Annotated in this window: 103 protein-coding genes, 2 tRNA genes and 2 riboswitches (2 of these 107 running past the window's edge); of the genes, 61 read left to right on the top strand and 44 right to left on the bottom strand. The window is 44.5% G+C overall.

The genetic code is table 11. The features are described from left to right. The 3 genes from DN53_RS13315 to DN53_RS13305 form a co-directional block, all read left to right on the top strand. Nucleotides 1-193 carry part of the coding region annotated (locus DN53_RS13315) for a T9SS type B sorting domain-containing protein (RefSeq protein ID WP_129654888.1) on the top strand (this coding region is incomplete at its 5' end). Its footprint begins 2719 nt before the window's first position, so 193 of the 2912 annotated nt are shown. An 8-nt stretch (nt 194-201) separates the two neighbouring features. Continuing rightward, a complete protein-coding gene (locus DN53_RS13310; protein WP_129654886.1) occupies nt 202-1200 on the top strand; it encodes a PorP/SprF family type IX secretion system membrane protein in 999 nt (332 codons plus the stop codon). Between the two features lies 1 nt (nt 1201). Continuing rightward, nucleotides 1202-3148, top strand: coding sequence for an OmpA family protein (locus DN53_RS13305; RefSeq protein WP_129654884.1), 1947 nt, complete (start codon nt 1202-1204; stop codon nt 3146-3148). A 1-nt stretch (nt 3149) separates the two neighbouring features. Here DN53_RS13305 and DN53_RS13300 read toward each other — a convergent pair whose 3' ends face one another. Then, nucleotides 3150-4403 carry an NRAMP family divalent metal transporter gene (locus DN53_RS13300; RefSeq protein WP_129654882.1) on the bottom strand — a complete coding sequence of 418 codons (1254 nt, stop codon included), beginning with the start codon at nt 4401-4403 and terminating at the stop codon, nt 3150-3152. A gap of 520 nt (nt 4404-4923) precedes the next feature. Here DN53_RS13300 and DN53_RS13295 point away from each other — a divergent pair. From DN53_RS13295 to DN53_RS13285, 3 genes are all read left to right on the top strand, one after another. Next, nucleotides 4924-7737, top strand: coding sequence for a TonB-dependent receptor domain-containing protein (locus DN53_RS13295; RefSeq protein WP_129654879.1), 2814 nt, complete (start codon nt 4924-4926; stop codon nt 7735-7737). A gap of 17 nt (nt 7738-7754) precedes the next feature. Next, nucleotides 7755-9203: a hypothetical protein gene (locus DN53_RS13290; protein WP_129654877.1), complete on the top strand. Its 1449-nt coding sequence runs from the start codon at nt 7755-7757 to the stop codon at nt 9201-9203. A gap of 255 nt (nt 9204-9458) precedes the next feature. Continuing rightward, nucleotides 9459-11015 (top strand): purple acid phosphatase family protein, encoded by a 1557-nt coding sequence (locus tag DN53_RS13285; RefSeq protein WP_129654875.1) that lies wholly within the window; start codon nt 9459-9461, stop codon nt 11013-11015. Between the two features lie 164 nt (nt 11016-11179). On the opposite strand, the gene DN53_RS13280 is transcribed toward DN53_RS13285, so the two are convergent. The 3 genes from DN53_RS13280 to mutS form a co-directional block, all read right to left on the bottom strand. Beyond that, a tRNA-Leu gene (locus DN53_RS13280) sits at nt 11180-11264 on the bottom strand. Nucleotides 11265-11304: 40 nt separating this feature from the next. Next, nucleotides 11305-11377: transfer RNA gene (locus tag DN53_RS13275), tRNA-Gly, on the bottom strand. Nucleotides 11378-11451: 74 nt separating this feature from the next. Further along, nucleotides 11452-14034 (bottom strand): DNA mismatch repair protein MutS, encoded by a 2583-nt coding sequence (mutS, locus tag DN53_RS13270; protein ID WP_129654873.1) that lies wholly within the window; start codon nt 14032-14034, stop codon nt 11452-11454. A gap of 145 nt (nt 14035-14179) precedes the next feature. On the opposite strand from mutS, the gene DN53_RS13265 reads away from it, so the two are divergent. Beyond that, complete coding sequence (locus DN53_RS13265) at nt 14180-14734, top strand: RNA methyltransferase (protein WP_129654871.1); 555 nt, start codon at nt 14180-14182, stop codon at nt 14732-14734. Between the two features lie 101 nt (nt 14735-14835). Here DN53_RS13265 and folK read toward each other — a convergent pair whose 3' ends face one another. Further along, entirely contained in the window at nt 14836-15981 is a 1146-nt protein-coding gene (folK, locus tag DN53_RS13260) for a 2-amino-4-hydroxy-6-hydroxymethyldihydropteridine diphosphokinase (RefSeq protein ID WP_129654869.1), read from the bottom strand. A 69-nt stretch (nt 15982-16050) separates the two neighbouring features. Here folK and sppA point away from each other — a divergent pair, with 69 nt between their 5' ends. Genes sppA through DN53_RS13245 form a run of 3 tightly spaced genes read left to right on the top strand, consistent with a single transcriptional unit; the run spans nt 16051 to nt 21247 of the window. Then, nucleotides 16051-17811, top strand: coding sequence for a signal peptide peptidase SppA (gene sppA / locus DN53_RS13255; protein WP_129654867.1), 1761 nt, complete (start codon nt 16051-16053; stop codon nt 17809-17811). 4 nt (nt 17812-17815) lie between these two features. Further along, nucleotides 17816-18523, top strand: a complete 708-nt coding sequence (locus DN53_RS13250; RefSeq protein ID WP_129654865.1) for a queuosine precursor transporter — start codon at nt 17816-17818, stop codon at nt 18521-18523. 36 nt (nt 18524-18559) lie between these two features. Beyond that, on the top strand, nt 18560-21247 hold the full coding sequence (locus tag DN53_RS13245; protein ID WP_129654863.1) for an AsmA-like C-terminal region-containing protein: 2688 nt from the start codon (nt 18560-18562) through the stop codon (nt 21245-21247). A 30-nt stretch (nt 21248-21277) separates the two neighbouring features. On the opposite strand, the gene DN53_RS13240 is transcribed toward DN53_RS13245, so the two are convergent. From DN53_RS13240 to DN53_RS13225, 4 genes are all read right to left on the bottom strand, one after another. Continuing rightward, nucleotides 21278-22042: a DUF6090 family protein gene (locus DN53_RS13240; RefSeq protein WP_129654861.1), complete on the bottom strand. Its 765-nt coding sequence runs from the start codon at nt 22040-22042 to the stop codon at nt 21278-21280. A 75-nt stretch (nt 22043-22117) separates the two neighbouring features. Continuing rightward, nucleotides 22118-23452 carry a YfcC family protein gene (locus DN53_RS13235; protein ID WP_129654859.1) on the bottom strand — a complete coding sequence of 445 codons (1335 nt, stop codon included), beginning with the start codon at nt 23450-23452 and terminating at the stop codon, nt 22118-22120. 99 nt (nt 23453-23551) lie between these two features. After that, on the bottom strand, nt 23552-23779 hold the full coding sequence (locus tag DN53_RS13230) for a hypothetical protein (RefSeq protein WP_129654857.1): 228 nt from the start codon (nt 23777-23779) through the stop codon (nt 23552-23554). 67 nt (nt 23780-23846) lie between these two features. Further along, nucleotides 23847-24641 (bottom strand): DUF2797 domain-containing protein, encoded by a 795-nt coding sequence (locus DN53_RS13225; protein WP_129654855.1) that lies wholly within the window; start codon nt 24639-24641, stop codon nt 23847-23849. A gap of 97 nt (nt 24642-24738) precedes the next feature. Between DN53_RS13225 and DN53_RS13220 the strand changes: the two genes are divergently transcribed. Both DN53_RS13220 and DN53_RS13215 read left to right on the top strand, forming a co-directional pair. Further along, complete coding sequence (locus DN53_RS13220; RefSeq protein ID WP_129654853.1) at nt 24739-26253, top strand: GH3 auxin-responsive promoter family protein; 1515 nt, start codon at nt 24739-24741, stop codon at nt 26251-26253. A gap of 164 nt (nt 26254-26417) precedes the next feature. Beyond that, nucleotides 26418-26957, top strand: a complete 540-nt coding sequence (locus DN53_RS13215; RefSeq protein ID WP_129654851.1) for a hypothetical protein — start codon at nt 26418-26420, stop codon at nt 26955-26957. Nucleotides 26958-26960: 3 nt separating this feature from the next. Here the strand turns inward: DN53_RS13215 and clpX are convergent, their stop codons facing one another. The 7 genes from clpX to DN53_RS13180 form a co-directional block, all read right to left on the bottom strand. Next, nucleotides 26961-28196 (bottom strand): ATP-dependent Clp protease ATP-binding subunit ClpX, encoded by a 1236-nt coding sequence (gene clpX / locus DN53_RS13210; protein WP_129654849.1) that lies wholly within the window; start codon nt 28194-28196, stop codon nt 26961-26963. A 103-nt stretch (nt 28197-28299) separates the two neighbouring features. Next, nucleotides 28300-28980, bottom strand: a complete 681-nt coding sequence (gene clpP, locus DN53_RS13205; protein ID WP_129654847.1) for an ATP-dependent Clp endopeptidase proteolytic subunit ClpP — start codon at nt 28978-28980, stop codon at nt 28300-28302. A 90-nt stretch (nt 28981-29070) separates the two neighbouring features. Beyond that, nucleotides 29071-30393, bottom strand: coding sequence for a trigger factor (gene tig / locus DN53_RS13200; protein WP_129654844.1), 1323 nt, complete (start codon nt 30391-30393; stop codon nt 29071-29073). 99 nt (nt 30394-30492) lie between these two features. Beyond that, nucleotides 30493-30837, bottom strand: a complete 345-nt coding sequence (locus DN53_RS13195) for a phage holin family protein (protein ID WP_129654842.1) — start codon at nt 30835-30837, stop codon at nt 30493-30495. A 79-nt stretch (nt 30838-30916) separates the two neighbouring features. Further along, nucleotides 30917-32458 carry an SGNH/GDSL hydrolase family protein gene (locus tag DN53_RS13190; protein ID WP_129654840.1) on the bottom strand — a complete coding sequence of 514 codons (1542 nt, stop codon included), beginning with the start codon at nt 32456-32458 and terminating at the stop codon, nt 30917-30919. A 137-nt stretch (nt 32459-32595) separates the two neighbouring features. Next, complete coding sequence (locus DN53_RS13185) at nt 32596-33366, bottom strand: alpha/beta fold hydrolase (protein WP_129654838.1); 771 nt, start codon at nt 33364-33366, stop codon at nt 32596-32598. Beyond that, on the bottom strand, nt 33366-34082 hold the full coding sequence (locus tag DN53_RS13180) for a pyridoxine 5'-phosphate synthase (protein ID WP_129654836.1): 717 nt from the start codon (nt 34080-34082) through the stop codon (nt 33366-33368). Before DN53_RS13180 ends, DN53_RS13185 begins: the two co-directional genes overlap by 1 nt. A gap of 86 nt (nt 34083-34168) precedes the next feature. Here DN53_RS13180 and DN53_RS13175 point away from each other — a divergent pair, with 86 nt between their 5' ends. The 8 genes from DN53_RS13175 (at nt 34169) to murI (ending at nt 42255) form a co-directional block, all read left to right on the top strand. Continuing rightward, nucleotides 34169-34825 carry a CBS domain-containing protein gene (locus DN53_RS13175; RefSeq protein WP_129654834.1) on the top strand — a complete coding sequence of 219 codons (657 nt, stop codon included), beginning with the start codon at nt 34169-34171 and terminating at the stop codon, nt 34823-34825. Between the two features lies 1 nt (nt 34826). Beyond that, nucleotides 34827-35708, top strand: coding sequence for an NAD kinase (locus DN53_RS13170; protein ID WP_129654832.1), 882 nt, complete (start codon nt 34827-34829; stop codon nt 35706-35708). Nucleotides 35709-35820: 112 nt separating this feature from the next. Next, entirely contained in the window at nt 35821-36504 is a 684-nt protein-coding gene (gene porG / locus DN53_RS13165) for a type IX secretion system protein PorG (protein WP_116217281.1), read from the top strand. A 1-nt stretch (nt 36505) separates the two neighbouring features. Next, a complete protein-coding gene (locus tag DN53_RS13160) occupies nt 36506-37249 on the top strand; it encodes an undecaprenyl pyrophosphate synthase (protein WP_129654830.1) in 744 nt (247 codons plus the stop codon). After that, complete coding sequence (locus DN53_RS13155) at nt 37221-39893, top strand: BamA/OMP85 family outer membrane protein (protein WP_129654828.1); 2673 nt, start codon at nt 37221-37223, stop codon at nt 39891-39893. Before DN53_RS13160 ends, DN53_RS13155 begins: the two co-directional genes overlap by 29 nt. A 100-nt stretch (nt 39894-39993) precedes the next feature. After that, nucleotides 39994-40827: an OmpH/Skp family outer membrane protein gene (locus tag DN53_RS13150; RefSeq protein WP_129654826.1), complete on the top strand. Its 834-nt coding sequence runs from the start codon at nt 39994-39996 to the stop codon at nt 40825-40827. A 43-nt stretch (nt 40828-40870) separates the two neighbouring features. Then, nucleotides 40871-41380, top strand: a complete 510-nt coding sequence (locus DN53_RS13145; protein WP_129654824.1) for an OmpH/Skp family outer membrane protein — start codon at nt 40871-40873, stop codon at nt 41378-41380. Nucleotides 41381-41475: 95 nt separating this feature from the next. Beyond that, nucleotides 41476-42255, top strand: a complete 780-nt coding sequence (murI, locus tag DN53_RS13140) for a glutamate racemase (RefSeq protein WP_129654822.1) — start codon at nt 41476-41478, stop codon at nt 42253-42255. Nucleotides 42256-42258: 3 nt separating this feature from the next. Here murI and DN53_RS13135 read toward each other — a convergent pair whose 3' ends face one another. Further along, entirely contained in the window at nt 42259-42750 is a 492-nt protein-coding gene (locus tag DN53_RS13135; protein WP_129654820.1) for a dihydrofolate reductase, read from the bottom strand. Continuing rightward, nucleotides 42747-43139, bottom strand: a complete 393-nt coding sequence (locus DN53_RS13130; protein ID WP_129654818.1) for a 2TM domain-containing protein — start codon at nt 43137-43139, stop codon at nt 42747-42749. The genes DN53_RS13135 and DN53_RS13130 overlap by 4 nt, the downstream gene beginning before the upstream one ends. 54 nt (nt 43140-43193) lie before the next feature. Here DN53_RS13130 and DN53_RS13125 point away from each other — a divergent pair, with 54 nt between their 5' ends. Then, entirely contained in the window at nt 43194-44273 is a 1080-nt protein-coding gene (locus DN53_RS13125) for an aminotransferase class V-fold PLP-dependent enzyme (RefSeq protein WP_129654816.1), read from the top strand. A 156-nt stretch (nt 44274-44429) separates the two neighbouring features. Beyond that, complete coding sequence (locus DN53_RS13120; RefSeq protein WP_129654814.1) at nt 44430-44726, top strand: isoamylase early set domain-containing protein; 297 nt, start codon at nt 44430-44432, stop codon at nt 44724-44726. A 190-nt stretch (nt 44727-44916) separates the two neighbouring features. Here DN53_RS13120 and DN53_RS13115 read toward each other — a convergent pair whose 3' ends face one another. Both DN53_RS13115 and DN53_RS13110 read right to left on the bottom strand, forming a co-directional pair. Then, entirely contained in the window at nt 44917-46410 is a 1494-nt protein-coding gene (locus DN53_RS13115; RefSeq protein ID WP_129654812.1) for a sensor histidine kinase, read from the bottom strand. A gap of 10 nt (nt 46411-46420) precedes the next feature. Then, complete coding sequence (locus DN53_RS13110; RefSeq protein ID WP_129654811.1) at nt 46421-47134, bottom strand: response regulator transcription factor; 714 nt, start codon at nt 47132-47134, stop codon at nt 46421-46423. A 226-nt stretch (nt 47135-47360) separates the two neighbouring features. Here DN53_RS13110 and DN53_RS13105 point away from each other — a divergent pair, with 226 nt between their 5' ends. After that, nucleotides 47361-48944: a spondin domain-containing protein gene (locus DN53_RS13105; protein WP_129654809.1), complete on the top strand. Its 1584-nt coding sequence runs from the start codon at nt 47361-47363 to the stop codon at nt 48942-48944. Nucleotides 48945-49044: 100 nt separating this feature from the next. Here the strand turns inward: DN53_RS13105 and DN53_RS13100 are convergent, their stop codons facing one another. From DN53_RS13100 to DN53_RS13090, 3 genes are all read right to left on the bottom strand, one after another. Continuing rightward, the gene (locus DN53_RS13100) at nt 49045-49914 is read right to left on the bottom strand and encodes a polysaccharide deacetylase family protein (protein ID WP_129654807.1); all 870 of its coding nucleotides are present in this window, start codon (nt 49912-49914) and stop codon (nt 49045-49047) included. 140 nt (nt 49915-50054) lie between these two features. Further along, nucleotides 50055-50327, bottom strand: coding sequence for a DUF4242 domain-containing protein (locus DN53_RS13095; protein WP_129654805.1), 273 nt, complete (start codon nt 50325-50327; stop codon nt 50055-50057). Nucleotides 50328-50443: 116 nt separating this feature from the next. Then, a complete protein-coding gene (locus DN53_RS13090) occupies nt 50444-50668 on the bottom strand; it encodes a helix-turn-helix domain-containing protein (RefSeq protein ID WP_242502142.1) in 225 nt (74 codons plus the stop codon). A gap of 147 nt (nt 50669-50815) precedes the next feature. On the opposite strand from DN53_RS13090, the gene DN53_RS13085 reads away from it, so the two are divergent. Beyond that, nucleotides 50816-50986 carry a hypothetical protein gene (locus DN53_RS13085; RefSeq protein ID WP_242502141.1) on the top strand — a complete coding sequence of 57 codons (171 nt, stop codon included), beginning with the start codon at nt 50816-50818 and terminating at the stop codon, nt 50984-50986. 49 nt (nt 50987-51035) lie between these two features. On the opposite strand, the gene DN53_RS13080 is transcribed toward DN53_RS13085, so the two are convergent. From DN53_RS13080 to DN53_RS13020, 13 genes are all read right to left on the bottom strand, one after another. Further along, a complete protein-coding gene (locus DN53_RS13080; protein WP_129654801.1) occupies nt 51036-51806 on the bottom strand; it encodes an HNH endonuclease in 771 nt (256 codons plus the stop codon). 363 nt (nt 51807-52169) lie between these two features. Next, entirely contained in the window at nt 52170-53063 is an 894-nt protein-coding gene (locus DN53_RS13075; RefSeq protein WP_129654799.1) for a cation diffusion facilitator family transporter, read from the bottom strand. A 23-nt stretch (nt 53064-53086) separates the two neighbouring features. Further along, nucleotides 53087-53758 (bottom strand): hypothetical protein, encoded by a 672-nt coding sequence (locus tag DN53_RS13070; RefSeq protein ID WP_129654797.1) that lies wholly within the window; start codon nt 53756-53758, stop codon nt 53087-53089. A gap of 58 nt (nt 53759-53816) precedes the next feature. After that, nucleotides 53817-55247: a sulfatase gene (locus tag DN53_RS13065; protein ID WP_242502140.1), complete on the bottom strand. Its 1431-nt coding sequence runs from the start codon at nt 55245-55247 to the stop codon at nt 53817-53819. A 102-nt stretch (nt 55248-55349) separates the two neighbouring features. Next, entirely contained in the window at nt 55350-55703 is a 354-nt protein-coding gene (locus DN53_RS13060) for an iron chaperone (RefSeq protein WP_129654793.1), read from the bottom strand. 4 nt (nt 55704-55707) lie between these two features. Then, nucleotides 55708-56766, bottom strand: a complete 1059-nt coding sequence (locus tag DN53_RS13055) for an endonuclease/exonuclease/phosphatase family protein (RefSeq protein ID WP_129654791.1) — start codon at nt 56764-56766, stop codon at nt 55708-55710. Between the two features lie 99 nt (nt 56767-56865). Next, nucleotides 56866-58248, bottom strand: coding sequence for a S41 family peptidase (locus DN53_RS13050; protein WP_129654789.1), 1383 nt, complete (start codon nt 58246-58248; stop codon nt 56866-56868). A gap of 67 nt (nt 58249-58315) precedes the next feature. Beyond that, nucleotides 58316-59140, bottom strand: a complete 825-nt coding sequence (locus DN53_RS13045; protein WP_129654787.1) for a thymidylate synthase — start codon at nt 59138-59140, stop codon at nt 58316-58318. Nucleotides 59141-59189: 49 nt separating this feature from the next. Continuing rightward, nucleotides 59190-59543, bottom strand: coding sequence for a four helix bundle protein (locus DN53_RS13040; protein ID WP_129654785.1), 354 nt, complete (start codon nt 59541-59543; stop codon nt 59190-59192). An 85-nt stretch (nt 59544-59628) separates the two neighbouring features. Then, nucleotides 59629-61089, bottom strand: coding sequence for a NupC/NupG family nucleoside CNT transporter (locus tag DN53_RS13035; RefSeq protein ID WP_129654784.1), 1461 nt, complete (start codon nt 61087-61089; stop codon nt 59629-59631). A gap of 9 nt (nt 61090-61098) precedes the next feature. After that, on the bottom strand, nt 61099-61731 hold the full coding sequence (locus tag DN53_RS13030) for a bifunctional nuclease family protein (protein ID WP_116217306.1): 633 nt from the start codon (nt 61729-61731) through the stop codon (nt 61099-61101). 91 nt (nt 61732-61822) lie between these two features. Continuing rightward, entirely contained in the window at nt 61823-62791 is a 969-nt protein-coding gene (locus DN53_RS13025; RefSeq protein WP_129654782.1) for an electron transfer flavoprotein subunit alpha/FixB family protein, read from the bottom strand. A gap of 96 nt (nt 62792-62887) precedes the next feature. Next, a complete protein-coding gene (locus DN53_RS13020) occupies nt 62888-63634 on the bottom strand; it encodes an electron transfer flavoprotein subunit beta/FixA family protein (RefSeq protein ID WP_129654780.1) in 747 nt (248 codons plus the stop codon). A 172-nt stretch (nt 63635-63806) separates the two neighbouring features. Here DN53_RS13020 and DN53_RS13015 point away from each other — a divergent pair, with 172 nt between their 5' ends. From DN53_RS13015 to DN53_RS13000, 4 genes are all read left to right on the top strand, one after another. Beyond that, nucleotides 63807-64784 (top strand): pyruvate dehydrogenase complex E1 component subunit beta, encoded by a 978-nt coding sequence (locus DN53_RS13015; protein ID WP_129654778.1) that lies wholly within the window; start codon nt 63807-63809, stop codon nt 64782-64784. Nucleotides 64785-64942: 158 nt separating this feature from the next. Then, on the top strand, nt 64943-67438 hold the full coding sequence (locus DN53_RS13010) for a DUF5686 and carboxypeptidase-like regulatory domain-containing protein (RefSeq protein WP_129654776.1): 2496 nt from the start codon (nt 64943-64945) through the stop codon (nt 67436-67438). 75 nt (nt 67439-67513) lie between these two features. Continuing rightward, a complete protein-coding gene (locus tag DN53_RS13005; RefSeq protein ID WP_129654774.1) occupies nt 67514-68041 on the top strand; it encodes an inorganic diphosphatase in 528 nt (175 codons plus the stop codon). A gap of 113 nt (nt 68042-68154) precedes the next feature. Continuing rightward, on the top strand, nt 68155-70554 hold the full coding sequence (locus DN53_RS13000; RefSeq protein ID WP_129654772.1) for a sodium-translocating pyrophosphatase: 2400 nt from the start codon (nt 68155-68157) through the stop codon (nt 70552-70554). A 217-nt stretch (nt 70555-70771) separates the two neighbouring features. Here the strand turns inward: DN53_RS13000 and DN53_RS12995 are convergent, their stop codons facing one another. The 5 genes from DN53_RS12995 to DN53_RS12975 all read right to left on the bottom strand — a co-directional run bounded on the left by DN53_RS12995 (nt 70772) and on the right by DN53_RS12975 (nt 74312). After that, nucleotides 70772-71485, bottom strand: coding sequence for an energy transducer TonB (locus tag DN53_RS12995; RefSeq protein ID WP_129654770.1), 714 nt, complete (start codon nt 71483-71485; stop codon nt 70772-70774). 138 nt (nt 71486-71623) lie between these two features. Continuing rightward, complete coding sequence (locus tag DN53_RS12990; RefSeq protein WP_129654768.1) at nt 71624-72052, bottom strand: DUF1801 domain-containing protein; 429 nt, start codon at nt 72050-72052, stop codon at nt 71624-71626. A gap of 5 nt (nt 72053-72057) precedes the next feature. Then, entirely contained in the window at nt 72058-73338 is a 1281-nt protein-coding gene (locus DN53_RS12985) for a serine hydrolase domain-containing protein (protein ID WP_129654766.1), read from the bottom strand. Nucleotides 73339-73365: 27 nt separating this feature from the next. Next, nucleotides 73366-73578: a hypothetical protein gene (locus DN53_RS12980; protein ID WP_129654764.1), complete on the bottom strand. Its 213-nt coding sequence runs from the start codon at nt 73576-73578 to the stop codon at nt 73366-73368. Nucleotides 73579-73694: 116 nt separating this feature from the next. Continuing rightward, entirely contained in the window at nt 73695-74312 is a 618-nt protein-coding gene (locus DN53_RS12975; RefSeq protein WP_129654762.1) for a deoxynucleoside kinase, read from the bottom strand. Between the two features lie 322 nt (nt 74313-74634). Here DN53_RS12975 and metK point away from each other — a divergent pair, with 322 nt between their 5' ends. The 24 genes from metK (at nt 74635) to DN53_RS12855 (ending at nt 105541) form a co-directional block, all read left to right on the top strand. Next, nucleotides 74635-75888 (top strand): methionine adenosyltransferase, encoded by a 1254-nt coding sequence (gene metK / locus DN53_RS12970; RefSeq protein ID WP_129654760.1) that lies wholly within the window; start codon nt 74635-74637, stop codon nt 75886-75888. Nucleotides 75889-75992: 104 nt separating this feature from the next. Beyond that, entirely contained in the window at nt 75993-77927 is a 1935-nt protein-coding gene (locus tag DN53_RS12965; protein WP_129654758.1) for a CocE/NonD family hydrolase, read from the top strand. A gap of 74 nt (nt 77928-78001) precedes the next feature. Continuing rightward, nucleotides 78002-78111, top strand: a riboswitch (SAM riboswitch). Nucleotides 78112-78221: 110 nt separating this feature from the next. Further along, nucleotides 78222-79499 carry an O-acetylhomoserine aminocarboxypropyltransferase/cysteine synthase family protein gene (locus DN53_RS12960; protein WP_129654756.1) on the top strand — a complete coding sequence of 426 codons (1278 nt, stop codon included), beginning with the start codon at nt 78222-78224 and terminating at the stop codon, nt 79497-79499. A 32-nt stretch (nt 79500-79531) separates the two neighbouring features. After that, complete coding sequence (thrA, locus tag DN53_RS12955) at nt 79532-82915, top strand: bifunctional aspartate kinase/homoserine dehydrogenase I (protein WP_129654754.1); 3384 nt, start codon at nt 79532-79534, stop codon at nt 82913-82915. Next, nucleotides 82912-84084 carry a trans-sulfuration enzyme family protein gene (locus DN53_RS12950; RefSeq protein ID WP_129654752.1) on the top strand — a complete coding sequence of 391 codons (1173 nt, stop codon included), beginning with the start codon at nt 82912-82914 and terminating at the stop codon, nt 84082-84084. Before thrA ends, DN53_RS12950 begins: the two co-directional genes overlap by 4 nt. Nucleotides 84085-84142: 58 nt before the next feature. Continuing rightward, nucleotides 84143-84553: an RrF2 family transcriptional regulator gene (locus DN53_RS12945; protein WP_116217323.1), complete on the top strand. Its 411-nt coding sequence runs from the start codon at nt 84143-84145 to the stop codon at nt 84551-84553. Between the two features lie 180 nt (nt 84554-84733). Beyond that, entirely contained in the window at nt 84734-85000 is a 267-nt protein-coding gene (locus DN53_RS12940; RefSeq protein ID WP_129654750.1) for a DUF2061 domain-containing protein, read from the top strand. An 11-nt stretch (nt 85001-85011) separates the two neighbouring features. Further along, nucleotides 85012-85635, top strand: coding sequence for a phosphoadenosine phosphosulfate reductase domain-containing protein (locus tag DN53_RS12935; protein ID WP_129654747.1), 624 nt, complete (start codon nt 85012-85014; stop codon nt 85633-85635). A gap of 62 nt (nt 85636-85697) precedes the next feature. Next, a complete protein-coding gene (gene cysD, locus DN53_RS12930) occupies nt 85698-86636 on the top strand; it encodes a sulfate adenylyltransferase subunit CysD (RefSeq protein WP_417935929.1) in 939 nt (312 codons plus the stop codon). Nucleotides 86637-86649: 13 nt separating this feature from the next. After that, nucleotides 86650-87897: a sulfate adenylyltransferase subunit 1 gene (locus tag DN53_RS12925; protein WP_129654744.1), complete on the top strand. Its 1248-nt coding sequence runs from the start codon at nt 86650-86652 to the stop codon at nt 87895-87897. Between the two features lie 83 nt (nt 87898-87980). Beyond that, nucleotides 87981-90071 (top strand): HEPN domain-containing protein, encoded by a 2091-nt coding sequence (locus DN53_RS12920; protein WP_129654741.1) that lies wholly within the window; start codon nt 87981-87983, stop codon nt 90069-90071. After that, nucleotides 90064-90840 carry a uroporphyrinogen-III C-methyltransferase gene (cobA, locus tag DN53_RS12915; RefSeq protein WP_129654738.1) on the top strand — a complete coding sequence of 259 codons (777 nt, stop codon included), beginning with the start codon at nt 90064-90066 and terminating at the stop codon, nt 90838-90840. The genes DN53_RS12920 and cobA overlap by 8 nt, the downstream gene beginning before the upstream one ends. 45 nt (nt 90841-90885) lie before the next feature. Next, the gene (locus DN53_RS12910; protein ID WP_116217328.1) at nt 90886-91947 is read left to right on the top strand and encodes an NAD(P)/FAD-dependent oxidoreductase; all 1062 of its coding nucleotides are present in this window, start codon (nt 90886-90888) and stop codon (nt 91945-91947) included. Nucleotides 91948-92035: 88 nt separating this feature from the next. Next, a complete protein-coding gene (locus tag DN53_RS12905; RefSeq protein WP_129654736.1) occupies nt 92036-92953 on the top strand; it encodes a helix-turn-helix domain-containing protein in 918 nt (305 codons plus the stop codon). 84 nt (nt 92954-93037) lie between these two features. Next, nucleotides 93038-93799 carry an SDR family NAD(P)-dependent oxidoreductase gene (locus DN53_RS12900; protein WP_129654733.1) on the top strand — a complete coding sequence of 254 codons (762 nt, stop codon included), beginning with the start codon at nt 93038-93040 and terminating at the stop codon, nt 93797-93799. A gap of 141 nt (nt 93800-93940) precedes the next feature. Beyond that, a riboswitch (SAM riboswitch) is annotated at nt 93941-94043 on the top strand. Between the two features lie 135 nt (nt 94044-94178). Continuing rightward, nucleotides 94179-95192: a homocysteine S-methyltransferase family protein gene (locus DN53_RS12895; RefSeq protein WP_129654730.1), complete on the top strand. Its 1014-nt coding sequence runs from the start codon at nt 94179-94181 to the stop codon at nt 95190-95192. Next, nucleotides 95176-95646, top strand: coding sequence for a hypothetical protein (locus DN53_RS12890; protein WP_242502139.1), 471 nt, complete (start codon nt 95176-95178; stop codon nt 95644-95646). The genes DN53_RS12895 and DN53_RS12890 overlap by 17 nt, the downstream gene beginning before the upstream one ends. A gap of 11 nt (nt 95647-95657) precedes the next feature. Further along, complete coding sequence (metH, locus tag DN53_RS12885; RefSeq protein ID WP_129654727.1) at nt 95658-98354, top strand: methionine synthase; 2697 nt, start codon at nt 95658-95660, stop codon at nt 98352-98354. A gap of 3 nt (nt 98355-98357) precedes the next feature. Then, nucleotides 98358-99311, top strand: a complete 954-nt coding sequence (gene metF / locus DN53_RS12880; RefSeq protein ID WP_129654725.1) for a methylenetetrahydrofolate reductase [NAD(P)H] — start codon at nt 98358-98360, stop codon at nt 99309-99311. 19 nt (nt 99312-99330) lie between these two features. Then, complete coding sequence (locus DN53_RS12875; protein WP_129654722.1) at nt 99331-100431, top strand: acyloxyacyl hydrolase; 1101 nt, start codon at nt 99331-99333, stop codon at nt 100429-100431. 2 nt (nt 100432-100433) lie between these two features. After that, entirely contained in the window at nt 100434-101240 is an 807-nt protein-coding gene (locus tag DN53_RS12870) for a head GIN domain-containing protein (protein ID WP_242502138.1), read from the top strand. Nucleotides 101241-101329: 89 nt separating this feature from the next. After that, nucleotides 101330-102394 carry a serine hydrolase domain-containing protein gene (locus DN53_RS12865; protein ID WP_242502143.1) on the top strand — a complete coding sequence of 355 codons (1065 nt, stop codon included), beginning with the start codon at nt 101330-101332 and terminating at the stop codon, nt 102392-102394. A 22-nt stretch (nt 102395-102416) separates the two neighbouring features. Then, a complete protein-coding gene (locus tag DN53_RS18190) occupies nt 102417-103151 on the top strand; it encodes a helix-turn-helix transcriptional regulator (RefSeq protein ID WP_313790142.1) in 735 nt (244 codons plus the stop codon). A gap of 65 nt (nt 103152-103216) precedes the next feature. Beyond that, the gene (locus tag DN53_RS12855) at nt 103217-105541 is read left to right on the top strand and encodes an outer membrane beta-barrel family protein (RefSeq protein ID WP_165357425.1); all 2325 of its coding nucleotides are present in this window, start codon (nt 103217-103219) and stop codon (nt 105539-105541) included. 4 nt (nt 105542-105545) lie between these two features. Here the strand turns inward: DN53_RS12855 and DN53_RS12850 are convergent, their stop codons facing one another. Next, nucleotides 105546-106994: a pyridoxal phosphate-dependent decarboxylase family protein gene (locus DN53_RS12850; protein ID WP_129654713.1), complete on the bottom strand. Its 1449-nt coding sequence runs from the start codon at nt 106992-106994 to the stop codon at nt 105546-105548. 191 nt (nt 106995-107185) lie between these two features. Here DN53_RS12850 and DN53_RS12845 point away from each other — a divergent pair, with 191 nt between their 5' ends. The 3 genes from DN53_RS12845 to DN53_RS12835 all read left to right on the top strand — a co-directional run bounded on the left by DN53_RS12845 (nt 107186) and on the right by DN53_RS12835 (nt 108574). Beyond that, complete coding sequence (locus DN53_RS12845; protein ID WP_129654711.1) at nt 107186-107419, top strand: thioredoxin family protein; 234 nt, start codon at nt 107186-107188, stop codon at nt 107417-107419. A gap of 124 nt (nt 107420-107543) precedes the next feature. Further along, nucleotides 107544-108155, top strand: coding sequence for a MarR family winged helix-turn-helix transcriptional regulator (locus tag DN53_RS12840; protein WP_129654708.1), 612 nt, complete (start codon nt 107544-107546; stop codon nt 108153-108155). Between the two features lie 2 nt (nt 108156-108157). Then, nucleotides 108158-108574: a group III truncated hemoglobin gene (locus DN53_RS12835; RefSeq protein ID WP_129654705.1), complete on the top strand. Its 417-nt coding sequence runs from the start codon at nt 108158-108160 to the stop codon at nt 108572-108574. Here DN53_RS12835 and gldA read toward each other — a convergent pair. Continuing rightward, nucleotides 108571-109464, bottom strand: a complete 894-nt coding sequence (gene gldA / locus DN53_RS12830; protein WP_129654702.1) for a gliding motility-associated ABC transporter ATP-binding subunit GldA — start codon at nt 109462-109464, stop codon at nt 108571-108573. The genes DN53_RS12835 and gldA overlap by 4 nt on opposite strands. Nucleotides 109465-109837: 373 nt before the next feature. Between gldA and DN53_RS12825 the strand changes: the two genes are divergently transcribed. Genes DN53_RS12825 through DN53_RS12810 form a run of 4 tightly spaced genes read left to right on the top strand, consistent with a single transcriptional unit; the run spans nt 109838 to nt 113761 of the window. Continuing rightward, on the top strand, nt 109838-110668 hold the full coding sequence (locus tag DN53_RS12825) for a prephenate dehydratase (RefSeq protein WP_129654700.1): 831 nt from the start codon (nt 109838-109840) through the stop codon (nt 110666-110668). Further along, the gene (locus DN53_RS12820) at nt 110665-111807 is read left to right on the top strand and encodes a pyridoxal phosphate-dependent aminotransferase (RefSeq protein WP_129654698.1); all 1143 of its coding nucleotides are present in this window, start codon (nt 110665-110667) and stop codon (nt 111805-111807) included. The genes DN53_RS12825 and DN53_RS12820 overlap by 4 nt, the downstream gene beginning before the upstream one ends. A gap of 3 nt (nt 111808-111810) precedes the next feature. Beyond that, nucleotides 111811-112677: a prephenate dehydrogenase gene (locus tag DN53_RS12815; protein ID WP_129654695.1), complete on the top strand. Its 867-nt coding sequence runs from the start codon at nt 111811-111813 to the stop codon at nt 112675-112677. Nucleotide 112678: 1 nt separating this feature from the next. Next, nucleotides 112679-113761 (top strand): bifunctional 3-deoxy-7-phosphoheptulonate synthase/chorismate mutase type II, encoded by a 1083-nt coding sequence (locus tag DN53_RS12810; protein WP_129654692.1) that lies wholly within the window; start codon nt 112679-112681, stop codon nt 113759-113761. A 75-nt stretch (nt 113762-113836) separates the two neighbouring features. Here the strand turns inward: DN53_RS12810 and DN53_RS12805 are convergent, their stop codons facing one another. After that, nucleotides 113837-114277, bottom strand: coding sequence for a hypothetical protein (locus DN53_RS12805; protein ID WP_129654689.1), 441 nt, complete (start codon nt 114275-114277; stop codon nt 113837-113839). A 93-nt stretch (nt 114278-114370) separates the two neighbouring features. On the opposite strand from DN53_RS12805, the gene rsgA reads away from it, so the two are divergent. Together rsgA and dtd are read left to right on the top strand one after the other, a co-directional pair. Further along, entirely contained in the window at nt 114371-115321 is a 951-nt protein-coding gene (gene rsgA, locus DN53_RS12800; RefSeq protein WP_129654686.1) for a ribosome small subunit-dependent GTPase A, read from the top strand. Next, nucleotides 115321-115343 carry the 5' end (the start) of a D-aminoacyl-tRNA deacylase gene (gene dtd, locus DN53_RS12795; protein ID WP_129654684.1) on the top strand. It continues 430 nt past the right edge of the window, so the window shows 23 of its 453 coding nt (coding positions 1-23); its start codon is at nt 115321-115323; its stop codon lies off the right edge, out of view. Before rsgA ends, dtd begins: the two co-directional genes overlap by 1 nt.

The raw sequence follows: 115343 nt of genomic DNA, 5'->3' as shown, positions 1-115343 counted from the left end.
CGACTACACCAATAACAGATTGGAGATATTTGACCGCTACGGGAACAGTGTGTTTGCCATGGATGGTTATGACAGTTCATGGGATGGAACAGGTAAAAATGGAGCTGTGCCTAAGGGAACCTATTTCTATATATTGGATCTTCATGGAGATGGGGCCGAGGTTATTAAAGGGTGGATACAGATTATAAGATAAAGACAAAGATGCCAGATAAGATTGGTTTACGGACATTTACGGCAATATTCTGCATGGTTTTGATGGGGATGGGCCATATGCAGGCCCAAAAAGAACCACAATACACCCAGTACATGTACAACATAGGCAGTTTTAACCCAGCGTATGTAGGTACCGTGGAAAGCCCTGAAGTAATAGGATTGTACAGGGCCCAATGGGTGGATATTCCCGGAGCCCCTACCACTATCCGGTTTGGGGTAAACGTACCGCTGTCCAATGAAAAAATGGGTTTGGGGCTTAATGTGGTGAACGATGAACTGGGGCCCTCCAATCAAACCTATATAGAGGCTTCTTATTCTTACCAGATCAATCTTTCCGACGATACCAAATTGTCCTTCGGGATCAATGCGGGAGGCTCCATGCTGGATATCGACTATTCAAAAGGTTCGTTCCAAAATGGATCGGACCCTTCCATTTTAGGGGAAAATTACAATAGCTTTTACCCTACCGTTGGGGCCGGACTTTTTATGTATCATGAAGAGGATTGGTATTTGGGGCTCTCGGCACCCAATTTCCTCACCAATGGTTTGTACAATGATGAGGTGGCTACCCTGGTGGAAGACAATATGCAGTTCAATGCCATTGGGGGATACGTTTTTCAATTGGCGGAGCGGACCAAGTTCAAACCGGCTTTTTTGGTAAATTATTTGAAGGGATCTCCGGTTAATGTGAACCTTTCGGCCAACTTTCAGTTTATAGATGCCCTTACCATCGGCGCCTCATACCGGTTTGATAATGCGGTAAGTGGATTGGCCGGGTTTCAGATATCCAATGCCATGTTCATAGGGTATTCCTACGACTACAATACCAATGGATTAAGTGAATACAGCGGAGGGTCCCACGAGGCCATTCTTAAGTTTTACATAGGCAGGGGTGGTTTTGGTTCTGGCGGCTCCAAGTCTAACAAAGGGAAAGTAAAGGACTCAAAAAACAAAGGTAAGCAGATAGATTCCCCTAGATTTTTCTAATATGGATCGAGTAAATAAAATACTTTCGCTACTAGTCGTCTTTTTTTTAGGGATGGTTCTCTGCTTTGCCCAAAAAAAGAAGTCGAAAGGGGATGACCTCTTTTTTCAGTACGAATACCAAAAGGCGGTCTATGCCTATGAGGCCGAAAAAGCTGCGGGAACCCTTACCGAACAACAATTCCTGAACTTGGCGGATTCCTATTTCCAGACCAATAAATTTGAAAAGGCGGCCGATGCCTATTTGGAGCTTTTCAAAAAGGACACCTTGATGAGTGGACATCATCTGAATAAAATGCTCCAAAGTCTTTCCGAAACAACGAATAAGGAAAGGAAGACTGCATTTTTGGCCACGATGTCATCCCGTTTTCAAAAAGAACTTTGGGAAAACATGGAGTTCAATGTGCAATTGCTGGAAAACGACTCTGCTGGTCCTGAATTGGATTATCAGATTTTCAATTTGACGGGGAATAGCCCCCAAACCGATTTTGCACCTACCTTTTACAAAGATCAATTGCTGTTTTCCAGTGGGCGTACCCTGAACAAGCGCAACACCTATGCACCGGGAAATGAAGGGTATTTCAATATCTACCAATCTAAATTGGGGGCGGATGGACAGATTTCCACTGTACAGCCTTTTACTGGGGTGCCAAGCTCCAATTATCATAAAGCAACTCCATTTTATTCCGAAAAACTCAATAGTATCCTATACGTACTTTCCAATACCCAAAAAGGGGAACTCAGCTTTGATAAGAACGGGAAGAATGCCTTGGCCATTGGCAAGCAGGTTATAGGCGGGGCCTTTCAGTTATTACTGAAAGATTTAAGTACTTCGTTCTATTATCCGTTTTATGATGCGGATAGTGGAAAGCTCTATTTTTCGGCCAATTTTGATAATGGATATGGGGGTACCGACCTTTATTTTGTATACACGAATAATGGACAGATCATGTCTGCTCCCATTAATTTGGGTCCCAGGATCAACTCTCCCGGGAATGAGATAGCTCCCTTTGTCTTTGAGAACAGCTTTTACTTTGCTTCGGATGTGTTCTATGGTCTGGGTGGAATGGATATTTACAAATCCAATGTGGAGGAAGATGGTTTTGGTATTCCTATTAATTTGGGAAGTGGCATAAATTCTCCAAAGGATGATTTTGGGTTGATCATGCGAAATGATGGAGATGGATTGTTGGGCTATTTTGCTTCAAATAGGCCCGGAGGAAAGGGCAAGGACGATTTATATGGTTTCAAGGTCGATGAAAAACCGGGTTTAAAGACCCTTACCTTTAAAGGTAAAGTGGTGAAATCCTATAGTCCCTCAACCACTGTTGAAAAAGTTGCGGTAAGGTTATTGGATAAGGAGGGCAAGTTACTTGCTGAAACGTACTCGGATGAAGATGGAAACTATAGATTGGAGGTTCCTTGGCAAGATGAGGTGGTGTTGGAGTCTTCAAAAGAGCGTTATTCGAAATTTTCCAAGCGTTTTACTGAGGATGATTTAACAAGTCTGGATAATGCATCATATCCCATTGAAGTGGCATTTTATGATGATTTGGTGGAAGATAAGGAAGGTCAGAAGGTGGTAAAGCTGAATAAATTCTATTTTAACAGAGGGGATACACAATTGACGGTGGGAGCAACACCGGAGTTGGACAAGGTTGTGGCCTTTGTTGAAAAATTCCCGGCTGTCCAGTTGCGTATAGAAACGTATACCGATAGTAGGGGAGGCAGTACTACCAACTTTAGGTTGACCCAAGCGCGCTCGGATGCCATCAAAAAATATTTGGTGGAGCACGGGGTGCCGGCTACCAATATTTTGTATTCCATTGGATATGGTGAGGATAAAATCCTGAACAATTGTACCAACGGGGTATTCTGTTTGGAGATGCTGCATCAACAGAACCAACGATCATTGATAGTCGTACTCAACGATAATGTACTCTACGAGTAGTTTACATCAACAGCATCCAGCAATAATAAAGTGCAAAAAGGGATAGAAAGACTATGCCCGAATAGGTAAGTACCTGCAGCCCTATTTTAGGCTTATAAGGTTTTGGAATGTCCTTACCCATAACGGTTTTTAGATTCATCCAACCCAATAAGGGGGCCAACACAAAGGATACAAAAGTGGCCAAAGCCACTAAATGGCCCATATTGGCACCAAAGAGTGTGATAACGGCCCAATTGACCAATGCCATGCAAAGGACCATAATGGCAAAGGCATTTTTGCTTTTTAGCGATTCCTTTTCCGGGAACAGCTTTTCCAGGACATCAAGGCTTACGCGTGAAATGGCATCGTGGGCGGTCATGCATGTGCTGAACATGGTGGCAAACGCGGCCACGGCAATAAAGAGATAGGCCCAGTTGCCAATGTGTGTTGTGAACAGGTTAACCACCTGGTCGGCAAAGACCACAGCACTTCCACTAAGTTCGGTTCCCGTTCCGTAAAGTGTCATCCAACCAATGATCAAAAAGAAAACGGCCAATAGTGCGGTTAAAAAATAACCAACATTGAACTCTTGCAGGGCTAGTTTTAATGTTGGTTTTTCTTTCATGGTCTTTAGGTTTTCCATTCCCCAAAGGCTCACCCAGCCGGAGGCTTCCACAGCAGTGGGCATCCATCCCATCAATCCGATTAAGAAAAGAACACCGGCCTCATTGAAGATTTCAGGGCGCAGATAGGATTGGGATTCGGGAACGGGTCCTTTTTCAAGTACCAGGGCTGTAGTGACCAATAAGGCGACAAACAGAATGGATATGACTGCCTTGAGCGAGTTTTCCAAAAAGCGATATTTCCCAATGATCAATAAAAGGCTTATAAATACAAAGAGACACAGTGAGATGGTTCCGGCGCCCATGCTGCTAATGGCAAAAAGATTCATAAACAGCCCCGCGGTCACCACGTACAATGCCGCCAATACCGTAAAGGTGGAAATCAGGGTCACAAAGGCATAGACCCACAGATATGTTTTTCCCAAATTTAAATATCCTTCCACCAAGCTTTTTTCCGTGACCGTGGTATACCGAATACCAAACTCAAAAAATGGATATTTTAAGATATTGGCCAACAGGATGGGAATGACCATGATCCATCCGTATTGGGCGCCGGCCTTTGTGGAAAGTACCAAATGGGAGGTGCCTATGGCCATGCTGGCAAACAATAGCCCCGGCCCCAAGGCTTTGAGTAACGATTTTGGTTTTGTCATGTAATGGTAATGTGCATTGGTCTAATGTACTACATTTTAACATTTCGGAAAGGATTTATAATATGCTCATTTACAATTTTTTAGGTTTATCAGTTTCAACGGGGAATGTTAAAAACTTGATGATGGTTTGAAATTGTTTGGCAATGGCACTATGCTGAAGTATCTTTGCAGGACCTTAAAGCAAGAGGTGAGGGAATTTTTCCAAGGTATTTTCCCTAAAAAACGCCAATAGTGACAGCCTGGCGTTCAAAAACAACACACAACATATTTTTCGCTATGTGCAAAAGCGCATGGTAAATGTTAAAAAGGATTGATTGTGGCTCAATATTTGGGTTTTGATCTCCTTCCTTTGAAACTTTAACACATCTACATTTTGTGTTAAAGGGCTACATCTATTGTAGTAAAAATCAACATTTTACGGTAAATAAAATATTTCAAAAAAAATTGAATAATATTACATTTTTTTGGAATATTGACCAATTATGCGGATTTTTGCAGACTAATTCAAAAAAATCATTAAATGAAAACCAAGTTGATGTGGATTGCAGCGCCATTCCTGGTGCTGTGTATGTCTTTTTCTTTTGGGCAAGAAAAAACGGTTACAGGAAATGTAACTGACCAAAACGATCTGCCCCTTCCCGGTGTTTCCATTGTAGTGGTAGGTACCACTAATGGAACACAGACAGATTTTGATGGCAACTATGTCATCGCTGCCAGTGAGGGACAGGTGTTGAGGTTTAGCTATCTTGGCCAAAAAACTGTTCAGAGAACCATTGGGGCGTCCAGTACCATTGATGTACAAATGGAGGATGATGCCCAAGCTTTGGCAGAAGTTATTGTAACCGGTCAAGGTTCGGGGATTGCTAAAAGAAAGCTGTCCACTACCGTAGATGTGTTGGATTCTGAGGAAATCGATAGACTTCCTTCCAACCAAATTGACCAAATGTTGCAGGCAACTGCTCCCAGTGCCCAGATTCGTATGAGTTCTGGCCAGCCCGGTACGGCCTCTATCATTAGGACTAGAGGGCCTATTTCGGCTGCTAGCTCATCTACTCCCGTTATTATTGTTGACGGTGTACGTGTGGACAATTTGAACTCCAACCCAAGTCTCGGACTTGATACTGGAGGTGCAAACGTTTCCGCTCTTGCCGATATCCCGGTAGAGTCCATTGAAAGGATAGAGTACATTAAAGGGGGTGCCGCAACTACATTGTATGGAGCAGATGCTGCAAACGGTGTAATTCAGATCATCACCAAAAAAGGTAAGGCCGGAAGGTCTACGGCCTTTTTTGAAAGCCGTTTGGGCGTGATCAAGGCGACTTCCGATTTTTTAAAGTATGACAGAACGGGTGAAGCCCTTTTTGAGCCTGGATTTTCCCAAGAATACCGCGTAGGGTTCAGTGGGGGTTCAGAGAAATTCTCGTATAACTTCGGAGGAAGTCTATATAAGGATGACGGATTCAACAAGCTCAATGAGCAGGTAAGAAGAACCTTTACTTTTGGTTATACGGCCAATGTAACGGATAACTTCAAGTACCAAGGTTCATTCTCTTATGTGAGCTTTGATTCCAATTTGGATTACAATGCCAACACGAGCTTTTCGCGTTTCGGTAACTTTGAAGGAGGTTCTTATGGGGACTTGGATGCCATGACCGATGCGGAGTGGGCAGCAGTACTTGCTAATTCCAATGAGGTAGGTTCCCTTGTGGACATTACCAGCAACACTAGCAGGTTTACCGGGTCCAATAAATTCATCTACGACATTAGCAGCTCTATTCAGGCCAATGCAACGGTGGGTATCGATTACAGGACCACAACTCAGGAGAACTTGCAATCCAATGCCTTTCAAGTGGCCATTGGCGTGGTTGCTCCTGGAACAACTGACCAAGCTGAATTGGCCAGGGTGATCCGAAACAATTTTGTGGTTACCGGTGATTTGAACTTGACCCATAGGGCCGAAACGGATAACTTTTCTTTCGTGACCATCTTGGGTGGACAGTTTTTCAGGACTACGGATAGACAAAACCGATTGGATGGATCGGGAGGTGTTGATGGAACAAGAAAGATTGACTTCTTCCCAACCCAATCCGCTTCAGATTATGTATTGGAAAATGCCAACTACGGATTGTATTTCTTGGAAAACCTTGGTATATATGATGTAGCTTTCTTGGAATTTGGTGGTAGATTGGATAAAAACACCTCTGCTGGTGCCAATACCAAACCCTTATTGTTGCCTAAAGTAGGTTTGACCTATAACGTGTCTGACCATGATTTTTACAGGGACAGCGGTATCAGTGATATTGTATCCACTGTGAAATTGAGAGGGAACTACGGTGAGGCTACAAACTTTGCCCGTCCTTTTTCTCAGGATAAAACCTTTGAGTTAAGCCCGTACTTGGGTGTTCCTGCATTTTCTTTTGCAAACCCTGGGAACGATGATTTGATTTCTGAAACCGTTAAAACCACAGAATTTGGAGTTGAGCTTGGATTCTTTGGCAATCGCTTGAACTTTAGCGGAACGCGTTATAAATCAATTACCGAAGATGCACTGTTTACTCCTGTAAAGCCTCCATCTGAAGGATCTCAGAACCAAATTGCCAACATTGGTGAAGTGGAAAACAAAGGTTGGGAATTTGAAATGAGAGCATTCGTGCTTCAAACTCCAGAACATCAATTGGACTTGACCGTGTCTTACAACACCAACGAAAACAATGTTGTGGATACCGGTGGTGCAGCACCATTCGTTGTGGGTGGATTTAATGTATTGGGATCGGTTGTTGCTGAAGGGGAAAGCCTTGGTTTCCTTAGAGGTACCGCTGCCATTCGTCAGGATGATGGTTCCTACAGTTTTGAGACCAACAGTGCTTTGGGTAAAACCTTTGCGCCTAAGTTTGGTACCATCAACTTGAACTATTCTTGGAAGGACAAGATCAATTTCTTTGTCTCTGGTGACTATCAGTACGGAGGTAAGATCACAGATTTGAGCTTCTTGCTAAGACACTTGGGTGGAGTTGACAATACAGGTATTCCAGAAGATTTGGTAGGTACTACCAGTCCTTTCAACTATGTAAACTACTTTGTTTTTGATAATGATTTCTTCAAGATCAGAAACATTGGTGCTTCCTATAATTTTGGGGATGTTCTTAAGCCTTTCTCAAGCGTTAAGCTTGGTGTTACTGTGACAAATCCATTTAACTGGACTGCTGGGGACTTTGACCCAGAAGCAACAGGTTCAGGTATTGGTGCACAGAATGGGTTCGCTAGTGGTGGATTTGCGTATGGAACCGAATCTGCTCCAAGAATTTTCATGAGCTCCCTAAGATTTCAGTTTTAATCGAATAAAAAAAGGATATGAAAAAAATAGTTTTAATAACAGTCGCAGCACTCTCTTTACTGAACTGTACTGATGACTTAAGTAGCGTAGTGGATTTCACCGATGTGGAGAACCCCACGCTTTCTGAGCAATCCGTTGTTGGACAGCCGAATTCTTCTGCTATTTGGTTGAGCGGAATAGAAAGAAATATGGGTTTTGTGTACAACGAGATGTTGGTATTGGCCGAATTGGGTTCGGACAATTATGTGAACACCGAAACTTTCTTTAACCAGTTTTTGGACAATTTGGAGTTTCAACCTGCCGATCCAGACCTTAGGGATGCCACCCGTGAAGTGGCACGTCTTCGTGAAATGGCCATTTTTGGGTTGGAGACTGTAGGGCCTGCTGATACTGAGTATACAACAGCCATTGAGGCAGATTACAATTTTTACTTGGGAATGGCCTACCTATACTCTGCCATGTATTTTCCAGCGTTACCACAGGAGCCACTAGGCCCAATGGTAGCGTCTGCACAACATTATCAGGATGCCATTGCGCAATTTGATGTGGCTATTGGCTTGAATGGTAGCGAAACCAAATATCACTTGGCAAAAGCAAGGGCCAATTATTATTTGGGCAATAAAGCTGCTGCGGTAGCTGCTGCCAATGATGCCTTGGCCATTAGCAGAACGTTTGATAATACCGTTAGATATGACGCGGCTGCTCCTGATTTGGTTCCAAATGGAACACAGTCTGACAATAGGTTCGAGGATGCATTGTACCAAAGGGGAACCTTTGACGATTTGCAGCCACTGCCCACCTTGGATTTCTTGGACCCCAAGTACTCCTACCTTTCAGATGAAGAGGATGCTCCCATTCACTATCTGAAGGCAGAGGAAGCCCTATTGATTTTGGCCGAAGCCAATTTGGCGGATAGCAATGTGCCTGCTGCGCAAGCGAACCTTACTGAACTTTTGGAGTTGATTGCAACCCGTGAAGTAAGAAGCGTTGATGATGCCATTGAGGGAAGAACAGAAGATGATCCTGGTTCTAGACCAGACAATGCAACGGTGGTTGTAAACGGTCGTGCAGGACTTGTATTGGACAGACAGAGCGGAGATGTGGATGTTCCTTCTGTTTCAGGAACTTCTTTGACGGCTGGCGAAATTGCAGGCCTTACGGCCGATGATGCTGGTTTGGAGTTGTTGTACAGAACAAGACAAGAGGTATTCATTGCCGAAGGACTTCGTTTTGTGGATATGGGATTAAAACTGATTGTTGATGAGAATGAAGTGTTGCAGAATGAAAATATTTCTGCCGGTGACTTGGGAACAGTTGCCTTGATTCCTCCATTTATTGATGCGATCAAGACCCAATTGGATGCAATTACTTATGATGCAGGAACCGGAGTGGCAACCACTGCCGTGAATGTAAACGAAATTTTGGTGGCCAATAAGTCCTCAGAATTTGTATTGCCTTTCCATTAATATATCTATTATTTGATATAGCTCAGAAAGTGGCCAGTTTTTAACTGGCCATTTTTTGTTTATGAAAACACGGACTGAAAATCAGCTTTAGACCAAGGTCAACATGGGAAAATATTGACCAAAACTTAACCTTGGGAAGGAGGGTCGGTTCCACTTAGTTTGTTTATTTGTTTTATTGCAGGAGATGCAACCCTGTATCGGCTGAATCTTATTTGTAGATCATTCGTATTTTAAAAAGAATCAATGCACCTTGTTATGGCAATAAAACTTAAACGAATAATCTTACTTTTTGGGCTTGTGGTGATGAATGGAGGCTTTGGGCAAGAACTGCCCCGTACCTACAAGGCTCCTGAGTTTGATTTGGAATGGCGTAAGCCCACAAACCATCCTGATAGAATTGTCCTTTCCTATGGTGAAGACCCAGCAACATCGGCCAGTGTTACTTGGCGTACTACAGCTGAAATAGACACGGCCTATGCCGAGATTGCAATAGCAACCGCCGCTCCTAAATTTTGGCGGAATGCGAAAACCTTAAAAGCGGTCACCAATACTTTTGATGCCACAAATATCAATGGGGCCGAAGTATTGGCCAATTACCATTCGGTATGGTTTACAGATTTACAAAGCAATACCACCTATGCCTATCGGGTTGGGGATGGCAAGCGATGGAGTGAATGGATACAATTCAAGACTGCCCCAAAGGAAAACAAGGATAAGTTTTCATTTCTATATGTTGGGGATACCCAAAACTTCATCTTGGAACTGTGGTCGCGTTTAATTAGGGAAGGCTATAGAAAAGCTCCGGATGCAAAATTTATTGTGCATGCCGGGGATTTGGTGAACAATGCCCATAACGAACAGCAATGGCAGGAATGGTTTGATGCGGGTGGGTGGATTCATGCCTCCATTGGAGCTTTTCCAATTCCGGGAAACCACGAATATCAGAATTTAAGTCCTGAAGCTACTGGGAGAAGCTTGTCCGCACAATGGGAACATCAATTTACATTGCCCGAAAATGGCCCGGAAGGATTGGAGGAAACAGCCTATTATATGGATTATCAGAACATGAGAATCATAGGGTTGAACAGTAATACGGACCATGAAAAACAAGCGGAGTGGGTAGATAAGGTATTTTCTGAAACCGATAAGGAGTGGAAGGTGGTTACTTTTCATCATCCCTTGTTTTCTGCCTCGGATGGTAGGGACAATAAGGAATGGCGGGAGTTGATGAAACCCATTTTTGATAAGCATAAGGTTGATCTTGTCCTACAGGGTCATGACCATAGTTACGCCCGGGGCAGGGTCTCTCCCAATGAGAATGTTTTGGATGGGGTAAATATGCGGGACAAGACAGGAACGGTATATGTGGTTTCCGTAAGTGGTGGTAAAATGTACGGCTTGCGTAAAAACGCGTGGGATGGGTATGATGCCGAAAGAGATCGGGCCGCGGAAAACACCCAATTGTTTCAGGTAATAAGTATTGAGGATGATAGATTATCCTTTGAATCGTATACAGCGGTTGGGGAGCTTTATGATGCATTCGATTTGGTTAAAAAGGAAGGTTTGCCCAATGAGTTTGTGGAAAGAAATAGTGAAGCCATTGCGGAGCGGAGATTTTCCAACACCATCCCTTACCAAGACCCTCTGCCCAAAGAATTGGAGCAATTGGTATTGTCAAAATACCCGGGTTTTCAAGTGTCACGGGTAACATTTGTCAACGATAAGGAGTTTACCGGCTATAAAGTCCGATTGGACAAAGGAGAGGAGAGAAAAGAACTCTCGTTGGACGTCAATGGAAAAATTTTGGATTGATCCGATCTTGTCGGGCAATCAATTTTGAAAAGGCAATGGATGCCATTGTGGATGCATTGTTCTTACCTGAACCCAAACGACCATAATTTTAATGATAGGCTATAACAATCGTATGTGGCTGAAATAAAAATCCCTAATAATCAATGGATTAAAAGGGATTTCTGTACTCGAGGCGGGACTTGAACCCGCACGGGCAAAATGCCCACAGGATTTTAAGTCCGGCGTGTCTACCAATTCCACCACTCGAGCCTGGACTTGAAACAAAAAAACGCTGCAAGCAGCGTTTTAGAGCGAAAAACGGGATTCGAACCCGCGACCTCCACCTTGGCAAGGTGATGCTCTACCAACTGAGCTATTTTCGCATTTTAAAGAACCCTGCACTTTTTTCAGTGCGGATGCAAATTTAATGTTTTTCTCTAAAACAGAAAGAATTTTTTTAAGAGGATGCTGTTTTCTTTTTGCCTAGCAAGCGTTTGATCTCGTTCAATTTCATCAATGCTTCCACCGGCGTGAGCGTATCTATGTCCAAATGAAGGATTTCCTCTTTGATTTCCTCCAACAAGGGATCATCCAAGTTAAAGAAGCTCAACTGCATTTCATTTTGGGCCAGCTGGAGTTTATCCGTCATTTCCTCACTGGAATGCGATTTCTCCAACTTTTTAAGGATTTTATTGGCCTTCTGGATCACCTGTTGGGGCATGCCGGCCATCTTGGCCACATGGATTCCAAAACTATGCTCACTTCCCCCAGGCACCAATTTCCGAAGGAATAGTACATTGTCCTTCAATTCCTTTACCGATACATTGTAATTCTTGATTCGGGAAAAAGTGGCCGTCATCTCGTTGAGCTCGTGGTAATGGGTGGCAAAAAGGGTCTTGGCGCGTGCCGGATGCTCATGGAGGTATTCTGATATGGCCCACGCAATGGAAATACCATCATAGGTGCTGGTACCCCGGCCAATCTCATCCAAAAGGACCAAACTGCGCTCGGATAAATTATTAAGGATGGAAGCTGTCTCGTTCATTTCCACCATAAAGGTAGATTCGCCCATGGAAATATTGTCGCTGGCCCCCACACGGGTGAAAATCTTGTCCACCAGACCAATCTTGGCCTCCGAAGCGGGAACAAAGCTTCCCATTTGGGCCAAGAGTACAATCAGGGCCGTTTGCCTCAATATGGCCGACTTACCACTCATGTTCGGTCCCGTGATCATGATAATTTGTTGTTCTTCCCGGTTCAGGAGTACATCGTTGGTCACATAGCTCTCGCCCAAGGGCAATTGTTTTTCAATGACCGGATGTCGTCCCTCTTTGATGTGGAGTTCGGTGGATTCATCCACAAGGGGTTCCACATAACCATTTTCCTTGGCCAGTTGGGCAAATCCGCAAAGGCAATCCAATTGGGCGATGAGATGGGCGTTTTGCTGCACAGGGGCAATGTATTCCTGCATCCACATCAAAAGTTGTTCAAACAACTGTTGCTCCAAAACAAAGATGCGTTCTTCGGCCCCCAAAATCTTGGCTTCGTATTCTTTGAGTTCTTCCGTAATGTAGCGTTCGGCATTGACCAAGGTCTGTTTGCGAATCCAACTTTCCGGTACCTTGTCCTTGTGGGTATTGCGAACCTCAATATAATAGCCAAAAACATTATTGGAGGCAATTTTGAGGGAAGTGATACCCGTTTCCTTGGTTTCCCGTTCCAACATTTTGTCCAGGTAATCCTTCCCGGAGAATGCCAAGTTGCGCAACTCGTCCAATTCATCCGAATACCCTTGGGCAATGGTATGGCCCTTGGCTAGGTTTACGGGGGCCTCTTCATTGAGGACTTCCTTGATTTTGGACCGAAGGGCCTCACAGGCATCCAAACGTTGCCCAATGCGTTGTAAAGAGGTGTTTGCACTTTGTTGGGCCAAGTGTTTGATGGGGACCAAAGCCTCCAGGGAATTTTTAAGCTGCACCACCTCTTTGGGGTTGATCTTTCCCGTGGCCAGTTTGGAGATGAGTCGTTCCAAATCGCCCATGGGTTTGATCCAATGCTGTATCTTTTCGAGGGATTCTTCCTGATCTTTCAAATGGGCGACCACTTGGTGGCGTTCCTGAATCCGTTCCTTGTTTTTTAAGGGAAGGGCCAACCAACGCTTCAACAGTCTTCCGCCCATAGGGGAGAGGGTCCGGTCGATGATGTCCAGAAGGGTCACTGCATTTTGGTGGGGGGAATGGTACAGTTCCAGATTACGGATGGTAAATCGGTCCATCCAAACATATTCTTCCTCCGCAATGCGTTGGATTCTATTGATATGTTGCAATCGACTGTGCTGCGTCTCGGAAAGGTAATGCAGTACCGCCCCGGAAGCAATGATGCCTTGGCCCAAATGTTCTATCCCGAAACCCTTAAGGGTTTTGGTTCCAAAATGATTGTTGAGGCTCTCTTGGGCATAATCTTCCTGGAAAATCCAATCTTCCATAAAGAAACTGTGGAGCTGGTTGCCAAAAACCTCGATAAACTCTTTTTTGTGGCTTTTGGAGACCAATACCTCATTGGGGGCGAAGTTTTGGAGTAGCTTGTCCATCTGTTCCGCCGAACCTTCCGCGGTTAAAAACTCACCCGTGGAGATGTCCAAGAAGGAAATCCCCATTTTGGTCCTGCCAAAGTGTACGGCACATAAAAAGTTGTTGCTCTTGGCCGAAAGGATATCATCGTTAAGGGCCACCCCAGGGGTTACCAGCTCCGTTACCCCTCGCTTTACAATACTCTTGGTCTGTTTGGGGTCTTCCAACTGATCACAAATGGCCACGCGTTGCCCCGCCTTGACCAATTTTGGGAGGTAGGTGTTCAGGGAGTGGTGCGGAAAACCGGCCAACTCCGTTTTGTCGCCACCATTGTTCCTATGGGTAAGGATAATGCCCAAAATCTTGGCAGCTTTCACCGCATCATCCCCAAAGGTCTCGTAGAAATCCCCAACACGGAACAACAATAAGGCATCAGGGTGTTTTACCTTGATGGCATTGTACTGTTGCATTAAAGGGGTTACTTTTTTGGATTTTGAAGTAGCGGCCAAAATAAATGTATTGCGTTATTTTTGTCGATGAGGTGAAACACGAAAGTATCGTTTTTCAGAAACTACAAAAAGCATTGTTGATATTTTGGACGGAATGGTTAAAAAAATGAATCGGAAACTGGAAAACAGTGAGTTGGGACGATTGGATGTGGAAGCGTTCAAGGAAGCGGAAAAAACACCGATCATTGTGGTGTTGGACAACATCCGAAGCCTGAACAATATTGGCTCGGTGTTCCGTACGGCCGATGCGTTTCGAATCCAAAAAATATATTTATGTGGCATTACGGCCACCCCGCCCCATAAGGATATCCGTAAAACTGCCTTGGGCGCCACGGAGAGTGTGGACTGGGAATATCGGGAGAGCACTTTGGAGTTGGTCGGGGAATTGAAAGCGATGGGCGTCCGTACCGTTGCCGTGGAACAAGCTGAAAATGCAGTGATGCTGGATGATTTTGAATCCAACCCCCGTGAAACCCTGGCCCTGATTTTTGGAAACGAGGTAAAAGGGGTTTCCCAAGAGGTGGTCACGGCTTGCGATACGGTTTTGGAGATTCCGCAGTTTGGGACCAAACACTCGTTGAACATTTCGGTAAGTGCGGGGATAGTGGTGTGGGATCTATGGGCTAAACATGACTCCCAAAAACAAAAAAGCCCTGAATAAATCAGGGCGAAATATATAGTTTGAGTTAGTTAGTTGCTCTATTAGCGGCGTCTAATAAAATAAAACCATTCGTTATATCCAAACATTTTCTAAAAATTTTCCTAAAAAGATAGGGAGAGAATGTTGTCCTCCAACCGTTCCAGGATGGTTTCATAATCCGATGGATTGTTGACAAAATCCAGCTCGCTCAAATCCAGCACAATACTGTTCTGGTTGGGCAGGGTCTTAATAAAATCAAGGTATCCCCGGTTGATTTTCTCCAAATAGACAGGGTCTATTTTCTGCTCATAATCCCGTCCTCTTTTCTTGATATTGGCCAAAAGTCGCTCCGTATTTTGATAGAGATACAGATAAATATCCGGCTTTTTTACCTCCTTGTACATAAAACTAAAGACCTTTCGGTACAAGTTGAATTCATCGGCTTGTAAGGTGATTTTGGCGAAAATGAGCGATTTAAAGATATCGTAATCACTTACCATAAAATTCTTGAACAAGTCAAATTGGGAGGTGTCGTCCGTAAATTGTTGGTAGCGGTCCGCCAAAAAGGACATTTCCAAGGGAAAGGCGTAGCGCATTTGGTCTTCATAAAACTTTGGTAGGAAAGGGTTGTCCGCAAAACGCTCCAATACCAATTTGGCATTGAAGTCCTCGGCAATCATTTTGGAAAGGGTGGTCTTTCCGGCGCCAATGTTTCCTTCAATGGCAATGAACTGCAATTGCGAAAAAAGCTCGGACCTGTTCCGGAACAATTTGTATGGGGTCTTCTTCAATTTGCTCTTGTCCCTACACTCCTGCAACAAGTTGCGTATGTCTTTGTTGAGCACGGGATGGTACAGTTGGGGGGCAATATCGGCCAAGGGTTTCAGTACAAATTTCCGGTGCTGCATCTGCGGGTGGGGGACGATTAAATCGGGTGTGTTGATGATTTGCTTCCCATAAAGGATGATGTCAACATCCAAAGTGCGGGATTGGTAGCCCGTATTTTGCGTACGATCTCTGCCAAAATCCTTTTCAATCCGTAAAACCGCCTGTAAAAGCTCCGAAGGGGACAGCGGGGTCACCAAGGCAACGCAGATGTTCAGAAAATCATCGCCATCAAACCCCACGGCTGGATTCTCATAAACGGAAGAAATGGCCAAAATATCACCGACCTCACGTTGAATTCGAAAAAGCGCCTTCTGGATCGTTGCGTACCGATTGCCCAGATTGCTGCCCAGTGAAAGATATACGTGTTGAGATTGACCCATATCAAAAGGACAAAGTAAACAAAACAATGGAACAATGGTTATATTTGGGGTGGAATAAATTTATGCTGGATGAACTTTTTAAGAAACCTTTTGGCCTCTATTTTGGGATCTTTGGTGGCCTTTGGAATTGTGATGGGGATGTTTCTCATTTTTATTGCCCTGATCGGCAATATGGAAGATGGAGTGGTGGTAAAACAGAACTCGATTCTGGAGTTGCGTTTTATGGCGCCGATCATGGATTATACTGGAAAGGACGAGAACAGTCCCTTTGCGGGTCTTTGGGACGAGGAAATGGGATTGGACGAAATCATCCATGCCATAAAAGTGGCCAAGGAAGATGCCAATATCAGGGGCATTAGTTTAACCACGAGCTTTTTACAGGCCGGAGTGGCCCAGACGCGGGAGATTCGGGAAGCGCTGCTGGATTTTAAGTCTTCCGGGAAATTTGTGATGGCCCATTCGGACTTTTATACCCAAAAAGACTACTATCTGGCCAGTGTGGCCGATGAGGTGTACCTGAACCCCGTTGGTGCATTGGATTTTAAGGGACTTTCCACAGAAATTCTCTATTACAAGGATTTTCAGGAAAAAACTGGGGTAAAAATGGAGGTCATCCGGCACGGGAAGTATAAAAGTGCGGTAGAACCCTTTTTGTCCAATACCATGAGTGCTGAAAACCGTTTGCAGATCAAGGAGTTGATCACCTCCATCTGGGATGTTATTGTGGATGATGTATCGGCCACCCGAAATATAAGCCGGGAAAACCTAAATATCATTGCAGATACCCTGGGAGGCAGGACTCCCAAATATGCAGTGGCCTCCGGATTGATTGATGGCGATTTGCATTTTGATGAGTACGAAAACCTATTGCGCAATGCAATGGGGGTAAGTCAAGGTGAGGATCTAAACTATATTGAGTTTGAAGAATACGTTCGTCTGGCCCATTGGGAAAAAGTACATACCGGTACGGATAAAATAGCCGTGATCTATGCCCAAGGAGAAATCCTTTATGGAGATGGCGGAAAGGATTTTTTGGGGCAGGGTCTTATGGTGGATGCCCTGCACAAAGCAAAGAATGACAAAGATGTCAAAGCAATAGTGCTTCGAGTGGATTCACCAGGGGGCAGTGCCTTGGTTTCCGATATCATCTGGCGTGAAATTACACTGGCCAAGGCAGTGAAACCGGTGGTTGTTTCCTTTGGAAACGTGGCAGCATCCGGGGGGTATTATATTGGAGTGGCCGGAGACAAAATATTTGCAGAACCCACTACCATTACAGGTTCCATAGGTGTATTTGGAACCATTCCCAATATCCACGAACTGGCCGGAAACATAGGAATCAATGCCGAGCAAGTGGGGACCAATAAAAATTCGGTGGACTATTCGCTGTTCGAACCCATGAACGATTCGTTCCGGGATGTGGTCCAAGAGGGTATAGAGGATACCTACAACACTTTTTTGGAGCGTGTGGCCGAAGGCAGAAAAATGAGCATGGCCCAAGTGGACTCCTTGGCCCAAGGCAGGGTATGGAGTGGGGTGGATGCCCAAGCCAATGGACTTGTGGATGAACTCGGTAATTTGGATGATGCGATAACTGCTGCAGCGGATATGGCCGGGTTGGGAGCCTATGGCATTCGGAAATACCCCAAATACAAATCCAATTTTGAACGGTTCATGGACGACTTGGGCGGCATGGAGTCCAAAATAAAAACGTCATTGATCAAAGAGGAAATTGGCGGCGAAGCCTATCAAATCCTAAAGGAATTCAAACAAGCCTCGGAACAAAAGGGAGTCCAGGCCCGGATGCCTTTCAGTCTCAACATAAAATAAACGGATGACGCAAAGCGATAAGAAAAAAGCGTTTTCGATTTATCTCTATATGGGGGCGTTGTTCATCACTTCCTTGGTGGTGTCCAACCTTATTTTTCAAAAATTCTTTTATTGGAACCCCTTTGGCGAAATCACCGTTTTTGGGGCACCCCTTTTTGAACTTTCGGTGGGGATTTTGCCCTATCCCATTACTTTTTTGATCACGGACCTCATTTCTGAGATTTACGGAAAGCGAAAGGCCAATCAGGTGGTAACCGCCGGGATTTTTGCCTCGGTGTTTTCCATGGCGATCATTTTGTTGGGCAATTATGTTCCTGCCATACCCTCTTCCCCTGTGGATGATGTTGCCTTCACCAAGGTATTTGGCTTGTCCCCTTTGGGGGTCTTGGCCTCCATGTTGGCCTACTTGGCCGCACAGTACATAGATATCTCCATTTACCATTTCTGGAAAAGGGTCACCAATGGCAGGATGCTATGGCTTCGTAACAATTTTTCCACCTTTACCTCGCAGTTTGTGGATACGTTTACCGTAGTGGGCCTGCTCTGCATTTTTGGGGTACTGCCCTGGGATAAGTTCTACGGATTGGTCATCAGTGGATTTATTTTCAAGGTGATCATTGCGGTGTTCGACACCCCTCTGCTCTATTTTTTCGTATATCTGATGCGGAAAAGATTTAACTTAAAAATAGGGGAAGAGATTCCGTTGGATTAAAATCTTCTCCTTTAATTTGTTGTAAAACATGATCTTATGAAGAGAAAAGTCCTGAAGATTACCGGAATAACCCTACTTGTCCTACTAGCCTTGATCATTGCACTGCCCTTTTTCCTCCAGGGAAAAATTGAGCAGATCATTAAAAACAAGGTGAACAACAGTATTAATGCCACTTTGGATTTTGAGGAGGCCGATTTGAGCTTGCTCAAAAGCTTTCCCAATGCCAATGTGGAACTCACCAACATTTCTTTGGTCAACAAGGCCCCTTTTGAAGGGGATACCCTATTTGCCTCTGGCGAGATTGAATTGAAGATGTCCATCAAGGAGCTCTTTAAATCTGCAGACGAACCCATTGTCATCCAAAGTTTGAATGTGGACAAGGCCAAGCTTCACATAAAAGTGGATGAAAACCAGAATGCCAATTACGACATTGCCAAGGCAGATGAATCAGCATCGACCGATGCATCTGAAGGTTCTGGTGACAATTTTACTTTGGCCATGGATGCCTATGCCATTACCGATTCTGAAATCATCTATGACGATATGGCCACGGGAATGCGTTTGGCCCTGCTGGAAATGAACCATTCGGGAACCGGGGACCTTTCCTTGGAAAAATCGCAGTTGAAGACTTTGACCGATGCTTTGGTGTCTTTTGAAATGGACAGCACAAAATATCTCAATAACCATAAGGTGTCCTTGGATGCCTTGATCGATATCGACCTGAAGGAAAACCAATACTCCTTTTTGGAGAACAAGGCCATGATCAACCAATTGCCCTTGGTGTTTGATGGTTTTGTAAAGTTGAATGACGATAATCAGGAAGTGGATGTAACCTTCAAAACACCATCTTCCGACTTTAAGAACTTTTTGGCCGTGATTCCTGAGGCTTATTCCAAAAACATAGAAACGGTGCAGACCACTGGAAATTTTGAGGTGAACGGGCAGTTCAAGGGTATTGTGGACGACACCCATATTCCTGCGTTCAACATCAAGATCAATTCTGAAAATGCCTCTTTCAAATATCCGGACCTGCCCAAATCGGTGCAGAATGTATTCATTGACACCGAGATCAACAATACCACGGGAATCACTGAAGATACCTATGTGGACATCAAACGATTGTCGTTTACCATAGATCAGGACAAGTTCAACCTGACCTCCAAGATCCGTGACCTTATGGGGAACACCAAGGTGGATGCCCATATGGATGGCAAGATCAATCTGGCCAATATCTCCCAAGCCTATCCCGTACCTGAGGATTACAACCTAAAAGGTATCCTGAATGCGGATGTGACCACGGCCTTTGATATGGAATCATTGGAGAAGAAACGTTATCAGAATACCAAAACAACCGGGAAGGCATCGGTCTCCGGTTTTGAGTACGCTTCGGAGGAACTCAAGAATCCGGTGGCCATCAACACCGCTTTCGTTACGTTTAATCCCAATACGGTCACCCTGGATTCCTTTAAAGGAAAAACGGGAAGCACGGATTTTGATGCCAAGGGTACATTGACCAACCTACTTGGGTTTATGTTCAACGATGAAAAAGTGGAAGGAAACTTTTCGTTGGCCTCCAATACCTTTGCCTTGAATGATTTTATGGTGGAGGAAGCCACGCAAGAAGAAGGAGAGGCCGAGACCACTACCACTTCAGAAGGGGGGGAGCGCATTAAAATCCCATCCTTTTTGGATTGTACCATTGACGCCACGGCGGGAACGGTTTTGTATGACAACCTAAAACTGAAAAATGTAAAGGGCAAGTTGATCATCAAGGATGAAACGGCCACGGTTGAGAACCTAACCTCGGACCTTTTTGGAGGTACTTTGGGGATGAAAGGGTCCGTGTCCACCAAAGAAGAAGCATCAACCTTCAACATGGATTTGGGGATGAGCAATTTTAATATTGGGGAGTCATTCCAAGCATTGGAATTGTTCAAGGCACTTACGCCATTGGCGCAGGCGCTTCAGGGAAAACTCAATTCCCAAATTAAGATCGGTGGAAATTTGAAGGACGATTTCACACCCAACTTGGCCACCATTTCCGGGGATTTGTTGGCAGAACTCCTATCCACTAAAGTGGATACCCAGAAAGCGCCCTTGCTTTCGGCCTTGGACAGTAAGCTGAACTTTTTGAACACCAAGGACATTGACCTACAAGGATTGAAGACTGCCTTGAGTTTTGACAACGGTACCGTAAAGGTGAAGCCGTTTACTGTAAAGTACAAGGATATAGCCGTAAATGTGGATGGAGGCCATTCGTTTGACCGTCAGATGCAGTACAAGGCCACCTTGGATGTGCCGGCCAAATATCTGGGGAATGAGGTAAACAAGCTCATTGCGCAAATGAACGATGAAAGTTTAAAGGAGGTCACTATTCCTGTTACGGCGAACATTGGGGGTAATTTTACCAATCCTACCGTGACCACCGATCTGACCTCAAGTGTAAAGACCTTGACCACAAAACTGGTGGAAATCCAAAAACAGAAATTGGTCAACCAAGGAAAGGACAAGGCCAAGGACCTGTTGTCCGATATGTTCAAGAAAGATAATACCGATTCCACTGCCACCCAATCTTCAGGGGTTAAAGAAACCTTGGGCAACCTTTTGGGAGGCGATAAAGCAAAAGATACCACAACCACCAAGACCGAGGAGGACCCGGTAAAGAATACGGCCAAGTCCATTCTGGGGGGATTGTTGAAAAAGAAAAAGGATACCGTCAATTAAAAAAAGGTGCGGTTTTAACCGCACCTTTTTTTAATGTTCCAATTCTTGGTCAATCACTTTTAGAATGGATTCCAACTGAAACATCAAGGGATTGTAATGTTCTGTTTCCGTGGATTGACTTGTAATGATGAACATTAGAATGTTGTTTTGGAAGGCAATGGACTCCAAAACGGATAAATTGCTCATGGCCTTTTCACCCATAGGGATTCCCATTTTTTCGGACATGCCCGTATGGTCCAGAATGGTTCGGATACTATGGCCTTCATCCCTAAAAGCATTGACGGTACTGTTTCGTTGCTCGTCCTGCATTCGTTCTTGATTGGAAATGTCGTCTATGGTGGCGATCCAATTGGTGAGTTTTATCCGTAGAGCATTATTGGTGATGTCCTTAAGACTTCCGGAATTTACCATTTCATTGAGAAGTGAGTTGTTGGGGTTGAAGAAGATATCATAGGCAAAGGCGGTAACGAACAGTTCGGACAACTTTTCCTCCGAAGGACTTTCGTTTTGGTCCATGATCTTTACAATTTCAGTAGCTGCATTATAGCTGTTCTTGTTGAATTTGATCAACTCTTCCAATTTATATTTACTGGTCTCAAACTCTTCTTTTAAGCCTTTAAGGTATACCTGTTCTTTTTGCCGTTTTATGCTTTGTTCATTGGCATTGTTAATGGCCAAGGCAATGAGAATGCCAATCACTACAAGGACGATTTCCCCAAGGGCATATAGGAGGTAATTCCTGATTTTTTTCTCGGCGATCAGTTGTTTTCTAACTTTTCTAAAGAGCTTTAGCATAGGTGTTGGTTGGTGGTTCCTGTTGGTTTTAGGAAACTAATCTAACTATTTTTTGAACATCACATGTATTTGGTCCTATTGATACCCTATGGCTACGGACACCACCAAAGCAATGGCGGCAATCAATACAATGAGCAAGGTAGGTCTAAGGGCAAACTTCAACCATTTGTTATAGGGGATATTGCAAAGCGCCAAAACTGCCATGAGTGCCCCATTGGTGGGCACGATCATATCGGCCATTACAGCTCCGTATTGATAGGCCAAAACGCAGGTTTGTCTGGATACTCCTATTAAATCTGAAAGCGGGACCAATATGGGCATGGTCAAAACCGCCTGCCCCGAATAACTGGGTACCGGAAAGTGCAAAAATGAATGGGCAATCATCATGGAGACGGCAGATACCGAAGGTGAAAGATATTTCAATGGCCCAAAAAGGGCATATACAATGGTGTCCATGATCATGCCTTCTTTTAGGAGCAACGAAATGCTATTGGCGAGCCCCAATAGTATGGCGGCAAACATCATTTCCTTGAATCCATCGATATAGGATTCGCCGGTACCGTTGACACCCAGTTGGCCAATGAGTCCTGCCACGATGCCCAAGGCAAAAAAGGAGGCAGACATTTCGTTGAAATCCCAATTCAAAAACAGAAGGCCATAAATAACGCCACAGAAGGTCAATGCGAGGAGCGACAATATGATCTTGCTTCGTGTGGTCATGGACTCGTGAGCGGAAGGCATCTTTATTTTATCAATCCTGTTCTTGTTGGCGTATCGAATAATAAAGGCTATCCATACGACAAGAACCACTGCTAAAACCACAAGTCTAAACTGACTGCCCGAAAGTAATGGGAGCCCGGCCTCTTTTTGGGCAATCATAACCCCAAAGGGGTTGGATGGGCTAAAAGAACTGCCAATGACCGTTGATCCATAACTCATGAGTATAATGGAGAACGTATTATAGCCAAGACTTTTCCCGAACAAGAGCAAAATGGGTATCATGGCAATGACTTCTTCCTGCATGCCTATGGTGACCCCACCTGCGGTAAAAAGGGCCGTGACCAAAATCAATGCCAAGGTTTCTTTGCCTTCCAGGATTTTGACCAGTTTTACCAAACCTTGGTTGAGGGCCCCGGTTTTTTCAATGACATAAAAGCAACCTCCAATCAAAAGGATCAGGACTATGGCATCTGCCCGGCCTATGATTCCTCTTGGGATGGAGAGAATCAGGTCCATAAGGGAGAGATGTTCCGAAGTGACCGTTTGGTAGGAGTCGTTCAGGACTTTTGTGGTTCCGGTTGCCTCATCCAGTATCCGTTGGTAGCTTCCTTGTGGGACAATGTACGTTAGGATCCATGCAAAAATGATGACAGCAATGAGTATGACGAAAGCATTGGGAAATTTTTTCATCCGGTTTGGTTTTGGTTATATGAAACAAAGGCTTTGGGCCTTGTCTTGGTTTCAGTGGATACCAATTCCCATATGTGCGGTCAAGTTCTTCCTATGCTGCTATTGGGGCTTATTTTTCATTTTTTCCAAAAAATTGACCATTTCCTTAAGGCTATCCTGTAGTTCGTCATAGCCAATAACATCGCCGATGGACATTAGGTCAAGTAAACTTTCCTTTGTTTTGGTTTTCACGGATTGCTCCAAAAAATCCAATGAATCCTGTACTTCTTGGGACGGGTTCTCAATGCGTTTCAGCATTTTGAGAGTTTGCAGTACTTCTTTTAGCATTTCTTGAGTTTATAAGTGTAAGTTATTAGATTTTTACAGATTTGCTTTGTAAGATACCTAAAACTGTTTAGTTGATCGTTATCCCTACATAATACCCTTCACTGCCCCGTACATTGAATACGGTGTTGTCCTCAAAAATTAAATACTGTCCCTTAATGCCCTTCAGGACTCCCTTGTAAGTTGGAGTCTTGTCCAGATTGAGGCTTTTTACCTTTTCCGGGTATTGCAATACCGGAAATTCCAAGTGGGTCTCCTTATCATTTTCAATAAAATATTGGGAGACTTCTTCCGGGATATAGGGTTTCAGTTTGGTGCGCCATTCGGTCAGGTCCAGATCTTCAATATCGTTTTTCAGCATTTTCTGCCAACTGGTCTTGTCGCTCACATGGTCTTTTAAGGCCACCTCCGTTATACCGGCCAAATAGCGGTTGGGCACTTCCACAATTTCAATGGCCTCGTGGGCGCCTTGGTCGATCCAACGGGTGGGGACCTGCGATTTTCGGGTTACTCCCACCTTTACATTGCTGGAATTGGCCAAATAGACAATGTGTGGTTGCAGCTGCATCTTTTTTTCAAACTCCAAGTCACGATCCTCTTTGTCCAAATGAGCCGTGCTTAACTCGGGTTTCATGATCCATTCCCCGGCAGTTGGGGTTTCATAAAAACAGGTCTTGCAGAATCCTTGTCTGTAGATGGGACGGTCCTGTCCGCAATTCAGGCATTGGAATTTGATGAAATCAATCTGAACCTCTTTGTCCAGAGCTTGGTTCATGTTGATGAAATCGTTCTCAAAGACCAAAAAATATTGGATGGGACTTCCATTTTCGGTTTGCATCTTGCGCAGGACCCCTTCGTAAAGCATAGTGGAATGAATGTTTAAAACTGATTTGAAAATGCGGGGCAGAAAAGCTATTTTAGCTATTGCACCCAACTGAATTTCTTGGTTAAATATACCTAAAATGCCAATACCATTATTCAATTCCATTGCTTCTTGGTTACTACGGAAGCGTTATCACCAGATAGAACTTTTTCTAAAGTACCCCTTGGAGGTTCAGGATGAGGTCTTGCGCCATTTGATGGATTTTTCCGAAGATACCATGATCGGGAAGCAGTACGGGTTTAAGGATATGCCCAAGTATGATGAATTCAAGAACAGGGTGCCCATTGTAAGTTATGAGGATATTGCCCCGTTGATAGAACGGACCAGAAAGGGAGAGCAGAACCTGTTTTGGCCCACCACCATTAAATGGTTTGCCAAGAGCAGCGGTACCACCAATGCCAAGAGCAAGTTTATTCCGGTGAGCTCGGAAGCCTTGGAGGATTGTCATTACAAGTCTAGTAAAGACCTATTGTGCCTTTACCTGAACAATAACGAAAATTCCCAACTGTTCACAGGGAAGAGCCTTAGGTTGGGGGGAAGCAAGGAACTTTATGAGGACAATGGCACTTTTTTTGGCGATCTCTCCGCCATATTGATTGACAATATGCCCTTGTGGGCCGAATACAGCAGTACGCCAAGCAACAAAGTTTCGTTGATGAGCGAATGGGAATCCAAACTGGAGGCCATTATAGAGGAAAGTATCCGGGAGAACGTGACCAGTTTGGCCGGGGTGCCTTCATGGATGTTGGTATTGCTCAATCAAGTGTTGGAGAAAACCGGAAAGAACCATTTGTTTGAGATATGGGAAAATCTGGAAGTATATTTTCATGGTGGGGTAAGTTTTATTCCCTATAAGAACCAGTACAAAAACCTGTTGCCACGAAAAAAGTTCAACTATTATGAAACCTATAATGCCTCCGAAGGCTTCTTTGGGATTCAGGATAGAAATAATTCCGATGATCTGCTGTTGATGTTGGACTATGGGATTTTCTACGAGTTCATCCCTATGGACTCTTATGGAAATGAGGATAGTGCCATTCCGTTGTGGGAGGTGCAACTTGGGATCAACTACGCTATGGTCATCACTACCAATGCAGGACTCTGGCGCTACAAAATAGGGGATACCATACGATTTACTTCCAAAGATCCGTATAGGATACGGATCACAGGGCGAACCAAACACCATATCAATGCTTTTGGGGAGGAACTCATCATTGAAAATGCCGAAGAGGCCCTGAAGCAGATTTGTCAGAAGACCGATGCTGAGATCATGGACTATACAGCAGCACCCATTTTTATGACCGGAAACGATAAGGGAGCCCATGAATGGATCATTGAATTCAGGAAACCACCGGAAGATATCGCCTACTTTACCGAATTTTTGGACAATGCACTTAAATCATTGAATTCAGATTATGAGGCCAAACGATATAATAACATCACCTTAAAAATGCCCAAGGTGCATATGGCAAGAAAGAACCTGTTTCATGATTGGTTGAAATCCAAAAACAAGTTGGGTGGGCAACACAAGATACCGCGATTGTCCAATGAAAGGGCTTATTTGGATGAGTTGCTGCAAATGAATATGCAATAAATCGGCTTATTTTGTAGTTTACCTTTGTTTTACGAAAACGTTTTCGTAATATTTGACCCTTTATCGAACAAAGGTTTCTTTTGGACAAATAAAAATGGTCTTTCTCCGTTTAATGTTGAAATTCCCCATGCAAATCTTTTGAACAAACACTAAACCATTACATCATGGCAGAAAAACTCGTTGTTGTTTCAGATATGTGGGGAGCCAAGAAGGGACTTTGGATTGCTTCCTATTTTGGATATCTGCAACAATATTATGACATTGTCTTTCATGACAGTCAGCAATTGGGCAATATTGATGTGCCCATATCCACTGAAGAGAATATCCATAGGGCTTTTGTGGAAGGGGGGATTGATACGGCTGTGGCCCACTTATTGAAGAAGGAATCGGCGCCAGCACATTATCTCGCATTCAGTACTGGAGGTACCATAGCGTATAAGGCCGCCTTAAAGGGATTGCCCATGAAATCTTTGACGGCCATTTCAGCCACAAGGATTCGGTTGGAGAACGATAGACCTGATACTTCCTTGAATTTGGTATATGGGGAATCCGATGAATTTAAGCCTACCCATGAATGGGCCAAAAAGATGGGTGCAGACCTCAATGTGATTCCAAATTTTGGACATCAGTTGTACTCTGATGAGAAAATCATCTCCCAAGTATGCATGGAACTCTTGGAGCAAGTTACCCGAAAAGCGGTTTAACCTTTAGGAAACCACTTTTAGTTTTTTGATGGTCTCGTAGGAAAGTTTTTCCTCCGCATAGGCCTTGGTTACCTTGAATTCAGTCTCATCACTGCTGGGAAGGGTGAACATGGCGTCGGTAAAAACGGCCTCACAAAGGGAACGAAGTCCTCGGGCACCCAACTTGTATTCCACAGCCTTTTCCACAATGTAGTCCAAGGCTTGCTCGGTAATGGTAAACTTAATGTCATCCATGTTGAACAGTTTTTCATACTGTTTGATGATGGCATTCTTAGGTTCGGTAAGAATGGCTCGCAAGGTTTTGGCATCAAGGGGGTTCATGTGCGTGAGCACAGGCAACCTTCCAATGATTTCCGGAATAAGACCAAACTCTTTTAAATCTTTGGGAATGATGTATTGGAGGATGTTTTCCTGATCCAATTTTTCTTCCGCTTTTGATGCGCTATACCCAACCGCCTGCATGTTCAAACGTTTGGTGATGATTCGTTCAATTCCATCAAAGGCACCACCTGCAACAAAAAGAATGTTTTCGGTATTCACCTCGATAAATTTCTGGTCGGGATGCTTTCGTCCACCTTTAGGTGGAACGTTCACAACGGTGCCTTCCAATAATTTTAGAAGTCCCTGTTGCACTCCTTCCCCCGATACGTCACGGGTAATGGAGGGATTATCACTCTTTCGGGCGATTTTATCGATCTCATCTATAAAAACGATACCCCTTTCGGCTTTTTCCAAGTTGTAATCGGCAGCTTGGAGCAAGCGGGTAAGAATGCTTTCCACATCTTCCCCAACATATCCCGCTTCGGTAAGTACCGTGGCATCAACAATGGCCAAGGGTACATTGAGCATACGGGCAATGGTCTTGGCGATCAAGGTCTTTCCAGTCCCGGTCTGCCCTACCATGATGATATTACTCTTCTGGATTTCTACGTCGTTGTCCTTGCTCTTGGGCTGTAACAATCGCTTGTAGTGATTGTAGACCGCAACGGACATGACTTTTTTGGTACGCTCCTGTCCAATGACAAAAGTGTCCAAAAAGTCCCTGATCTCCATGGGTTTTTTAAGGACCAATTCGGAGGAGAGATCTTGGTTTTTGGATTGTTTGGATTCCTCAGCAACAATACTATGTGCCTGTTCTATACAACGGTCACAAATATGTGCATCGAGCCCTGCAATCAGCAGATTGGTTTCAGGCTTTTTTCTACCACAAAATGAACATTCCAAGTTTTCCTTTGCCATATCAATATCAAATCAACATATATGTTCCAACCACTAATAACGTAAAAAAAATGGGTTTGGTCTACGTTATCAGGTTGCTTTTAATGGGTTTCAGTTCTTTACCCTAGGATTTTTCCCGGACCAAGATTTCATCGATCATACCATATTCCTTGGCTTCTTTGGCCTTCATCCAGTAATCTCGATCACTGTCTTCGTATACTTTTTCAAAAGACTGACCAGAGTGTTTGGATATGATCTCGTACAACTCATCTTTTATCTTGAGCACCTCTTTGGCCGCAATCTCAATATCACTCGCCTGTCCTTGCGCTCCCGAAAGAGGTTGGTGTATCATGACCCTGGAGTGGGTTAAACCACTTCTTTTTCCCTCTTGACCGGCACAAAGAAGTACAGCAGCCATGGAAGCAGCGATACCCGTACATATGGTGGCAACATCAGGTTTTATGAACTGCATGGTGTCATAGATTCCCAATCCGGCATAAACGCTTCCACCTGGGGAGTTGATGTATATCTGGATGTCCTTGGAGGCATCGGCACTTTCCAAGAAAAGCAACTGTGCCTGCACAATATTGGCCACCTGATCATTGATTCCCGTTCCCAAAAAGATGATGCGGTCCATCATCAATCTTGAGAAAACATCCATGGCAATGGCGTTCAATTGCCGTTCTTCAATGATGTTAGGGGTCATGCTCACGGGATACATGCTGCTCATGATATTGTCATAATGCATACTGTTGATGCCGTGGTGCTGGGTAGCGTATTTTTTGAATTCTTTTCCGTAATCCATGGGATGGTGTTGAATTTTTCTTAAAAAAAAGGTGCCGAAAAAACAGCTTTTCGGCACCGTAAAGATACTTAATTTTCTTTTAGCCCAAGATTAGCTGTAGGCTTCCTTGATAAAGTCGTCATAACTGACTTCCTTCACCTTTAGGTTGGCCTTTTCCTTGTATAGGTCCAATAGTTTTTGGCTCATCAACTGCTCAGAGAGTCTTTTTACCTCGTCTTGGTTGCCCAAAACCCTAGTGGCAATGTTCTCCAACTCCTCTTCTTTGGGATCCATATGGCCGTATTGTGCCATTTGGGATTTAATGAAGCCTTTGGCAAACTCCTTCAATTCATCAAACTGAACCTGAAGGTCGTTCTCTTGGATGATTTTACCTTCAATAAGTTGATAACGAAGTCCTTTTTCAGACTTTTCAAACTCTTCTTTGGCCTCATCATCGGTCAAAAGTTTTTCACCGCTGATCTGGATCCATTTTTTCAGGAACTCGGCAGGAAGCTCAAACTGGGTCTCATCAATAAGCTTTTCGGTAACATCGTTCAATAATTTCTGATCGGCTTGTTGCTCAAACTGCTTTTCAGAGTCTTCCTTGATACGATCCTTTAGTTCTTTCTCAGAGCTTACATTGTCTTTTCCGAACAATTTATCGAACAGCTCTTGGTCTAGGGCAGCAGGCTCCCTTTCATTGATTTCCTCAATGGTGAAGGTTACATCAATGTTCAATTTTTCAGCCTTGTCCGCACTGATTCCCAATGCGCTGGACAACAGGTAATCTTCCTTGAACAATCCCCTTGTGGAAAGGGTTGCGGATTCACCAACCTTTTTGCCGACCAAGGCGTCAGTGGCTTTCTTGCTCTTTACCTTGCTAAGTTCAATAGTGGTTTTATGTTCTATCTCCTCTGCTTCGTTGACAAAGGTTCCAGTGATTTCGTCGTTTTTACCTACTTCGTTTTTGGAGACCAGTTTTCCGTATTGTTTTTGGATACGTTCCACTTGTTCCTCGATCATTTTTTTGTCGGCAACGATCTTGTACTGGGTTACGGCTTTTTTGGTCTTCAGCTGAACGTCAAAGTTTGGGGCCAATCCCAATTCAAATTCAAAATCAAGATTTTCGCTGTCCCAATCAAAATTTTCCTGTTGTTTGGGAAGGGGATTGCCCAACACATCCAACTTTTCCTCGGTAAGGTATTTGTTCAGATTGTCTTGCAACAGTTTGTTCACCTCATCCACCAAAACGGCTTTGCCGTACTGCTTTTTGATAAGCCCCATGGGGACCTGTCCTTTTCTAAAGCCAGGAATATTGGCTTGTTTTCTGTAGTCTTTTAGGATTTTGTCTACGTTCTCCTGATAATCCTCTTTGCTGATCTCGACCTTTACAACTGCATTAAGATTGTCAATCTGCTCTTTAGTAATGTTCATCTCCTACCTAATTTGCTGTTCAAAAATGGGAGGCAAAAGTAATGCATTTTCCGTTTGGCAGCAACTTTTTAAAGCCTTGAATGCCAAACAAAATGAATTCTATACATCTTCTTTTAGAACGGAGTGTAAAATGGATTGCAAAAACGAGAGCAAAAGGCTAAAAATTAGGGCCCACCAAATACTGGTTACCTGGAATCCATCAATCAAATTGGCAGCTATTAGAATAATGATGGCATTGATGATCAAGAGGAACAATCCCAGCGTCACAATGGTAATCGGTAGGGTTAGAATAACGAGTATGGGTTTTACCAAAAAGTTGAGGACACTAAGGACTATGGCGACAATGATCGCAGTCATCATGGAATCCACACCCACACCGGGCAAAACATAGGAAAGTATAACAACGGCAAGTGCATTCAATAAAAGTCTTAGGATCAATTTCATGAGGTTTTGATTTTAGGGTTGAAAAAAGGCACCGTTTGTACGGTGCCTTTAATATAATGAAATTAAATATGGTTCCTTCTTAATTAATATATAATCCTGTATAATCCAATGGGTTTACGTTGGGTAAATTGGAGCCGTATTTTGCGTTGATCGCTGCCGTAAAGGCGTTGGCCAGTATTGCATACCCCCGTGGCGATGGATGCACGCCATCCAATGAAAACCCGCCGCCTGTGGCAAAGGTTGCCGTGACCACACTTCCATCTGTTTGTGGAAAACCGGTGGTCTTTAAATTATTCAAAAGGGTATTGGCGTCAACAAAAGCGAGGTCATAGGCCGTTGCCAATGCTTCAATGGTCTGGTTGTATGCCGTAAGTGCGGTTTCAACAGAGGCTTGTTCCTCCGGAGTCAGTACCCACTTATCTGCCAAGGGAACGGCAACCCCATTGATGGAGGTAGGGTCCGCAGGATTGGCCAAGGTGCCAATGAAGCTACTTGAGGTCAGTACCAAAAGATCTTCTGCGGTGGCTTGTCTCATACTGACAAGGGCAGGGTTGATACCAGTCAAATCAGTCAAGTCTTCATCAAATAAAACAACGGCATTGGAACTGCCTGCAGAAAATGTAATTGTTCTTTTGGCTATTTCTGCATCTGCTTCTTCTTGGGTGATTGCCAACTGGCTGACAAGGAAATTCAAGGCTCCTGTAACACCTGCATTGTAAGCACCATAAGATTGGTTTAAGAGTGTGGCTGTAGCTTCATCCAAAGGTACAGGATTGTGAGGGACCGTGGTGAAATAGGGAATGTCCGTTACGTTGGGTAGATTGGCTATAACACCCTCCGCTCCGTTCGCGGTCATGGCCTGAAGAATGGCATCAAGGGAACCTGCAAATACATTAGGGTCCGTAATATCATTTCTAGCATAGCTGCCTGGGTCAGGATTTCCGGTCTGATCTAACCCTGCGCCACCACCTGTGGCATACAAAAGTATGTCATTGGCTCCGGTCCAGAGCGAGAAAAAGGTAGCGCCTTGTGCTGCAGCATCCCCTACCACCGTGGCGGTTTCTGAGGAGGAAAAACGGACAAAATATGGGTTGGCTGCACCTAAAGCCAAACCTGCCAAGCTCCCATAACCGGGAGCAAGTAGCTCATAACTTTTGGAACCGGGAACCCCCATGTTATTGAAAGACCCTGATAGCTTATTGGTGATTTCCGTACTTCCCTGTCCTGAAATTGGGGTAGGGGCCGGGCCATCTGCGGTAAAAGCCAAAATTAATCTGTTGCCAATATCGGGACTGCCATCCATGTTAAGGTCTGTTTCGCCATTTATGGTGGCACCTCCCAGATTATCTGCCATATATGGAATCTCAAATGCTCCACCTCCGACCAAGGCAAAGTTCATGGCCAGCATGTTTGGGAAAGACGCTTCTTGACCCGCCATGAACAGGGCATTGTCCGAAAAGCCCGCAGTAAGTGAATTTCCTACCGCCACATATTTTGTGAAATCAGCACTTCCGGCCGTATAATCTACCGGATCTGTTGTTTCCTCGATAATTGGGGTATTGTCTTCACATGAAACCAAAAAAAGGCCCAAGAACGGAAGCAAGGCAAATAACTTTTTCATATCCAAACTGTATTTGTTGAGTTAGCTTATGTTAAATTTTGGGTTAAACCGCATTTAATCAAATCTATATCAAAATTGTTATACAGACAATAAAATGGCTGAAAAAATTATGCATGCATAATAAAAAACCCTCAATTTTAAGAATTCATGAAGTGTAATGTCTTTTCAAAGAATTGTTTGGGGTTTTCCGCATGGAGCCAATGTCCGGCATTGTCCACAGTTTCTATGACTGCCTTTGGGAAGTGTTTTTTGATTTCGGGATAGTCATTGGGGAGGATATATTCGGAGCGGTCTCCGCGAATAAAGAGTGCAGGTCCGTCATAGGATGCCGTAGCGCCAATATTGTCCCCAATTTCTTCCATTCTGTTTTTTAAGACTTCAAAATTGAACCGGAATCCCATTTTTTTAGGTTCCACCCAATGAAGGTTCTTTAAAAGGAACTGCCGTATGCCAAAGTCCTTGAGGTGTTGCGAAAGAACTTCATCGGCTTCTTTTCTGCTTGTAATTTTGTCGAAATCCAATTGTGCCAAAGCATCAACAATGTATTGATGATGGGGTGGGTAAAACTTGGGGGCGATGTCCGCAACAATGAGTTTGGTCACCCGGTTGGGATGCGATGTGGCGATTTGCATGGCTGTTTTTCCTCCCATGGAATGCCCGAGGATGAGGGCAGATTCAATCTGGCGGTGGTCCATGTAGGCTATTACATCGCTGGCCAGCAGTTCATAGTCAAAATCGGGGGAATGAAAACTTTTTCCATGGTTCCTCTGGTCAATAAGGTGCACTTGAAACCCATTGTCAGCATATTGACTGCCCAAGGTTTTCCAATTGTCCGACATCCCTAAAAAACCGTGAAGGATAAGTAAGGGAGTGCCTTCGCCCAATATTTTTGAATGCAATAACTCCATTACTTTAATCGGTCTAGGTACATGTTCACCACATTTTCAATACCCAAATAAATGGATTCGCAAATCAGGGCGTGCCCAATGGATACTTCCAAGAGGTTGGGAATATGTTCTTTGAAATATTTAATGTTGTCCAGGCTTAGGTCATGCCCTGCATTGATGCCCAATCCCAATTCATGGGCCATTTGGGCGGCATCCACAAAGGGTTTTATGCCTGCTTCTTTGTTGCCTTCCGCAAAATCATGGGCAAAACTCTCGGTGTAGAGTTCAATACGGTCTGTTCCGGTTTCAGCAGCTCCTTGCACCATCTTCACATCGGGGTCCACAAAAATGGAAGTGCGTATCCCGTTCTCCTTGAAGGTTTTGATCACATCCACCAAAAAATCCTTGTGCTTTAGGGTGTCCCAACCGGCATTGGAGGTAATGGCATCCTCGGCATCGGGGACCAAGGTTACCTGGGTGGGTTTTACCTCAAGTACCAAATCTATGAATTTGGGAATGGGGTTTCCTTCTATATTGTACTCGGTGGTGACCACTTTTTTCAGGTCACGCGCATCTTGATAACGAATATGGCGCTCGTCCGGACGGGGGTGAATGGTGATGCCCTCCGCACCAAAAGACTCGATATCCTTGGCCGAAGTGATCAGGTTGGGCACATTGCCTCCCCGTGAATTCCGTAAAGTTGCCAGTTTGTTTATGTTAACACTCAACTTTGTCATGAAGTTCTCTTTTAGATGGGCAAAAATAAGAATTAGGCACGCCTTTTGCCATTTAAAATTAGTATTTTGCGCCTAATAGAAATGACATGCAGATTCTTAGCCAGATAATAAACACAGTACCCGTTTTTGAGGTGTCCGAGACCTTGAAGGAGGTTATTCGTTTTTTTGAAGAGACGACCTTCTCCCATGTGGCTGTCACCGAAAATGGAGTCTATTTGGGGCTTTTGTCCGAAAATGACCTAGCCTGTTTTGAGCCTGAAAAGAGGATTGATGATTTTAGGTTTGAGATGGAAAGTTTTTTCGTGACCAAGGAAACCTCTTGGTTGGATGTGTTGGAGATGTTCTCAAGAAACGAGGCCAATATACTCCCGGTTTTGGATGAAAACCAAACCATCATCGGCTATTATGATCTTGAAGATGTAGTGAGTTTATTTATTGATACGCCATTTTTCAGTGAGCCTGGGGCCATTCTTGTGGTCGCTACCGGCATCAAGGACTATTCCTTTAGTGAGATAGCCCAAATTGTGGAAAGTAACAACGCCCGTTTGTTGGGGGCTTTTATCACGGATTCCCAAAATGATGTGGTACAGATTACCCTTAAAATAGGAGCTCAAGGACTTAATGAAGTAGCCCAGACCTTTAGACGGTACAACTATACCATTGTCTTTGGCAACAGTGATGACCAATTCATGGAAGATCTGAAGCAACGCTCGGATTATTTGGAAAAATACCTTAACGTTTAGCATGAAGGTCGCTATTTACGGACAAGCTTTTTTGGAAGAGGACAAAACCAGCATGCTGGAACTTTTGCACGAACTGCAGAAGGTGAATGCCGAGATTTTTGTCGAGGAAAAATTTAATGAACTGGTTTCGGACTGTACTACGGGACGTATTCAAGGTACTTATACACAATCCAAAGGATTGGATGCCACCTTTGACATGTTCATCAGCTTTGGTGGTGACGGGACCATGCTTCGTGCGGTGACCTATATAAAGGACTATGGCATTCCCATTGTGGGTGTAAATACGGGAAGGCTTGGATTTTTATCGACCTTTAAAAAGGAGAATGTGCGCAAACTGGTCACGGAATTTGTGGCCGGGCACTATACGGTAGAGGAGCGGACCTTGGTTGAGGTGGAGGTGAATCCAGACCTGAACGAGTTCGAGAATCTTAATTTTGCCTTGAACGAGGTTACTGTAAGCCGAAAGGATACAACCTCCATGATCACGGTGGAAACATATTTAAACGATGAATACCTTACCTCGTATTGGGCAGATGGACTCATTGTTTCCACGCCAACCGGTTCAACGGGATATTCATTGAGCTGTGGTGGGCCGGTCATAGCGCCATCGGCAAAATCCTTGGTGCTTACCCCAATTGCACCGCACAATCTTAATGCACGTCCACTGGTCATTTCAGATGACACCCAGATACGGCTCAAGGTTTCAGGGAGGGAACAGACCCATTTGGTATCATTGGATTCCAGGATTGCAGATATTCCCAACGGCAAGGAGATTAGGATACGAAAATCGGATTTTACGGTCAAAATGATAGAGTACACATCCGAAAGCTTTCTAAAAACACTTCGAAATAAATTGCTTTGGGGGGAGGACAAACGGAATTGAACCTTTCACAAACAATAAAAGGAGCTAAAAACTGTTTAACAAGGGAGAATGTTTATAACTGTAGGCCTATTGACTTTCCTTTACTTTTAACTTGCGTAATTTTTTAACTGGTATGCGGATAGTTTTGGCTATTTTTCTATGCAGTATGTTCAAGCTGGGGGCACAGACCTACGAAGTGGGAATCTTTGCGGGTGGCGCCAATATGGTGGGCGATGTAGGTCGCACAAACTATATCTTGCCTTCTGGCCCGGCTTTTGGAGGTCTTTTTAAATGGAACAAGAGCAAACGGTATGCATGGCGTGCCAGTGTGCTCTATGGGACCTTTACTGCGGACGATTCCAAATCCAGCATGCCTTCCCGGCAACAGCGGGAGTATGAGATGGATAATTCCGTTCTTGAAGCCTCATTGGGGATAGAATTTAATTTTGTGGAGTACAATCTTCACAAACTTGGACCCGCCTTCACCCCCTATCTATACACAGGTTTCAGCTACTTCAGATATGATTTTATGTATTTTGATGCCCTCCAGGTGCAGGATATTAACCAAAAAGAAGGTAGTTTTGCAATTCCAATGACGGTTGGGGCAAAGTATCGGTTAAATCAATTCCTGATTCTTGGCGCTGAAATTGGGGCCAGATATACATTTACGGACAATTTGGACGCAAGTAACCCTGAAGGTTCCAATTTCGAGCAGTTTAGGTTCGGGAATATATTGAGCGATGACTGGTACGTCTTCACAGGTTTTACGTTAACGTATACCTTTGGACGAAAGCCCTGCCAGGATTGTTTTCAATGACATGCACACGCTAGAGGACGTTAACAAAGACAAACCACTTCCAGAACATGTGGCCATCATTATGGATGGCAATGGCCGTTGGGCGAAACAACGGGGGAAACTTCGGGTATTTGGCCATGAAAATGGGGTGGAAGCCGTGCGCAACACCGTTGAGAATTGTGCCAAACTACAGATAAAGTGCCTTACACTCTATGCATTTTCCACTGAAAACTGGAACAGGCCTAAAATAGAGGTCGAAACCCTCATGAAACTTCTAGTGTCTTCCTTAAAGAAGGAATTAAAGACCCTTAATAAGAACAATATCAGGCTAATGGCCATTGGAAACATAGATTCCCTGCCCAGTAAGGCCCAAAAAGAACTTTCGGAGGTTATTTCAAAAACAGCGGAAAATACGGGAATGATACTCACCTTGGCACTTAGTTATGGCTCCCGGGAAGAGTTGAAAACTGCTGTAAAAGAGATAGCTATCAAAGTTAAAAATAATATAATTTCACCCGAAAATATTGACGAAACCGTTATAAATACACATCTTTACACGCATTTCATGCCCGATGTGGACTTGCTTATCCGTACCAGTGGAGAACGTAGGATAAGCAATTTTTTACTATGGCAAATTGCTTATGCCGAATTATATTTTATTGATGTATTTTGGCCTGATTTTAGAGAGCATCATTTGGTAGAAGCAATATTAAGTTACCAAAATAGAGAACGACGATTTGGAAAAACTAGCGAACAACTCAGTTAAGGGTAGACAAAATTCCATTCTGCAATACCTGAAACTACTCCTTCCTTTATTATTTATCACCGGACAGAGCATTGCCCAGGAAACTTCATTTGAGGATGGGAAACAATATATTTTGGGTGGACTCACCGTTACCGGTCTTCAAAGTTATAATGAACAAACGGTTAAAACGTACACCGGTTTACGTGTAGGGCAGCCCATTACCGTACCAGGGGATGAGATCAGCGCCGTAATCAAGAAACTGTGGGGCTTGGAGCTGTTCAGTGATGTGGAGATGTATTACACCAAAATAGAGGATGACAAGATTTTCTTGGAATTGAACATTTTGGAACGTCCTACGCTTTCCAATGTAACTGTTTATGGGGTAAAAAAGAGAAAGGTGCAGGGTATCTTGGATGATACAGACCTTAAAAAAGGGAAGAAAATCACCGAAAGCTTAATTGCCAACACCAAGAACTACCTTCAGAACAAGTATAAAAAGCAAGGGTACCTCAATGCCAATGTCAACATCGCTACCGTGGCCGATACTTCAGAGGTCAATACCCAGAACATGGTGGTCAATGTCAAAAAAGGAGATAAGGTAAAGATCAGGAGCATTGTTTTTGAAGGAAATGACAAGCTTTCCGGTAAGCGTCTTCGCAAATCATTGAAGAACACCAAGAAGAAGAAGTTTTACCGCTTCTGGAAAAAATCAAAATACATCAAGGACGATTTCAACGAAGATCTTTCCAGTTTGGTGGATGCCTATGCAGAACGGGGGTATAGAGATGCACGGGTACTATCGGATACCTTTGTGAAAGTCAACGAAAAGAACATCGACCTTAAGATCAAGGTAGAGGAAGGGGACAAGTACTATTTTGGGGATATCAACTTTGTTGGAAACACGGTGTATTCGGATAGATACTTGAGCCAAATACTAGGAATCCGTAAAGGGCAGACCTACAATGGGGTATTGCTCAAAAAAAGGATTGCGGATGACTCCAGACCAGATGCGGAAGATTTGACCAACGAGTACCAAAACAATGGATACCTGTTTTCCAGTATCAATCCTGTGGAGGTTTCCGCGGTGAACGATACTATAGACTTTGAAATCAGGATCATAGAAGGTAAAGAAACCTTTTTGGATCACGTAACGGTTGTGGGCAACGATAAGACCAATGATCATGTGATCTTTAGGGAATTGCGTACCCGTCCCGGTCAAAAATACAGCAAGGACAATATTGTTCGGAGTATCAGGGAATTGGGGCAGTTGGGCTTCTTTGATGCGGAGCAGATCGTTCCGGATATTCAAAACCCGGACCCCAACGCCGGTACGGTGGACATCCAATATAGTCTGGTAGAGGCCGGTTCCAGCCAGATAGAATTACAAGGTGGTTTTGGTGGTGGAGGTTTCATAGGTACGTTGGGACTTTCGTTCAGTAACTTCTCTTTGAAAAACATCTTTAATGGTGAGGCCTACAAGCCCGTTCCCATGGGAGACGGACAGACCTTTGCCCTCCGTTTGCAGGCCAGTAGGTCGTTCCGGGTATATAGTTTGAACTTCTCCGAACCATGGTTGGGCGGTAAAAAGCCGGTACGGTTCAATCTGTCCCTATCCAGGACACAGCAGTTTGCCACGGGTTATGATAACCGAGGAAGGATCGATGTGCAGAAAGATCGTGGATTCTCCATAACCGGGGTCTCGGCAGGATTGGCCAAAAGGGTACAATGGCCCGATGACTTCTTCACGGTGTCCCACTCTTTGAGCTACCAGTTGTACGATTTTAACGACTACAACCTTGGTCTCTTTAATTTTGGTAATGGTAGTTCCAATGCGTTGAGCTATACCTTTGGTATATCCAGAAGTTCACAAGGTCCCAGCAGGATTTTCCCTCTGTCTGGATCCAACTTTGAGTTGACCGCCAAGTTTACACCACCATATTCACTCTTTAGCAACAAGGATTACAAGCAGCTGAAGAACGATATTGAGTCGGCTACCGAACGACTTTATGAAATTGGGACCAATCCTTCTTCCATAGAAGAGCAGTTGGAGTTTGCCCAATTGAGCGACGAGTTGGAACGAAATGAAGAGGAGAGGTTTAAACTCTTGGAGTTCTACAAAGTGAAGTTCAAGGGAGATTGGTATACCCGTTTGGTGGACAAACTGGTATTGCGTACCAATGCCGAGTTTGGCTTTTTGGGAAGCTATAACCATGACATAGGAGCAGTTCCCTTTGAGCGTTTCTATGTGGGTGGGGATGGTCTTGGAAACTTTACCTTGGACGGAAGGGACGTGGTACAGTTGAGAGGATATGAGAACCAGGCCCTTACCCCTTATATTACCAATGCCATTACGGGAAGTCTACAACAAGATGGGGGTACCATCTACAATAAATATTCTTTGGAACTTCGTTATCCGCTTACCTTGAAACCTTCGGCATCAATTTATGCATTGTCGTTTTTGGAAGCTGGAAACGCATTCAACAATTTTAATGAGTTTAATCCGTTTGAATTAAAAAGATCTGCCGGAGTGGGGGTACGTATTTTTATGCCGGCATTCGGACTCTTGGGAATCGATTTTGGATATGGCTTCGATACAGATGCCAGACCGCAATCAACAGGACCTAGTGGCTGGCAAACGCACTTCATCATCGGGCAGCAGTTTTAATCTAAGGAAAATAGGGTTTTGCTGATTTTATAAATAGCTTGTTTTGAATTAATTAGTTATTTTGGCACGATATTTTCTATGTAAAAAAGCGGAAACAAAGATGAATACCAAAGTTCTTTTGTCATTAATCGTTTTGATGACTTCCTTTTACGGCTTTTCACAGCGGGGAGTTCGCATAGGATATGTGGATATGGAATATATCCTCGAGAATGTGGAGGAATACCGGGAAGCTACCACCCAATTGGAGGCTAAGGCACAAAAATGGAAGCAGGAGATTGAGCTCAAACAGAGTGTTGTTGAGCAGATGAAGAAAGATTTAATGGCGGAAAAGGTCCTTTTAACGGATGAACTCATTGCCGAGCGCGAAGAGGAAATCCAGATTTTGGAAAAGGAAATGTTGGATTACCAACAAGACCGTTTTGGACCCCAAGGGGATTTGGTCTTGCAAAAGCAGTTGTTGATACAGCCCATTCAAGACCAGGTTTTCAATGAGGTCCAGAAAATCGGAGGCAATAAAAGATACGATTTTATTTTTGATAAATCGGCAGATGTTGTAATGTTGTACTCCGAAAAAAGGCACGATATCAGTGACTTGGTCCTACGGGAGATAGGTCGAACAAGAAAAGTGAGCGCCTCCAACAAGAAACAGGAAGAAAGGAACAGGTTGGAGAAGTTCATGGAGGAGGAAGAAGCCGATGATAATATAAGCGATGCCCTTAGGGAACGTCAAGAACAGGCAGAAGAGAATCGGGATGCCAAGGCCCAGGCCGCCGAGGATAGAAGGACCGAACAGTTGAAGCTGAGAGAGGAACGCAAGAAAGCCTACGAGGCCAGAAGACAAAAATTATTGGAAGAGCGCGAAGCCAAACGCCAGGCCAAATTGGATGAGCGGAAAAAAGTGCAGGAACAAGAAAAGGATTCAATACAACAATAATATTGAAACACTTAATTTAACATCAAAATAGTAACTTAGAACCATGAAAAATGTAAAAAGAATTGCGGTAGCCCTAGTTTTGTTTGTAGCGGCTACGGGTTTTGTAAATGCGCAGAGCAAGGTTGCCCACATCAATGTGCAACAATTGTTGTCTGAAATGCCGGAGATGCAGGCTGCGCAAGCTGAGTTGAAGAAATTACAGGAAACCTACAGGGCAGATATACAAAGCTCCATGAAAGAGCTTCAAAATAAGTTGACCCAATACCAAAACGAGGCTACCTCTAAAACCAATGAGGAAAACGAACAAAGAGCTCTAGAACTTCAAGGTTTCGAGAAAAATATCCAAGAAGCCGAACAAACTGCCATGCAGGAATTGCAGAAGAAGCAACAAGAACTGTTCGCCCCCATTTCCGATAAGGCCAAAGCGGCCATAGAAAAAGTTGCCGCTGCTCAAGGCTTTGACTATGTTATCGATGCCAGCCCAGGATTGAGCTTGATCGTGGCCAAAGGAAAAGACCTTTTGCCTACCGTTAAGCAGGAATTGGGATTCTAAGAAATACATTGTCCGAAGAATAAGGATAGACCGCTTTTCCCAAAAGGTAAAGCGGTTTTTTTATGTCAAAACCATAACAGTGGTTATTTTTAAGCATGCAAAGACCTATAGGTATTTTTGACTCAGGGGTTGGGGGCACCTCCATTTGGAGGGAAATCAAAAAGATGCTTCCCAACGAACACACTCTCTATTTGGCGGACAGTGCCAATGCGCCCTATGGCGAAAGGTCAAAAGAGGAGATTACCCAATTGAGCGTCAAGAATACCGAGTTTTTATTGCAGCACGATTGCAAGATCATTGTAGTGGCCTGTAATACCGCCACTACCAATGCCATTGATCATCTACGGGCCACCTATGAAGTTCCATTTATTGGTATAGAACCCGCTATAAAACCCGCTGCACTCCATACCAAGACCAAAAAAGTGGGGGTTTTGGCCACCAAGGGCACGCTGTCCAGCAGTTTGTTCCACAATACCTCAAAACTGTTTGCGGAAGGGATTACCGTACTGGAGCAAGAAGGTAAGGGGCTAGTGGAACTTATAGAGGCTGGTCAGTTAAACTCACCTGCCATGCAGGAGCTTCTTAAAAAATATGTGGGCCCCATGCTGGAACAAAATATAGACTGTCTGGTGCTGGGCTGTACCCACTATCCGTATCTGATACCCTTGTTGAAGGAAATGCTTCCCAACCATATCACAATCATTGATTCCGGCGAAGCCGTAGCAAGACAGACCAAGGCGGTCCTGGAAAAAAGCAACCTGCTACAGCGTACCGAAAGTGCTCCACGGCACATACTGTATTCCAACAAGGAAACGGAAGTACTCCAAAAGTTGGTCAATGACCCCGGTGCCCAAGTGGCCTATCTGGATTTTTAACGCTTATTTCTTGGAATAGGTGAGGTAGGTAAAGGCGTATTGGTGCCTATCATCCTTTGGATGATGCTCTTCTTGGACCAAGCTCCAATATTTTTCATCGATTTCAGGAAAAAAAGTATCGGCCTCAAAAGTATCGTGTACCCGAGAGAGCTCTATATCCGTGGCAACGGCCATGGACTGTTTATAGATTTCTCCACCCCCAATGATAAAGGCAGTTTCATGGTCGCCCACCAGGTCAATGGCCTGTTCAAGCGAATGCACCACCGTACAGGGAAACTTTGGGGTGTAGTTGGTATCGCGGGTAATGGCGATGTGCTCCCGGTTGGGCAGGGCCTTGGGGAAGCTCTCCAAGGTCTTTCGGCCCATAATGATCTTATGCCCCGTGGTAAGGGCCTTAAAACGCTTAAAATCGTCTGGTAGGTGCCACACCAAATCATTGTCCTTGCCCAAAGCATTGTTTTCGGCGGCCGCGGCTATAATGATGAGTCGCTTCACAGATCTTTTTTTTTATTGATGTTGGAGAGGGGAAAATCCGTCTCGATTTCCTTTTGGATTTCGGAAATGCGTTTTTTTTGGAGTTCCACCAGCCGCTCCCGCTGTCTGCGTTCCCAATCCTGTCCCATGAACCTGTGGGTCACAAAAACATTGAAGGTGTGCAGCACCAGCAAAAACGCCCAGAACAGGATGGCCCAAACGAACCAATCATACGCCTCCCCGTATTTAAGGATCTTGTTGATCAAGATCAAAAACACGCAGCCGATCAAAAAAATGACAAAGTGGGAGAACAACCGTTTCTTCTGTTTGATGCGTTTCTGCGCATACTCCAAAAGCTCGTGCTGCTCCACATCTATCGGCGACTTTTTCTTTTTACCAAAGGACAACATGGAATGGCTATCTTTAGCAACAAAGATAACGTAATTGTATCCAAAACCTCAGTCATGCAAAGCCTAAGAAAAAAATTCCCCGTGCTCAACCAATGCCTCTATGCCAATACGGCCGCAACAGGATTGTTAAGTGAAGATCTAATGGAATGGCGCCAGGGGCACGACCTGGACTACCTGATCGGCGGGAGCGATATGAAGGCGAAGAGTTTTGAGCGTATGCCCCAGATCAAGGACACGGTGGGGAAGTTCTTCCAGTGCAAGCCCGAAAATGTGGCCTTGGTGCCCAACTTCAGTCTGGGACTCAACATGCTTTTGGAAGGTCTGCCCAAAGACCAACGGGTATTGCTCTTGAACAATGATTATCCTTCCCTCAACTGGCCGTTCGAGACCCGGAACTTTCCCAGGGAGTACGTGGAAATCGATGAATTGATGGAAGAACATATCCTTGAAAAAGTAAAAACAGGAAAATTTGATGTCCTGGCCCTGAGTCTCGTGCAATGGGTCAACGGCATCAAGATTGACCTTGATTTTCTGAAACAACTTAAAAAAGATCATCCCGATCTTTTGATCATAGCGGACGGCACCCAATTCTGTGGAACCCATGACTTTAGTTTTAAGGATTCCGGGATAGATGTGCTGTTGGCCAGTGCCTACAAATGGTTGTTGGCCGGCTATGGCAATGGCTTTGTATTGGTCAAGGATGGGGCAAAAGACCGATTTGATTTAAAAACCATAGGCAACGGTTCCGTGGACCGGGACGCCTCCAAACGGGAGAACATTCCCTTTGGGAAGTATTTGGAGCCCGGGCATTTGGATTCCTTCAATTTTGGGAGCCTGCAGTTTTCGTTGGATTTTTTGGACAACATCGGCATGCAGCATATAGAGTCCCACTTGGACAAACTTTCCCAAAAAGCGAAGACAGAATTTATGGAACTGGGCCTCTTGGAAGAAGCTGTGGCAAAACGGCAGGGGCATAGCACCATTTTTAACATCAAGGGGGATGAACGACTTTTCAACAAGCTTAGCAAGGAAGAAGTGGTCTGTGCCCTGCGGGGGAATGGTATCCGACTGAGTTTTCACTTTTACAACACTTTGGAGGAAGTCGAGGCCATTGCAAAATTGCTGAAGAACTAAAGCCCGGAATTTCTTTTTGAGAAAATCCATCCACCGATTTTACCAAAAGTGATCTTATGGTTAGGCAGATTTTATCAATATGATAAATCGATGGTAACTTATTGTAAATAAGCGGTTTTATGTATTGCTTTGTCCTGTATTTTAATTTTTGGTACCATGGCAATAAAGAAACAATACCTAAAGAGCAAGCCAGTATGCAAGGTTACTTTTTCAGTACCTGCAGAGGAGGCAGAGAAGGTTGCGGTAGTGGGCGATTTCAACAATTGGAACGCCAAGGGCAGCACACTGAAGAAATTGAAGAACGGGATCTTCAAGGGAACGTTTGATCTTCCTACGGAGAACGCTTACGAGTTTAGATACATTATAGACGGCGCTTATACCAATGATGAAGAGGCCGATCGTTTCCAATGGAACGATTACGCCGGAACAGAGAACGCCGTTCTGGAAGTATAACCCATCATGATCACCATGGGGGCGCCCCAACCCCCTTGGTGGTTTTTCTTTTCTTGCGGAGTAGTACTGGGAGAATATTCAAGCTTTGTAATTCACCTAGTTGTTTAAAAATGAAGTTCCATATTTAGTGGGGGCTTCGCTACACGAATCTTATACTACATAGATTTCAATATCCACCTAGGATTTTGGCTTAGTTCATTACGTGAACGGGAAGGCTAAAACTAAAGGAAGTCCCTTCATTGGGTTGGCTCAACACCTTGATATGACTATCATGTATCTCCATGATTTTTTTTACAATGGCCAGGCCAAGACCCACCCCTTCTTTTTCTTGCCCCATCTTGGTTTGGCGGTATCGTTCAAAGATCAGTGCTTGGTTTTCCTTGGCAATACCAGGTCCCGAATCTTGGATGGTGACCTGTACATACTTGTTTAGGGTTTCAATCTTTACAACAACTGTACCTCCATGAGGGGTAAATTTTAAGGCATTGTCCATAAGGTTTTGAATGGCCCGCTCCACCAACGATATATCTGCAAAGACCAAAGGGATATTATCGGCCATGGACAGTTTTAGGTCAATATTCTTTTGTTTGGCAAACAACGAATAATTTCTGTGGATGTCATTGGCCAATTCACTGATGAGAAACGGTTCTTTTTTGGGTTGTATTTGATTGGCTTCCAATTTGGAGTACTCAAAAAGCTGTGAGATTAGTTTGGATAGTTTTTCACTACTCTTGGATATGGTCTTCAGATACTCTTCCCTTTCCTCGGGGGATAGTTTTTGGCCTTTCATATGCAGGGTCTCAATGTATCCTTGGATTATGGATAATGGTGTCCGTAGGTCATGGGAGATATTGGCAATAAGTTCCCGTCGTAGCTCTTCCACGGACTTTATCTTTTCAATATCGGCCAAAATCGTGTCCGCCATGCTATTGAAAGTACTGGCCACATTGGCCAAATCGGTCTTTTCCGCATTCGCTATACGATATTTTAAATCGCCCTGCTGGAAACGTTTTGCAGCATAAATGATTTTTCTGAGACTCCGGGTAAGGTGCCAAATGGCCAGAACTCCCAAAAGGGTTGCAAAGATCAGGGTAAGTAGTGATCCCCCTAATCCCAATCGCATAAAATAGCTGTTGAAGAGGTCGCTTCGGGTGGCCAGAAAATCTTCACCTGCCAAAATAATATAGATGTACCCTTCATGCCCTTCCTTTTGGAAGTGCGCCGCTGAAAAAATGGTCTGCTTGCTCAAATCCTTGGGGTCATCCCCTAAAATATAATGGGAACCTTGTTCGGCAATAAATTGCTTTATCGGAGCAAGATGTATCTTTTTTTCTTTGGTTTCAGGGGCGTCATGGTTCAGGACAACGGAGTATTGCACATGCCCTTCATTGTCCAACAAATAGACCTCAATGGCGCGGTTAACGGCCATCATGTCGTGCATAATGTCCCCAAAAAGGGCTTTGTTCACCGTTCCCGTTGAATCAAAAGGATGGGTGTCCTTGAATTTTTCATCAATAAGGTCTTGGGCCAGATTGGCATGCAAACGCTGTGTGGTCTCGTTAAAATATTTGTTGGAGAGGTAAAAGGAAATCAAAGTATACCCAACCCCGGCAAGTACTAAAATTGCCATAAAGGAGAGCATGAGCTTTAAGATGAATCTGGTGGAAAGGATATTGTTTTTCATGATAGGTCGGTTAGGTATTCATGAGCTCTTCATTGAATTTGTACCCTACGCCCCAAGTGGTCAAGATAAACTTTGGATTGCCCATATCGGGTTCTATTTTAGAGCGCAAGCGGTTAATGTGCGAGTTCACGGTATGTTCGTACCCATGAAAATCGTAGCCCCAGATCATGTTCAATAATTTACTGCGATCGTAGCTTTTGCCGGGATTGGAGGATAGGAGTACCAAAAGTTCAAATTCCTTGGGCGATAACTCTATCTTTTTGCCATCCAAGATTACTTTTCGCAATTCAATGTCTATGGACAAACGGTCAAAATGCATCAATTTTGCATCTTTTTCGGAGGATGGCTCCGTTAGGTCCATTTTCTGTCTCCTGAAAATGGCCTTCACGCGGGCAATAAACTCACGGACGCTGAAAGGTTTGGTGAGGTAATCATCGGCGCCCACTTCCAATCCCAAGACCTTGTCAATTTCTTCGGAACGTGCGGTGAGCATCATTATGGGCGAGGTGATATTATTGGCCCGAATCTTTTGACAGATTTCAATACCATCCATTTCCGGAAGCATTACATCCAAGATAATAAGGTCTGGATGTTCCTCAATGGCCTTTTTGAGACCCAGATTTCCCCGGGTCGCCGATGAGACTTGGCAACCTAGATCTTTAAGGTGTATCTCCAAAAGATGGATGATTTCCACATCGTCCTCAACTATCAACACGTTTTTCATGGTAACGCTAATTAAATGGCAAAGTATCACAGAAAGTTCACCGTTTTCTAAACATTCCGAACGGTGTGTCCCTTAAAAAGTCTGTTTTTTGGCCCAATCTTTACAAAACCACTCTTTTTTTATTGTAATAATTTGAAAATCAATACATAAACAATTTTGAATTTTATGTGAGACTTCTGCAACATCTGTGCGGTTCATTTGTGCCATAACCTTAAAAACAGCAATAATGAACAACTTAAAATTTGCATTGATGTTAATGTGCATAGGTGTCTTGGTGGTTTCATGTAGCAATGATGACTCCGAGGTAGTGGAACCTATTGTACTTGACGCGGGAACACTTTCCGGCGGACCTTTTACATTCACTGTTGACGGAACCCCCGACATGGTCAGCGGGATTACCTTGGATGTCAGCGGACTGGTGGGCAGTAACAGTGGTTTTGTGATCACGGACGATTCCGATATGATTTTGGGACTTCCCTCAACATTGGAAGCCCTGGAAGGAGTAGATTTTGATGGAGCCGGAGTGGGCGTATGCTTTATTTACCATGTAGTCTATGAAGATGGATTGCAAGGACTGGAAGCTGGTATGAGCCTTAACGACCTTACTGGGGAGTACGATCTTTCCAATAGTATTATGGTGACCCGGGGCGCCAACCCAAGCGCCAGTTTTACGGTGACCATTGAAAATGTGATTGCTCCCAAAGCGTATTTCAGTACTGGGGCCACAGCGGGAATCCCTCCGGGAGAGTCTGTGGAATACAGTTTTAATGCAGGGATTGGTCACTATTTGAATTTCGCCACCATGTTGGGGCAATCCAACGACCTGTTCTTTGCGCCTTACGAGAACGGAATCCAACTGTATGATGAAGATGGTGTTGCCAAAACGGGAGACGTAACCTATCTGGTTGCCTTGTGGGATGCCGGTACCGAGGTAAACGAAGAGCCCGGGGTTGGACCCAACCAAGCCCCGAGACAACCCGAACCCAATACCGGGATGGACGAAAACGGAACCGTGGAATTGATTGAAAACATATCCGATGGGTTTACCTACCCCGAGGTGGACAGTATGATCAAGGTGGAACTTTCCCATGACGGAGGTACCGAATTTACCTTGACCATTCACAATATTTCCAATGAGTGCAGTTTGGTTTCGCCTTTTGCTCCTGGTGCCTGGGTGGTGCATGGAGCCGACAAAGCGCCATTCTTTGAAGAAGGGACGGCGGCTTCCGAAGGTCTGGAGCGAATGGCCGAGGACGGTAACAACGCGATTGCCGTTATGGAATTGGATGAAAACAGTGGATATGTGTCCCCGTTCGCACCTGGGGCTTACGGTATAAACAACCCTGTTTTTGAAGAAGGCATGGCTTCTACCGAGGCTTTTGAGGCCTTGGCGGAGGATGCAAACCCTTCTGGATATGAAAATATTTTCAATACGCCGGTGGGGGCAGCAGGGCCTGGGCCGATATTCCCCGGGGATTCCTTCAGCTTTGAGTTCACTGCCGAAAACGGCGACATGCTTTCATTTGCCTCCATGTTGGGACAGTCCAATGATTGGGTAGTGGGTACCGAAGGCATTGCCCTGTTTGAAAATGGGACCCCAATCTCTGGCGACATCACCTTGGAACTCAGTATTTATGATTCTGGGACCGAAGTGGACCAATATCCGGGAGCTGGGGCGGACCAAGCCCCACGACAAAGCGGACCTGATACCGGTGCTGAAGAAAATGGTCTGGTGGCCGAGGAAACCGAGATAGCGGACAATGTTCCCTCCATTGAACACTTGGTACGAGTGACCATCACCGTCAATTAAATTGCTATGTGAAAGGGAATGTCACATGTAGGTTGACCGGTTGGTCGGAGCGCCCAAACAAAGTTTGGGCGTTCTTTGTTATAATGGTGAAGCTAAAATGTCAATGGCGCGCCAAAAGGCTGTTGATCTCTCCCCAAGTGATCAATTTGATACCGTTTTCTTCAATTTTTGATTTTACCGCCTCACTGGTAAAGGTTTCAAAATCAATCTGTCGCCATGCCGAACCGAAATTCGGATGGTTTATGGTGATGCCCTGCATCTCGCGGTCATCAAAAGCGGTATGGATCAAGATCACGTTGAGACCTTCTGCCAAATTATCCAAGATGTCCATGTACTGATTGCCCAATTGTCCTTTTTCAAAATGGTCATAGGAACCCAAATGCACTTGGTCCACCAGAAAATCACCTTCCTGAATGATGGTATCGGGGTCCAAACCTACCATAGTAAGGAGCTGTGCATTGATTTGTACGGGGAGATCATATTTTTTGCCAAGCTCCCGGTACACTTCAAAAAATGCGGGGTCCGAACCCACACTGTACATATGGGAATCTATATGGGTGGGCCGTAATCCATAAGACAAAGCCTTTTCGATCTGGGCGGAAAGCTCTTTGGCCACTTCGGTGGCAGACGCCTGTTTTTTAAGAACGTCCCTCTTTTTGGGGAAATGTCCGTTTTCATCCACCAAACTGGGAACCTCATGGACGGGCAGTACGGGGCCAAACTTGTAATTTTCCCATTCACAGGTCAGGGTAAGGTGCACGCCATGGTCAAACTGGGGGTGTGTTTGGGCAAAAAGCGCCATTTCATGGAACCACGGGCAGGGCACCATGATACTATAGGAATTTACGGATCCGGTGGAAAGGGCCTGTATGGTGGCCTGGTTTTCGGAATGGGACAATCCGGCATCGTCTGCATGGATGATCAACAGTTTGGTCCCTTTTGGGAAACCAAGCGTCTGGGCTGTGTTCATATGGGCAAAGGAAATTGTAAAGGTCCATTATCTGGAGAGATAAAGGTACTGAATTTTGAAATTGGGGTAGGCCAAAACCAAAAGAAGCCTGCCATGTGCCCCTGTGGGCCATGGTCTTTGGTTGCGGAATGGGCCTTGGCCTACTCGGCGGTGGTGGGGTCTATGATGGCGGCCACCTCGCTCACCGAATTTACAGGAAACCCGCCCTGCTTGGCATGTTCCCGTACCATGTCCTTGTTGGGGGCTATGTACACGCAATAGACCTTGTCCCCGGTGACATAGCTCTGTATCCATTGGATCTCTGGCCCCATGTTCCTGAGAACACCACAGGAAGTCTGCGATATTCCCTTGAGCTGCTCGGCGGATAAATTACCGGCATCCGGTATTTCCCGCTCAATGACATACTTTGGCATGTTGTTGAATTTAGTTCCTACTCGTTTGGCTTTTGGGTTACGCCCCGTTTTTGTGTGGTTGCTGGACTCCACTTAAAGATAAGGAATATATGGCTTCTTGAGGGAGAGTATGGGGCTTACTTTTTAAAGTTGAAAAGCTCCTTAAGATCAATATCAAGTGCAAGTGCAATGGTGTACAGCGTGTAGGTGTTGGCTGAAACTTTATGGTTTTCGATGAGTTCTATGTGTTGCTTATCCCTTCCACACAATCTGCCTAACTCAGCTTGCGAAATGTTCTTTTGCTTTCTGAGTTGTCTGATTCGATTCCCGATTTTTATGGATAATTCTTGCTTTGTCAACATCAAATATGAACTAACAAAACAAATTTGGATAGATTAAAATGAAAGAGGGTCATAATAAATTATGACTTTTTGAATTTAATAAGTATATTGAAGTCATATTTTATTATGACGATGAAAAATCCAAATAAAAATAAGAGAGAGAAAAAATTGTCTGAAATTATTAAAGATGGCTACGGTACCCCGGCCCAATTGGCCGACATCTTGGACCTTGGGGTGGTGATGCTGTTCTATCTGGAAGAGGACACCTTTTCCCGAAGGGAAGTACAAAGTGTGGTGGAAGCCCTAAAAGGAATTGAGGGGTGGTTGAGGGAGGGGTAAGTTTTACAAATCCTCGCTCATTTGCGCTATAGGGGTTCCAATTCTATCCTTAAGACTGAAATCTATTTTCATTATGGTATTTTAAGAACTCAATATCAGGCAGAAATTTGGATGGCAAAAAAATATCTTTGTTCTCATATTGAAAAAAGTATTTTTCAAGTGAATCTGATTTTTTGCTTTTTAAAAGCACATTTGAAATTTTAATTTTATAATCAGGAGTAATCGTGATTAGTCCATTTTCAAAAGCTTTATCGTGTAAAGCATTAATTGCAATGCCATTTCTTGGATTTAATCTATTTTCTTCGTCTTGACTCCAAGGTTTGATATGTCCAGCTACTAATAATTCACTTTGGGTTATTCCTGTAATACAACAAGTGCTATTGTATGAAGCTAAAATTGAGCTTCTAAAAAACGATTGATTGACTCTGATTTTTACGACTCTTTCCCTCTCTTTCCCTTTTGGCAAACTTTTAATGTCAATGTGATTTAACTCTTCGATAGATTTGTTCTCAAATTTTGATAATAATTTTTCACTCTCAAAAGGAAGCTCTTTCCAGTTGTTATAAAATTCATCCCAAATTATCTTGTCGAGCTTACTAGAATTAGAAGCGCCTTTAATCCCTCTGGCTTGTAAACTTGGGTCAAGGCTTGCGAAGTTTACTAATTTATATGCTACAGAATTTGGTGTCCTTCCAATCAATTTGGCCAAGTGAATAACTTGGGGATTGGTTCGATGTAACCTTCCAAAGGGTAGTTTGCAATAAAGATTTATTGCTAAAATTAATTCATCTCGTGTCCATAATTTTTGCCCTTTCTTCATTAGTAATCAGTTTGTGTGATAAACTCATTTAGACAATTTTCAGATAGGCATTTATGGATTTGAGTTTGCTCAATTGTATGAGATAAATCTAAAGTAATTTCTGTTCTGTTTCCGCAAACAGGGCAAGTTATTGGTTGGTCATTATATGATATAACTTCTTTATAATCAATCATGTCATATTATGCATAATTTGTAATAGGGATAGAAGTGGCGATTTTTTCGGATATAGGAATACTTTATGCTCATTTTACAGTTTTCAATATGCAAAATATAAGCTTTTGTTTCTATTTTATAGGTTTATTTCTTAGCAATTTTGTCAACTTTCACTTCTTCCCAAGGAACCCCAACGGGTAGCTTTATCGGTCATGGTTTCGGTTCCGTATGGTGCGGGGTATCCGGTTCTATATGGATCAAAACGTGGCCCAAATTGGGGATTTCGCTACGTAAATGATCTTTAAGATGGTGAGATATGTCGTGCCCTTCCTTCACCGAAATGTCCCCATCCACTATGGCGTGTAGGTCCACATGGTACTTCATGCCCGCTTTTCGGATAAAACATTTTTCCGTCCCTACCACTCCCTTCACCTTAATGGATTCTTCCCGGATCTCCTCCAACAGGTCATCGTACAAATGTTCGTCCATGATTTCCCCCAGTGCTGGTCTAAAGATCAAATAGCTGTTGTAGAGGATAAAGGTGGAGGCCAACAAAGCGGCCCAATCGTCCGCCGTTTCATATCCTTTTCCGAACACCAAGGCTATGGTGATTCCAATAAATGCCATGATAGAGGTAATGGCGTCGCTGCGGTGGTGCCAGGCATCTGCCCTGAGCGAGGAACTGTGGGTCTCCTTACTTTTTTTGATGACGATCCTGAACGAGATTTCCTTCCAAAGGATAATGCAGCCCAACACGATCAGGGTCCATGGTTTGGGCACTTTGTGGGGCGTTCTAATGTTTTGGATGCTTTCATACGCGATTACCGTGGCCGAAGTGACCAAGAAGGCCACTACCAAAAAAGTAATCAGGGGTTCAATTTTTCCATGGCCGTACGGATGGTTCTCATCGGCGGGCCTCTTGGCATATTTTAAACCGAACAGGACCAATAGCGAGGAAAAAATATCGGTGGTGGACTCAATGGCATCGGCAATAAGGGCGTACGAATTCCCAAAGAACCCGGCAAGGCCTTTGATCAAGGCCAAACTGGCATTTCCAATAATACTGAAATACGTGGTCCGAATTGCGCTTTGTTCGCTATCCATTTTTGGTGTTCGGGTGCATCATCCTATTGCTTGTCGTCTGCCAAGGGCGAGATCATAATGTGGGCCCTGTGCGTTCCCGGGTTCATGATCCAAGGGTGGTTGGATCCCACGGGATTTTCGGGAAGTCCTGTGGATTCGGCCGTGGCAAAGGGTAGATACACCACGTAGCGGTATTTTGCACCCTCCACTTTATGCGTTTCGGGGTCGTAGCGCTCATTGGGGCCGTAATAAATGTGCAGGGTGGCCCCAGCTATGCCCATATCCAGTTTTCCGGATTTGGCCTCTTCTTCCCGAATATCGAAAATTTCGGTACCGGTCTTTCCTTCGGCCCTAAGTTCCCGGCCCCTGGCCATAAAAGGTTCCAGACTCTTGTGGTAACAGGCGGCATTGAAGCCTGATTTTTTTGGATCGTCCGCCAGGACGATGAATTCGTTGTTCCCTTCCTTATACGTCACCAGTTCCCCTTCGTTGTTGTAGCCGATGACCTTGCATCCAGCGCGACTTGCCTCCGGGGCGGCCATCAAAGAGGTGGCGATCAGGGCTTCTTCGGTATCAATGGCAACGAAATGGGTGGCGGTGCTGTCCGTTGCCATTTCTTTTGCGGGGGACTCCTCTGCGGTGTCCTTGTTCTTGTTTGAGGTATTGCAGGACATCAAGGCTCCTGTCAGGGCCAATACGGTGATGATATGTTTCATTTTCTACGATTTTAAGGATTGCTGCTCGGTCGGTTTAAGATACCACAAAATTTGCAGATTATTTGGAGTAGTCAATTCCCAAGTCGTTGGTACGGACCTCCTTCAGTTTGTCCTTTAGTTTTTGCTGAAAATCGGCCACCACATCGGCGTATTTGGAATCGTAGGCGAGGTTGGTGTATTGCTTTGGGTCGTTTTCCATGTCGAAAAGTTCCATGCCCGATGCGGCATCTTCATCGTATTGGATATAGGCCCATTTGTCGGTCCGCAACAAAAAGGTTTTTCCGCCTTGCGAAACACTGAAGGCCATATCCCTGACTTTTTCAGTGGGGTCCTCCAATAGTTTTTCCAGATTTTTCCCCTGTAGATGCTCGGAATACTCCACTCCGGCCAATGAGGCAATGGTGGGGTATAGGTCAATGAGTTCAACAAACGAATTGCAAACCGCAGGTTTTTGACCGGGCACTTTTATGATCAACGGTATTCTGGCTGATTCTTCGTGCAGGCTCACCTTCATCCAAAAATCGTGTTCCCCCAAATGGAATCCATGGTCAGAAGCGAATATAACGATGGTATTATCTTCCAACCCTTCCTCTTCCAAGGTTTTCAGCACTTTCCCTACCTGCTCATCCATAAAAGATACGGAAGCATAATAAGCGGCAACAGCCTTTTGTTGTTGTTCAAGACTCATTTGTCCATTTACACTGGTCACGTAATTGATGCCCCTTTTGGGGATGTCGTCCCAGTCATTTTCCACTTTTTTGGGCAAAACGATATCGGCATAGGGGTAGGGGTCAAAATGGGATTTTGGGGCCACAAAGGGAACATGGGGGCGCACCATTCCCACGGCGAGGAAGAATTTTTCATTCTTGTGTTGGCGAATCAGCTCACTGGCCTTTTGGGCTGTTTTTCCATCGGCATGGACCAAATCGTCCCCATCCGCCTTGACAATGGTCATGACATTGCCTCCTTTTCGTTCTATGGTCCCATCAGGGTTGCCCTGTACGAGTTCGGCCTCTCCCTTGGTTTGCCATTCCGGGGCCTGACTGTTGTATTTTTCATTCCACGAAGCGGGGTCGTCCTTGCCATCGCTGCCCTGTTCAATATCGATGGGAACACCCATATGGAAAATCTTGCTCACCCGGGCCGTGTAATACCCATTGTCCTTGAAAGACTGCGACCATGTTTTTCGTTCCTCACCAATGTTTTCACGACCGCTCACATATCCGTAGGTGGTGGTGGCATTGGGATAGTATCCACTCATGAAAGAGGCCCGTGAGGGGCCACACACTGGATATTGGCAATAAGCTTTGGTAAATCGGGTTCCTTCCGATGCCAGTTTGTCGATATTGGGCGTATGTACGGCCTTGTTTCCATAGGATGATACGGCTGTTGCGGTAAGATCGTCGGAAATGATGAAAAGTACATTATAGTCCTGCTCCTGTGAATAGGACAACAGATGTAGACCCGTACAAAGGATTAAACTTAACAATGAACTTCTTTTATAAAATGGCATTGGTATGATTTTCTGTGGTTGATTTTATATTTAAATGTATCGTATTGCTCCAAATTGGATTAAGCGTGTGAGCTTGTTTTATAGTGTGTTTTCAGATACCCTGAACCGTACAATTTCGGCAATTAAATCCAAAGGTATGGGTTGGTCCAACGGAAACTGAACGGAGCCCTTGCCTTGTTTGTATTGGGACAGTTGGGACTCGAATGCACTATGCCCTGTTGGAGTGGCATAGAAGCCGATATGCTTTGCATATCCGGCGAAATACACCAAGGGTTTTTTGTGGAGTTTGTAGGCAGGCATGCCATACGCAATACCTTCAATGGCATCGGGGGCATTTTTTTGGATGACTGTGCGAATCTGGTTGAGCTTTTTCTGAATTTCCAAGGGAAACTCGGCGATATACCCATCCACATCTATTGGTTTTTTGTCCATTTTTCTAGTTTTCTTCCTGAGCGGCTTCCTTGCCTTCCACAATAATGGAAATCACTTCCTGTTTTACTTCGGGTTCCATAGTTTTTACGGTTTTATGCCCTGTATCGGTAATGGTAAATGTAGCAAATAGTGGCAAATGGTCGGAGCCAATGGCGGGCAAGGTCTTTATTTGGTGAACTTTCATGTCTCTGGAGTGGAACAATAGGTCTATGGGGAAACGGAACAGTTTGGGTTTTACCGGGAAGGTGCTGTAGAATCCCTTTCCCAAACGGGCATCCTTTAACTTGGAGACCTTTGAGAAGAGTTTAGAGCTTTTGGACCAGCACACATTGTTGAAATCGCCCGAAACCAAGGTAGGCATCTTTTTATCATGGACTTTCCGGGCCACCATCATGAGTTCGGCATCTTTCTGCTTGGAGGTAGGCTTTTCGGTAGGGCTCGGAGGTGGCGGATGGATGCCCCAAAAGGTGAAATCGGTACCGTTTTTGTCCACCAAAGAGGCTTCAATGGAAGGGTGCTCATCGGAAATCAGGTAATGGCCTTGACAGGATTTCACCTTGAGTCTGGAGTACAAATGCATGCCATACCGATTCTCTTTGGGCATTTTGTGTGAAAAGGTGAAGTCATCTTCAATTTCTGAAAGTGCTTTTTCCCATTCCAAGTTGCTTTCCATGGTAAGCAAGATGTCCGGCTGAATTTGTTTGACCAAACCAATCAGTTTTTGATGATCGGCATTTTTTTGAAGCACATTGACACTGATCAGGGTAATGGCTTTTTCTGGAACGCCTTTGGACTGCTTTCGAAATGGCAGATAGGGCCAGATGATAAAAAGTTGGTATGCGATTGCCATTAAAAGCAAGACTTGGGTGAGTGTACCCAGAAATAGGGAGCCACTACTGAAGAACAAACCGGTTATGAACAGCACCACCAGTAATGCCAAGAGTTGCAGTCGTACAAAATCAAAAATGCGGAAGAACCAATGCTTGAAATCCAAAAAGGGCAAGAAACTCACCAAGGCGCACAAAATTGACAATGTGTTCAGTGCAATATGCCAAGTATCCATTCGCAAATTTTATTGATTTTTCCTTTTTAAATAGGAGGTGATGGGACCAACGGTAAGTTACCACTAAATTTTAAATGGGGAAGCCGTTTTTCGGTTGGATTATTCCGTTCTGAGATGTTTGAACAAACCATCCAGAATTTCATCATCCTCATCCAGCAAATGATCTTTAATAAAGATGTCCGGTATTACACCCTCCTCTTGGGTGCTGCCGTTCACACGGACAATTTTTCCTTTGGATACACTGACGGAAATCCCGGTGTGGGGGAGCTGGTATTGGAACTGGGAGGCATATAGGGAGGGATAATCGCCTGTTTCTTCCCCAACTAGGGTGCCAAATCCGTAGTCTTGTATTTGTGCCGCAGTAACCGCCGATTGGGAGTGCGATTGCCGGTTGATCAAGACATAGACCTTGCCTTTATAACGTTTGGCGATAGGTTGCTGAGGGTAATCGTCAAAATGATAGTCATAAACCTCACCATCCTTATGGTCCAGTATTTGTTTCCAATAAACCGCAGTGGTATCGTTGTTTTGTCGAACCTGTTCTTTTAAAAAAGCACTTGTTTTTAGGGTGAAACTCGAATGCCATTGAAAGGGTCTGTCGGCAATATAGGACACTAAATAATCGCTGAAAGCATTGTCGCCACCGCCATTGTTCCGTAAGTCTATGATGAGGTTTTCACTCTTTTTTGAATGTATTTCAGCAAAGGAAGAATCAATGAATTGTTTGAACTTGGGTTCGTCCCCAGAAAAATTTCCCGGATTCAGATAAGCGGTCTGTCCTTTGAACCATAATGTCATGGTGGCGTTCAGTACCTCATTGCGTTTCATTTCGTACCCATTTATGAGGTCCACGGCCTTTAGGGAATACGTTGTGTTTTTGCCTTTTGATTGAATTTCAACCTCAAACTGATCATGCCGTCCAAAGACTTGCCAATAGAGCCTTGGAAAGGAATACAGTTCTATTTTGGCATTCTTGAAATAGGGTCGCTCCGCCGAAATTTGGGGGTATATCTTGGAGAGAATCTCTGCCATCGACATTCCATTGATACGTAAAATCTTGTCCCCAACTTTTATGCTGTCGTTATCCGACCAATTTTTTCTGATGAGGGGAATATTGTATTCAAAGGCAATTTCCAAAGGAAAAAGGGTGCCGCCCGCATAGGCATAGGCACCATAGGATTGACCGGGGAAACCAATTTCGGTATGTCCATTGTTTACGACAGAGATTAATTGTTGTAAGATGGTGGTAGTTTCCAATAAGTCCAATGAATCCTTTTGGACCCCTTCCTTTATTTGGAGATACCTTGCATTGAACTCTTGTTCCGTGATATAGGCATATAAGTTATAATGAGCTTCTTCCAAGGATTCTTGTAGTGTCTTTAGGTCTTCCAACACTTCTTTTTTTGAAAACTTTGGACGTAATTGTCCAAAAAAGAGGTATGGAACCAGCAAGAAAAGAAGGGTCAAGTACTTTGATTTCATTTGTTTGATGGGTAAATAGTTTTAATTACAATCCAACAAATACAAAGACGACTATGGTGAAAATTCGTTACACGGCCACCACTCCTTTAATATGTGGATGCGGGTCGTAGTGGAGCAATTCAAAATCGTCAAAAGTGAAATCAAAAATATCCTTTACCTCTGGGTTCAATCGCATGGTGGGCAAAGGTCGTGGGTCGCGACTCAGTTGGAGTTCAACCTGTTCCCTGTGGTTGTCGTAGATATGTGCATCACCAAAGGTGTGGATGAATTCCCCGGGCTGGTAGCCACAAACTTGGGCCATCATCATGGTAAACAATGCATAGGAAGCTATATTGAAGGGGACACCCAAAAAGATGTCCGCGCTACGTTGATACAGCTGGCAGGAAAGTTTTCCATCGGCTACATAAAACTGGAAAAAGGCGTGACAGGGAGGGAGTGCTGCCTTACCATTGGCCACATTTTCCGAAAAAGATACCGAAGTGTCTGGAAGTACACTGGGATTCCATGCGGAGACCAACATCCTGCGGCTATTGGGATTGTTCTTCAGGGTTTCGATGACTTCTTTGATCTGGTCGATTTCCTCACTGTTCCAATTGCGCCATTGGTGTCCGTATACCGGGCCTAAATCCCCATTTTCATCGGCCCATTCGTTCCAAATCCGTACCCCGTTTTCCTGTAGATATTGAATGTTGGTATCACCTTTCAAAAACCAAAGCAATTCATGGACAATGGATTTTAGATGCAGCTTTTTAGTGGTGACCATGGGAAATCCTTCGGAGAGGTCAAAACGCATTTGATAGCCAAAAACGCTCAAGGTTCCTGTTCCCGTGCGATCGCCCTTGGCATTGCCGTGTTCCAAAACGTGTTTAAGAAGGTCGTGGTATTGTTTCATAATGGGGTTAAAGATAAAAGCAAATAGGTAAAGGATAAAGAGTTGAGCCTTATGATTTATTATATTTTATTAACGATGAAATTCGCTTTTGAAGGCGATGTATTTTGTCAATAATGGGTATAGTCGCTTCCTTTGGAACAAAATTCAAATCAAGGCAAAGTATGATATGGGTTTCAAGTTCATATGCAGAGCCTAGGCTTATTTGAAGAAAGCGGGAAAAATCTTTGTTTGAATATTTGCCACATCCTTCCGCTATGTTTGCAGGAATTGAAATGGCACATCGGTTTATTTGGGATACTAGTCCAAATCGTTCAGATTTTGGCAATGATTTTGAGATGGTGTAGATATCTTTTACAAGAAATCTGGCCTCTTTCCAAATTTCCAACTCTCGAAAATTCCGCATAGCAGTATTGCTTTTACATTACGAGGTTGATTTTATATTTTAAAGAGTGAACTTTTATCCTTCACCCATTGCTCTTTTGCCTATTCTATCCCAAAATCATTCCGGCAATGGTGGCCGAGAGAAGTGAGGCCAAGGAACCGCCCAAAACGGCCTTCATGCCAAATTCGGAGAGCGTTTTGCGTTGTCCGGGGGCCAAGGAGCCAATGCCACCTATCTGAATACCAATGGAGGCAAAGTTGGCAAAGCCACAGAGCATATACGTGGCCATGATCACAGATTTGTTATAAGCAAAGTGCAGGTCGCTGGTCATGTTCTTGAGTTCCGCCAATTGGATATAACCCACAAATTCGCTGGCTGCCAATTTAATGCCAAGCAACTGACCCATAAGCATAACATCTTCGTTGGCCACGCCTATAAGCCACATGAGGGGAGCGAATACAGTGCCTAAGATAGCTTCCAATGAAAAACTGTTGTAGGGAGAGTTGGCTGCAATCCAATTGTTGAGAGTGCTCCAATCGCCGACCCAGCCCAAAATACCATTGATCATGGCAATAAAGGCCACAAAGACCAAAAGCATGGCGCCTACATTTAAGGCCAGTTTTAATCCTTCCGTGGTTCCGTTGGCAATGGCGTCCAAGATGTTGGCGCCTATTTTTTCCGAAGAGACTTGGACATCAGTATTTACGGTTTCGGTCTGAGGGTATAATATTTTTGAAATGACAATGGCCCCAGGTGCCGCCATTACGGAGGCGGCCAACAGGTGTTTGGCAAAAACCAAGCGTAGCGCAGGGTCGTCCCCACCCAAAAAACCAATATAGGCTGCAAGAACAGCGCCGGCTACGGTGGCCATCCCGCCAATCATCACCAAGAGGATTTCGGACTTGTTCATTTTTTCCAGATAGGCCTTGATGAGCAAAGGGGCTTCGGTCTGTCCCAAAAAGATATTTCCGGCCACGGATAGGCTTTCCGCTCCTGATATGCCCAATGATTTGGACAATAACCAAGCCATGGCCTTGACCACTTTTTGAATGACTCCCAAGTAGAACAATACTGAGGTCAATGCAGAGAAAAATATAATGGTAGGCAATACCTGAAAGGCAAAAATATAGCCGAATGTGTCCATGTCCACGACCAAGCCCTCAAAAAGGAACTGGCTTCCTGCACGGGTAAAGTCCAGAATACTGACAAAAACTTCTCCAACTTTTTCAAAAGCGTATTGTACAAAAGATACCTTGAGCACTCCAACGGCAATCAGCAATTGCAACGCAAGGCCAATGCCTACCGTTTTCCAGTTGATAGCCTTTCGGTTGGAGCTGAACAAAAATGAGATGAAAATCAATACGGCCATTCCCAAAGCCCCGCGCCATAACGTATGGAAGGAAAAACCTTGGTTTGGGATAATTTCCGTTACGTTCTGGGATGGAATATCATTGATGAGGGTGGTGCCTAGGGCAATATTGAGGGAGTCGGTAGGTGGGGTATTTTGTCCTAAGGCAATAGTGCACAGGAGCAATAGTGTCAGGAAACTTAAGGTCTTTTTCCCCATGTAGTTGTTTTATTTACGCTTGGAAATTTCGTCCCGCAGCTTGGCGGCCTTTTCATAATCTTCGTTGGCCACTGCCTTGTCCAATTCTTTATGGAGCTCATCCAGCGACATTTCCCTATACCCATGGGTGTCTGCCCCTGATTCTATTTCTACGGTTTCGCCTTCTTGAAGGATTTCATCCACTACAATGCTATCGTCTTCCTCGTTCTCTTCATTTTCCTTGGGGGAAAATTTAAGAAAAATCCCCGCTTTGTCCAAGATGGTCTTATAGGTGAAGATGGGAGCATCAAACCGGAGTGCCAGAGCAATGGCATCGCTGGTCCGGGCATCAATGATTTCCTCCACCTTATCTTGCTCACAGATGATACTGGAATAAAAAACACCATCAACCAATTTGTGGATGATTACCTGCTTTACCACAATCTGAAACCTATCCGCGAAATTCTTGAAAAGGTCATGGGTCAAGGGTCTTGGTGGTTTGATTTCTTTTTCCAGCGCAATGGCAATGGACTGGGCTTCAAAGGCACCAATGACAATGGGAAGTTTTCGGTCTCCCTCCACTTCATTTAAAATAAGGGCATACGCACCGTTTTGTGTTTGACTATATGATATTCCCTTTATTTTTAATCGAACTAAGCTCATAATCTCCTCCTAAAAACCCAAAAGGGCCGTTCAAATAAGTGGCGTTGCCAGTTATCTGAACAGCCCCTTGTTAAGGGCAAATTAACAAAATTTAAGCGTTTTGGGCTTTAAATTCCTTTAATTTTTCGATGAGCTTGGGCACCACCTCAAAGGCGTCGCCAACTATACCATAATCAGCGGCTTTGAAGAACGGGGCCTCAGGGTCATTGTTGATGACCACCTTGGTTTTGGAGGAGCTTACTCCAGCCAAATGTTGAATGGCGCCTGAAATTCCTATGGCGATGTACAGATTGCTGGCCACCGGTTTTCCGGTCTGGCCTACGTGTTCGCCATGAGGACGCCAGCCCAAATCCGATACGGGTTTGGAACAGGCAGTTGCCGCTCCCAGTACATCGGCCAACTCTTCTATCATGCCCCAATTTTCTGGGCCTTTAAGTCCACGACCTCCTGACACCACAATATCGGCATCGGCAATGGAAACTTTCCCGGCGACCTTGTCCACTTCAATGGATTTGGTGGTGAAATCTGCATCGCCCAAGGAGGGGTTAAAATCTTCAACAGCAGCTGAAACGTTGTTTTCCATTACGCCATAGGCATTGTTGGACACTCCTATGATTTTTATGTCCGAACTAATTTCGGTGTGCGCAAACCCCTTGTTGCTGAATGCAGTGCGCTTCACTACAAAAGGTGAAGTGCTATCCGGAGCGGCTACGACATTGGGGACGTAACCCGCGCTGAGTTTTGCGGTTAGGATGGGTGCCAAAAACTTGGTGTCGGCACTGGAACTTAAGATAATGACTTTGGCGCCTTCGGCTTCGGCAGCCTGGGTCAGGGCATCCGCGTAGGCCTTGGCATTGAAAGTGCCCAATTGGTCATTGGATATTTTTAAAACCTTGGAAACACCATAATTGCCCAATGAAGCCTCATCGTTGGCATTAAAGGCAACCGCGGTGACACTTGTTCCCAGGTCTTGTGCTACTTTGTAGGCATAGGAAGCCACTTCAAAGGCACTCTTTTTGAATTTTCCTTTTTCGGATTCGGTATATACTAATACTGACATAAAAGTTTTATTAAAAATTTTTCCTGAACTTGTTTCAGGAACCTTATGACTTTTTCAAATGGATTCCGAAACGAGTTCGGAATGATTTAGCTGTGCCTAAATCACTTTAGCTTCGTTGTGCAATAGGTTCACCAACTCACCAACGTTGTCTGCGTCTACCAATTTTACTGGTCCTTTTGGAGCTGGTTTCTCAAATTTTTGGTCTTGTGTGGGTTGCGAAGCTTCCACGGGGTCCACGACATTCAGCGCCTTTTGGCGGGCCATCATGATTCCCCGCATATTGGGAATGCGAAGGTCGCTTTCCTGTACCAATCCTTTTTGGCCTCCAATGACCAAGGGTAGGGAGGTACTTAATTTTTCTTTTCCGCCATCAATTTCCCGAAGGGCCGTAGCTGTATTGCCATCGACCTCTAAGCCAATGCAGGTGTTCACAAAGTTCATGTCCAAAAGGGTGGCCAGGATTCCCGGGACCATTCCTCCGTTGTAATCAATGGATTCCCTACCGGCAATCACAAGATCGTATTCACCATTTTTAACGACTTCCGCCAATTGTTTGGCCACAAAAAAACCATCGGTAGGTTCGGCATTCACCCGTATGGCTTCATCCGCTCCAATGGCCAAAGCTTTTCGGATGGTGGGTTCGGTCTGTGCACCGCCCACTGTGGCCACGTGTACGGTGGCTCCTTGCTTTTCCTTGAACCACATGGCGCGCGTCAATCCAAATTCATCATTGGGATTAATCACAAATTGCACCCCGTTTGTATCAAACTTGGTATCACCGTCCGTAAAATTTATTTTAGAGGTGGTATCTGGTACATTGCTAATGCAAACTAGAATCTTCATAGGTACTTTAAGGTTTATGGTTTCAAAGATAGCCATTAAATTCTGAAATTTATTATGCATGCATAATAAATTTTGCTCTTTTTTTGATTTATCCCCAAGCATTGTTCTTTTAGTTTTTGCTATTTTTGCTTGCGTTTTTAAGCACACTAACAAAACTTTTTAGCATCAGTTAATGAAAACACTACAGTTTAGGGAAGCAATTGCGGAAGCCATGTCCGAGGAAATGCGAAGGGACGACACCATTTATTTGATGGGGGAGGAAGTAGCTGAATACAATGGGGCCTACAAGGCTTCCAAAGGAATGTTGGATGAATTTGGACCGGAACGCGTATTGGACACTCCCATTTCTGAGTTGGGGTTTGCCGGTATCGGTGTAGGTTCTGCCATGAATGGCAACCGTCCCATTATAGAGTTCATGACTTTCAATTTCTCCTTGGTGGGAATTGACCAAATCATAAACAATGCCGCTAAAATTCGACAGATGTCCGGTGGACAGTTCAACTGTCCCATCGTTTTTAGGGGTCCAACCGCTTCTGCAGGCCAATTGGCGGCCACGCACTCCCAAGCTTTTGAGAGTTGGTTTGCCAACTGTCCGGGATTGAAGGTGGTTGTGCCTTCAAATCCAGCTGATGCCAAAGGATTGTTGAAAGCGGCCATCCGTGATGATGACCCTGTAATTTTTATGGAGTCGGAACAGATGTACGGTGACAAAGGTGAAGTGCCCGAAGGTGAATATACTATTCCTCTGGGTGTTGCCGATATCAAAAGGGAAGGTACCGATGTGACCATAGTTTCTTTTGGTAAAATCATCAAGGAAGCTTACAAAGCAGCCGAAGAATTGGAAAAAGAAGGGATTAGTTGCGAAATCATCGATTTGCGCACCGTGCGTCCCATGGACTACGAAGCCATCCTTAATTCCGTGAAGAAAACCAATAGAATGGTCATCTTGGAAGAAGCCTGGCCTTTTGGAAATGTGGCCACTGAGATCATTTACCATGTACAGGACAAGGCGTTCGATTATTTGGATGCCCCTATTGTGAAAATAAACACAGCCGACACTCCGGCACCCTACTCACCCGTGCTTTTGGCCGAGTGGTTGCCCAATCATGAGGATGTCATAAAGGCTGTTAAGAAAGTGTTATATAAATAGCTTGCGTATATTTGTAAGGTATATTAGCCTCATCAACCATGTTGATGGGGCTTTTTTAACGGAACAGTTTTTGATAAGAAGTTACTTTTAAACCAAAATTTGACCTAAAGTGCAGCTGGAAAGCCCAACGGTTTTTCCAATGTCCCATATATCAAAACATGAAGAGATTCCTAGCCGTTTTCTTTTTCCTTTCCTCTTTGACCATTTTCTCACAGACCAAGGTGGGCGGTATTGTATTGGATGAATCCGGCGAACCCATTGCCTTTGCCAATATCATCTTTAAAAACTCATCCGAAGGGACCATTACCAATGACAATGGTAGATTCTACTTGGAATCGGATGATACCTATGAAACCATCACGGTTACTTTTATTGGGTATGAGAGTAAGGACATTGATTTGCCCCAAAAGGTGAACTACGGATTGGAGATCGTGTTGAACGAATCCATGGAGCAGCTGAAAGAGGTTATCGTGTATACTGGTAAGCAGTCCAAAAAAGATAACCCGGCCATTGATATCCTTAGAAAAATCTGGGCCAAGAAACGTGAAAATGGGGTTCGTAAGTTCAAACAATACAAGTACGATAAATACGAAAAAGTTGAGTTCGACCTCAATACCATAGACAGCGCATTGATCCAAAGTAAGCTGTTCAGGGGGTTGGAGTTTATGTTCGAGGATTTGGATACCTCCCGGATTACAGGGAAGACCTATTTGCCCTTCTTTTTGAACGAAACCTTTTCCAAGGTGTATGGCGACAATATTTTAGATCGTGAAAAGGAGGATGTCTTGGGGAACAAAAGCTCTGGATTTGAAGGAAACCAAGCCATAACGGCCTTTGTGGAAGACCTGTACTCTGATTACGACATCTACGATAATTACCTGCGGTTTTTCGATAAAAGCTTTACCAGTCCGTTGTCCAAAACAGGGGTGGACACTTATAATTATGTACTATCGGACAGTACCTATATCGACAACAAATGGTGTTATAACATCATCTATTACCCCAGACGAAAGAACGAACTCACTTTTAAAGGTGACTTTTGGGTGAACGATACCACCTTTGCCATCAAGAAAATCAACATGCAGGTCACCAAGAGTGCCAACATCAACTGGGTGAAGGAAATTTATATTGAACAGGATTTTGATGTGGTAAACGATTCGGTCTTTTTGCTGAAACGGGACTATATGCTCAGCGACTTTGCCTTCTCAAAGAAAGAAAAATCGAGAGGAGTGTACGGAAAACGCACCACGGTCTTTGATCATTATGAGTTTGATCTAAGTCGGCCCGAGTCGTTCTACAAAGCGGAATCCGACCCCTATGACCCACGGGTCTTTTCGCAGGATACCACTTTTTGGAAAAATGCCCGTTTGGAGAACCTCAGTGATGACGAATCGGGAATCTTTCAACTTTTGGACACTCTGAAGACCGTTCCCAAGTTCCGGACCTATTATGATATTGTGAGCATCTTGGGCTCTGGGTATATAGAAATTGATAAGTGGAACATAGATATTGGCGATGTTTACAGCACCTTTGGTTATAATGATGCCGAAGGAATGCGCCTTAGGGCAGGGGCCCGTACCTATTTTGGCCAAAATGATACCTGGCGGTTGGAGGGCTATATGGCCTACGGGTTTGGAGACCAAAAGTTTAAACATGGGCTTTCGGGTAAGTTCTTACTGGACCGAAAGACCAGATTGATTCTTTCCGGTGGAAACAGAAGGGACATAGAACAGTTGGGGCTTAGCCTCACCAGTACCAACGATGTGCTGGGAAGGAGTATTGCTTCATCCTCATTGGTCACAGTGGGTTCCAATGATCGGCTCACCAATATTAACCTTTCCACATTGGGGCTGGAGATGGAACCCGTCAAGAATTTCCGGATTCGTCTGGGGAGTTCCTTGCGGACCTTGAGTTCGGCCTTGCCGGAAGCCTTTAACCTAGATTATGTGGATGCGGATTCACCAACAGGCATTTCATCCGAAGTAAAACAGTTTGATGTTAGTACCACCTTGATATATACACCGGGCAAAAGAACCATTGGGTATGGCGTGGAGCCGGCCAATATCAACGATGACCATAGCACCGTGGTGTTGAATTACACCAAAGGGATAAGTGGCTTCTTGGAGAGTGATTTTGACTATGAGCGACTTCAATTTTCATACAGGCAGCCTTGGCAGGTAGGTGGTTTTGGTAGGTTAACAACCAGCGTGGAGCTTGGGAAAACCTTTGGAGAAGTCCCTTTATCGCTTTTGAGCGTAATTCCAGGTAACCAAACCCTGTTCTCGTTATACAATGTTTTCCCTAATCTGGATTTCTACGAATTTGTGACCGATACCTATGCTACCGTGCATTTGGAGCATAACTTTAATGGGAGGCTGTTCTCCAGAATTCCATTTTTGCGCAAGTTCAACCTGCGTGAAATTGTTGGGTTGAGAGGCGCTTGGGGCCAAATTTCGGATGAAAACATTGCACTGAGTGCCCCTGCCAATATCCCATTGATGGCTCCAGAGGACCAGATTTATTGGGAATACTCGTTTGGGGTGGGCAACATCTTCAAGATTCTGCGCATCGATTTTAACTTTAGGGGGAATTATCTGGATAATCCAGATGCACGCCCGTTTGGAATCACGGGAACCTTCGGATTTAATTTTTAATTAATACGAATAACGCAATTTCATTACCCCATTCCATCTATACGGGCTATTTTTGTAGAAAATAAAACTTCAAACATGTCCAAAAGAGAACCCGTTACCTTTGATGTCCTAATTGAAATTCCAAAAGGTAGCCGAAACAAATACGAATACGACTTTACCCTGCACAAGATTCGGTTCGATCGAACCCTATTTTCCTCGATGATGTATCCCGGGGATTACGGTTTTGTTCCAGAGACCTTGGCTTTGGACCACGATCCCTTGGATGTATTGGTATTGGGTACCGAACCTACCTATCCCATGGTGGTCATGGAGGTAAAGCCAGTAGGGGTGTTCCATATGACCGATGAAAAAGGACCGGATGAAAAGTTGATCTGTGTTCCCGTTTCCGACCCTATTTGGAGCAAACGGGATGATATCAGTGAACTGAACCCACATAGACTAAAGGAAATCGAGCACTTTTTCCAGGTATACAAGGACTTGGAAAAGAAAAAGGTCGACACCGGAGGTTGGGGCGGTGTGGAAGAAGCCATAGAGATTTATCACGAATGTGTGCAACGCTATGATGAAAGTGAGCACAAAAAGAAACGTACTTATACCATATAAGGAACAATCGCCAAGAAATTATGCGCTTTTATTAAATAAAAGCGCATTTTTTTTATTACTCCGTATTTTACTACATTAGCTGCCATTAAAAAAATCTTAAACAACTACTAACTATGGATTTGATTGTGAAATTTTTGCCCGTGTTTGGTATCCTGGGCTTGTTGTACGTGTTTATTAAAAACGTATGGATTTCTAAGCAGGAAGTCGGGGATGAAAAGATGGCAAGAATTGCCAAGAACATTGCAGATGGTGCAATGTCGTTCTTGAAGGCTGAATATAAGATATTGAGCATTTTCGTTGTGGCCGTTGCCATTTTACTGTTCTTCAAGGGCAGCAATGAGGCAGGTTCCAATGGCATGGTGGCCGTTTCCTTTATTGTTGGGGCCATTTGCTCCGCATTGGCTGGATTCATCGGAATGAAAGTGGCCACTAAAGCAAATGTGCGTACCACAAATGCCGCCAGAACTTCTTTGGGCAAGGCCTTGGAAGTGGCTTTTGCCGGTGGGGCCGTAATGGGTCTTGGCGTTGTAGGTCTTGGCGTTTTGGGGTTGAGTGTGCTCTTTATGGTGTATAGTGGACAAGGATGGGAACTCAGTGAAGTATTGAACGTACTTTCCGGATTCTCCTTGGGAGCATCATCCATAGCACTCTTCGCCCGTGTGGGTGGAGGTATCTATACCAAGGCGGCCGATGTTGGTGCTGACCTTGTAGGTAAGGTGGAAGCCGGTATTCCCGAAGATCACCCCTTGAACCCTGCCACCATTGCAGATAATGTTGGTGATAATGTGGGGGACGTTGCCGGTATGGGGGCCGACCTTTTTGAATCGTATGTAGGTTCCATTATTGGTACCATGGTATTGGGGGCCGTTTTTGCGGGTCTTCCAGAATTCCAAGCTGCTTTTGACGGTCTTGGGGCCGTATATCTTCCCTTGGCGTTGGCCGCAGTGGGGATTGTAATGTCCATTATCGGGACGTTCTTTGTTAAGGTAAAGGATGGTGGAAACCCACAGACCGCTTTGAATATTGGTGAATTTGGTTCTGCCGGACTTATGTTGATTGCATCATATTTCTTGATTACTGGAATGCTTCCAGAGTCTTGGGTTGAAGCAGGAAAAGAATACTCTTCCATGGGTGTTTTCTGGGCTACCATTGCTGGTCTAGTTGCCGGATTGTTGGTAGGTAAGGTCACCGAATATTATACAGGAACAGGAACTAAGCCTGTTAACTCCATTGTGCGTCAGTCCGAAACCGGTTCTGCCACAAACATTATCGCCGGTTTGGGTGTGGGGATGATGTCCACCGCCATTCCAATCATATTGATTGCCGCCGCGATTTTGGTTTCACACTATTTTGCAGGATTGTACGGAATCGCCATCGCAGCCGTAGGGATGTTGGCCAATACCGGTATCCAGTTGGCGGTTGATGCCTACGGACCTATTTCCGACAACGCGGGAGGTATTGCCGAAATGGCCGAATTACCTAGCGAAGTGCGTGAGCGTACCGATAAATTGGATGCCGTTGGAAACACTACTGCTGCTATTGGTAAAGGTTTTGCCATTGCTTCTGCAGCCTTGACCGCTTTGGCATTGTTCGCGGCCTTTATGAAGACTGCCGGCGTAACATCCATTGATGTGTCGCAGCCGGATATCATGGCGGGACTATTGATCGGGGGAATGCTTCCTTTCGTGTTCTCTGCCCTTTCCATGAACGCCGTAGGTAGAGCTGCCATGGCCATGATTGAGGAAGTACGTCGTCAGTTTAGGGATATTCCCCAATTGAAAGCAGCCCTTGAGGTAATGCGTAAATACGACGCTGATATTTCAAAAGCGTCAGAAGAAGATAGAAAGATTTTTGATGCCGCCGATGGTGTGGCCGAATACGAAAAGTGTGTGGCCATTTCCACACAGGCTTCCATTAAGGAAATGGTTTTCCCAGGACTGTTGGCGATTGCCGTTCCTGTGGCCGTTGGGTTTATTGGAGGTGCCGAAATGTTGGGCGGATTGTTGGCCGGTGTAACCACTGCTGGGGTATTGATGGCTATTTTTCAATCCAATGCCGGAGGTGCTTGGGATAATGCCAAGAAGACCATCGAGAGTGAAGGTCGTAAAGGTTCTGATGCCCATAAAGCTGCCGTGGTTGGAGATACCGTTGGAGACCCTTTCAAGGATACCTCAGGGCCATCCTTGAACATCTTGTTGAAATTGATGTCCGTTGTGGCTTTGGTCATCGCACCAAGTTTGGTAAGTCTATCCCCAGCAGATGAGTTGAGCATGGTCAAGGAGGATGCTACCGTCATCACCATTTCTGAGGAAGGCATGAAAGAGACCAAGACCATTGCGAAAAAGTTCTTGGTGGAGGTAAGCAATACTGCCGATGGTGCTTTCAAGGCCATTGTGACCTCCAGCTACGAAGCCAATGGAAAAGTAGTGGATGAGATAGAAGAGTTCACTGCTGATACCAAAGAGGAAGTAGAGCAATTGGTGGAAGCTTATAAAAATAAGACGAAGCAATAAGGAACTTGTTTTCCTAACTACATAAAAAACCACGCTAAAGGCGTGGTTTTTTTATTGTGAATTCAGTCTATGTTGGATTTCTCGGTCGTCCTTGCAGTCCTCATTACGAAATGACATGTTTTCCTGATAGATTTCTCAGTCGCTACGCTTCTTCGAAATGACCTTACCGTTCCTACTGTCATTTCGAACCCACCTTGGGAGTGCGGGAAATCTTAAATCAATTCAACTTGAACGTAATGGGTATGGAAAAAGGAACTTTTACTGCTGTTCCACGTTGTTTGCCCGGAGTCATCCGGGGTAGTTTGGAGATGATACGGGCCGCCTCGCCTTCCAAACTTTCATGGGGACCACGCATGCGTACATCGCCAATAGTGCCATCCTTTTGAATGGTGAACACCACATTTACGCGGCCTTCCAAACCCATTTCTTGGGCAATTTCAGGATAGCGGATGTTTTTTTGGATATGTTTTTGCATCATGTTCTGAAAACAAATCTTCTTTTCTTCTTTATCGGTTACATTTTCGCAGCCAGGAAATATCGGGGCGTCTTCAATCAATACCCAAGGAACAATCTCCGGCTCATCCTCATCGGCCACCTCAATGGTTTCAATAGGGGCTATTTCTGTATCCTGATCAGGTTCTGTAGATTCGATGACAGTTTCAACAATATCTTCATCGTCAGGGGCAATTTCAATTACTGGTGGTGCTTGAATAATTTTAGGGGGTTTTGGTAATTCAATTTTGGTAATGGGCACTTCTTCTATAAGCTCATCTTGAACGTGTAGTTTTGCATAATCCCAATCTACTTGGGGGTCATACGTTTTCCATTCCAATGCGGTGTAGATAAGGAGCAAGACCAAGAACATCCCCATAAAAAAGTAAAGGAGGCTGTTCCGTTTCAATTCCACATGTTGATTTTTCTTTGGTTCCATGATTTTCAAGTTTAATGGGCCCGTGAGGGTCGCAGTTCGTACCCTTAAACTACTTTGAAAATCACCCCAAAAAAACCTGTAATGAGTGAACGCCCCTTTTGGATTAGGGAATGAACTTGATTCGGTTAAGGATAGGTTTTATATGCCTAGTGTGGGGAGGTGTTTCACCTTGTGATAGGTGAGGGCGGCCCTTATACAATGCCTGAGTTCTTCCTCAGGGATTTTGTCATCCTTTTGGAAAACAAGGGCTCTTTTTCCTTCAAATTCAAAAACGTTCTGGAAGGTTGCCTTGAACGTTTCCACCAATCGGCTGGTGCACTTAAAGTACAGGGCATATTGATTGGGAGTTTTGGATTTCCAATCCATCCGGATGGTACTGCCATTTTTGGTCAGATAACTGGGTTCTCCCCATTTCAGGGTCTCTTCCAGTGCGGATATATCCTCAGTTTCCTTGGCAGTTTCCACAATCAACTCTCGAAGCACTAACAGCTTTTCCCTAGCCCAATCTGGGTAGCGGTCGAACACCATTTGTACTTCGGGGTTTGTGGTAATCTGAAGATTCCCCATGAAGATCAGTCGGTCAATGCCTGATAGATCAAGGCGCGAAGTTTTCCGTGATCGTCTATATCTCCTGCAGGGATCAATTGGGTAAAATAGACCACCACCAATTCTTCCTTAGGGTCTACCCAATAGGAGGAATGATAGGCACCGCCCCAACCATATTCACCTTTGGAGCCCAATACCCCTCGTCTGCCCAAATCCTCCACAACGGAAAAGCCCAGACCGAATCCGGTACCGTTTTCCCAAGGATAAACTACGTCACTGGCCAAATGGTTCACGGTCATGAGTTCCACAGTTTTGGGTGAGATGACCTGCTTTCCGTTAAAAGTTCCCTTGTTGAGGGTCATTTGTAGGAATTTGGCATAGTCCATGGCGGTGCTCAAAAGACCGGCACCACCGGAAAAGCTTTTTCGTGGACCATCCACATAGGCCCCTTGTCCTACCATATGCCCAGGTTCGGGAGCGCGTTCCAATCCGTTTTCGGTAGCGGAATACACCGTGGCCAAACGTTGCCTTTTATCCTTTGGAAGATAAAAATGGGTGTCGTTCATACCCAGTGGGTCCAGAATGTTTTTCTTGATGAAAACATCCAAAGGTTCGCCGGAAACCACCTCGATCAAGGCGCCTAGAATATCCGTGTTGTAACCATACACCCATTTTTCACCGGGTTGGGATTCAAAAGGGAGGTCGGCCATGCGGTTGATGGTTGCTTGGATGGGTTCGTTACGGTCTGCAAAATACCATCCTTGGATGTTGGCGGCTTTCCAGAGGTCTTTGGCTATGCCACTGCCGTAGGATACTCCCGAGGTGTGGGTGAGCAGATCGCGGACAGTGATGGGCCTTTTGGCCTTCACTACGTCATAAGAACCATCTTCCTTGGCAACGGCCACCTTGGTTTCCATAAAAGCCGGCATATATTTTCCAACGGGATCACTGATGAGCAATTGTCCTCGTTCCTGCAAGATCATCACCCCAACACTGATAACGGCCTTGGTCTGCGAAGCAATCCTAAAAATGGAGCTTTCGGTCATGGGGATATTGTTCTCCATATCGTTCTTTCCAAACGACTGCAAATAGGCCACTTTTCCTTTGCGGGCCACCAGTGCCACCGCGCCGGACAGTTCCCCGTTGTCCACATACTCCTGAAAGGTCTGGGTAAGTACGTTCAGGCGTTCGGAAGATAGGCCTACCTGCTCGGCAGGGACTTTGGCCAACTCTTGGGCCGTGGTGCCCACATAAAGCAGCGATATAAAGGCAAACAATAAAAATTTGGAAAACGATAGGGTTCTCATAATGGGTTGATTGTGATGATTATTTTCTTATTTCTGGATTTCCAACAGCTCCATGGCCTTTTTCAACTCTTCTTGGAGTTCATTAAAGCCAATGGCATGGCCAATGTTGATGAACTCCTGAAAATGGCTCCGAAGATTTTGATATAATGTTTCTCTAAGTTGATTGCTCAATTGTACCACTTCCTTGGTCTGTTCCATGCGTTCCAACTGCTTGTAAAGCTTTATGATATCTGAATTCATGGTGTTGGTTTTCTGATTTTTACAGGGTAAAATCTTGAATACAAAAACTAAATATACCCATATCCCTTCAAAAAAGGAGCGGTATAAAGTTGATAAATAAGTTCTGGCGTAAAAAATTATTCAAACAAGCCGTGGATCTCCGCGTCAATGCGGTTGATCACCTCACCCAAATCCTCGGGGGAGTCCACAAAGTTGAGGTTGTCCACATCAAAAATGAGCAATTTTCCTTTTTCGTAGGTATTGGCCCAAGCTTCGTATCGTTCGTTCAATCGGCTGAGGTAGTCAATGGAGATGCTGTTCTCGTAATCCCGCCCACGCTTGTGGATCTGGTTCACCAAATTGGGAATGGAACTGCGAAGGTAGATCAACAGGTCTGGCGGTTGCACCAAGCTCTCCATCAACTCAAAAAGGCTTTTGTAGTTTTCAAAATCCCGGTTGGTCATCAACCCCATGGCATGCAGGTTGGGCGCAAAAATATGGGCATCCTCATAGATGGTCCTGTCTTGGATCACATCCATACCAGTTTCACGGATTTTAAGGATTTGTCGGTAACGACTGTTCAAAAAGTAGATCTGCAGGTTAAAACTCCATCGTTCCATTTGGGTGTAGAAATCATCCAGGTACGGATTGTCCACTACATCCTCAAAATGGGCGTCCCACTTATAATGTTTGGCAAGTAAGTTGGTTAAGGTGGTCTTTCCGGCGCCAATGTTTCCTGCTACCGCAATATGCATGGGATGATGTTGTTTAAAGTTGGTGTATTAGGTTGGGGAACCAACGCGCAATATACAAAGTATATCCAGTAGAAGAAAAAAAACCGGTTGAAATGGGAAACTTGTGAACAGTGATAAAACAAAGTTTTAAAATATGTTGCAAATATGTACTTTTGCCCATCTGAATGAGGATAGATTTGACTGATTGCAACCTCAGTCGCCCAAAGGTTGGGTGTACAAAAATGCTAAAGCAGTTTATACTGAACCTGGTTCGGGCTTCTTGGTGAAGCATTGTAAACTTCTTACGGCCTTTCCGTCAAAACTATCCATTTAAATTAGAATCATGGCATATTTGTTTACCTCAGAATCGGTAAGTGAGGGACACCCAGATAAAATTGCAGATCAGATCAGTGATGCCCTTTTGGATAATTTTTTGGCCTTTGACCCCGAGAGCAAAGTGGCCTGTGAAACCTTGGTGACCACGGGGCAGGTGGTTTTGGCGGGTGAAGTGAAAAGCCATACCTATTTGGACTTGCAGAGCATTGCCCGGGAAGTCATAAATAATATTGGCTATACCAAAGGGGAGTATAAGTTCAGTGGCGATTCCTGCGGGGTGATTTCCTTGATCCATGAGCAATCCCAAGAAATCAACCAAGGAGTAGATCGCGGAAGCAAGGAAGAGCAAGGTGCCGGTGACCAGGGAATGATGTTCGGGTATGCCACCAAGGAAACCGACAACTACATGCCCTTGGCCTTGGATATTTCGCACAAGATCTTACAGGTTTTGGCAGAATTGCGACGTGAAGGCACTCAATTGACCTATCTACGACCTGATGCCAAGGCACAGGTGACCATAGAATATTCAGACGATAACGTGCCACAACGCATTGATACCATTGTGGTCTCCACCCAGCACGATGAGTTTGGAACGGATGCCGAGATGCAGGCCAAGATCAAGGAAGATGTAATCCATATATTGATTCCAAGGGTCAAGGAACTTTTGCCTGAAAACATCCAGAAACTATTCAACGATACCATCAAATACCACGTGAACCCCACTGGAAAATTTGTGATTGGTGGCCCACATGGCGATACGGGCCTAACCGGTCGTAAGATCATTGTGGATACCTATGGTGGAAAGGGAGCCCATGGTGGTGGTGCCTTTAGTGGAAAAGACCCCAGTAAGGTGGACCGCAGCGCGGCCTATGCGGCGCGACATATTGCCAAAAACTTGGTGGCCGCCGGAGTGGCCAATGAAATTTTGGTGCAGGTGAGTTACGCCATTGGGGTAGTGGAACCCACTTCCATTTTTGTGGATACCTATGGAACCGCCAATGTGGATCTGACCGACGGCGAGATTGCCAAAAAGGCATCCGAACTCTTTGATATGAGACCTTTTGCCATTGAGGAACGCCTAAAACTGCGTAATCCCATTTATTTGGAGACGGCAGCCTATGGTCATATGGGAAAACAACCCCAAACCTTGACCAAGGTGTTTGAGTCGCCCTACAATGGAAAAGTAGAAAGGGAAGTGGAACTCTTCACTTGGGAAAAATTGGATAAGGTGGATGCCGTGAAAGCAGCCTTCAACCTATAAAGAAAAATAACCACACTAAACGAAGGAGTCTCGAAAGGGGCTCCTTTTTTGTTTGGGATACTCTGTGGAACTTTAGTAGTTTTAGGGAATCTAAATACAAAGTGATGAAAAGTTTGGTAAGGATTCTGTTTCTAAGTGTTTCTCTGTTGTTTGTGGTCAGTAGTTGTAAGAAGGTCATAAAAACCGAGACTCAACCCGTTGATACTTATGTACAAGATCATTACACCAAGCAGGAAGTGGACATTGAAATGCGGGATGGGGTAACACTGCACACCACCATATATTCCCCAAAGGACACATCCAAAGAATATCCCATTTTGATGCAACGGACTCCCTATAGCTCCCGTCCTTATGGTGAGGGCAATTTTAGAACGCAAATCGGACCCAATGTGCATTTAATGAAGGAAGGGAACATTATTGTGTACCAAGATGTGAGGGGGCGTTGGCTCAGTGAGGGGCATTATGAGAACATGCGGGCCTATATTCCCAATAAGACCTCGAAAGAACAAGTGGATGAAAGCTCGGATACCTACGACACCATTGATTGGTTGGTAAACAATGTGGACAACAACAACGGCAATGTTGGGGTTTGGGGAATTTCGTATCCTGGATACTATGCCACCTATGCCACGGTGGATGCGCATCCGGCTTTAAAGGCGGCTTCACCCCAAGCTTGTATCGGGGATTTCTTTTTTGACGACTTTCACCACAACGGGGCCTATTTGTTGAGCTATTTTAGGGCCACCTCCCTTTTTGGAACACCACGTCCCAATGGGGATCAGCCCATCGACACCGCATGGTATGTGTTGCCGGAATTGCCTACGGAAGATCAATATCAATTCTTCTTGGATGCCGGCCCCTTGAAAAACCTGGATTACTTTTTTGAGTATGAGACCGCCGACACCCCAAAAATGCGTCCCGAAGGTGTGACCGATGACTTTTTCTGGAATGAGCTAAAGGAACATCCCAATTATGATGAGATGTGGCAAAGCAAGGGACTCATCCAACACTTAAAAAATGTAAAGAGCCATGTGGCCACCATGATTGTGGGAGGATGGTTTGATGCCGAAGATCTTTACGGGCCTTTGGAAACCTACAAAAACATTGAAAAATATAATGAGGGTAACTACAACACCATGGTTTTTGGTCCGTGGGATCATGGACGTTGGTCCAGACGGGATGGCCGAAGCTTGGTGGGCAATTATTATTTTGGGGATTCCATTGCAGAGTTTTATCAGGATAATATCGAAACCAAATTCTTCAACCATTTCTTGAAGGGTGATGGCGATATGAATTCCGGCCTTCCCGAAGCCTATGTGTTTGACACGGGTAAAAAGGAATGGAAACAATACGATACATGGCCGCCCGCAAATATGATGAAACAGACCCTATACCTTTCAGAAAATCAAGAATTGACCTTGGAACAAAAAGGAACCGAAGGAATCCAGTTTATCAGTGATATAAAAAAGCCGGTACCTTATTCCGAAGATGTGAAAACCGTGTTCACCCCGAGAAAGTACATGACGGATGATCAACGCTTTGCTGCAAGGCGTTCCGATGTGTTGGTGTTTGAAACCGAGGTGATGGATGAGGACCTTACCTTGGCGGGAGATATTATGGCGCATTTAAAAGTGGCCACTACGGGAACAGCGGCCGATTGGATTGTCAAGGTGATTGATGTGCATCCTGCTGATGCCGAAACCAACGAGGAAATGCAGGACCACCTTAAAATGAGCAATTATCATTTGATGGTACGGAGCGAGGTTCTGCGTGGGCGTTTCCGTAATAGCTTTTCCAATCCAGAACCTTTTACGCCCAATCAGAAGACCGATGTGGATATTAAACTCCAAGATGTGTTCCATACGGTGAAGAAAGGGCATAAATTACAGATTCAGGTGCAGAGTACGTGGTTTCCCCTTATCGACTTGAACCCGCAGACCTATGTGGACAATATTTTCAAGGCGGATGAATCCGACTTTAAGACCCAGACGCATACCGTTTTTACCGATTCGAACATTGAGTTTTCGGTTTTACGCTAATTTTTGCCAAAAGATTAGGAATTTCGGTGTTTCCATCAGTATATTTGTCCCCACAAGTTCAAACACGTATTGATTAGTTATCAAGAAAGGTGGAGGGAATAGACCCTGTGAAGCCTTAGCAACCCTTGGCCCCTAGTGTCAAGAAGGTGCTACATTCTATCCTGTTAATGGGAATAGATAACGACGATCGATTTTTTTCGATTTCACTTTCTTATAACTTTTTGATTTATCTATGGGCCATGCCCTTGGGTTTGACTTTTACGTATTGTTTCAAAAATTTAAAAAAGAAAAGTCATGAGTAATCAAAAATTTGCAACCAACGCTTTACATGCCGGACACGATACTACCCAAACAGCGGGTACAAGGGCAGTGCCTATTTATCAGTCCACCTCGTATGTGTTCAACAACACGGACCATGCTGCCAACTTGTTTTCCTTGGCAGAATTGGGCTTTATCTACACCCGATTGAACAACCCAACCAACCAGATTTTACAAGATCGTTTGGCAGCGGTTGAAGGCGGTGTGGGTGCTGTGGTATTTGCTTCCGGGACATCCGCGATTTCAACTGGGTTGTTGACCCTACTAAGGGCGGGAGACCATATTGTGGCTTCGAGCAGTTTGTATGGAGGTACCTATAACTTGTTGAATGTGACCTTGCCAAGGTTGGGCATTACCACCACTTTTGTGGATGCATCCGACCCTTCCAATTTTGCGGCCGCCGTGCAGGATAATACCCGTGCCTTTTTTGTGGAATCTTTGGGAAATCCGAAGTTGGATGTGCTCGATTTAAAAGGAATATCCAAGGAAGCCAAAGCGGCACAAGTTCCTTTTATTGTGGACAATACTGTGGCTACTCCCGGGTTGTTGAACCCGATAGAGCATGGGGCCAATTTGGTGATCCATTCTCTGACAAAATACATTGGTGGTCAAGGTAACTCCTTGGGAGGAGCCATCATCGATGCCGGTACGTTTGATTGGGCCAATGGGAAATTCCCTGAATTTACAGAGCCCTCCGCAGGTTACCACGGTTTGGTATACCACGAAGCCTTGGGTGCTGCAGCCTTTACCTTTAAATTGATTTTGGAAGGACTGCGTGATTTTGGTGGAGCTTTGAGTCCGTTTAATGCCTTCCAGATTTTACAAGGGTTGGAAACCTTGCCTGTTCGAATCAAACAGCACAGCGAAAATGCATTGGCATTGGCGGAATGGCTGGAAAGCAGGGATGAGGTTGCCTGGGTCAATTATCCTGGATTAAAAAGTAGTGAGTACAATGATTTGGCCAAGGAATATTTGCCAAAAGGCCAAAGTGGAATCGTTACCTTTGGGGTAAAAGGTGGGTTTGAGGCTGCCAAACAGCTGACCGATGCCACCCAGATATTTTCATTGTTGGCGAATATTGGCGATACCAAATCCTTGATCATACACCCTGCCAGCACCACGCACCAACAATTGAACGAAGAACAACAGGAAAGTGCCGGTGTGACCCAAGATTTAATTCGATTGTCGGTAGGTCTTGAGGATATCGAAGATTTAAAAGCCGATTTGGAGCAGGCCTTTGCATCCATCGGATAAAATAATAGAATACGCATATTACAGATACTTTCATGTTACAGCATCTTAACATACCGCAATTCACCACACAAAATGGTACCGCCCAGGATATGCAATTGTCATATCAGCTTTTTGGGCAGCCATTGTATTCGGCTCCCATTGTTTTGGTGAACCATGCCCTTACCGGAAATTCCAATGTGGCCGGTGAACACGGTTGGTGGTCCGATCTTATTGGTAAGGATAAGTCCATCAACACCGACATCTATACCATTTTGTCTTTTAACATTCCGGGAAATGGTCATGACGGTTTTGTAATCGACAATTACAAGGATTTTGTGGCAGGGGATATCGCAAGGATTTTTCTTTTGGGGTTGCAACAGTTGAAGATAGACCGATTGTATGCCATCATTGGTGGTTCTTTGGGTGGGGGTATTGCCTGGGAAATGGCCGCATTGAACCCAAGGATCACGGAACATCTGATTCCCGTAGCCTCGGATTGGAAGTCCACGGACTGGCTTATTGCCAATTGCCAGATCCAAGAGCAGTTTTTGGTGAACTCCAAGCAGCCTGTTCACGATGCCCGTATGCATGCGATGCTCTGTTATAGAACTCCAGAATCCTTCAAGGAGCGTTTCAAACGGAGTACCAATGAGGAGCTTCAGGTCTTTAACGTGGAGAGCTGGTTGATGCACCATGGAAAGAAACTTCAGGAGCGGTTCCAATTATCGGCCTATAAACTGATGAACCAATTGTTGAAGACCATAGACATCACCCGAAATGGGGATGAGGGTTTCAAGGAACTTCAGGATAGTGATACCAAGATCCATATAATTGGGGTCAACTCGGATTTGTTCTTTACGGCTGAAGAAAACAGGGAAACCTTTAAACGCTTGGCCCAGGCCAACACCAATGTCACCTATGGTGAAGTGCAGTCGTTGCATGGCCATGATGCTTTTTTAATGGAGTTTGAACAGCTGGAAAAGTTGTTGGAAGCCGTTTTCCCCAAAAAGGGAAAACAAGAGCGCATCAAGGTCTTGAAGTTTGGAGGGAAGTCCTTGGCCAATGGTGAGGGAATTGAAAGGGTGTTGAACATCATCACCAAAAGGGCGGCCGCCCATGAGAATTTTGCCGTGGTGGTCTCGGCCCGGGGCAAGGCCACGGACCAATTGGAGAACATGCTTGAAAAAGCGACAAGAGGTGAGGAGTTTGAAGAAGCTCTAGCTGCTTTTTCCGCCTACCAGAAGAATGGTTTTTTCGTAGCTATTGAAGAAGAACTTAAATCCATAGAGAAAATATTGAGTGGGGTATTCCTCACCGGGGATTATAGCCTGAGGACGAAAGATGAGTTGTTGTCTTTTGGGGAATTGATCTCCGGCAAGACCGTTGCCACACTTCTAAATGAAGCGGGGTTAAAGGCGCAGTTGATAGATTCCAGAAGTTTGATCAAGACCGATGATACCTATAGCAATGCCGAGGTGGACCAGAGTCTTTCCAAAGAAAATGTGATCCGTTGCTTCCATGATCTGGATTCGGATACCATTCCAGTGGTGACCGGTTTCATTGCTTCCAACAAAGATGGGGTAACCACCACTTTGGGTAGGAATGGTACTAACTATTCGGCTGCTTTGTTGGCCAATTTCTTGGATGCATCAGAACTCATCAATTATACCCATGTGGATGGTATTTTTACGGCCAACCCAGATTTGGTGAGCGATGCCAAGCTCATTGATGTGATATCGTATGACGAAGCGAATGAACTGGCCAATTTTGGGGCAACCATTCTGCATGCGAAGACCATAATCCCGCTTATTGAAAAGAACATTCCTTTGCGCATCTGCAACACGTTCAATGATGATAACGAAGGAACCCTGATTGGTCCAAAAACCCAAAATGGGGGTATCAAGTCCCTTTCGGTTTTAGACAATATGGCCCTCATTAACTTGGAAGGAAGGGGCCTTTTGGGCAAGGTAGGTATAGATGCCCGGATCTTTAGGGCGTTGGGTCAGAACGATATCAGCGTTGGGATCATTTCCCAAGGCTCTTCGGAACGGGGGATTGGTTTGGTGGTCGATTTATCCAAAGCGGAGAAGGCCAAAAAAGTCTTGGATGCAGAGTTTGAGACCGACTACTCATCGCAGGACATCAACCAGATAACCGTGACCAAGGATGTATCGGTCATCTCCATTGTGGGAATGGACCTGAGCAGCTTTCATAAACCTTTCAACGCCTTGGCGAAGAATCAGGTGATTCCCTTGCTTTTTAACAATACCGTTACAGGCAAGAATGTAAGCATGGTGATGAAGAAAGCAGACCTTCATAAAGCCATCAATGTGATTCACGGGCAAATTTTTGGCATTGCCAAAAAAGTGAACCTGGCCATTTTCGGACACGGTAATGTGGGTGGTACGCTGATCGATCAAATCTTGGATTCCCAAAAAAGCATAGAGGAACGAAAAGGCATTGGCTTTCGAGTATTTGCGGTGGCCAATTCCAAAAAGGTATTGTTGGATGCGTCTGGAATTGGATCGGATTGGAAGGAAAGATTGGAAACGGAAGGAATCCCTTACCAGATGGAAAGTGTGGTGTCCTTTGCGCAAACCCATCACTTGGAAAACCTCATTGCAGTGGACAATACCGCGAGCAAGTCTTTTGTGGAGAACTATGAAACCTTGGTCAAGCACGGTTTTGATTTGGTCTCTTCCAATAAAATAGCCAATACGCTGAGCTTCGAGAAATACAAATCCATACGAAAGTGCTTGGATAAAAATCAAAAACAGTACTTGTACGAAACCAATGTGGGCGCAGGGCTCCCCTTGATCGATACCATTAAGCTCCTGCATCTTTCAGGGGAGAACATAACCAGGATCAAAGGGGTGTTTTCAGGTTCGTTGAGCTATATTTTCAACACCTTTTCGGAGCAGGACATCCCGTTCTCATCCATTGTCAAGGAAGCTATGGAGAAGGGATATACCGAGCCGGACCCGCGTGAGGATCTATCAGGTAACGATGTGGGTAGGAAACTGTTGATCTTGGCGCGAGAACTGGATCTTCAAAATGAATTTTCAGATATAGAAGTGGAAAATCTAATCCCAGAGGAATTAAGGACACTGGAATTTGATGCCTTCATGGAGAAGATTGGGAATATGGATACCATCTATGATGACATTAAAAACGCACAAAAGGAAAACCATGTGCTCCGTTATGTGGGAGATCTTCATGGCGATCTTCAACAAGACAAGGGTGTCTTGGAAGTGAAATTGGTGTCTGTGCCCAAAGAAAGTGCTTTGGGGCAGGTAAAGGGGTCGGATTCCATTATTGAAATCTATACCGAGTCCTATGGAGAGAACCCATTGGTGATCCAAGGAGCAGGGGCAGGAGCAGCTGTAACGGCCCGAGGGGTTTTTGGGGATATATTAAGAATAGCAGAAAAGATATGAGCGAGCATAAGAAGCAATTTGAAACGGAAGCGATCAGAACGCAAATGGAGCGTTCCCAATATTTGGAACATTCTGCACCCATGTACCTTACTTCAAGCTTTGTGTTTGAGGATGCCGAGGACATGAGGGTCTCCTTCGCAGAGGAAAAGGACCGCAATATTTATTCGCGTTACGCCAATCCAAACTCCTCTGAGTTTATCGATAAGGTTTGTAAAATGGAGGGAGCCGAAAGTGGTTTTGCCTTTGCATCGGGTATGGCTGCCGTATTTTCTACCCTGGCAGCGCTGTTGGATAGTGGCGACCATATCATCTCTTCCAAAAGCATATTTGGGTCTACCCATAGCCTTTTTACACAGTTTTTTCCAAAATGGAACATTGGTACCAGCTATTTTGATGCCAATGATTTGGACAGTATAGAGGCATTGATCACGCCCAAAACCAAGATCATTTATGCCGAATCGCCTACTAACCCAGGTGTGGATGTATTGGATTTGGAGGCATTGGGGAATATTGCCAAAAAACACGGGCTTATTTTTATTATCGATAATTGTTTTGCTTCGCCCTATTTGCAACAGCCCATTAAGTTTGGTGCAGATTTGGTGATTCACTCCGGGACCAAGCTCATGGATGGTCAGGGACGGGTTTTGGCCGGCATTACCGTGGGAAGCCATGAGTTGGTGGACAAGGTATACCGTTTTTCCAGAATAACTGGGCCAGCGCTTTCCCCGTTCAATGCATGGGTGTTGTCCAAAAGTTTGGAAACATTGGCCATACGGGTGGACAGGCATTGTGCGAATGCTTTGGAGTTGGCCAATTATCTGGAAAAGCACGATAAAGTGGAGTGGGTAAAATATCCGTTTTTAAAGTCGCATCCCCAATATGAAATTGCCAAAAAGCAGATGAAGGCCGGAGGTTGTGTGGTGGCCTTTGAAGTAAAGGGAGGACTGGAAGAAGGGCGTAGATTTTTCAATAGCATAAAATTGTTGTCCCTTTCTGCCAATTTAGGGGATTCTCGAAGTATAGTAACGCACCCGGCATCTACCACGCACAGTAAACTCACCAAAGAGGAACGGGAGGCCGTTGGGATTTCAGATGGTACGGTACGGGTTTCGGTTGGACTGGAACACATACAGGACATTATAGCGGATATTGAGCAGGCTTTGGGCTAAAACCCTTACAAGCTATATTTTTGAATAGCGGATTGTTAATTTTCGCTATATTCGTGGGATGCTCTCCAAGAAGACAAAATATGGCTTAAAGGCTTTGGCTTACCTTGCTACGGTAGGGGATAAAGAGCCCGTTCAGATTGCCGAGATCGCCAAACATGAGAACATCTCCCAAAAGTTTTTGGAAAGTATCTTGCTTACTCTTAGAAGAAATGGCTTTTTAGGTTCCAAAAAAGGAAAAGGTGGAGGGTACTATCTGATTAAAGACCCTAGCGAAATTCTAATGACTTCGGTAATGCGGGTACTGGAAGGGCCTATTGCAATGGTTCCCTGTGTCAGCCTCAATTTCTACGAAAAATGTGATGACTGTCCGGACGAAGGAGAGTGTTCTGTGCACAAATTGATGCTCCAAGTAAGGGACAGTGCCTTGGAAGTATACCGGAACAACACCCTGGCAGACCTTATTTCTTAGGTCGAAATCCATTAATTTTTAGAACCAACGATCAAGAAATCGATAAAAGTCGACCTGTAATCTAATTAATCTACTAAAACTATAGGATAAAAGTAATTTTATACGGATTTTAACAATCTACTTTAATGAAAAATTCTATTTTTGAAATCCCTAGTAAACCGATAGGATAAAATAAAACAAATGATTGCAGACCAACTCGTAGCTCATAAGACCAAAGAAGAGAGTGCTACCTATAAGAAGGACAGAAGCTCCGAAAGTCCAAAGCGTAGTATTGTAAAATCTATTAGTTGGAGGATGGTAGGCACATTGGACACCATCATTATATCATGGATCATAACCGGGACCTTGTCTTTGGCTTTTTCCATTGGTATGGTGGAGTTGGTTACCAAAATGGTGCTTTATTTTTTTCATGAGAGAATTTGGAATACAATCAAGTGGGGCAAATAAAATTTGATGATATGGCATTATCACTAGAAGAAATCCAGAATTTAAATCGCCAGTTCAAAGGCATTCCACCGGAAGAGATTATTTCTTGGGCCATTGGCCATGGGAAGAAATCTGTGGTTACCACTAACTTTCGACCTTATGAAGTCGCTATTCTTCATGCGGTGACCGAAGTGAATAAAAGCACTCCGGTTATTTGGTGTGATACGGGATATAATACGCCCAACACCTATAAGCATGCAGAGGAGTTGATTTCGCGCTTGGGGTTGAACGTTAAGTTGTATGTGCCTAAACAGACTTCGGCGCATAGGGATGCTGTCATGGGGATTCCACAAATAGATGACCCAAGGCACAAGGAATTTACGGAACAGGTAAAGCTGGAGCCTTTTAGAAGGGCTATGGAAGAGCATCAACCCGATGTGTGGTTCACCAATTTGCGCAAAGGTCAGACGACCCACCGGGATTCGTTGGACGTGTTGAGCTTGAGCAAGGATGGGGTTCTTAAGGTAAGCCCATTTTATCACTGGAGCGATACCCAGTTGGATGCATATCTCAACACGCACAAATTGCCCAACGAGCACAAATATTTCGACCCAACAAAAGTATTGGAGAACCGTGAATGCGGTCTGCATACCTAAATCATAAACTAATTCTGCCTCGAGAGCAATCGAGAGAACATAAACACAATACATTGAGCACAATCACAGAAGAATTGCAAAACCCAGAAACCCAAAACCTGACCGATAGGCCAAGGGCCAATGCATTGGAGCATGAGGCCATTTATATTATCCGTGAGGTTGCGGCACAGTTTGAAAAACCCGTACTGTTGTTTTCGGGAGGAAAGGATTCCATAACCTTGGTCCGATTGGCCCAAAAGGCATTTTGGCCCGCCAAGATTCCGTTTCCCCTAATGCACATTGATACCGGCCATAACTTCCCCGAAACCATAGAGTTCAGGGATAAATTGGTAGAGGAATTGGGTGTGGAGCTTATTGTACGTAATGTTCAGGATTCCATTGATCAAGGAAAGGTAGTGGAGGAAACTGGAAAATATGCCAGTAGAAACATGTTGCAGACCACCACTCTTTTGGATGCCATTGAGGAATTCAAATTCGATGCCTGTATAGGTGGTGCCCGTCGCGATGAGGAAAAGGCCCGTGCCAAGGAACGTATTTTTTCGGTTCGGGATGATTTTGGCCAGTGGGACGAAAAAAACCAACGCCCGGAATTGTTCGATATGTTGAACGGTGAAATAGAGATGGGTCAGAATGTTAGGGTATTTCCTATTAGCAACTGGACCGAGTTGGACGTATGGAGCTATATCCAAAAAGAAAATATTGAGATTCCTTCCATATACTTTGCCCACAAAAGAAATACCTTCTTAAGGGATGGATTGATTTGGTCTGCAGAGGACGATGTGGTTTTTAGGGCCGATGATGAACAAGTGGAAGAGCGTGTGGTGCGTTTCAGAACGGTAGGGGATATGTCCTGTACCGCTGCGGTGGAATCCCATGCCGATACCATCGATAAGGTAGTGTCAGAGATCAGAAGTTCAAAAATCTCGGAAAGAGGTGCGCGAATCGATGACAAACGCTCCGAAGCCGCCATGGAAAAACGTAAACAACAAGGATACTTTTAAGAAGAAAAGAAACATGGAAGTTTTAAAAATAGCAACAGCAGGAAGCGTAGATGACGGTAAAAGTACCTTGATAGGACGCTTGCTTTACGATACTAAATCCTTGACCGAGGATAAACTGGAGGCCATAGAGCGTACCAGTAAACAAAAAGGATACGATTACCTGGATTTTTCCTTGGCAACTGATGGATTGGTGGCCGAAAGGGAGCAGGGCATCACCATTGATGTGGCCCACATCTACTTTTCAACCGAGTCCAAGAGTTATATCATTGCTGATACCCCCGGGCACGTGGAATATACCCGTAACATGGTTACCGGGGCCTCCACATCCCAAGCAGCCATTATTTTGATAGATGCGCGAAAAGGGGTTATCGAACAGACCAACAGGCACTTTTTTATCAATAACCTACTGAGGGTGAAGGATGTGATCGTGGCCATCAACAAGATGGATTTGGTTGATTTTTCAGAGGATGTCTTCAATGATATCAAGGCCGATTTTGAAGAATTGATGGGAAAAAGGGATTACCAGGAACAGAAAATCACCTTTATTCCCGTGAGTGCCCTCAAGGGAGACAATGTGGTGCATCATTCCGAAAACACCCCTTGGTACAATGGGCAAACCCTATTGGAGCACTTGGAAGAATTAAACCTTCAGGATATATACAATACTGGAACCCCAAGGTTCCCCGTACAGTACGTAATTCGTCCCAAGACCGATGAATTCCACGATTTCCGTGGATTTGCCGGAAAGGTATATGGTGGTGAATTGAGTGTGGGTGATGAAGTAGTGGTATTGCCTTCCATGACAAGGTCCAAAATTAAGGCGATATACTTTTATGATAAGGAATATCAAACCGCACCAAGACGTTCATCGGTGACCATTACCTTGGAAGATGAGGTAAATGTAAGCCGTGGGGATATGTTGGTGAAGACCGATGACCTGCCTACCATAGACAAGCAATTGACGGCAACGGTATCTTGGATGGATGCCGACCAGTTGACAACCGGTGGCAAGTATATTGTGCAGCACGGTGTAAACAAGGTATTGGCCAAAGTGGATGCCATTGAACATAAAATACATCCAGATTACTCCGGTATTGAAGAGAATGCCACGACCTTGCAGATGAACGATATTGCCAAAGTGCGATTCAAATTGAACAAGCCCATTTTTTATGACAAGTTCAAGGATCACCGAACCAATGGCTCGTTCATCATCATTGACAGTCGAACCAACACTACCGCGGGAGTAGGTTTTATCAGTTGATCTTACTTTAAAAATTAAAAACCCCATAGAGGGATAGAGGATTTATAACAAAATCCTATAAAATTGATAGGAAAAATAGAAAAATGAAAAGCTTCAGAACAGAAATAGAGAACCCTATAGTTGAAAAGGACATCATTGAATTGGAGAAAAAAATTCGCCAGTTCAAAGGAGGTGAAGTGGACGAGGAAAAGTTCAGGAGCCTTCGTTTGGCCCGTGGGGTGTACGGACAACGTCAGCCCGGGGTACAGATGGTACGGATAAAATTGCCCTATGGCAAGGTAACTTCCAATCAACTTTTGGGGATTTGCGACGTTTCCGATGAGTTTTCCAGGGGAAGATTGCATATTACCACCCGTCAGGATATCCAAATCCACTACGTGGACTTGGAAAGAACCCCTGAACTTTGGGCACAATTGGAAAAAGATGAAGTCACCATTCGCGAAGCCTGTGGAAATACGGTCCGAAACGTGACCGCTAGCGAAACCGCAGGGATTGATGTCAATGAACCTTTTGATGTTTCTCCCTATGCCCATGGAATTTTTGAATACTTTTTAAGAAACCCCATTGGGCAGGAAATGGGACGTAAATTCAAGGTTTCCTTTTCATCCAGTGATGAAGATACCGGCTTGTCCTACATGCACGATTTGGGCTTCATCGCCAAAATCCAAAACGGGGAAAGAGGCTTTAAGGTTATGTTGGCTGGTGGATTGGGCTCGCAGCCCCGCCATGCCGATGAACTCTATGAGTTCTTGCCCACAGACAAAATAGTTCCCTTGATGGAAGGCGTGATTCGTGTTTTTGACAGATACGGGGAGCGTAAAAGTCGTGCCAAGGCCCGTATGAAATTCTTGTTGAAGGATATTGGCTTGGATGGTTTCAAGGCACTTTTGGAAGAGGAGCAATTGGCCATACCTGTAAAATCGTATCCGATTGAATATCAAAACTATCCTGCGGTAAAAGTTGCTGAGGTGGAGACGCCCGAAGTCACCATCGAGGACAAAGAAGCATTCGCACAGTGGAAATCCACCAACTTGGTGCCCCAAAAACAGGATGGCTACGTAGCCATTGGCATCAAGGTGCTTTTGGGAGATTTTTATACCGATAAGGCTAGGGAATTGGCAAAACTGGTTCGCGATTATGCAGCCGGGGAAATACGACTTTCCTTAAGACAAAATATATTGATTCCGTTTGTAAAGGAAGAGTTGGTGCCTTTCTTTTATGTGGAGCTCCAAAAATTGGGTTTTGCAGAAGCAGGTTACAACAAGGCTTTGGACATCACCGCATGCCCGGGTACCGATACTTGTAATTTAGGTATTGCCAGTAGTACGGGGATTGCCGATGAGTTGGAGCGTGTGATCAAAGCGGAGTACCCACAGTATATCAGTAACCCTGATGTGGTAATTAAGATCAGTGGATGTATGAACGCCTGTGGGCAGCACAATATGGCCCATATCGGATTCCAAGGAATGTCCGTTCGTACCAAGGATAAATTGGTGGCTCCTGCTTTGCAGGTGCTATTGGGAGGTGGAAATCTTGGAAACGGGAATGGGAAGTTTGCCGATAAGGTGGCCAAAATCCCAAGTAAGAGAGGTCCAGAGGCCCTTCGTTTGATCTTGGATGATTTCGAGGCCAATGGCAATGGAGCATCCTATACTGAATACTACGAAAAACAAGGCCAGCATTATTTTTACGATTTCCTAAAGCCACTTACCGATGTGGAAAACCTTGCCCCGGAAGACTTTATTGATTGGGGAAATGAGGAAAAATACAAACAAGAGATAGGTGTAGGGGAATGTGCCGGTGTAGTGATCGATTTGGTGGCTACGTTGTTTTTCGAAAGTCAAGAAAAAATAGAGAATGCCGAAGAGGCCATTCAACAAGGGAAATGGGCGGCCAGTATCTACTACTCGTACCAGTCCATTGTGAATTCGGCCAAGGCGTTGCTTACTTCTGAAAAAGTGAAGACCAATACCCATTCCAGCATCATCAAGGATTTTGAGGAACTCTATGTGGCATCCGGGAAGATTGCCTTCGAGGGCGGTTTCGATACTTTGGCCCTCCAACTGAACAAAAATGAACCTTCTGAAGCCTTTGCCAAAAGCTACTTGGAAGATGCCAAGACTGTTTTGCAGCGATTGGAAGCCTTTAGAAAATTGGAATTGCAACATGCGTAGTGGAAAATTGACAGTGGTTGGGGCAGGCCCCGGTGATGTGGATTTGATTACCCTGAAAGGAATCAAGGCCCTTCAAAATGCAGACGTTGTCCTGTTCGACGCTTTGGTGGACCAACAATTGTTGGAGTACGCACCACAGGCCGAACAGATTTTCGTGGGAAAACGAAAAGGCTGTTACCGATATCAACAAGAACAGATCAATGAATTGATCGTACAACGGGCCAATATGGGCTTACATGTAGTACGTTTAAAAGGAGGTGACCCTTTTGTCTTTGGAAGAGGAGCGGAGGAAATGGAATACGCAGCCCAATATGGTCATGAAGTGGCCGTGGTGCCGGGTATTTCATCTTCGGTATCCGTACCTGCTTCGCAGAATATCCCAGTGACCAAAAGAGGAGCTTCCGAAAGTTTTTGGGTGATTACCGGAACCACAAAAGAGCACAAACTTTCCAATGATGTGGCTCTGGCCGCCAAGTCCAGCGCTACCGTGGTCATTCTTATGGGTATGTCCAAGTTGGGGGAGATCATGAAACTCTTCAAGAAAGAGGATAAACAAGATGTTCCCGTGGCCATTATCCAGAATGGCACCACGAGTCAGGAACGAGTGGGGATAGGAACGGTTGCCACCATTGAAGATACGGTAAGGGAACAAAAATTGGCCAATCCGGCCATCATTGTTATCGGTGAAGTGGTACAGCATCGCCAACAGATATTGGATATCCAGAAAGCATATCAAGAAAAGGGAAAAGAATTGTTTGAAAAAGTGTAAAAACGGTCTGGTAAACCATCGTCAAGACCGAATAAAAGTAGTATTATGATTAAAACAGACATCATTATAATTGGAGCGGGACCCACAGGATTGTTCACCGTTTTTGAAGCAGGTTTGTTGAAGCTTAAGTGTCATTTGATTGACGCTTTGGCCCAACCGGGAGGACAGTGTTCCGAAATCTACCCGAAGAAACCTATTTACGATATTCCAGCCTATCCCGAGATTTTGGCAGGCGACTTGGTGAGCAAGTTGATGGAGCAGATAAAACCTTTTGAACCCGGATTTACCTTGGGTGAACGCGCCGAAACTTTGGACAAGCAAGAGGATGGGTCTTTTATTGTCACAACCAGTAAGGGTACCCAACACCATGCCCCCGTTGTGGTTATTGCAGGGGGATTGGGTTCATTCGAGCCCAGAAAACCTTTGATAGCTAACTTGAATCTATTCGAGAGCAAGGGTGTGGAATACATGATCAAAGACCCTGAGGTGTTCCGGAACAAGAAAGTGGTCATTTCTGGAGGTGGGGATTCCGCCTTGGATTGGGCTATTTTCTTGGCCGATGTAGCTTCCGAAGTTTCTTTGGTGCACCGAAGAAATGAATTTAGAGGCGCTTTGGACTCCGTGGAAAAAGCAAGGGAATTGGCCAAATTGGGCAAGATCCAACTCTATACCGAAGCTGAGGTGAAGGAAATCCATGGGAAGGAAGATCTTCAGGCGGTCGTGATCAAGTATAACGATGAGACCAAGGAAGAGAGCTATGTGGAAACCGATTACTTTATTCCTTTGTTCGGTCTATCCCCAAAATTGGGACCTATTGGCAATTGGGGCTTGGAGATAGAGAAGAATGCCATCAAGGTAAACAATGCAAAGGACTACCAGACCAATATCCCCGGTGTATTTGCCATTGGTGATGTTAACACCTATGAAGGTAAGCTCAAGTTGATTTTGTCAGGTTTTCACGAAGCGGCCGTAATGTGCCAGTATGCCTATCAGATTATCAATCCAGATAAGCGCTACGTCATGAAATATACCACCGTAGGAGGTGTGGAAGGATTCGATGGGTCCAAAAAAGAAGCCAAAAAAGAAGTAGTACAGAGTATTTCATAATAGATACGGATTACTAAAGTAAAGACACCCTCCAAATGCTTTTGGGGGGTGTTTTGTTTTATGGTGTATATTTGAATTTTACAATTCTATGCAGAGCCTTTTCACTTTACGGGATTTTTACAGCAATCATGGTTTGCCCATTCCTGAAAATATAGGAAAGGATATTGGGCATTTCAATGTGTTTAAGATTGATGAATATATAGCTCGCCTTAAAAGCGGTGAAATGCGCTATGATAGACGGTCTTATTTTAAGATCAGTCTCATCAATGGAAGAAACCGGGCAGAGTATGCGGATAAGGTCATCCATATAGAGAACAAGGCACTTTTGTTTGCCTCTCCCAAGATTCCGTACCATTATGTGCCGCAGGACAAGGTCCAATCGGGATATTTTTGTGTGTTCACAGATACCTTTCTTTCCAAGGATAAAAGTGGGGTCATTTTGGATAATCTTCCCTTGTTTCAGCCAGGCGGCTATCCCATATTCAATATTTCAGATGAGGATTACGCCGAGTTGGAACGGCTTTTCAAAAAGATAGATGGGGAACTGTCTTCGGATTACGCGTATAAATTCGACCTTATCCGGGCTTACGTGGTGGAGTTGTTGCATCTCGGCCAGAAATTGCATCCCGTCCAAGCCCTGGAAAATAACAAAAATGCCGCTACCCGAATCACGGATTTGTTCGTGGAACTGCTGGAGCGACAATTTCCCATCAATTCCCCGGTTCAACGACTGGGATTGAAAACCGCCCAAGATTTTGCGGAGCGATTGGCCGTTCATGCCAATCACCTGAATAAGGTGCTGAAAGAGACTACGGGAAGTACCACTACTGCCATTATCCATTCCCGAATTTTTGAGGAAGCCAAGATTTTGCTTAACAATACGGATTGGAATGTTTCCGAGATTGCTTTCAGTTTAGGATTTGAGGAAGTGGCCCATTTCTCCAATTTCTTCAAAAAACACGCCGCACTATCCCCTTTGCACTACCGTACAGGGGCAAAAGTTTGATTTTTACAAAAAGTGGATTGATGGTTGCAATTCCTTCGGAAGGGTAGGGATGATCTTTGTCCCATACTTAAAAAATCATACAAAATGGGAAATTCAAAGATTGCATTGGTGACCGGGGGCAGTAGAGGCCTCGGTGAAAATATGGCCATCAGTTTGGCCCAAAAGGAGTTGGATGTGATATTGACCTATCGGAGTAATAAGGACGAGGCCCAAAAAACCGTCATTGAAGTGGAGCAAATGGGGCAAAAAGCCCATGCGCTTCAACTGGATGTGGCTGATATGGGTAGTTTTGACGCCTTTGTCCAAGAGGTCAAAAAAATGCTCAAATCCCAATTCGGGACGGAAAAAATTGATTTTTTGATCAACAATGCCGGTATTGGGATCAATGCAATTATTAGTGAAACTACTGAGGAACAGTTTGATACCTTGGTGGACATTCACTTCAAAGGAGCATTTTTCCTGACGCAGAAGTTGTTGCCCCTATTGGCGGACGGAGGTGGAATCGTAAACATTTCTAGCGGTTTGGCACGGTTTTCACTCCCCGGTTTTTCGGTCTATGGTTCCTTGAAAGCGGCCATGGAAGCCCTTACCAGGTACCAGGCCAAGGAATTGGGAGCAAGAAAAATCAGGTCCAACGTGGTTGCACCGGGAGCCATTGAAACCGATTTCGGAGGTGGCGTCAATAAAACTGATGAGGAAAAGAGGGCGATTATTGCCAATGTTACGGCTTTAGGTAGAGTTGGAATGCCCGATGACATTGGGGGAGTGGTGGCCTTTTTGTGCACGGACGATGCCAAATGGATCAATGGTCAACGGATTGAAGCATCAGGTGGAATGATGATATAACGGATGCTTTCGGTACATTAAAAGGATTGGGTTCTCTCAATCCTTTTTTATTGCCCCTAAATCCCAAAATTAGTGACTCTTTTTTTGCTTTTCAGTCAGGAGTGCCGTTATTTTGTACCCTAGTTCATTTATAAACTGAAATGGTTATCAAGAAAGGTGGAGGGAATGGACCCTGTGAAACCTTAGCAACCCTCGACTTCGAGAAGGTGCTACATTCTACCCCTGTCCTGAATTGTGCTGAACGTGTTTTGGTATGTTTTGGGAACTCATGGAAGGAAAACCGACCATGGTAAGGGAAGGATAACAAAAATACATTCCTGTTGTATTTCCATATTTTCTTGATACCATTTTATTTCCTGCATAGGGGAAGTTATGTAGTATGGAAAAGATTGAAGACATTTTACAAAAACGCATTTTAGTACTGGATGGTGCCATGGGTACCATGTTGCAGCGGTATAAGTTCGAGGAAGAGGATTTTAGGGGAGAGCGCTTCAAAGATTGGGAGCATCCTTTAAAGGGAAACAACGATTTGTTGTCCTTGACCCAGCCCCAGGCCATAGCCGATATCCATCGCAAATATTTTGAGGCAGGCGCCGATATCGTGGAAACCAACACGTTTTCTGGGACCACTATTGCCATGGCCGATTACCACATGGAAGATTTGGTGTACGAGCTCAATTACGAGTCGGCCCGGATTGCCAAGGAAGTGGCCAACGAGTTTACCGCCAAGGAACCCCATAAACCCAGATTTGTGGCTGGGAGTATAGGTCCCACCAATAAAACGGCCAGCATGTCGCCCGATGTGAATGACCCGGGTTTTAGGGCCATTTCCTTTGATGAATTACGTGAAGCCTACAAACAACAGGTGGAAGCCTTGTTGGATGGGGGTTCGGATTTGTTGCTGGTTGAGACTATTTTTGATACCCTTAACGCCAAAGCGGCACTTTTTGCCATAGAAGAGGTTAAGGACGAACGCAATATTGACGTGCCTATCATGGTCAGTGGAACCATTACGGATGCTTCAGGGCGGACCTTATCCGGACAGACCGCCGAGGCTTTTTTGATTTCGGTTTCCCATATCCCCATTTTGTCAGTTGGCTTTAACTGTGCTTTGGGGGCCAAACAGTTGGTTCCCCACTTGGAGGTGATTTCGGCCAAGTCGGACTTTGCCACATCGGCCCACCCCAACGCCGGTTTGCCCAATGCCTTTGGGGAATATGATGAAACCCCGGAGCAAATGGCATCACAGATCAAAGAGTATTTGGAAAAAGGATTGGTGAACATTGTAGGCGGTTGCTGTGGTACTACGCCGGAGCACATCAAGGCCATTGTGGAGTTGACCAAACAGTATTCACCCAGAAAATTAAAACCGACCCATGAAACGCATGTATAATATAATGATGGTTTTAGGGGTCTTGGCGACCTTGGCTTCCTGTGGAAAAAAGGAAAAAGCTGAGGTAACCATTTCAACTCCGATCGAAGGAGGGAACGGTATCATGGGCACATGGAAACTGATCTATGGTGAAGTAAAGACCAAGGATTCATTGGAAGTGAAGGATTTGTCCAATACCGAGTTCGTAAAGATTTTGAATGAGGACCATTTTGCCTTTTTCAATCAAGTGAAGGATACCGCAGATGGATTTTATGGCGGTGGAGGAAAGTATGTTTTGGATGGGGACACCTACGTGGAACGATTGGATTATGTGGGTGTGAAGGAACTAAGGGGACACGAGTTTACTTTCAATGTGGAGATCAAGGGAGATACCTTGATTCAATCTGGGGTTGAGGATGTACCCGAAGCCGGTATAAAGCGGCATATAGTGGAAAAATATATAAGGATCAAGTAAGGAAGAGATACATGGCCCAAACAAGAGCTTTAAAACTATCAGGTCTGGAACCGTTGGTTGTTACCCCGGAAAGTAATTTCATCAATGTAGGGGAGCGAACCAATGTGGCAGGCTCCAAGAGGTTTCTTAGGCTCATCAAGGAAGAAAAGTTTGATGAAGCCCTGGAGATTGCCCGTCATCAGGTAGAGGGAGGAGCACAGATCATAGATGTGAATATGGATGATGGATTGATTGATGGCAAAGCAGCTATGGTCAAGTTCCTGAACCTTATCGTATCCGAACCGGACATTGCCCGCGTTCCTATCATGATCGATAGTTCCAAATGGGACATCATTGAGGCGGGGCTCCAAGTGGTTCAGGGTAAATGCGTGGTCAATTCCATCAGCCTGAAAGAAGGAGAAGAGGAGTTTGTACATCATGCCAAACTCATCAAGCGGTATGGGGCAGCCGTAATTGTCATGGCCTTTGATGAGGTGGGACAGGCAGATACCTATGAACGCCGAATCGAAATTGCCAAACGTTCCTACGATATCTTGGTCAACCAAGTGAAATTTGCCCCGGAAGATATCATTTTCGACCTCAATATTTTTCCTGTGGCAACGGGAATGGAAGAACATAGACGCAATGCCCTTGACTTCATTGAAGGCACCAGATGGGTGCGTGAGAACCTGCCTCATTGCAGTGTAAGTGGCGGGGTCAGTAATGTGTCTTTCTCATTTCGTGGGAACAACCCTGTACGTGAGGCCATGCACTCCGCTTTCCTATTCCATGCCATCAAAGCGGGAATGAATATGGGAATTGTAAACCCGGCCATGCTGGAGGTGTATGACGATATTCCGAAAGACCTTTTGGAACACGTTGAGGATGTTTTGCTCGATAGACGGGACGATGCCACCGAACGCCTTTTGGAATTTGCCGAAACCGTGGTGGGAACGGCCAAGGAAAGCAAAGTGGACCTGTCATGGCGGGAAGAACCTCTGCAAGATAGGATTACCAGGGCTTTGGTAAAGGGAATAGACCAATATATCATTGAAGATGTGGAGGAAGCCCGTTTAAACGCCAAAAGACCTTTGGAGGTGATTGAGGGCAACCTGATGACGGGAATGAATGTGGTAGGAGATCTGTTTGGAAGCGGAAAAATGTTCTTGCCCCAAGTGGTAAAATCGGCCCGGGTGATGAAAAAAGCAGTGGCCTACCTTACCCCATATATCGAGGCGTCCAAGGATGCCAATGCCAAGGCGGCCGGAAAAATATTGATGGCCACGGTGAAAGGGGATGTCCATGATATTGGAAAGAACATTGTGAGCGTGGTATTGGCCTGCAACAATTATGAGATTGTGGATATGGGCGTTATGGTGCCACCCGAAAAAATCATCAATAAGGCGAAAGAAGAACAAGTAGATATTATTGGTTTGAGCGGATTGATCACGCCGTCATTGGATGAGATGGTCTTTTTGGCCAAGGAAATGGAACGTCAAGATTTTGAAGTTCCCCTTTTGATCGGAGGGGCCACCACCAGTAAGGCACACACTGCAGTGAAGATTGATCCCGTATATAGCAATGCTGTGGTTCATGTCAACGATGCTTCACGGGCGGTGACCGTGGTGGGTGATTTGTTGCGAACCGAGACCTCGGAGAGCTACAAAAAGTCCATCAAATTGGATTATGAGAGCTTTAGGGACAAGTTTTTGGGAAGGTCCAAACAGAAAACCTATTTGAGCTTGGAGGAAGCCCGAAAGAACAAACTCCAAATCGATTGGAATCCTGATGATATTGTGGTTCCCAAACAACTTGGTATTGAAGTCTGGGAGGATTTCGACCTGAAAAAATTGAAAGAATTTATAGACTGGAGTCCCTTTTTCCGAAGCTGGGGATTGCATGGAAAATATCCGGATATCCTAACCGATAAGGTTGTAGGGGAACAGGCCACGGAACTTTTCAAGGATGCCCAGATCATGCTCAAGAAGGTCTTTGATGAAAAATGGTTGACGGCCAAGGCTATTTTTGGTTTGTTTCCGGCCAATCAGGTGAACGAGGATGATATTGAGCTTCAGACAGGCTCACTGGAGGGTTCAGGCGCAGGTGGGAATGACACAACGGTGTTCAGGACCCTTCGGCAACAGCTCAAAAAGAGGGATGGGGTGCCCAATATTGCCCTTGCGGATTTTATCGCTCCCAAGGATAGTGGCCTACAGGATTATATGGGCTGTTTTTGTGTTTCCACCGGTTTTGGGACACAAGAACTAGCGGCTGATTTTGAGAAAAAGCATGATGATTACAACTCCATTATGATCAAAGCCATTGCTGACCGTTTGGCAGAAGCCTTTGCGGAGTATCTCCATAGACAGGTGCGGACAAAATTCTGGGGCTATGCTGCCGCAGAATCCCTGTCCAACGATGAGCTTATTGAGGAAAAGTACTTGGGAATCCGTCCAGCACCGGGATATCCCGCCTGCCCAGACCATTTGGAGAAGCTTACCATTTGGGAATTATTGGGGGTCAAGGAGAAAATAGGGGTGGAACTTACCGAAAGCTTGGCCATGTGGCCCGCAGCGAGTGTAAGTGGTTATTATTTTGCACATCCGAAGGCAAAATATTTCGGATTGGGAAAAATAGAGCAAGATCAAGTGGAGGATTTTGCAAAACGAAAGAATATTGAATTGGAGAAAGCCCAAAAATGGCTGGCTCCCAACATAGTTGAAGCATAAGGCATGAAAGTAACCGACCATATTAAAAAGGCAAAAGGGAAAACCCTTTTTAGTTTTGAGATCATCCCTCCGGTAAAAGGGAAGAGCATTCAGGAGCTGTACGATAACATTGATCCCTTGATGGAGTTCAAGCCCCCATTCATTGATGTGACCACCTCGCGGGAGGAGTACGTATACATTGACCGCGATGGGTTGCTCGATAAAAAACTGACCCGGATGCGTCCCGGTACCTTGGGCATCTGTGCATCCATCAAACACAAATATGATGTGGATACCGTACCCCACGTGCTTTGTGGGGGTTTTACCAAAGAGGAGACCGAATACCTTTTGGTGGACTGTCATTATTTGGAGATAGAGAATGTAATGGCCCTACGTGGCGACGCCATGAAGGAGGAAAAATACTTTGCCCCAACACGGGGAGGCCATCAATATGCGTCAGAGTTGGTAAAGCAGATTCATGACATCAACGGTGGAAACTATTTGCACGAGGTCATAGAAACCGATGACTGTGCCAGTTTCTGTATTGGAGTGGCCGGGTATCCGGAAAAACACATGGAAGCCCCTTCCTTGCAATCGGATTTGAGACGATTAAAGGAAAAAGTGGACTTGGGTGCAGATTATGTGGTGACACAAATGTTTTTTGACAATCAAAAATTCTTTGCCTTTGTGGAGGCAGCACGGGAGATGGGAATCAATGTGCCCATTATTCCTGGAATTAAGCCCATTGCCGTCAAAAGGCACTTGCAATTGTTGCCCCAAGTGTTTCGGGTAGACATTCCGCAGGATTTGGTGGATGCGGTGGATGCCTGCAAGACCAACAAAGACGTGCGCCAAGTGGGTGTGGAATGGTGTATTCAACAGTCCAAGGAACTCAAGGAAGCGGGAGTGCCAGTTTTGCACTATTATTCCATGGGCAAGTCTGATAATATCAAGGCAGTTGCCAAGGAGGTATTTTAATTTCCTACTTTAGCGGCCCATGAGGCACCTACTTTTTTTGGTTATTGTTTTCTGTGGTTATTTTGGATTTTCCCAAAAAGGGGAGACTTCCAAGAAGTATGTGCTGGACGCCAGTCAGTTCTACGGTTCCATTTTACTGCACAACCCAGATATTTCGCATTTGATCACGGCCCATCCGGGAGGGATTATTTTGGGATTCAACCGAAAACGTTTTGGACATGAGGATTGGGAGGCCAGTTTAGGGTATCCTGATACGGGTTTTTCGTTTGTGTATCAGGATATGAACAATCCTACCTTGGGCAAGAACTTTGGGTTGTATGCCCATTACAACTTTTATTTTTTAAGGAGGAACCTACAATTTCGGATAGGGCAGGGGGTGGCCTATAACACCAACCCTTATGATAAGGCCGAAAATTTCCGAAACAATGCCTACGGAAGCCATTTGCTGAGCTCTACCATGGTCATGTTCAATTATCACAAAGAAAATCTATTGGCCGGACTGGGATTCAAAGCAGGGATTTCCCTAATCCATTATTCCAACGCCAATTTTAAGGCGCCCAATACCTCTACCAATACCATGGCTCTGAATTTTGGACTCACCTATGATTTGGATGGTGGTGAAACCTTTGAGTTTCAAGAACCAAGACCTCAAGAGAAGATTGTTGAACCCATCCGATACAATTTTGTGTTACGGGGTGGTGTGAACGAGAGTGATGTAATCAACTCGGGACAGTATGGCTTTTGGATTTTGTCCGCCTATGCTGATAAGCGATTGGGAAACAAAAGTGCTCTGCAACTGGGAACAGATGTGTTCTTTTCCAACTTTTTGAAGGAATTGATTCGGTTTCAATCCACTTCCTTTCCCGAAATGGATGTGGCCCCGGATACCGATTTCAAGCGTGTGGGTGTATTTGTAGGTCATGAACTCTTTATCAACAAAATGAGTGTAGTGGCCCAATTGGGGTACTATGTATATTATCCCTTCGATTTTGAAGGGCAGGTATACAACCGTGTGGGATTGAAACGGTATTTTGGGGACAAGCTATTTGGGGCCGTGACCTTAAAATCGCACGGAGCCAAGGCAGAAGCAGTCGAATTTGGAATCGGGATTAGATTATAGTGATGATGCGAATTGCAAGAAGATATAAAAGAAGTAGGAATGTCACCTCGAGCGTAGTCGAGAGGTCTTGCATTGCGTTACTTCTACTAGTGTTGCTTTCCTGCAATGGTGACAATGTGCCCGATTGTTTTCAAAATGCAGGGGATACGGTAAGATTGACCGTGGATGTGCCCGAATTCAATACCATTACGGTTTTTGAGAATCTCAATGTGGTGCTTAAGCAAGGTGAGGAACAACAGGTAGAAATTGAAACCGGGGAATTTCTTCAGAATGATGTATCGGTAGAGGTCAAGGGCAATAGATTGATTGTGCGCAATGAGAACAACTGTAATTATGTCCGGGAGTACGGTTTGACCACCATTTATGTAACATCACCCAATATTTCAGAAATACGAAGCAGTACAGGACTCCTGATTTCCAGCGATGGAGTTTTACAATATCCAAATCTATCCTTGATTGCGGAAAGTTTCATCAACCCAGAAACCGAGACCACGGATGGTTCCTTTGATCTGCAATTGGATGCTGAACGGGTCAGCATTGTGGTAAACGGTATCGCCTATTTTAAGTTGGCTGGGACTACCACTGATTTTAATGTGACCGTTGCCGCCGGAGATTCCAGAATAGAGGCCGGGAGCCTTGTGGCCGAAAGGGTGAGTCTTAACCATAGAGGTTCAAATGATGTTTTTGTCAACCCACAACAACGCATCAGTGGGACAATTAGTGGGACAGGTGATGTGATCAGCGTAAACCGTCCTCCAGAGATTGAGGTGGAGGAACTCTTCAATGGGCGATTGATCTTCAAAGATTGATGTTTGGCTTCAAGCTTATGGGAAAACCCATGGATGCCACCTAATTTCTCATTACTTTCGAAAATATCAAACCTAGACCTTTGAAGTCGGTGTTCACGTATTTAAAAAAACTATTTTCTTCGGGCCCCAAGGTCAAATCCCTTGAGGGGCTTCAAGGCCTGGAAAGGGCCGATGCACTCTTTCACAACTTGGCTGTGGAAGGTCAAATCCCCGGTATGGCTGTTGCCATTCTTGAAAACGGTAATCCCATACTCCAAAAGGGATATGGTTATGCCTGTGTGGAAGAAAATATCCCAGTGGATCCCAAGAACACTTTGTTTCGGATTGCCAGTATTTCCAAATGCATTACCGGATTGGCCTTGGGCAAGATGATGGAAGAGGGAATTCTGAATTTGGACGATTCGTTTTATACCCATGTGTCTTATTTTCCAAGAAAAAAGCACAACTTCACCTTGCGTCAACTGGCAAGTCATACGGCAGGTATTCGAGGCTATCGCGGAAAGGAATATGCTTTGAACCAGCCTTTTGGTATTAAGGATAGTATTAGTGTGTTCCAAGATGACCCCTTGGTCTTTGAGCCGGGAAAGGGGTATCTGTACAATAGTTTTGATTTTGTATTGCTCTCTTTGGCCATGCAAGAGGCTTGCGGTATGCCCTTTGAGGACTATGTGGAACAAAAGGTACTACATCCGCTGGGGATGCTGCATACATTCCCTCCAAAAACAGGCGACACTGATACTTCGGCCCAATGGTATACCAGGACAGCTTTGTGTTTTAAAAAGGCAGTTGAGGTAGATAATTTCTACAAGTTGGCTGGAGGAGGTTATTTATCTACCAGCGAGGATGTAGCTCGATTGGGACAAGCCATTCTAGATCAAAAACTGCTCCAAAAAGAAACCTATGACGCACTCTTGACCGCACAAGAATTCAATGGAAGATCCACCTACTATGGTTTGGGCTTCCAAGTGAGCCAAGACACCCAAGGTAGACCCTTTGTGGGTCATGTGGGAAGCAGTGTTGGGGCCTACACCAATTTTTTTGTATATCCTAATGAGAAAGTGGTAGTTTCCGTGTTGATCAATTGTACGGATCCAAAGATGCAGCAGACCTTGGATGCTGCTATTACCGCCATATTGGATTTGCGAAGCTTATGATTTTTGCTGAAATTTATTCCAAATGAAAAGGGTCTTCAAATTTACATGCCTGTTTACCGTAGCTTTTTTGCTTTTGGCTATTTCATTCACCTATGCCAAGGAGGCAACGTTTTCCTTGGAACAGCTTGAGGTTGAAAAAGATAGCCTTTCTGATGGTTTAAGCGCCCAAGAATGGAAAAAGTTCAAGTATTTTGAGGACCAGTTGGAAGCTTCCACCTTATCTGCCAAAGAACAGGAAAGTCAGTTGACAGGATATGCCCGGGATTCATTGAATATTTTAAAAGTAAAACTGGTCGCCATCAAGGTTCTGGACCAAAAGAATCTCTTGGATAGGGATATTGCAGAAAACAAGACATACTATACCTCGCTGCTAACTGATTTTAAGGAAAGTGATATAGAACCAATGGAATACCGTTTCCTTGAAGAGAAACTGGCCTATCTTGACCAGGATGCCCTTGGACGGGAATTGCAGTGGAGCAAAAGGCTGAATATGGGCCTTGCTTTACTGGTTCTTTTTCTAGGCTTGACTATGTGGTACCAGTACTCGAAACGGAAAAAAGGGGGCACTCCCCAATTGAGCAAGCAGGAGACCTTGGTGCATGGCCTCATTGTGCAGGGCAAGAGCAACAAAGAAATTGCCAACGAACTGTTCATAAGCTTGAGTACCGTTAAAAGTCATATTACCAGTATTTATGGCAAGCTCAATGTGGCCGGAAGACAAGAACTTCTAAAAAATAGTACGGGTACTAGCACCTAATCCATACCCTATTTTCTTTACATCAAATCTTTTGCAAGCTTTTTTTGTCTCAAAAACAAATGATATTGAAACATGCAATTTGGTTAGTGCTTCTTGGGGTGCAAATCGTACAAGGCCAAGAACAGCTTTCCCTAAAGGGAAAGGTTTTTGATGGGAACAAGGTCCAGGTCGATATAGGGGATGTATTGCTCTTGGTTCCCGAAAGTAAGGAGTTGGTGTCTTATACTACCTTGGTCCAAGGGGGTTTTGTGTTCAAGGAGGTGCCCAAAGGCGAATATATATTGGAAATCTCCACGTTGGGCTATGCCACATTCTCCAAAAGGTATGTGCTCCATGATTCGTTGGAAGTGGTAATTCAACTGGAGGAAGAGACCACCGACTTGGAAAATGTTGAAGTGGTGGCCACAAAGAACCCCATAACCAACAAAAACGGAAATTTTAAGATCGATGTCCAGAACCCTGTTTTTTCTACTATGGCGGATCCGTTGGAGGTATTGATGAAGCTTCCCAATGTTCAGGTTTCCACAGACAGGGAATCCATTTCGGTATTGGTCAAAGGAACACCTTTGATCTATCTGGGAAACCAAAGAATCAGCTTTGGGGAGTTTGCTGCTTTCTCGGTGGACTCCATTGAAAGTATTGAACTCATAAACAATCCTTCACCAAAGTATGAAGCTGAGGGGAGGGCGGTGATTTTGATTCAGCTAAGGAAAAATAATGACAAAGGCACCACAGTAACATTGGGTGAAACACTTTCCTTCAGGCAAAACACCAACAACTATATCAGCACCAACGGAAACCATTCCAATGGGAAATGGAACCTTCGGGGAAACCTTAATTACAATACCATTGGCCAATGGGAGAGCAATACCTTTGCGTTTGCCATTCCTGCGGAGAATATCCGTTCCGATTATTTGGTACTCATCCCAGATAACAAGCGGATGCAAATGAACAGTGGATTGGGATTCTACTATCCCATCAATACCAATGACTATATTTCTTTGAATACCATTTTTCGCCGTCAAACCGATGATGCAGGTTTTGAAACCAGCACTTTTCTTCAAAATGGGGGAGAGACGAATGAAATCACCTCTGAAACGGAGAACGATAACCGGAGGGATTATTTCAGTGCCAACTTCAATTTCAACAAAAGACTTAGTGAAAATTTGAACCTTTTTACCGGAATCCAATATTCGTCTTTTGATCAAAAACTGCAAACGGATATTGCAAACAACTACAACAATGAAGGCTTGGTGCTGGATCAAACCAGAAACCAAGATTATCAAATTGAATCCTTGGCGGCCCGCATGGATTTTGAGCAGGTCATTTCCGAAAATTTGCAGCTGGATTTCGGTGCAAGTTGGAATGAGGCGAAGGCGGATGCGTTCAGTCAGATTACGCAATATGAACCGGTCAATGTGGACGTTGCCAGCTACGATTATAAAGAAAGTCTCTATGCCCTTTATGCAAACGCCGCTTCAAGTTTTGGGGAGAAGTTCAAGGTCAACCTAGGAGTAAGAATGGAGTATAATCAGGTTGAAGGCCAGCTTGAAAAGGATTTGCAACCTTTGGTTGAACGTGAAAATACCCGGATTTTTCCCAAAATGGGTTTAAATGTTGCCATAGACAGCACCAAAACCCTTTCGTTGAACTACTCCAGAAACATCAATCGACCCAATTTTTCCCAAACCAGTTCGGTGAGGGTGTTCATAAACCCCTTTTTGGAAGCCGGGAACAATGTGGATTTGGTTCCTACGCTCACCAATGAAATTTCCACTAACTTTCAGATTGGGAACACATCTATTTTTGGAGGTATCTACACGAATAAGAACCCCAGATATTTTATGATCGGGTACCAGGAAAACGACACGGTTGCCCTGCTGGCTGAGAACAATCTGGATGAAGAATCGGGTTATTATGTTGGATTTACAGTGCCTTTTTCCCATAAAATTTGGTCTTCCACAAATTCGGTAAGTATGACCTATAACAAGATCAAGGATTCATCTGCCGTGTTCACCAAGGCCAACCCTTATCTGTATGTCTATACGAATCAACAGTTGAGGGTAGCGAAAGATACCGTTGTTTCCATAGGAGGGTATGCTTTGACCCAACGGAAAGAAGGGATTATTGAAAGAAATGAAATGATCGTGTTGAACGCCTCTGTGACCACTACTTTATTTAAAAAGCTCCAATGTGCCCTGAGATTCAACGACATTACCAAAGCCATGAACTATGATGAAAGCTATTCCATCAATGGAGTGGAAGCCAATGGAACCTATTACGCGGACGGGCGGGAAATGGCAGTGGCCCTAAAATATAGCTTTGGGGGAACTGCATCCAATACATTCAAAAACAAGGATGTGGATGAAAACCTGGATCGAATCAACTGAGACACTATCTCTTTGTCAATTTTTCCTCTATTTCGGCGGCAAAGCCTCCGCAGAGTTCCAAGGTTTCCTTCACATCATCCAAATTGGTTCTAGGGTTGATCAAACACATCCGCAAGACCACCTGCCCGTGGAGTATGGTGGTGACCAGCAAAGCCTTTCTGGAAGAAACCACTTTTTCAGAAATGTATTGGTTGATGCTGTCCAATTCCTTGTCCGTATAATTTTTGGAAATAGGGTTGTACCTAAAATTAATGACCGCCAAAGTGGCCGGGAAAACCACTTCCCAACGTTTGCTCTTGCGTAAAATGCCTTCGGTGGCCTCGGCAAGGTCAATATTATAGGTGATGGCATTCCGAAATTCTTGAAGACCAAAGGTTTTAAGGGACATATAAAATTTTAGCGCCCTAAACCTTCGGGTCAGCTGGATGCCGTGATCATAAAAGTTGATCTCGGAAGTGTTCCCTTCAATATCCCTAAGGTACTCCGGTTTTTCGGTAAAGGTGTGACTCAGGTATTTGTGGTTGCGGACCAATAAACAGCCCATTTCATAGGGTTGATAGAACCATTTGTGTGGATCTACGGTGAGAGAATCCGCTTTTTCGATGCCCTTCATCAATGATTTCCCTGTTTTTGATAAAATGGCTGCTGCGCCATATGCGCCATCAATATGAAACCAAATGTCTTCTTTTTTGCAGATATTGGCCAGTTCGGAAAGGGGATCCACAGTACCTGTGTTGGTAGTTCCCGAAGTGGCGATCAGGCAGAAGGGCATGAGACCTTCCAATCGGTCCTTGGCAATACAGTTCTTCAGTTTGTTGACCGAAAATTTAAACTCACTGTCCGTGGGAATAATACGGATCTGTTCCTTTTTGAACCCCAATACGCGAATGGCCTTGATGTTGGAGGAGTGGGCCTGGTCCGAGAGATAAATGATGGCTTTGGAAAAATCATCCCCACATTTGATTCTTCGGGCAGTGGTCAGGGCCGTTAGATTGGCCATGGAGCCCCCACTGGTGAAAATACCACCTCCTTTTTTCTTCGGGAATCCAAATATCTTCAGCAACCATTGAATGGTAACGATTTCCAACTCCGCTGCGGCCGGTGAGGCTGCCCATCCCCCAGAGAAAATGTTGTATCCCGTAGCAAGGGTGTCGGCCATGGCACTGATATAATTGCTGGGACCGGGAACAAAGGAATACGATTTGGGGTGCGACATGAGCGTGCTCTTCGTCATGACCTTTTCCAGTACAAAATTGAGCACTTGGGTGGGTTCGGTTCCCATTTCGGGTGCTTCTTCCAAAAAAAGGGAGTCCATTTCTTCCCGGGACCCAAGAGCCACAGGTAGTTTTTGTTTTTGGGTATCGTGGTGCTCCACTATGGCATCGATAATCTGATAGCCATAGGAGGTCATTTCTTCTTTCGTAAGTTCCAGTTGGGAACGATTCTTCTTCATGAGGTTGCTTTTGTTTCCAACCGCAAAAGTACCATATTTTGATTGGGAAGCTAATTTCAAGGAGCGTGGTTTGCGTGTAAGGCCATCCATTAGTATTGGGATAAAAACAAAAAAGTGTGGTAAAAAATTATTTAATAAGGAATCCTAACTATATTTGTATTGCAATAATGCGTTAACCTAAATAAAGTACAATGCAAAAACCAATTTTTTATCATGCAGGTTGTCCAGTTTGTGTAGGGGCAGAAAGTGAACTAATTGATTTAGTGGGAATTGAAAACCTTGAAATTGTCCATTTGGGCGAAAAGAAGGAGCAAATATCCGCTGCGGAGGATTTTGGTGTGAAGTCAGTTCCTGCCTTGGTAACTTCCAACGGTCATGTGCTTCATATCAACTATGGAGCTTCTTTGGAGGATGTAAAAGCATAACTGAATTTTATGTAGTTAGGAATCCTTATTTTTCTTTTTGATGAGATTTAATTAAAACCCATACTACATTTAATTAGGAATGCTAACTTTGCCTGTCGGTTGTTTTCGGCAGGCATGGTTTCTTATGAAAAAAAGTGTTTTCGATCCCGAGCATCAGCAACAAGACCTCTCCAGCAAAATTATTGTTGGTTTGGAACGGGTTTCCCAAGCTTTTAAGGTATTGCTCTGGGAAAAGGCGAAGCAATTGGGATTGAGTCCCATTCAGATCCAAATCCTAATTTTTGTTGCGTATCATAAATCGGCCTATACAAATGTTAGTTTTTTGGCCAAGGAATTCAATGTGACCAAACCCACCATTAGTGATGCCATTAAGGTTCTGGAGAAAAAAGGGTTGATCATAAAGGATACTTCTTCTTCGGATAGCCGTAGTTATTCCATTTTCTTGTCGGACCAGGGAAAAAATGTGGTTGCGGAAACTGAGGATTTTGCCCATCCATTGGCTTCGCAATTGAAGCATGTGGCCGCTGGAGAGAAGGAAGCCTTGTTCAAAACCTTGGGCAATCTCATTTATCAATTGAATCAACAGGGTATTTTAACCGTCCAGCGTACTTGTTTTGCCTGTACATTTTATACCAAAGATGGTACAGGTCATTACTGTCGCTTATTGGAGCGAAAGTTGCGTCACACCGACATCCGGTTGGATTGCAATGAATTTGAGGGAAAACCAGAATCTTGACCATGGAAAGAAAGGATATTGAAAACAGGGAGGATGTTTCAACATTGGTGCACCGTTTCTATGAGAAGGTTCGCGCCGATGCCGAGATAGGGTATTTTTTTAATACGACCATTACGGATTGGCCCGAACATATGGAGAAGCTGACCGATTTTTGGGAGACCAACCTATTCTTCGTTCAAAAATACAGGGGAAATCCCTTGCAGGTGCATGCTGAGTTGGACAAGGATAAAGGATATACCATTACGGATTATCACTTTGGGATATGGCTACGCCATTGGATCGCTACTTTGGATACGTATTTTATTGGTCCCAATGCGGAGAAGGCCAAGCAGCGGGCCAGAAACATCAGTGTTCGTATGTTCATCACCATTTTTGAACAACGAAAAAGGGACGGGGTCCTGGATCAATCCAACGATTAGCGGGTCAATTCCGTGAACAGACTTTCCAGATTTTTATTCTTTCGGCTAAGTTGCAATGTTTTGAGCTGGTTGTCGTGGGCAAAATCGAACACCGCAGGGCGCATATCGGTTGAAGTGCCGAAGCTGATTTCATAGACAAAGCCTCCCACATTGCGTACTTTGGAAACATGGGGCAGGCGATTGAGGAGCTGTTCCTCCACACGAAAATCGAACTCTACCTCAATGATCTGTTCTTCAGATTCGCGAAGTTCCTCCAATTTCTTATCCGCAACAAGTTCCCCTTTGTTGATAATGATGACCCGATCACAGACTGCTTCCACCTCTTTCATGATATGGGTAGACAGGAGAATGGTTTTTTCCTTTCCAATTTCCCGGATCAGTTTTCGAATCTCTATCAATTGATTGGGATCCAAACCGGTGGTAGGTTCGTCCAAGATCAATACTTCTGGGTTGTGCAATAATGCAGCGGCCAATCCCACACGCTGGCGGTACCCTTTGGAAAGCTGACCAATTTTCTTGTGGGCCTCAGGGGTCAATCCTGTTTGTTCAATAACTTCCTGTATCGTATTCTTGGATACTTGGTATACATCGGCATTAAAAGATAGGTACTCCTTTACATACATTTCCAGATAGAGTGGGTTGTGCTCGGGAAGGTATCCTATACTTTTTTGTACATCGGTTTCAGATTTCAGTACATCAAAACCGTTTACTTCGGCGTCTCCGCTGTCCGGTTTATAATAGGTGGTCAAGATGCGCATCATAGTGGATTTTCCCGCACCGTTTGGTCCCAAGAACCCTACAATCTCACCTTTTTTAATGGAGAAGGACACATTGTTCAAGGCTTTTTGTGGGCCAAAGCTTTTGGAAATGTTCTGAACAGTGATGGACATGCTACGCTATTTAAGCCTCAAAAATACATTTTTAGACGTTTCCATAAGAGGTAGTCCACTTTTTTTGAAGCCAGTTTTGTGCAAACCGCCCAAACCGAAAAAAATAGAATTTGTCAAAAAATGAAGCTTTTTTTAAATCGAAATGCAACAAAAAATCATATTTCAAAAAAAATCGAAAAAAAATGAAGCTTTGCTGTTGGTTTTGGTTTGAATGCCTATATTAGCCCCATATTTATCACAAATGACAACAACGTATTTCTGGAACCGTTTTTATTTTTACTTCTTTTTTCAGGGAGGAACGGGACTATTGTAGATACGCTTAAAGTATATTAACATGATAAAGTCCCGATAAAATCGGGGCTTTTTTTTTGCCATGGGTTTAAAAGTAGCCATTCAGGGAATTAAGGGATCCAACCATCATCAGGTGGCTAAGGATTTTTTTGGGGACGACATTGAATTGTTGGAGTGTCTTTCCTTTGATGCCGTAATAGATCATTTAAAGGATGGTACCGCGGACAAAGGGGTTATGGCCATAGAGAACTCCATAGCGGGGTCCATCATACCGAATTATAATTTGGTATACCACAATAATATGCACATTATTGGAGAACACTATCTGAGCATACATCATAATCTTATGGTGCTCAAAGGTGGTTCCATGGAAGATATCAAGGAAGTACACTCGCATCCCATGGCTTTATTGCAGTGTAAGGAGTTTTTTAAGGAATACCCCCAAATAAAACTGGTGGAAAGTGTGGATACGGCGGAAACCGCAAAACGGATCAAGGAAAACCAATTGACCCATATTGCTGCCATTGCGCCAAAAATGGCGGCAGACCTTTATGATTTGGACATTATTGCTTCTGAAATCCAGACGATAAAAAATAACGCTACCCGTTTTATCATCCTGAAAAAGAAAAACAAAGTGTTGCCCAAGGAGGAAATCAATAAGGCTTCGCTGCGGTTCATAACCGATCACAAGCGAGGCAGTTTGGCCACAGTGTTGAATGTCATGAGCGATTGCAACTTAAACCTTACCAAGATTCAATCCCTACCCGTGATAGAGACCCCATGGAAGTACGCTTTTTTTGTGGATGTCACTTTTGAGAAGTATGGGCACTTTGCCAAGGCAAAGTCGTTGTTGGATATCATGTCCGAGGACTTTAGGATTTTGGGCGAATATAAAAATGCATTGTTGGTATGATCACGGCAAATAGACTGAATAGTGTACAAGAATACTACTTCTCAAGAAAATTAAGGGAGGTACGGGAACTTATGGCCCAAGGGAAGCCTATCATAAACATGGGTATTGGAAGTCCAGATTTGGCTCCATCCCCTGAGGTGCTGACCACCTTAAGGGATTCCATAACAGACGCTGGGGCACACCAATACCAAAGTTATCAGGGCTTGCCGGAACTCAGGGCTGCCATTGCTGCGTTCTATCAGCAAAAATTTGGGGTGAGTATAGATTCGGCCAATGGAGTATTGCCTTTAATGGGATCCAAGGAAGGAATCATGCACATCAGTATGGCATTCTTGAATGTGGGCGATGAGGTATTGTTGCCCAATCCGGGATACCCTACCTATGGTTCGGTGACCCGATTGGTGGAAGCCGTTCCAAGAACCTATGATCTTTCCGAAGAGAATGGTTGGTTTCCAGACCTAGAGGCACTTTCCAAAGAAGATTTGTCCAAAGTAAAGCTAATGTGGGTGAGTTATCCACATATGCCCACCGGGGCTACGGCCACCATGGAGCAGTTGAAGTCCTTGATTGAGTTTGCCAAGGCGAACGATATTTTATTGGTCAATGACAATCCGTACAGTTTTGTATTGTCCAGTAACCCTACCAGCATTTTATCCATAGAAGGGGCCTTGGATTGCACCTTGGAACTGAACAGTTTGAGCAAAACATTCAACATGGCCGGATGGCGTGTAGGAATGGTGTTGGGAAGTCCGGAGAACATCAATGCGGTGCTCAAAGTAAAGAGCAATATGGACTCCGGTATGTTCTATGGTATTCAAAAAGGAGCCATAGCGGCATTGCAGAGTGGTCCGGAATGGTTCGCGGAATTGGACAAGGTATATACCAAAAGACGAAAGCTCATGTTCCAACTGGCAGATAAATTGGGTTGTGAGTATAGCGAAGACGCAGTGGGTATGTTCGTGTGGTGCAAACTACCGGAAGGCGCTCCATCTTCGGAAGCATTTGTGGATGAAGTGTTGTATGACAAAAACATCTTTATAGCTCCAGGTACCATATTTGGGAGCAATGGAGAGGGATATATCCGTTTTTCACTTTGTGTGAAAGAGGAAAAAATAAAAGAAGCCATAGAAAGATTTTAAGAAATGAACGTAGTCGTCATAGGAATAGGGTTGATCGGAGGTTCTTTTGCCAAAGATGTGAAGCAATTGTTTCCAGAGGCCCATATTATTGGGATTGATAAAAACAGCTCTCATTTGGATGAGGCCTTGGAACTGAACCTTATTGATGAAAAAGGGGATTATGGGGTTTTGGTTTCTGCCGATGTGGTCTATGTGAGCATTCCTGTGAACGCCTTGGTACACGAATTGCCCAAGATCTTGGATGCCGTGGGGGACGAGACGGTGGTCATGGATGCGGGTTCTACCAAGCGGTTGATCTGTGAATCGGTTGCGGAACATCCCAAGCGGAGAAATTATATGGCATGCCACCCCATTGCGGGAACGGAATTTTCGGGACCTTCCGCGGCCATAAACGGTTTATACGAAGGAAAGACCAATATTATATGTGAGGTTGAGAAAACGGCCTTCAAGCTTCAGGAAAAGGCATTGGACATTTTTCAAAAGATGCAAATGCGTATTCGGTACATGAATCCAGAGGCCCATGACAAGCATATTGCCTACGTATCGCATTTGTCACATATCAGCTCATTTATGTTGGGAAAGACTGTAATTGAGAAAGAAAAGAACGAGCGTGATATTTTTGACATGGCGGGAAGTGGTTTTGAGAGCACGGTGCGTTTGGCCAAAAGTTCCCCTGACATGTGGACCCCCATTTTTGAACAGAACAGGGACAACGTGGTAGAAACTTTGGAGGAGTACATCCAAAACCTTGAAAATTTTAAACAACTCCTTTTGGACCAAGAGTATGGAAAGGTGCATACGGAGATGAGCAATACAAATAAGATAAAACAGATATTAAAAGGAATTCCACTCACAAAAAACAGAACATAGTATGGAAAACAGTAAGCAAATGAGGAAATGGTTGGATGACATGAACCTATCGCATCCATTGGTGATTGCAGGTCCCTGCAGTGCCGAAACCGAAGAACAGGTGCTGAAGATTGCGCATGAACTTAAGGATACGGATGTAAATTACTTTCGTTCCGGTATTTGGAAACCAAGAACCCGTCCCGGGAATTTTGAAGGGGTTGGGGCCATTGGATTGAAGTGGTTGCAAAAAGTAAAGGAGGAAACCGGTTTAAAAACCGCTACCGAAGTGGCCAACAAAGCCCATGTTGATTTGGCTTTGGAACATGATATTGACCTACTGTGGATCGGTGCGCGATCTACGGTAAGCCCTTTCATTGTACAGGAAATTGCGGATGCCCTTAAGGGCACGGATAAAATCGTTTTGGTCAAGAACCCAGTAAACCCTGACCTTTCCCTTTGGTTGGGAGCTGTAGAGCGTTTGTATTCGGCCGATATTAAAAATTTGGGAGTGATCCATCGCGGATTTTCAACCTACGAAAAAACCAAGTACAGAAACATTCCGGAATGGCAGTTGGCCATTGAACTTCAGACCAAGTTTCCTGATTTGCCCATCATCAATGATCCTAGCCACATCACTGGTAACAGGGATATGATTTTTGATGTGTCGCAAACTGCCTTGGATTTGAATTTTGACGGTTTGATCATAGAGACCCATTACGATCCGGACAATGCTTGGAGTGATGCCGCTCAACAGGTGACACCAAAAACCTTGATACAGATCATGAAAGATTTACGTATCAGAAAGGAGACCGACGAGGAAGCGGAGTACAACAACAACTTGAGCAATCTAAGGGCCCAGATTGATATCTTGGACAACCAATTGGTAGACCTTTTGGGCAAGCGTATGAAAGTTTCCGATGGTATTGGTGCCTTGAAAAAGCAGAAAAACGTAGCCGTACTTCAAAGTAATCGATGGAATGCCATTTTGGGCAACATGATCTTGGAAGGGGAGCAACGTGGATTGAGCGAGGAATTTGTCTTGAAAATGTTCAAGGCCATTCACCAAGAATCCATCAACCACCAAGAGAAGATCATCAATTCTTAGGTAAGGAAAAAGTGATTATGAAAAAAGGCCCAACATTTGTTGGGCCTTTTTCTTTGAACAGAATATGTCCTGGTATTATTTCCTGAAGATGTAACGGGTAATGAAGATACCTTGACCATCACCTTTTCCTCCTTCACTTTCCACGCCACTTACCACAAAGGCAAGTTCCCAGCCATTGGCAATCATATCGTTGATCATGGAAGTGATCACGGCATCATTGGCGGCAATGTTCTGAAAGCGGATTCCTCCCAAGTTGTAGAAGTTCAGCAATTTGGTTTCCTCAAAATTCTTTACCCGGATATCGCCTCGGTCTGATTTGTTTCGGGTATTGTCTTCTTCGGTCTGTACACTGGTGTACTCCCTATAATCCTTGTCTTCCAATGCGTTGATGATCCTAGATCTACCCAAACCATTGGGTACAATGGATTCTACACTGGTAATTACCTTGTATTCTTGGGCATTCATGCTGCACAGGGAAACCAAGGCAATCGCAACGGTAAAAAAGATTTTTTTCATAATGGATACGAGATTGATTGTTAAAACTGTAGACAAAGATATACGCACAAAAACAAGGATTATTGTTTCTTTGCAGGGAAATATGAACAAATAGTGAACGGAACTGTCTATAAATCTACCGGAAGTTGGTACACCGTGAAAGCGGAGGATGGGGCTTTTTATGAGTGTAGGATCAAGGGCAAGTTTCGGACCCAAAACATAAAAAGTACCAACCCCATTGCGGTGGGGGACCATGTTACCTTTAGTTTGGAAAATATTGGGGATGAAACCGTGGGCGTGATTTCTGAAATAGGGGAGCGGAAGAACTACATCATTCGAAAGTCGGTGAAACTCTCAAAGCAAACCCACATCATAGCGGCCAATCTGGACCAAGTTTTCTTATTGATCACCCTGAACAATCCCACTACCTTTACCAGTTTTATAGATCGTTTTTTGGTTACGGCCGAGGCATATGATATCCCCGTGGTACTTTTGTTCAATAAGATGGATGTCTATGACACTGATGAGGTGGCAGAGGTGAAGTATTTGATGGATCTGTATCGGAAAATTGGGTACCCCTGTGTTGAACTGGCTGCCAAGGAAGGAAAGAATGTTGACTTGGTAAAGGATTTGATGAAGGATAAAACCAGTATGTTCTCTGGCCACTCCGGGGTGGGGAAATCCACTTTGGTCAATGCTTTGGAACCTGGACTTCGGTTAAAGACCGCAGAAATTTCAGAGCAACATCTTCAGGGACAGCACACTACCACTTTTGCGGAAATGTACGATCTGTCGTTTGGGGCAAGGATTATTGATACACCCGGAATAAAGGGATTTGGTATTGTGGATATGGAACCTGACGAGATTGGCGACTATTTTCCCGAGTTTTTTGAGCTCAAATCCCAATGCAAGTTCAATAATTGCCTGCATATGGATGAACCCAAATGTGCTATAAAGCAAGCCTTGGAGAATGACCAAATTGCTTGGAGCAGATATAGAAGTTACGTACAGATGATCACCGGGGAAGAAGAAAATTACAGAACGGATAATTACAGGGAACGTTAATGAGAGCGGTTATACAACGCGT

The sequence above is a fragment of the Flagellimonas olearia genome, from assembly GCF_004150225.1.
Lineage (GTDB): Bacteria > Bacteroidota > Bacteroidia > Flavobacteriales > Flavobacteriaceae > Flagellimonas > Flagellimonas olearia.
Note: the sequence above shows the minus strand (reverse complement) of the source record. Positions and strands in the feature narration are given on the sequence as shown.

Excerpts from the sequence above, each read along its gene's own strand:
- DN53_RS13310 (WP_129654886.1), top strand. The coding sequence starts at position 202 with ATGCCAGATAAGATTGGTTTACGGACATTTACGGCAATATTCTGCATG.
- DN53_RS13305 (WP_129654884.1), top strand. The coding sequence starts at position 1,202 with ATGGATCGAGTAAATAAAATACTTTCGCTACTAGTCGTCTTTTTTTTA.
- DN53_RS13300 (WP_129654882.1), bottom strand. The coding sequence starts at position 4,403 with ATGACAAAACCAAAATCGTTACTCAAAGCCTTGGGGCCGGGGCTATTG.
- DN53_RS13295 (WP_129654879.1), top strand. The coding sequence starts at position 4,924 with ATGAAAACCAAGTTGATGTGGATTGCAGCGCCATTCCTGGTGCTGTGT.
- DN53_RS13290 (WP_129654877.1), top strand. The coding sequence starts at position 7,755 with ATGAAAAAAATAGTTTTAATAACAGTCGCAGCACTCTCTTTACTGAAC.
- DN53_RS13285 (WP_129654875.1), top strand. The coding sequence starts at position 9,459 with ATGGCAATAAAACTTAAACGAATAATCTTACTTTTTGGGCTTGTGGTG.
- mutS (WP_129654873.1), bottom strand. The coding sequence starts at position 14,034 with ATGCAACAGTACAATGCCATCAAGGTAAAACACCCTGATGCCTTATTG.
- DN53_RS13265 (WP_129654871.1), top strand. The coding sequence starts at position 14,180 with ATGAATCGGAAACTGGAAAACAGTGAGTTGGGACGATTGGATGTGGAA.
- folK (WP_129654869.1), bottom strand. The coding sequence starts at position 15,981 with ATGGGTCAATCTCAACACGTATATCTTTCACTGGGCAGCAATCTGGGC.
- sppA (WP_129654867.1), top strand. The coding sequence starts at position 16,051 with ATGAACTTTTTAAGAAACCTTTTGGCCTCTATTTTGGGATCTTTGGTG.
- DN53_RS13250 (WP_129654865.1), top strand. The coding sequence starts at position 17,816 with ATGACGCAAAGCGATAAGAAAAAAGCGTTTTCGATTTATCTCTATATG.
- DN53_RS13245 (WP_129654863.1), top strand. The coding sequence starts at position 18,560 with ATGAAGAGAAAAGTCCTGAAGATTACCGGAATAACCCTACTTGTCCTA.
- DN53_RS13240 (WP_129654861.1), bottom strand. The coding sequence starts at position 22,042 with ATGCTAAAGCTCTTTAGAAAAGTTAGAAAACAACTGATCGCCGAGAAA.
- DN53_RS13235 (WP_129654859.1), bottom strand. The coding sequence starts at position 23,452 with ATGAAAAAATTTCCCAATGCTTTCGTCATACTCATTGCTGTCATCATT.
- DN53_RS13230 (WP_129654857.1), bottom strand. The coding sequence starts at position 23,779 with ATGCTAAAAGAAGTACTGCAAACTCTCAAAATGCTGAAACGCATTGAG.
- DN53_RS13225 (WP_129654855.1), bottom strand. The coding sequence starts at position 24,641 with ATGCTTTACGAAGGGGTCCTGCGCAAGATGCAAACCGAAAATGGAAGT.
- DN53_RS13220 (WP_129654853.1), top strand. The coding sequence starts at position 24,739 with ATGCCAATACCATTATTCAATTCCATTGCTTCTTGGTTACTACGGAAG.
- DN53_RS13215 (WP_129654851.1), top strand. The coding sequence starts at position 26,418 with ATGGCAGAAAAACTCGTTGTTGTTTCAGATATGTGGGGAGCCAAGAAG.
- clpX (WP_129654849.1), bottom strand. The coding sequence starts at position 28,196 with ATGGCAAAGGAAAACTTGGAATGTTCATTTTGTGGTAGAAAAAAGCCT.
- clpP (WP_129654847.1), bottom strand. The coding sequence starts at position 28,980 with ATGGATTACGGAAAAGAATTCAAAAAATACGCTACCCAGCACCACGGC.
- tig (WP_129654844.1), bottom strand. The coding sequence starts at position 30,393 with ATGAACATTACTAAAGAGCAGATTGACAATCTTAATGCAGTTGTAAAG.
- DN53_RS13195 (WP_129654842.1), bottom strand. The coding sequence starts at position 30,837 with ATGAAATTGATCCTAAGACTTTTATTGAATGCACTTGCCGTTGTTATA.
- DN53_RS13190 (WP_129654840.1), bottom strand. The coding sequence starts at position 32,458 with ATGAAAAAGTTATTTGCCTTGCTTCCGTTCTTGGGCCTTTTTTTGGTT.
- DN53_RS13185 (WP_129654838.1), bottom strand. The coding sequence starts at position 33,366 with ATGGAGTTATTGCATTCAAAAATATTGGGCGAAGGCACTCCCTTACTT.
- DN53_RS13180 (WP_129654836.1), bottom strand. The coding sequence starts at position 34,082 with ATGACAAAGTTGAGTGTTAACATAAACAAACTGGCAACTTTACGGAAT.
- DN53_RS13175 (WP_129654834.1), top strand. The coding sequence starts at position 34,169 with ATGCAGATTCTTAGCCAGATAATAAACACAGTACCCGTTTTTGAGGTG.
- DN53_RS13170 (WP_129654832.1), top strand. The coding sequence starts at position 34,827 with ATGAAGGTCGCTATTTACGGACAAGCTTTTTTGGAAGAGGACAAAACC.
- porG (WP_116217281.1), top strand. The coding sequence starts at position 35,821 with ATGCGGATAGTTTTGGCTATTTTTCTATGCAGTATGTTCAAGCTGGGG.
- DN53_RS13160 (WP_129654830.1), top strand. The coding sequence starts at position 36,506 with ATGCACACGCTAGAGGACGTTAACAAAGACAAACCACTTCCAGAACAT.
- DN53_RS13150 (WP_129654826.1), top strand. The coding sequence starts at position 39,994 with ATGAATACCAAAGTTCTTTTGTCATTAATCGTTTTGATGACTTCCTTT.
- DN53_RS13145 (WP_129654824.1), top strand. The coding sequence starts at position 40,871 with ATGAAAAATGTAAAAAGAATTGCGGTAGCCCTAGTTTTGTTTGTAGCG.
- murI (WP_129654822.1), top strand. The coding sequence starts at position 41,476 with ATGCAAAGACCTATAGGTATTTTTGACTCAGGGGTTGGGGGCACCTCC.
- DN53_RS13130 (WP_129654818.1), bottom strand. The coding sequence starts at position 43,139 with ATGTTGTCCTTTGGTAAAAAGAAAAAGTCGCCGATAGATGTGGAGCAG.
- DN53_RS13125 (WP_129654816.1), top strand. The coding sequence starts at position 43,194 with ATGCAAAGCCTAAGAAAAAAATTCCCCGTGCTCAACCAATGCCTCTAT.
- DN53_RS13120 (WP_129654814.1), top strand. The coding sequence starts at position 44,430 with ATGGCAATAAAGAAACAATACCTAAAGAGCAAGCCAGTATGCAAGGTT.
- DN53_RS13115 (WP_129654812.1), bottom strand. The coding sequence starts at position 46,410 with ATGAAAAACAATATCCTTTCCACCAGATTCATCTTAAAGCTCATGCTC.
- DN53_RS13110 (WP_129654811.1), bottom strand. The coding sequence starts at position 47,134 with ATGAAAAACGTGTTGATAGTTGAGGACGATGTGGAAATCATCCATCTT.
- DN53_RS13105 (WP_129654809.1), top strand. The coding sequence starts at position 47,361 with ATGAACAACTTAAAATTTGCATTGATGTTAATGTGCATAGGTGTCTTG.
- DN53_RS13100 (WP_129654807.1), bottom strand. The coding sequence starts at position 49,914 with ATGAACACAGCCCAGACGCTTGGTTTCCCAAAAGGGACCAAACTGTTG.
- DN53_RS13095 (WP_129654805.1), bottom strand. The coding sequence starts at position 50,327 with ATGCCAAAGTATGTCATTGAGCGGGAAATACCGGATGCCGGTAATTTA.
- DN53_RS13090 (WP_242502142.1), bottom strand. The coding sequence starts at position 50,668 with ATGTTGACAAAGCAAGAATTATCCATAAAAATCGGGAATCGAATCAGA.
- DN53_RS13080 (WP_129654801.1), bottom strand. The coding sequence starts at position 51,806 with ATGAAGAAAGGGCAAAAATTATGGACACGAGATGAATTAATTTTAGCA.
- DN53_RS13075 (WP_129654799.1), bottom strand. The coding sequence starts at position 53,063 with ATGGATAGCGAACAAAGCGCAATTCGGACCACGTATTTCAGTATTATT.
- DN53_RS13070 (WP_129654797.1), bottom strand. The coding sequence starts at position 53,758 with ATGAAACATATCATCACCGTATTGGCCCTGACAGGAGCCTTGATGTCC.
- DN53_RS13060 (WP_129654793.1), bottom strand. The coding sequence starts at position 55,703 with ATGGACAAAAAACCAATAGATGTGGATGGGTATATCGCCGAGTTTCCC.
- DN53_RS13055 (WP_129654791.1), bottom strand. The coding sequence starts at position 56,766 with ATGGATACTTGGCATATTGCACTGAACACATTGTCAATTTTGTGCGCC.
- DN53_RS13050 (WP_129654789.1), bottom strand. The coding sequence starts at position 58,248 with ATGAAATCAAAGTACTTGACCCTTCTTTTCTTGCTGGTTCCATACCTC.
- DN53_RS13045 (WP_129654787.1), bottom strand. The coding sequence starts at position 59,140 with ATGAAACAATACCACGACCTTCTTAAACACGTTTTGGAACACGGCAAT.
- DN53_RS13040 (WP_129654785.1), bottom strand. The coding sequence starts at position 59,543 with ATGCGGAATTTTCGAGAGTTGGAAATTTGGAAAGAGGCCAGATTTCTT.
- DN53_RS13035 (WP_129654784.1), bottom strand. The coding sequence starts at position 61,089 with ATGGGGAAAAAGACCTTAAGTTTCCTGACACTATTGCTCCTGTGCACT.
- DN53_RS13030 (WP_116217306.1), bottom strand. The coding sequence starts at position 61,731 with ATGAGCTTAGTTCGATTAAAAATAAAGGGAATATCATATAGTCAAACA.
- DN53_RS13025 (WP_129654782.1), bottom strand. The coding sequence starts at position 62,791 with ATGTCAGTATTAGTATATACCGAATCCGAAAAAGGAAAATTCAAAAAG.
- DN53_RS13020 (WP_129654780.1), bottom strand. The coding sequence starts at position 63,634 with ATGAAGATTCTAGTTTGCATTAGCAATGTACCAGATACCACCTCTAAA.
- DN53_RS13015 (WP_129654778.1), top strand. The coding sequence starts at position 63,807 with ATGAAAACACTACAGTTTAGGGAAGCAATTGCGGAAGCCATGTCCGAG.
- DN53_RS13010 (WP_129654776.1), top strand. The coding sequence starts at position 64,943 with ATGAAGAGATTCCTAGCCGTTTTCTTTTTCCTTTCCTCTTTGACCATT.
- DN53_RS13005 (WP_129654774.1), top strand. The coding sequence starts at position 67,514 with ATGTCCAAAAGAGAACCCGTTACCTTTGATGTCCTAATTGAAATTCCA.
- DN53_RS13000 (WP_129654772.1), top strand. The coding sequence starts at position 68,155 with ATGGATTTGATTGTGAAATTTTTGCCCGTGTTTGGTATCCTGGGCTTG.
- DN53_RS12995 (WP_129654770.1), bottom strand. The coding sequence starts at position 71,485 with ATGGAACCAAAGAAAAATCAACATGTGGAATTGAAACGGAACAGCCTC.
- DN53_RS12990 (WP_129654768.1), bottom strand. The coding sequence starts at position 72,052 with ATGGGGAATCTTCAGATTACCACAAACCCCGAAGTACAAATGGTGTTC.
- DN53_RS12985 (WP_129654766.1), bottom strand. The coding sequence starts at position 73,338 with ATGAGAACCCTATCGTTTTCCAAATTTTTATTGTTTGCCTTTATATCG.
- DN53_RS12980 (WP_129654764.1), bottom strand. The coding sequence starts at position 73,578 with ATGAATTCAGATATCATAAAGCTTTACAAGCAGTTGGAACGCATGGAA.
- DN53_RS12975 (WP_129654762.1), bottom strand. The coding sequence starts at position 74,312 with ATGCATATTGCGGTAGCAGGAAACATTGGCGCCGGAAAGACCACCTTA.
- metK (WP_129654760.1), top strand. The coding sequence starts at position 74,635 with ATGGCATATTTGTTTACCTCAGAATCGGTAAGTGAGGGACACCCAGAT.
- DN53_RS12965 (WP_129654758.1), top strand. The coding sequence starts at position 75,993 with ATGAAAAGTTTGGTAAGGATTCTGTTTCTAAGTGTTTCTCTGTTGTTT.
- DN53_RS12960 (WP_129654756.1), top strand. The coding sequence starts at position 78,222 with ATGAGTAATCAAAAATTTGCAACCAACGCTTTACATGCCGGACACGAT.
- thrA (WP_129654754.1), top strand. The coding sequence starts at position 79,532 with ATGTTACAGCATCTTAACATACCGCAATTCACCACACAAAATGGTACC.
- DN53_RS12950 (WP_129654752.1), top strand. The coding sequence starts at position 82,912 with ATGAGCGAGCATAAGAAGCAATTTGAAACGGAAGCGATCAGAACGCAA.
- DN53_RS12945 (WP_116217323.1), top strand. The coding sequence starts at position 84,143 with ATGCTCTCCAAGAAGACAAAATATGGCTTAAAGGCTTTGGCTTACCTT.
- DN53_RS12940 (WP_129654750.1), top strand. The coding sequence starts at position 84,734 with ATGATTGCAGACCAACTCGTAGCTCATAAGACCAAAGAAGAGAGTGCT.
- DN53_RS12935 (WP_129654747.1), top strand. The coding sequence starts at position 85,012 with ATGGCATTATCACTAGAAGAAATCCAGAATTTAAATCGCCAGTTCAAA.
- DN53_RS12925 (WP_129654744.1), top strand. The coding sequence starts at position 86,650 with ATGGAAGTTTTAAAAATAGCAACAGCAGGAAGCGTAGATGACGGTAAA.
- DN53_RS12920 (WP_129654741.1), top strand. The coding sequence starts at position 87,981 with ATGAAAAGCTTCAGAACAGAAATAGAGAACCCTATAGTTGAAAAGGAC.
- cobA (WP_129654738.1), top strand. The coding sequence starts at position 90,064 with ATGCGTAGTGGAAAATTGACAGTGGTTGGGGCAGGCCCCGGTGATGTG.
- DN53_RS12910 (WP_116217328.1), top strand. The coding sequence starts at position 90,886 with ATGATTAAAACAGACATCATTATAATTGGAGCGGGACCCACAGGATTG.
- DN53_RS12905 (WP_129654736.1), top strand. The coding sequence starts at position 92,036 with ATGCAGAGCCTTTTCACTTTACGGGATTTTTACAGCAATCATGGTTTG.
- DN53_RS12900 (WP_129654733.1), top strand. The coding sequence starts at position 93,038 with ATGGGAAATTCAAAGATTGCATTGGTGACCGGGGGCAGTAGAGGCCTC.
- DN53_RS12895 (WP_129654730.1), top strand. The coding sequence starts at position 94,179 with ATGGAAAAGATTGAAGACATTTTACAAAAACGCATTTTAGTACTGGAT.
- DN53_RS12890 (WP_242502139.1), top strand. The coding sequence starts at position 95,176 with ATGAAACGCATGTATAATATAATGATGGTTTTAGGGGTCTTGGCGACC.
- metH (WP_129654727.1), top strand. The coding sequence starts at position 95,658 with ATGGCCCAAACAAGAGCTTTAAAACTATCAGGTCTGGAACCGTTGGTT.
- metF (WP_129654725.1), top strand. The coding sequence starts at position 98,358 with ATGAAAGTAACCGACCATATTAAAAAGGCAAAAGGGAAAACCCTTTTT.
- DN53_RS12875 (WP_129654722.1), top strand. The coding sequence starts at position 99,331 with ATGAGGCACCTACTTTTTTTGGTTATTGTTTTCTGTGGTTATTTTGGA.
- DN53_RS12870 (WP_242502138.1), top strand. The coding sequence starts at position 100,434 with ATGATGCGAATTGCAAGAAGATATAAAAGAAGTAGGAATGTCACCTCG.
- DN53_RS18190 (WP_313790142.1), top strand. The coding sequence starts at position 102,417 with ATGAAAAGGGTCTTCAAATTTACATGCCTGTTTACCGTAGCTTTTTTG.
- DN53_RS12850 (WP_129654713.1), bottom strand. The coding sequence starts at position 106,994 with ATGAAGAAGAATCGTTCCCAACTGGAACTTACGAAAGAAGAAATGACC.
- DN53_RS12845 (WP_129654711.1), top strand. The coding sequence starts at position 107,186 with ATGCAAAAACCAATTTTTTATCATGCAGGTTGTCCAGTTTGTGTAGGG.
- DN53_RS12840 (WP_129654708.1), top strand. The coding sequence starts at position 107,544 with ATGAAAAAAAGTGTTTTCGATCCCGAGCATCAGCAACAAGACCTCTCC.
- DN53_RS12835 (WP_129654705.1), top strand. The coding sequence starts at position 108,158 with ATGGAAAGAAAGGATATTGAAAACAGGGAGGATGTTTCAACATTGGTG.
- gldA (WP_129654702.1), bottom strand. The coding sequence starts at position 109,464 with ATGTCCATCACTGTTCAGAACATTTCCAAAAGCTTTGGCCCACAAAAA.
- DN53_RS12825 (WP_129654700.1), top strand. The coding sequence starts at position 109,838 with ATGGGTTTAAAAGTAGCCATTCAGGGAATTAAGGGATCCAACCATCAT.
- DN53_RS12820 (WP_129654698.1), top strand. The coding sequence starts at position 110,665 with ATGATCACGGCAAATAGACTGAATAGTGTACAAGAATACTACTTCTCA.
- DN53_RS12815 (WP_129654695.1), top strand. The coding sequence starts at position 111,811 with ATGAACGTAGTCGTCATAGGAATAGGGTTGATCGGAGGTTCTTTTGCC.
- DN53_RS12810 (WP_129654692.1), top strand. The coding sequence starts at position 112,679 with ATGGAAAACAGTAAGCAAATGAGGAAATGGTTGGATGACATGAACCTA.
- DN53_RS12805 (WP_129654689.1), bottom strand. The coding sequence starts at position 114,277 with ATGAAAAAAATCTTTTTTACCGTTGCGATTGCCTTGGTTTCCCTGTGC.